Raw genomic sequence first — 86,711 nt, 5'->3', positions numbered from 1 at the left:
CTACGGCAGGCTTTTTGGCTTTTTTTATGTCTATTTCAGAATATACACTTTTTTTCCTGTTTTCCACCTGTGATGATTAATAAAGATTATGCTTGGGACAAAATATCGTAAACAAAGCTTATATTATCAAGGGATTCGCGAGTTCATTCATCTTTCTAAATGCTGTTTTCTTACTTTTTCAGCAAGCCCCAATTACCAATTACCGACGAACCTGGAGTGGAACTGAAAACCGCTATGGCAGTTTTGAGGTGTAGCGACTGTTGCTCAAAATTTTATTCCCAAAAAGCCGCAACTCTGGCAGCCAAAAACTCGATCGCAATAAAAAAGCAGCTTTAGGGAGCTGCTCGTCAGAATGCATGAGGTATTGTTTTTAGAATAGGACAGGTTGAATTCGATCGGTGCTGGGTTACATTTTTTGATACGGGAGAGTTGATGAGTGAATGGACGATCGTAAAATCGTCACATAGGAAGGTAGCATCAAGGCTAAATTTCCCGACAATCAAGTTAGCGTTTAACTGTCCTTGCGCCCTACAGCCCTTCAGCGGTGGGGCCCTTTTATTTTTAGGGAGAACTCAATAGCCGACTTTAACGCATCAGACGAGTCTGCCATTAGTTCTTGTATAAAATCTCCACATCGCCACATCCTCATACTTATAAAAGTTACGCATCACCTCCACTCAAACCCGGTGGATTGCAAAATATTGGGTGGTTAAACGGACACACTCAGACAAAAACCAGTATTTTTACCGAAGTCATACCATTTTAGATTTTAGATTTTAGATTTGGGAATGACGGATGAAGCTTGTGGTTTCGAGGTTGCGTAGGGTTGCATTCTTTTTGCGAACTAATATCAAAAGTCTTCAAAAACCTGTTATTTTCCCACAAACCCGGTTTCTGAATGTATCAATTGAGCTCAGGCCCGGTTTCTGATTTGATAACTTTTTGGATTTCCTCGATCGCCCTAGTCGCCACTGCTTCAGGCCTTTCGCCCACACCAGCATAGACTCGGACATCTGCTTGAGTGTAGAAACGCTCTCGCTCTTTAAAAAGGCTTTGCAGCTTAGATTTGATCTCGCCCTCCTGCAGTAGGGGTCGAGCGGTGTCCGAACGAAGTCGATCGTACAGTTGATCTACAGGCACATCCAGCCAAACCACTACACCGTAGTGCAAGTAACCCCAATTCATCGATCGGGCCACAATGCCACCGCCCGTAGCCACGACCGAATTTTGATACGCAGACAATTCGCCGAGCACTTTAGTTTCTAGTTCCCGAAATGCCTCTTCCCCTTCTCGCTCGAAAATCTCAGCAATTGACTGATTAGCAACTCGAACAATTAGTTCATCAGTATCAAAAAAACGGTATTTTAATTTTCTTGCCAAAATCCGCCCTACCGTTGTTTTTCCCGCACCCATCATCCCGACGAGATAGATATTTACTCCCCTCAACCCATCCACTGCCAAATCCTCCGATATTTTTCTATTTTTTCAGGTTAATCGATCCGCCACTGGGGCCATCGTCGTCCTCAAACTCATCACCCTCATCCAATCCCCAATCATCCTCTGCTTCTGCAAGAGGATTTATTGGTGCTTCATCAGCGGGTTTAGGAATATCCCCTCCCGGAGGAACGATCACTCGATACTCCGCATCGTATACAGCCTCAGTTTGCCCCACCCCAGACTGGCTCGGATCTCGATAGCCGTAAGAGTATACTGAGCCAGCCCAAGATTTGCTTTTCGGTTCCTGCTGAGCTTCGTAAGCCCGTGCATTGGCCGCTGCAACGTCATTTACCTGCGGTTGATCGGGAAAATCGCGATCGTCCCCCCAATCGTCATCAACCCCTTGAGAGCCTGATTTTGAGCTATCTGAGACCCAATCGTCCTCATCGTCTGCTGCATAAGCCCCCGGTTGAGCGTAATCCTGCACCCCATCCGGGTTCGGAGTTTCTTGCTGGAAAGTCCGGGCACTGTAACCCGCCGACGTGCCGTACTCAGTTCGGTAGGAACCAGCAGCCTGAGTTTGGCTATTTTCCCTATTCTGATCCGGGTCAATTTCCAGCTTTCTAGGAGGGGGAGGCGGCGTGTAAGGCGTTCTCCTGTCCTCTGGGAAAGTATCGGGACGGCTGCGACTGGATCTGCCGGTGCGGTCTGCCGTTAGAGATAGGTAATTTGAAAAAGCCAGCAAACCAGAAATCAATAAAGATGTGAGAGCTCCCACCGCCATGGTCAGCAAAATCCAGATAGATAAGGGCAAAGCAGGCGATCGAACTCCCAAAAACACCAGCGATAATGCTGGCTCCACATTTTGCAGGGCAAAAATAGTTAGCCCTACCACAATCACTAGCAAAAAAACAGGACGCATATCAAAATTTAATTTGTAATTTGTAAATCACTAATAACTAATAACTAATGACTAATGACTAATTATTACTCCTCTTCCTTCCAGCGTTTGAGAGGAACGCAATCAATCCCCAACTGGTCTAAAGCGCGAGCCACCACAAAGTCTACCAAATCTTCAATAGTTTGCGGATTGTGATACCAAGCAGGAATCGCTGGTACAATTCTAGCTCCAGCTTCCGCCAAGGTAGTCAAATTCCGCAGGTGAATCAAGCTAAAAGGCGTTTCGCGAGGCACAAGTACCAATTTTCTCCCTTCCTTGAGCTGAACGTCGGCCGCTCTTTCGAGCAAATCCGAACTCAAGCCAGCGGCTAATTTGCCCAGCGTACTCATGCTACAGGGAATAATGATCATCCCTTGGGTGCGAAACGAGCCACTAGCAATATTAGCACCGACATCTTGCCAGGGATGACATCGAAGTTTACCCATTGTGGCTACTCCTGCTTGTTCCCGCCAGAATTCCTCTTGAAGCGTCGGTTCGGCGGGCATTCGGGTGTTCTGTTCGCTTTGCCAAACCATGTAAGTAGACTTGGAAGCGACCAGTTCAATAGCTCGATCGGCTTCCAACAAATATTTCAATGTTCGCACCGCATAAATCAGTCCCGATGCTCCAGTAACTCCTACAATGAGGGGGTAGTTATTCGTCATTAGTTATTTGTTAGTTGACGGTTGACGGTTGTTAGTAATTAGTTGTTATATCAAATCTGTTAGCATCGAAATTATTCATATATCTCTTCTCTACCTCTGCGTTAATCGGCGTCAATCCCTTCTCATCGGCGGTTAATACATTCTCTTTTTTTTACCGTAGATACAGGCAGATTAACACAGATTAACGCAGATAAATTATATAAATTCCGGTTGCACCGTCCGTGAGTGTTGATTTTTGAATGGATTTGACGCCCGACGATGCTATCGGATTGGAGATTAGTCATTAATTATTTATTGATGATTGCTGAGTATAGTTTGCCGCCCACTTTTTAATACTTAGTTGCCAGACAATGACAACTAAGTATTTAGAAAAGTTAACTGTCAACTGTCAACTGTCCACTGATTATTCATCATCATCAAAAGCTTGGCTGCCACCACCAACTGCAACTAAATCAATTTGCTGGCGGTAGTAGTCAACACTCTTGACTTGAACTTCTACCCGATCGCCCAAACGGTACTGATTGCGGTTTTTGCGGCCTACCAGAGTTTGCTGGCGCGAGCGATACTCGTACCAGTCATCTTTTAGCGAAGAAACGTGCACCAATCCCTCAACACGCAAGATGTCGCTCTCCGGCGGCCGCACCTCAATTTCCACAAAGAAACCGTAAGACTGCACGCCTGTAATCAAACCCTGGAAAGTTTGACCGGTGCGCTCTTTCATCAATCCCGTTTTCTTCAATCCCTGCAAATCGCTTTCAGCGTCTTCAGCAACTCTTTCGCGTTCGGTTAGGTGTACTACTACCGATGCGAACTCCGTCTCAAATTCGTGGTGCAAATCTGGCGGGAGAACATTCCAAGTAATTTGACCGTGACAGGAGGAATGGTGCAAGTCAACTTTTTCCTTAGCCCGTGTTGTGCGGCTGCTGCGGCCTTGCTCGAACACCGCTTGCAACACCCGCAGTACCAGCAAATCGGCGTAGCGGGAAAGCGGCGAAGTGCAGCGCGTGTAACCCTCTGACAGCCCCAAACCGAAGTGTGGCTTGGGAGTGGTGCTGTAAACAGCGGGCTTCATGGTGTCTTCCAGCAGGTAGGTGAGAACTCTTTCGGACTTAAGGCCGGCAAACTGCTGGGTAAATCGCTGAAAGTCCAAGGGCAAAACTTCTTCTTCGCTTTCGAGATACAGTTCGCCTCCGAGGTTGTTGGAGAGTTTGATGAACTCTTGAATGTCTGCCGGGTCTGGCATCGGCTGGACGCGGTAGATTGCTGGGACTCCCAAGGCTTGCAGGTGGGCGGCGACAGCTTGGTTGGCAAGTACGACTAACTCGGAGACAGCCGACTGAGCGGGGGGAGCTGTTGCAAAAGCTCCTAATTCGCCTTCGTCGTCGAAGTGAGAGTTAGCATCGGGCAAATTTAGTTCAAAAGCTCCTCGCTTGAGCCTTGTCTGTCTGGCAGCCTGTGAGGCGGCACCGAGTTGATCTAGGAAAGGACGGAGGGCGGAGGATAAAGGGTGCTCTTCGGCATCGCCTGGTTCGAGAATTGCTTGAGCTTGCTCGTAGGTGAGGTGGTAGTCAATTTGAATGACGCTGGTTTGAATCTCGTATTCTAGGAGTTCTCCTGATTGGTCGAGGGTCAGCAGTATACTGAAGGCCAGCCGTTCGCTGTCTGGCAGCAGGGAGCAGCGCTCGTTGAGAAGTTCTGGCAGTACAGCGATGATTTTTTCTCCCAGATGGGCGGCGGTGCCTCGCTTGCGGGCTTCGCGGTCGATCGGGGTTTCTGGCTGCACGTACTCGGCGGCGTCGCTGATGTGGATTCCTACTTGCCAGCGGCCGGGCTTCAGGGTTTCGATCGACAAAGCGCGTTCCACTGGCGGATCGGAGAGGAATGCTGTCGGATCAAACTCGTTTTCGCCTCCTCCTTCGGAGAGATTTTCCTCCGGGGCTTGGGGGGCATGGTTTTCGCTGTTCCTTGTTCCCGGTTCGTTTTTGCTGAAGCTAACAGTCAGAATGTTACGCAAATCTAGGCGTTTTTTGATGTCGGTTTTTTTGACTTTGCTGGGCAAATTTTCGGCTGCTTTGATGACGGCGGCGGGGAACGATCGCGGCAAGTCGTGTTTGCAGCATACGATGTCGAGGTCGTCGGCGGCTTCGGCGTCGGAACCGAGTACCTGTACTACTTTGCCGACTGGGCGGTGGGTGCCGAGGGGGTAGCGTTTGACTTCGACGTGTACTAGGTGGTCGATCGCCTCTTGGAGATTTGTGCCATTTGCGAGCAAGTCTAGTTCAAACAACAGGCGATCGTCCAGGGGGATTGCTCTGTAGCTGACGCGGCCGGTGGGGGTGGCGGTTTGCTTGACTCGCGCGAGTACCGAGGGGTTGGCGCGTTCGAGGATGAGCATGACTTCGCCTTCGGGCGATCGACGGCGGCTACCTTCTTTGATAATTTTGACTAAAACTCGATCGCCATTCCAAGCTGTCGAGAGGTGACTTTCCCGCACGTAAACGTCTTCTGAGCCTTCGGCGTCTTGAATTGCAAAGCAAAATCCTTTGCTCGAACAGCGCAGTTTTGCTTCTACTACGTCGTCTTCAGCTACTCGGCGATAGCGGCCTTTGTCTTTGACTAATATGCCAATTTTCTCTAGAGCTTCTAATGCGATTTGAAGTTTGAGTTGACTGGTGGCGTCGTTGCAGTCGAGTTTTTTCTCCAATGCTTTAGGGGCCACTAATTTGTCTTCTGTAAAATTTGCCAGCAGTGCAGCGATAGAAAATTCCATGTAGCGATCGATCCTCTTGTTTCCAGCAATTAGTCTAATTTTGGCGAAATCAGCCGCACCCCCTCGGGCCCTCGCAGTGCCTGCTTCCCAACAAATGCGCGGGTTGATAGGTGGAGACGCGAGCACAGCCACCTTGTTTCAGCGCGAGTTTTTTTTGAGATTCTCTCCCGACACCGGCTTCGTGCTAATTGTCTGCTGTCTGTCTTGAACTGACTGCTGACGGTGCAGACAAATGTCCCGCACGCTATTCCCCAATACAATTTTTTAGCGTTGGTTTGTTTGCTTTTAGGTCAGCAGCGCCGAGCACTTCGCAAATTAGAAAGCCCCTGTCGGTTCTTAAAAGATGGCTCGATACTGAAAGCGACGGCTTGAGTCGAGGATGAGCCGATGGAGGGATGGAGAGGGAGAAAATGTGCATTTCTGCCTTCTGCCTTGTTCCTTCTGCCTTGTTCCTTCTGCCTTTTGAAGTGCCTCTTGCTTTAGCAAAGAACTTACCGGATCAAGGCAAAATTGCTAGTAGCTCGCTGCTGCGATGCCCCTGTTTTTTGCACGCGATCTGTCCTTGCGGACGGAGGTGCAACGAGCGGGCCGGGAGCAATCTGTGCTGTAGAAAGTGCAGGTACGCAAACCGGAGACTTTTACTACTTTTGCTTAGTTGCTGTGTCATCTCCTATAGGTAGAAATGACGCCCGGTGCTTGTTAGCTTAAACTGCCGGATGTGGGATGGGGTTTAGTGGCGTGAAAGGTTGCGCGGATGACTCACCTTTAATTTATTGTATGTTGAATAGGTGCTTTCAGAAAATTGTTTTCTCTCTCGCTGTACTACACTTAAGTCATAAGCCCCTTCTGGTTTCGGGGTCAAAAAATTATGTTTGCTGAATTTCGCGCCCTTTATCCCGCTGGACAGTTAATCTGTGAGTTGCTGACTGTTCATCACGGTAAGTTTGTTGTTCGCTGTCTGGTTCAGGTTGACGGCAAAACTCTGGCTACTGCTATGTCGGCTGCTGAGTCTGTTGAGGATGCTGAAGACCGCGCCCGGTTGCGAGCGATCGCTGTCCTTGGATCTGCTGCGCCCGATCGTGCGATCGCGACTGTTGATCCGGCTCCGGTTGCTCCGGTTGCTCCGGTTGCTTCGGTTGCTGCTGTTCCCCCCCCTCCTGCCGTTTCCCCGGTTGCTGCTGTTCCCCCTCCCCCTCCTCCTGCTGTTCCGGTTCCTGTTGGGCCGACAAGTGTTCCTCTTCCGGTTCTAGAAATGCCTGTTGCTGACAAATTGCCGGAAACACATCAAAGTAATTTTGTCAAGAGTGAAGCGAAATTAAATGAAGAGCCGATCGCACCTGTACCGGAACCGCTGCCTCCAACGGTCGATCTGACGGAGGCTACTGGATTTGTACCGAAGCAGTTAGACTCGGACGCTTGGCTTTCTTCTAGCTACGGCGAACCGATCACGGAACTAGAGGTGCCGACTGCTAGCCCAAGTGAACTGCTACAGGGTGCCGCCGAGGTCAGGGAATTGCAACCGATCGCAGTAGGAATTCCGAGCGATGCGATCGAGGATAATTCTGATACGATCGCCGAAATAGACGCCATCCTCAAACGCCTGCAATGGAAGAAAAAACAGGAAAGCGACTGTCTCGAACAAAATTACGGCAAGTCGTCGCAGAGAGAGCTTTCTAGCGAACAGTTGGTAGATTTCCTAGAATATCTGGAAATCTACAGCAGAACTACTGAGGAAATCAAGCGGTTGGGCTGGACTGCCAACCAAGGAAAAGATTATCTCAAACAAGGTTATGGCAAAGAAGCGCGCCATTTCTTAAATCAAGTAGAATTGCTCGACTTCCTGCAATATCTCGAATCTTTGCCCTAGTAATTATGTAGAGTTTCTAGGTGTGATATCCTTTCCGGTTACACCGGAATGATGTTGACTGTTGACGGTTGACAGTGAACAGTCAACCGTCAACAGTCAACAGTTAACTCGAATTTACTATTCCGATGCTAACGGATTTGATATGACTGTTAAAAATTAAAAATCAAAAATGAAGAATATTTCCTCATTTTTGATTTTTAACTTTTCATTTAGACTACAGCGGCGATCGGGCGGCTGGCGGAAGGACGGCGATCGATCACTTGATCGACTAATCCGTAGTCCTTTGCTTCTTCAGCGGACATGAAGAAATCCCGTTCGGTATCTTCTTCAATGCGGGAAAGCGGCTGACCGGTATGGTTGGCAAGATGTTCGTTCAGGCGGCGTTTGTGGTACAAAATCTCTTTGGCCTGAATTTCAATATCGGTTGCTTGTCCTTGAGCTCCGCCTAGAGGTTGGTGGATCATAATCCGGGAGTGAGGCAAACTCATCCGCTTGCCTTTAGCGCCGGCACTCAACAGAAAAGCGCCCATGCTGGCGGCCAAACCGAGACAAATAGTGCAAATGTCGGGGCGGATGTGGTTCATCGTGTCAAAAATGCCCATACCTGCTGTTACCGAACCCCCTGGGGAGTTGATATAGAGGTAAATATCTTTCTCGGGGTCTTCGGCATCTAAAAATAGCAATTGGGCAACGATCAGGTTAGCTAAGTCAGAGTCAACCTGTTGGCCCAAGAAGACGATGCGATCGCGCAGGAGTCGCGAGTAAATGTCAAAAGCGCGTTCGCCGCGACCGGATTGTTCTATAACTGTTGGGATCATTGACAGGGCCTGCCTATTACATATCTTTTTTTTATTTTAGCGATTTGGGCTCATTTGTAGTTAGGGATTCCCGGCGTGCGATCGGCTTTTACGCGCAAAATCCTTAAGCTGGGATGGGTTGAGGCATTTGGGCCGTCGCAATTTCTCGATCGGAAGCTCGATCTGCTTTTTCTGCTTTAGACTAATTGCAATCTACCTGAAATAATGAGATAAGTAGTCGGACAGAAATAAACAATGCTGTGTAAACAAACATGAGGCAATTGGTAAACATTAGCGATTATGCCAGTCTTGACAGTCGGCTTAAATGTTGTCGGGAAGAGCTTGGTAGGCTGTTGAAGTCCTTCTTAAGGCAATACTCCGGACAGTTTTTAGATAGGGATGCGATGCCTACGGCAAACTTCGCTAACGCAGTACAGCACAGAAGCGAAAAAAGTGAGTGGAATCGCAGCTAAAAACAAACAGAAAAAAAGGCACTCTTTTAGGTTGATCTCAAAAAACACACAAGCTCTTCAGATTGTTGGCTGATGAATATTATTGAATCAATATTACAACAAATACCAGCGAGTAGTCAACCAAAAAAAAAGTTTTTAGTGGTTTTATTTTCAACTATTTTGCTCGTTGATGGCAAGGTTGACTTTACAAATCTCAGTCGTTATAGTTGTTAGAATGAAAAAACTGATCGTCGTCACTTTCGCTCATGCTTTAACTTTCCACAATTTAATCTATGCTGCTTAAAAACGGTTCGGACTATTGTTAAGGGAGATCAGCCTGTCCACTTTTTGACAGATATTGAGTATGATAAATACCATGTGCTTAAACTGTATGAAATCTTCTAAGAGTAACGATTAATCGTTGGGAGAATCGACGGATTCAACCCTCACCTTTGGCATTAAGGCAAATTCGGACGCTGGTTGCAAAACTGGGTCAATCCTCTTCAATCGTCATTCGAGAGGGCAGCAAACAGCTTTTAGCTCAGTATTTTTCAGCGAGGTAGGGTGTGTGATTGATGCGGTAGATGAGGCTGTTCCTCAAAATTTATTTGCAGGCGATAGCGAGATGGCGATGCTGATGCGATCGCACGACTGGTTGCAAACGCCGCTGGGGGCGGTCGAAACCTGGTCAGACAGCCTGAAAACGGCTGTGCAGATCCTGTTGACAGAACTCGATCGAGCCAGCCCGCCAGAAAAGACACCGCTAGAATCCGATCTGCCGCAGCAGCGCACCCAAACAGCCGCCTTACGTCAAGCTGCCCAAGCCGATGCGTTTCGAGTCAAGCTCACCAATGCACTGCGCCCGCTGACTGATGCTAATGAGATTCAGGCGATCGCAGCCCGCATTCTGGGCGAGTCTCTAGGCGCAAGCCGCGTCATTTATGTTGAAGTGTTACCCGACGGTAAGGAAGTCCTCGTTCATAAAAACTACGCGAACAATGTTGCGGAACTGAGCGGGCTATATCATCTGGAAGACTTCGGACGCAACCTGACAGACGATCATCTCGCGGGGCGAACAGCGATCGTTCCTGATGTGGCAAACTACCCTCAATATACAGCCAGCCAGAAGGCAAGTTATCAAGCGATCGATATTGCCGCGCATATTGATGTGCCGCTGATCAAGAACGAGGGATTCGTCGCGTTGCTGGCGGTGCATCAGGCAAACCCTCGCCAGTGGACAGAAGACGAGATCAAACGAGTTGAAGAAACCGCAGAGCAGACCTGGGCAGCCGTTGAACGTGCTCATGCTGAAGCCGTTTCGCTTGAGAGTCGCACCGAACTCGAACGGCAACTGCGAAAGTTCGATGCAATCGTTGCTGCAATTCCCGATTTTATTTACACCTTCGATCTGTCAGGACGGTTCACGTATGTCAGTCCGGCGTTGCTCAATCTTTGGCAGAAAACTGCAGATGAAGCTTTGGGAAAGACCTTTTTTGAGCTAGATTATCCCACCGATTTAGCGACCCGACTTCAGCAACAAATTCAACACGTCATCGAGACCCGCCAGCCGATTAAGGATGAAACGCCCTACACTAGCGCAATTGGCACACGTGCCTATGAATACATTTTTGTACCGCTTTTCAACGCAGATGGTGCAGTAGAAGCAGTGGCAGGCGCGACGCGAGACATCACCGATCGCAGACAGGCAGAACAAGCTTTGCGCCAAAGCGAGGAACAGACTCGAAATATTCTGGAGAGTATTGCTGAAGCCTTCTTTGCGCTGGATGAGCACTGGATGTTTAGCTATGTCAATCGATCTGCCGAGGCACTGCTCGATCGCACTCCAGGCGATTTAGTTGGCAAGAATTTGTGGGAAGAATATCCAGGACTGAGTGGCAATGAGTTGGCGCAGGCTTACTGGAGTGCAATGCGCGATCGCGTGGCTGCCTCATTGACCGCGTTTTACCCGGATCACGATCGCTGGTACGAAGTTCGCACCTACCCCGCTCCAAACGGCATCACGGTCTATTTCAACAATGTTACCCAGCAGATTCAAACTGCCGCAAGCCTGCGTCAATCCGAAGAACGCTACCGGACGCTGTTTGAGTCGATGGGCGATGGCTTTTGCGTCATCGAGATGCTGTTTGATAAAGACGATCGCCCGATTGACTACCGCTTTTTAGAAGTCAATCCGTCGTTTGAACAACAATCAGGATTGGTGCAGGCAGTGGGCAAGCGGATGCTGGAACTCGCCCCAGATCATGAGAAGCATTGGTTTGAAATTTATGGCAGAATCGCGATAACGGGCGAACCGCTTCAGTTTGAGAATTATGCTAAAGCACTGAACCGTTGGTTCGATGTGTATGCCTGTCGCACGGGTGAAGCCCAAGCGCGAAAAGTGGCGATTGTCTTCAAAGATATTAGCGATCGCAAACGGGCAGAAGAACTTTTGCGGCGAAACGCTGAATTTAATGCTTTCCGCGTCTCTCTCGCTGACGCGCTGCGTCCGCTTGCCGATCCAGTGGAGATTCAGGCTACAGCCAGCCGCGTACTTGGCGAATATCTCAGCGCGAACCGGGTAGCGTACTTCGAGGTTAGCGGCACTGATTACGTCGTTGAGCGTGATTATGTTAACGGAGCCGAACCACTCGCTGGCAACTACCCGATTGATTCGTTCGGGCCAAAGCTGCTCGCAGCCTTCGGCACTGGTTGCGCCGTGTCCGCGTCCGATGTGGCAGCCGATCCCAACCTGTCCCCAGATCAGCGATCGGTCTACGCCGCGATTCAGATTGGTGCTCACATCGGCATACCCCTGGTCAAGGAGGGCGAGTTCGTAGCTGGGCTGGCAGTCCACACATCAGATCCGCGAGCTTGGACACCAGAGGAGGTTTCTCTAGCGGAAGAAGTAGCCGAGCGCACTTGGGCGGCAGTCGAACGCGCCCGCGCCGAATCAGCCTTGCGAGAGAGTGAAGAGCTAAAGCAACGCATACTGGAAAGTAGCCAAGATTGCATTAAAGTCTTAACGCTCGATAGCGAAATCGTCTATATCAATCCAGGCGGGTTGTGCCTTTTGGAAATTGACGATCCAACGCTCGTTCTGAACACCTGCTGGGTTGACTTCTGGCAAGGCGAAGAATATGAAAAGGCCAAGGTTGCGATCGCGGCTGCCAAAGCAGGCAATACAGGTCAGTTGCAAGGCTATTTTCCCACTTACAAAGGCACCCTGAAGTGTTGGGACATCATTATCACACCCGTGCGGAATACCACTGGACAAGTGACGCAACTTTTAGCAATTTCCCGCGATATCACCAAGCAAAAGCAAGCTGAAACTGAACTGGAACGAATGCTGGCGCAAGAACAAGCTGCACGAGAAGCTGCCGATCGCGCCAACCAAATTAAAGATGAGTTTTTGGCGGTGCTGTCCCATGAATTGCGATCGCCACTCAATCCGATTCTGGGTTGGTCAAAACTATTGCAGCAGGGAAGACTAAACGCAGCAAAAACCACAACGGCATTAGAGACGATCGAGCGTAACGCCCGACTTCAGGTGCAACTGATTGACGATCTACTCGACATCTCTCGGATTTTGCGCGGCAAACTGCTTTTAACGGTGTTGCCCGTCGATCTGAGTAACGTCATCTCAGAAGCCCTGGAAACGGTTCGCTTGGGCGCAGAAGCGAAAGCTATTCAAATTTATACAAAGATTTTACCCAGTGTTGGCATCGTCATGGGCGATGCTGGACGGTTGCAGCAGGTGATCTGGAATCTGTTGTCTAACGCAGTCAAATTCACACCTCACCAGGGACAAGTGGCTGTCACTCTAGCTGTGGATGAAACCCACGCTGAAATTCAAGTTACTGATACTGGAAAAGGGATTCGCTCTGACTTCCTGCCCTATGTCTTCGAGCATTTCCGGCAAGAAGATGGAGCTATCACTCGCAAATTTGGCGGCTTGGGGTTAGGACTGGCGATCGTACAGCAAATTGTGGAACTGCACGGGGGAACAGTGGCGGTTGATAGCCCTGGTGAAGGACAAGGAGCTACGTTTACAGTTCGCATTCCGCTTGCGCCTCGCTTTCATGAATTGCCAGCGATCGAGCCGCCATCCGACTCCACCGGAGATTTAAGCGGCATTCATATCTTAGTTGTGGATGATGAGGTAGACTCACGCGAGTTTGTGGCGTTTGTTCTAGAACAAGCGGGGGCGATCGTCACTAATGTCGCCTCTGGAATCGAGGCACTGCAAGCATTTTCTCAAGCGGTTCCAGACATCATTGTGAGTGATATTGGAATGCCAGAAATGGATGGCTATATGCTCATGCGTCAGATTCGCAGTCTGCCGCTTGAGCAATGCGGACAAATTCCTGCGATCGCCCTCACTGCCTATGCTGGGGAGATGGATCGACAGCAGGCGATCGCAGCAGGCTTTCAACGTCACCTTGCTAAACCTATCGATCCAGACGCAGTGGTAGCGATCGTCACCGAATTAGTATGCTCTTGTAGTTAATTTAGTAATGAAACAATATAGTCAGCCCGAGTTTTGCCGTGGTATTCACCGACAATACCCAAAGCCTTTTCAAGTAGATCAAACGCTACCCACAAAAGAGTTATATCCACTACATACCAAACCACTCAAATTTTTATCGCCCAACCACGTCGGTACATTCCATACAAAATTAACCACCAAAATAAGACCGCAGTCACGGCAAATGCTAGGGAACCATTCAGCGGCCCCGCCCACGGCATAAACCAGTTTTCATAAATCCAAGTGTAAGTTGTTGGAGCATTTTCACCAGTACCGATATGGGTTTTTAGAAGAATTCTGGCGACAATACCGGAAGCAACAAACAGGAATATTGCATTCAATCCCATGATTTCAAACGGTCGCCCCCATTTCCAATCCCGCACTTCAATTGTTTCGTAGCAAACTGCTAGCAATAGCAACGCCCAACCAGCAGTAAAAACTACATAAGAACTTGTCCAAAGTTGTTTGTTGATCGGAAAGAAAAATCCCCACAAGTGGCCGATTACTACGCAAATGAGGCCGCAGATTGCTAAGTTGATACTGGTGCGGGTTTTGATTTGCTGCACGCGCAGCCATTCTCCTGTAAAGTAGCCGATCAGGACTGTTACAACTGCGGGTAAGGTACTCAACAATCCTTCGGGATCGAAGGGGCGGCCTTTGTACAGGTGTTGGCTACCGAGAATTAGCCGATCGACATATCCTCCTAAATTTCCTTCTGGCGTGAGTTCGCCGGCAGTGTACCCCCCTACAGCAAATACGGTTAGTGCGCCCCAATAGCCCAAAAGCACGGCAACAGCGAGCAGTTTTTGATGGCGGGGAGAGAGGTTGAGAATCGCGATCGCACTGATGAAATAAGCTAAGCCGATGCGCTGCAATACTCCCATGATGCGGATTTTACCGAAGTTTTCCACTGGGGCGCTGTTGAGAAGTACGTCAAGGGCGATCGAAGATGTATTTAGCAGCAATCCTAATATAAATAGAATCGCGGCGCGGCGCGCAATTCGCCAGTAAATATTTGAAGAAGGGAGAAGGAAGAAGAAAGAAGGAAGAGGGTTTGTGGCAGATTCTGATTTTTCCTTTGTTTGTGTAATTTTTGACGTTTCTATTCCGGTTTTTGGATAATTTTGAAGATATTTAGGCAGCGAGAAAGACATCGCGCAGCCAACGATGAACAAGAAAAACGGAAATACTAAGTCTGTCGGGGTGCAGCCGTGCCATTCTGCGTGCTCTAGCGGTGGATACACCTGTTCCCAACTACCGGGGTTGTTGACTAGAATCATCGAGGCGATCGCAATTCCGCGAAAAACATCAAGGGATTTGAAACGCATGGGGGAGAAGGGAGGAGGCAGAAGGAAGAGGGAAGAAATATAAACTACTAATTACAATTACCAAGTACCCATTACCCATTAACTAAATTTCAATACCTTCCAGAGTCATAATCACTGCATTCTTCATCAACATCTCGCAGCGTTCTGCATAAAAAGCTGCTGCCTTATCATACTTGTTGACTTGCAAGACGCGCAGAAACATTTGCCTTGCTTGCGCGAATTGCTGCTGGTAGTGAAAAAAAATTCCCTGTTCAAAATAAGTTTGAGTTTGTGCTTTTAGTTCGATCATTGTCGCCGAGTCGCCATCGTAAATTTCAAATACAGCAACAGGTGTTTGTTTTCCTTTTACTTGAACGCGATCAAGAAATCGGCACTTGTAATGTTGAGGATCGTCTATCCGGCAAAGGGTTTGGACGCTAGCTACAATAGCAACTCCATAAAGCTTTGTCAATCCTTCCACGCGGGAAGCTAAATTAACCGCATCAGAAATCACCGTACTTTCCATTCGTTCCGCTTCGCCAATCGTACCTAACATTAAAGTCCCCGTATGCAAACCGATCCCTATCGAAATAGGTTGATAGCCACTGTTTTGCCTGTGTCTATTATAAATTTTCACTTGATGCTGCATTTCAATTGCTGCTTGCACAGCATCTTCAGCCCTGTTAGGAAACAAAGCCATAATCCCGTCACCAATATATTTATCTATAAAACCGTTGTACTGGCGGATAACTGGGCCAACTCGGCTTAAGTAAGAGTTAAGAAATTCAAAGTTTTCTCGGGGAGACATACTTTCTGACAGACTTGTAAATGAGCGAATGTCGGCAAACATAATCGTCATTTCTGCTTGTACAGAGTCTCCCAGTCTGGCATCAACGATGCTTTCTCTTTTGAGAAACTTCAAAAATTCACGGGGTACAAAACGAGCTGATGCAAGGGCAATTTTTTCGAGTTCGCTTTTGCTGGACTCGATTTGATTGAGTGATCTAAATGCTCTCAGTGCGGTGACTACTGTGGTAAATAATTTTTTGTTAGTAAGTTCTGTTTTGGTTTTGTAATCATTGATATCGTAGCTGACAATTACTACATCTTCAGGTATTTGTCCGGGTTGTCCAGTGCGTAAAATAATCCGCACTACTTGATTATTTAAAATATCGCGGATGTATTTAACTACTTCCAAGCCTGCTTCTTCTGTTTCCATAACTACATCAAGTAAAATTAATGCTATGTCGTAATTATTTTGGATTATTTCTTTAGCTTCTTTTCCTGAGTAAGCGCTGATAAATGTTATAGTTTTTCCTTCAAATTTAAAATCATTTAACGCTAGTTTAGTAATATTGTGAATTTCTATTTCATCATCCACAATTAATATTTTCCAACTTTCCTCTAGCGGTTTTTGTTCCGCCTCATCTTCCTCGACAAATATTAATTCATCGTCCCCCGCCGCGATTAATTCGTCATCGCCTGCAGCCAACAGATTTTTACTAGCATCTGACATATATCGTTCTCCTATATAAAACTTATATCCATGTTGGCGGTCTAATAACTAATTGCTCATTTTAGCGGGAAATTCAATCATAAATCTTGTGCCTTTATTTACTTGACTTGTGCAGCTAATTGTGCCTTTTAGTTTTTGAGTGACAAGGTTATAAATAATGTGCAGTCCCAATCCTGTGCCGCCCTGACCTCTTTTGGTGGTAAAAAACGGTTCAAAAATTTTAGTGAGATTTTCTGGGTCAATTCCTTTGCCGTTATCGGCATATTCAAATATTAGCCGATCGCCCTCTAGTTTGAAATCAAAAGCCAGAACTCCTTCGTCTTCTCCATCGTAGGCGTGAATTAGGGAATTCAACACCAGATTTGTCACAATTTGACACACTACGCCGGGGTAACTGTCCACTACAATATTTTCATCACACTTAATCTCTATTTTGTGCTTAGTTCTTTTTAGTTTTGCTGTTAAGGATGTCAAAATTTCCTCTAGATAGTTTTTAACATTAAACGTGCGTTTTAACTCGCTCGACTGATCCACAGCTACTTCTTTAAAACTGTGAATCAAGTCTGCTGCCCGCGTGAGGTTAGATAAGATCATATTACTGCTTTGGATGGCGGTATCCAGAAACTTTTCTAACTCGGAACGTTTTATTTGGCCGTTACTGTAAACCCCAAAAAACTTTGTGGCTTTTTCAGCAAGCAGGGAGGCGGCGGTGATGCCGATGCCGATGGGAGTATTGATTTCGTGGGCAACACCTGCAACCAACCCTCCGAGGGCAGCCATTTTTTCCGATTCTACCAGTTTATTTTGAGCCGATTTTAAATCTTCTAAAGTTTGGGAGAGCTCCGAGGTACGCTGCTGCACTAAATTTTCTAGATTCTGATTGAATTGGTGCAAGTTGGCGTAAAGTTGGGCGTTTTCGATGGAGATAGAAATTTGAGAAGACAGCAGTTTTAATATTTCTAACCTATCTTGTGTAAAAGCGCCTGTAGTCAGATTGTTTTCTAAATATAGAATGCCAGTGAGTTGGCCTTGATTAATTAACGGAGTGCAAAGAATTGATTTAGGTTGAACAGCAATTATATAGGGTGTGCGAGTAAATTGCCCTTCGCGGCTGGCATCGTTTAAAACGATACTTTCCTGGGTGCGGGCGACGTAATTCACAACTGCAACTGCCAGCAACGTTACTTCTTGATCATCCGCTACAAAATCTATCGGAATTGATTGCATGACAGCAACGCGATCGACATCTACAGATCCTGATGCTTCAATCACCCATTGACCCTCTTTCTCCAGTATTAAAAAGCCTCTTTGCCCCCCGGCATTTTCAATAACAATTTTCATCATTTTTGCCAGCAGTTTGTCTAGAACTATTTCGCCGGCTAAGGTTTGCGATGCTTTAACTGCTGTGGTCAAGTCTAGCACGCCTGCACTGTCCTTCGTAGTGGAAGAAGCGCTGCTGGTAGATTTGTGAGTTTCAATATTAGTTGAAATCGATCCAGAAGTTAGCAAGTGCGAGTATTTGGATTCTAAATGCGCTGCTTTGGCTGTTGCTCCCCAGCGCTGATAGCAATAACGCGCTTCTGTCAAGTAAGTTTTAGAATTTTTTTCTCGTCCTATGGATATATAAAATGCTCCTGCCAATTCTGCTGCTAGTGCTTGTATTTGTATGTATCCGTTTTCTTGTGCTCCTTCAATTGCGCGATCGTAATATTCCATTGCTCTCACAACATCGCCCAAAACGCGCGCTTTTTCTGCCGTAAGTAAGTCGCATTTGTGCTGAAGATTCATGGGTGCAGAAAGCGCTTTTTGTTGCAGTTTTTTCCGGTTACTGACAGCGTAAAAAATATGCTCTTCTTGTTCCTCGTCTGTGGCAGAGGGATAGGCTGCTAGGCGGGCTAGAGAATCGTAAAACTGGTAGTCGGAAACATTAATAAAGCCTGCAACTCCGTCTAAATATACTTCGGCTTGCGCTGCATTTTCTAGCGCGGTAGGGATATCTCCAAATAAATAGGCTAGTATTAATTTTTGCAAATAAAAGTGCTGTAGTCCCACCCGATCGTTAGCTTTCAACAGCAGCGACAACAATTTTTCTTCGCTGTATGCTTCACCTAATACAATGTGTGGACTTTCTAATTTTCCCATCAATTGCAAAATAGTTTGCCGATATATTTGATTCCAAGTCAATACAGTTTCTTGCTTGAGTTGAAACAGCAAATGGTTGTAACTTACCATTCTCCGTTCCAGTTGGGGCAATTCTTGACCGATGAAATACAAAGACTGACAAATATTTACGGTTGAATATCCGACACATTCTAAATCTCCATTTTCTAACGCGCTTTGATAGGCCTCCTCTAATAGCGGCAAAGAGTCTTTAACGTGATGCTTGCCGTTCATCAAAATGAATGCTACTAAATTAAGCGTTTTGCTTTTGAATTCTAACGCATTTAATCTATCGCTCAAATTTAAAGCTAATTGACCAAAGCGATCGCCCGATTCAATATCTCTAACTATTCCTTTTAAAATTGCTCCATAATTAGCATAACCGAAGGCAGAAAAAGTGGAGTTTCCGTAATTAATAGATAAATTAACTTGCTCGCACACAATCAGGGGCAGCAGCACAGGTTCAACTATAAATGTAGCTGAAAACATACTGGAAAGCACGCGCATAGTTGCTAATTTGTGCGGGTTTGTCATCATGGGCAAGTTAATTAAATCTTCTATTTCTTTTTCGCTTAAATAAGCTGCCGTTTTAGCGAGTGCTTGCTGAATGTGGAGGGGAATAGGGGATTCTGGAAAGTTAATTCCTAACATTTTTAGTGCTTCCCGACCAATTTTAACCGATTCTTGGAGTTTTGTTTGCATCGCACAAGCTATGATTCGGATTTCAAACACTTTGATTTTGTCTAGTTCATTTTTTGCGTGTTGCAGGACAATTATCGCCCATTTTTCCATTGCTTCAAAGTCGGTATTGAGGTAAGCAGCTTCTGCTGCTGACTCGTAGAGTGCCAGAGTCACGTCGTAGTCAGTTTGCCAACTTTCGGGGGGAAGCAGTTCAATACCTGCGGTTAAATATTTGAGGGCAAGTTCGTAAGCTGCACTTGCTTTTGCTTTGCGACCTGCAATTAAATTTAATTGGCATAATTGAAATTGTTCTAATTGGCTGCGGATGATTTCTTTCGCTAAATTTAGTTGGTTTACGGTATCAAAAATATGCTCTTCTAATTGGTCTGGCGGTGAATTATGCAGTAAAAAGTTGCCTATTTTGAGATGGATTTTTTGTTTTTGATAATCGGATATTAAAGCATAAGCTGCTTGCTGCACTCGCTCATGCAAAAATTTGTAAGTGGCGATCGAAACATCAGCCACTGGTAGGGAAAATTTATCGGTAAAGTCTCTAGATATTGTGTCTGTTACTTCTGTGCTTGCTGCTAGTGCGATCGGAATTTGGTAGGCGTTATTCACGAGCAAAATCAGACCGGACTGAAGTGCCTCTCCGAGGTCTGTCGCTGCGGACGCCAGAGGTTTTTCGGCGATTGTCGAGATAGTTTCTAAATCAAATTTGTTCCCGATACAAGCGGCTAATTTAAGCAGTTCCTGGGTCTTCTTTGAAAGTTTCTGAATGTTATCTATCATTAATTCTACAACATTGTCAGTTATTCCCATTTCTTGTATTTGTTCGATATCCCACTGCCACTCGCCTGTGAGATGGCATTTTTTCACAATTTGCTCTGAGATTGGTTGCGCTAAGCCCGACAGGTTAGGTTCAGCTAGCTCGACCAAATTATTCGAGGGTGAAAGTTTAAATTTAATCAAACTTTTTGAGTAAAGAAATTTTATTAATTGAGTTAAAAAGAAGGGATTTCCCGCAGTTTTTTGCCAAAGCAATTCTGCTAAACTTAGGGATTTTTCTGGGGCGCAGTTCAAAGTATCGGCCACAAATTGGTTGACGCTGCTTATATCTAAAGGCGAAAGGGCGATCGCCCTCACAGTGCCGCCTGCTTTTTTAATTGCTTCGGCGGTCAGCATTAGGGGATGATTTGCATCTACTTCCTGCTCTCTATAAGCTCCAATTATTAATAAATATTGAGTTCCCAGGTCAGTGGCTAGCAGTTCTATTAACTTAAGAGATGCTGAATCGACCCACTGCAAGTCGTCGAGGAAAATTACTAGGGGGTGTTCTTTTTGAGCAAAGACGCGGATGAAGTTTTGAAATACTAAATTAAAGCGATTTTGAGATTCATTGGCTCCTAAATCTGGGACGGGGGGCTGCGGCCCGACAATCAGTTCTACTTCGGGAATAGCTTCAATAATTACTTGGCAGTTGCCGCCGATTGCTTTTAAAAATTTTTCTTTCCAAACATGGATTTCTGCGGCATTTTCTGTGAAAATTTGCCTCAACAAATCTTGAAAAGCTTGGAGCAAAAAAGCGTAGGGAATATCGCGCTTAAATTGCTCAAATTTGCTGTCAATAAAATACCCGTTTTCCCGCCGACTCGGCTTGTAAACTTCATATACTAACGAAGATTTGCCCACACCTGCAGAACCCGAAATCAGCACGATTTCTGTATTGCCCCGCCTCATCCGCTGGAAGATACTCAGAAGCATATTAACTTCTACTTCTCGCCCGTAAAATTTTTGGGAAATTTGCAGGTGACTTGACTGATCTTGCTCGCCGAGGGTTATGTGGAAAATTTCGCCTGTAGTTTGCAGTTGATCGAGACAATTTTCCAAGTCGTACAAAAGTCCGAAAGCACTTTGATACCTGTCTTCGGCTGTTTTTGCTAAGAGTTTTATGACGATATCGGAAACGACTTGAGGAATCTCCTTGGTTCCTACTTGATTGATTCTGCCTTCGATGCTTCTGCTTTCTACTTTTTGCTTTCTGTTTTCCCAAGGAGAAACTGGCGTTTTGGCAATATGGCAGTGTACTAATTCCATAGGATCGATCGCCTGAAAAGGCAATTCGCCACAAAGCATCTCATAAAAGGTGACGCCTAAAGAATAAAAATCGGTGCGGTAGTCGATCGCCCGATTCATGCGCCCCGTTTGTTCAGGAGACATATAGGCGAGAGTGCCTTCGAGTAAATGGGGATGGCTGGGGGTGGGGTTTTCGCCCGGTAGCAGGGAGGCGATCGCAAAATCAGCAATCTTGACATCTCCTGTCTCGATATTGACAATAATATTGCTGGGTTTAATATCCTTATGGATGATGTGGTGTTCGTGGAGTTGCCCAAGAGTTTCTGCTAGTTTGATGGCAATATGCAGAAATTGTTGTAACTCTAGCTGGTTGTTGCTGAGAAATTCTTTTAGGGAAATGCCACCAAAATCTTCTAAAACTAAAACAGGAAAGTGATTGTATGTTTCTATTTTGTAAAGCTTGACTATTCCGGGCAAACTCAAATTTTTAAGAATTTCGGATTCGTGCAGAAGTTGGGATATTTGCGCTGGGGTAGGGTATGGCGGCGTGAGAGTTTTGAGGATAACGGGTTTTTCTTCCTCAAGCTGCATCCCTCGATAAATAACTGTGTGAGGGTTTGTATAAAGTTCTTCGTCAATGTGGTATCCAGGGATAGAAAGCATGATATTTGGGGGTAATTTGAAATAGCCGATTAGACAATTTTAAATGTTAGATTATTGTAATGATTTATCACATAAGGCTTTGGATATGACCTACAGTTGCATTTTTTTTGCCACAAGTATTATTAAGCAAGTGGAAATACACATCACCGAGCGAGTGCGGTTTTTACGGCAGTAAACTGGCTACTATTATATAGCTGAGCTAAAACCCTCCCTAAAGAGTTCTGCTATATCCTTTTTTGTCGCTTATTTACTTATCTATATTTTAGTCTTCAAAAAATCAGAAGTTGCCTTTTGCTATCGCGCTAGTGCCAAAATAAACTGGTGCGTGCAACTCAACAGCTAAAATCTAAAAACAATCATGCAGAATATAACTGCCTCAAATCCAGCTAAGGCGACCGATCGCCCTTTTGACACCGCAGACATTCAATTGCTGGTAGTGGATATAGACGGCACGATCGCAGGTTTGTCAAATGACATCCGAGAACCAGTCAAGCAGGCAATTTTGGCTGCCGAGTCGCGGGGAGTGAAAGTGGCCGTCGCTACGGGCAGGATGTACCGATCAGCTTTGCGTTTTCACCGCGACATCGGCTCAACATTGCCACTGATTTGCTACCAGGGCGCGTGGATTCAAGATCACGCTACTCAAAAGCGGCTGCGGCACTTGCCGCTGTCGAAACAAACTGCTCTGCAACTGTTAGATTATTTTGAAGAACCGCATTTGCGACCGCTGCTTTCGATCCATTTCTACATTGACGACCAACTTTACGTGCCGGAAATTACCGCAGCTACCCGAATTTATGCCGAAAGATCGGGCATTGAACCAATGGTGATTAAAGATTTGCGGCGAGATCTTCCGGGGGAACCGACGAAAGTTTTGGCATTGTGCGAGAATCCGGGGGTACTCGACGGCTTGCTCAGCAGTATGCGGCAGCGCTACACGCCTGCGGAGCTTTATTTGACTCGATCCGTTGCTACTTTTTTTGAAGCTACGCATCCTTTGGCGAATAAGGGAGATGCGGTGCAGTATTTAGCGGAGGAACTTTTGGGTTTGCAGGCAGCGAATGTGATGGCGATCGGCGACAATTTTAATGATGTAGAAATGATTGCCTACGCGGGTGTGGGCGTGGCAATGGGCAATGCTCCTGATGGGGTGAAGGCTGCTGCTGATTGGGTAGCGCCGGATGTGGAGGAAGATGGGGTGGCGGCTGCGATCGAACAATTTGTTTTGGGCGATCGTTGATATTTGTAGCACTAATACCGCAGGGGCGGGTTTAGCGACATTTGGAAAAAATGTATATCAACCCGCCCCGACCTAGCGACAATTTATTATTATATAACTCTCTAGTTTTGAGTTCTATGCAATCAAATTTTGATGATAGAAAAAAATCCACACTTTCTGATTTTTTGAGATCAAGTGCAGTCAATTACTTTTTTTGCAACATCCGAATATTTATTTAACGAACCGCGAAGACGCTAAGAACGCGTTCGGCGAAGCCGTTCCCGAAGGGTAGGAAGAAATGAAGAAGGCGGGGCGGGCTTACAGATATTCTGGATGTGAATTTATAGATAATTTAAAACTCTTAAAAATGGGTTCCCACAGAAAAAGCACCGACGACTGGCCGTGTTTCGTCTCGGTGCTTTTTCTGGTTCGCTCCTCACACGTCCATCAATATAGCTGACTCAGTAAATTGTGTCAATACTTTTTCCAAAAATTGTTTTTTGAGTCGGCTGCTGCCGGGGTGTCGGTGCGGTGGAGCGAGGCAAAACTTCTGCAATGCAAGGGTTTTGGCCGATCGCCCGCGATTGGATTGAGCAGAAAAATTTTAGTTCAATTCCAGCAGCCAGTCCAAAATCAGAGCGTTGACTTCACTCGGCCGCTCGTCGTGAGGACAGTGGCCTGTGTTGGGAATTGAAACAAATTTCACTGGTTTATCGTTGGCGGCCAATTGTTGATAAATCTGGCTGCCGGCGATGGGTGTCCAGGGGTCGTCTGCGCCCCAAAGTACCAATAACGGACGATCGACTTTGGGCAGCAATTCTGACGGTTGAGGGCCTGGAGGGGCTGTGAGAATCGAGGCAAACACTTGTTGAGCTCCTGGCTCGCAGGAGGGGGCGTGCAGGAGTTCTACGAGTTCGTCAGTGATGGCTTCGCGGTTCCCGTAGACTTGGCGCAGGGTGTTGCGGATGCGGTGTTTTTGGCGGATGTTGTTGAACATAAAGGGGCCGATCAGGGGCGATCGAACTAATTTAGTAAAAGTCCCCATCACTACTCGCAGCGGGAAATTCAGTTCGTCCGGCCGGTGGTTGAGCCCGCCGGCACAGTTGATTAAGACTGCACCTGCTGATATTTCTGGATGGTTGGCGACTACCATCAAACTCAGCAAAGCGCCGATCGAATTCCCGACAAATACCGCCGGTTCCTGTACCAGATCCGCCCAGAAATCAGTCAGCAATTCTTCCCACAATTCCAGAGTGTAATCTAGGGCTGGTTTGGCGGAAGCACCGAATCCCAGCAAGTCCAAAGCAAATACGCGATAGCCGCCGGCCGCTAGTGCGGGGATATTTTGCCGCCAATGTCCGATCGAAGCCCCAAATCCGTGAATCAAGATCAGAGGGCGGCCGGTTCCTTGGACGGTATATTGGATTTTGTGACCTTTCCAAGTCCAAATTAGCTTTTCAAAACTCGTTGCAGATACTAATTGTTGTGCAGTCACGGCTATTATGTAAAGTTTCGTTAACTACTTTCATCATAGCAGAAGTCAGTAGTCAGTAGTCAGTAGTCATGAATTATTGGTTATTGGTTATTGGTTATTGGTTATTGGTTATTGGTTGTAATACCCAATGCCCAATTCCCCATGCCCAATTCCCATTTTTACTTTTTTCCTAGCAACCAATAAGTCATCATATTCCCCTTACCTTTTACCGGAATTACGCCTCGCCTCTCAAACAAATACTTATCTTTCAAAAGCTCATAAGTAACATCAGTAACTTGAATTCTGCCTGCAAAACCCGTAGCTTCCATCCTCGCCGCTACATTCACCGTATCTCCCCACAAATCATACGTGAACTTGCTCACACCAATTACTCCCGCAACCACCGGCCCGGAATTGATGCCAACGCGAATTGCCAGTTTTTCCCCTGTGTCGGCGCACAACTTTGCTATTTTTGCCTGCATTCCCAGGGCCATTTGGGCGATCGCCTCGGCGTGGTCATGTCTCGGCGTAGGCAATCCCCCGACTACCATGTAAGCATCGCCAATAGTCTTAATTTTCTCCACACCGTACTTTTCAGCTAACTGGTCGAAGTGCGAAAAAATCACGTTCAAGCGCTTTACCAACTCGGTGGGAGACATTCTAGCAGACAACTCAGTAAAGCCAACAATATCAGCAAATAAAACACTTACTTGGGCAAAACTGTCGGCGATCGTACTTTGCTCCGCCTTCAAGCGTTCTGCGATTGGTTTGGGTAAAATATTTAACAGCAACTTCTCGCTTTGTTCTTGTTGAACTTTGAGCGCTTCTTGCGCTAATTTGCGCTCTGTAATGTCAGAAACAGTACCCTCATAGTAGATCAGGTCACCTTTTGCATCTCGAACAGCCCGGACATTTTCTGACACCCAAATCCGGCGCCCGTCTTTGCGGCATACCATAGATTCAAACCCCGAAACGGCATTGTCAGCATCCATAGCAGCCACGAATTCGAGGCGACGTTCCGGGTCAACGTACAGTTGCTGAGCAATATTTTTAATCTCGGACATCAGTTCTTCTGGCGAGTCGTAACCGTACAATTTTGCCAAAGCTGGATTAGCGCTGAGATAGCCTCCTGAAGGCGTGCTTTGAAAAATGCCTTCCATCGCATTTTCTACAATGCTGTGATATTTTTCTTGAGCAATACGCAGCAATTCTTCTGCTTGTTTGCGCTGAATCAAAGAACCTAATTGAGTGCCTACCGCATTAAAAACGTCTATAAATCGTGCGTCTTTCCCACCAGACGAAATTTTAAAGAAAACTAGCACTGCCAATACTTCATCCCCTACCAAAATCGGCACGCCAAAACCAGCTTTGAATCCTAGTTCTAGTGCTATTTGACTTCGGAGAAAATGCGGGTAGCCCTTGGAAATATCTTCTACCCATTCCGGTTGCTTGGATGCCCAAACTCGTCCCGGTAGCCCTATATTCCGGGCAAATGTCAGTTGTTGGCTTTGGGTGCGGAACGATTCCATGCTGGGGTTGCTCGCATACCAGCCCCTGGCTGATTCTAGAACAGTTCTTTCTGCATCGGGAATCCAAGCTTCTCCTACATCCCATCCGATTGTTTCGCCAACTTGGTGCAGAATTACTTCTAAAGCTGAGTGAAAGTCTACAGCTTCGCCGATCGCCCGCGTAGTTGCCAGCAAAAACCGAATTGATTCTTCAGCCCGCTGCCGTTCTGCGATTTCTTCCTGCAATCTAGAATTGCGATCGTGCAGTTCCCTAGCTTGCTGTTGCAGTTTGGATTGCAGCAAACGAAGGGAAAGTTGGTTTTGAACGCGGGCTAAAACTTCTTCTACTTGAAACGGTTTAGTAATATAATCTACTCCTCCTACTTGAAAAGCTTTAACTTTTTCCATAACGTCATCTAGCGCACTAATAAAAATTACCGGAATATCTTTAGTTTGTTGGCTTAGCTTTAACTTCTCACAAACTTCATACCCGTTCATTTGCGGCATATTAATATCTAGTAAAATTAGATCGGGAGGAGATATTTGCGCCCCTTGCAGAGCCAAGTGTCCGTTAATAGCCTTCCTGACATGATACCCGTACGATGTCAGCATAGTCGATAAAAGTCGCAAGTTGTCCGGCATATCGTCAACGATCAGAATGTCTTTAGGAGTCGCTGGTAATGGATGGTCGTTCATCATAATATAATTGAGTTAAATCGATAATGATATCTATCCGAAAATTATCGACTAAATCTGTTAAAGCGTTAGCGAGATTTGCCTTAGTTTCGGGAATTTGCTCGATGAGTTCGAGGATGCGGTTGTCGTCAACGCAAAGTGCTGCTCGGTGCAACTCGACCACCCAGTCTGTGGGCATTACACTCAAATCCTCCGTGGTCAAACTTTTAAGCAGCGTCGGTGTTGAAAAAGAAGTAGATAAGTTCTCTTTTTCATAAATATAACGCAGGTTGAGGTGATGCGCTATCTTGTCAAAGAGTACCTCTTCCCGAAACGGTTTACAGATCAAATCGTTACAACCCGCAGACAAAATTATCTGCCGCTGCTCGTCAAAAGCACTGGCAGTCAGGGCAATAATTATTGTTTCTTTACCTTCTAGAGTTTTCTTAATCTGTCTTGTCGCTTCATACCCATCCATCACGGGCATTAGCATATCCATTAATATCAAGTGCGGCTTCCAAGTTGAATGCAAAGCAATTGCTTCTTGACCGTTAGTTGCTTCCCGGACTTCAAATCCCAGGGGAACCAGCAGCTTAAGCAGCAGTTGGCGATTTTCCACTACATCTTCAACTATTAATATCCGATAAGTGTCTTGTCCGGCTTCTAAAGCGATAACTTGTTTGATCGGCGGTTTTTCTTGTTCATCACTTTCTGTTACTAAGTTAACCCAAATATTAAACCTGAAAATTGTGCCTTGGTCGAGTTGACTTTCAACAAAAATATCACCTCCCATAATCCTGACAAACTGTTGGCTAATCGGCAATCCAAGACCCGTTCCCTGCATGGATTTTCGACCCGTTTCGGTTTGTACGAAGGGCTTGAATAATGTCGAGAGTTCCGAGGGAGAAATGCCGGGACCCGTGTCGGCAATTTCAAAATACAATTGGGATTTGTTTTCTTCTGGGGCGTCTTTTTCAGCTTGGCTGCTGACGCGCAAAGTAACGGTTCCGTGCTGAGTAAATTTAATCGCATTACCGACCAGGTTAATTAAAACTTGCCGCAATTTAGCTGCGTCTGTTTGAATGTAGTGCGGCAACTCCTCGGCCTTTTCAAAGATTAGTTGCAAACCTTTTGAGTTTGCTTTTAGTTGCAGCATTTCTTTGAGACTGTTGAGAAGGTTGTAGAGATTGAAGCGGCTTGGATTGATGTTAATTTGACCTGCTTCTATTTTGGACATTGACAAAACATCATTGATGAGTTCCAGCAAATGTTCGCCGCTGCGGTTAATAATTTCTATGTATTCTTTTTGTTCTTCCGTGATATAACTGTTGCGGGCCATGACTTGGGAAAAACCCAGAATGGCGTTGAGAGGCGTGCGGAGTTCGTGGCTCATGGAAGCGAGAAATTGGCTTTTGGCGCGGTTGGCAACTTCGGCGTTTTCTTTGGATTTAATCAGTTCCATGGACTGCCTTTGAGTGCGGGCGAGTAATTCCGCTTGCTGTAATGCTACTCCTAGCTGAGTACCTACATCAACTGCAACGTTGATTTCAGCTTCACTCCACTGGCGGGGAGCAGAATTTTGATACGATGCTAGTAATCCCCAGAGCTTTTTTCCGGAAAAAATTGGTACAATAATGTAGGATTTAGCTTGAAAATTTTCTAGCAATTTGATGTAACAATTATCGAAACGTTGCTTGTAAATATCTGGGACACAAAGGTAAGTTTTACCTCGGCTGAAGGCTCCACCTTGGGTTTCTTGCAAATAGGTATCGCGTACTTCTTGTGAGGTGCTATCTAATCTTTTGACAACGCAACGTTCGCTGTCTAAAGCACCTTCCGTAAGGTGAGAATCGCTCTCCTGTGCTTGGATGAAAGAAACCCACTTGCGGTCAAGGGATTCGGCTACAAATTCGCCACTCCAGTCTGGATTGAAACGGTAAATAGCGACTCGATCGCACTTCATGGTTTGGCGCAATTCTCGGGTTGTGGCGTAAAAAATTTCTCGGATATCTAAAGTCTGCCGCATTCTTTCAATGACGCGGGCGATCGCTCTTTGTCGTAAAGCACTTTCTTGCAGTTCGGTTTCTGCTTGCTTGCGTTCGGTAATATCTACAGCCATTAAAGCAATGCCGATCGCTGTACCGTTATCGTCAATTAGCTGAGTATTGTACCACTCGCAGATGATAATTCTGCCGTCTTTAGTCAGATTTTCGGTAGTGCCGCTGGATTTGGCATTCAAGTCATGATTGAAAATCTCAGATACTTGCTGGTGGTAGCTTTCAGGTACGATCAAATCGGAGGCGACTCGACCAATCGCTTCTTGCTCACTGTAGCCAAAAATAGCAACGGCTGCGGGATTCCAAGTGATAATTTCTAAATTGAGGTTTAACTCGATAACTGCGATCGGCGTTTGCTGCAATAAAAATGAGATTCTTTGTTGCGATGCTAGCAGTTTTTCTTCGGATAATTTGCGGTCTGTGATGTCATTAGCAGTGCCGAGAATTTGTTTGGGGTTACCATCATTTGTTCTGAGAAATACTGTATCCCAACTGTGCATCCACCGCCATTCACCGTTTTTGTGTTTCATTCGGTATTGACATTCAATGACATCGCCGTCTTTGGCTTGCTCCACTTTTTTGACGCTTTCCAAAAACTCTGGCAAATCGTCGGGGTTGAGCAATTTGGGCATCATTGCTGTACCCATATCTTGTATTTCTTGGGCGGTGTATCCGAGCATAGTCAAAATTTGTCGGTTGGTATAAACATTCCGTTGCTCAATTACATCGTAAACGTACAATAGGTTGGGATTGGAATCGGCGATCGCTTGAATGAAGTGCTGGCTTTCTCTGAGTGCGGATTCTGTTTGTTTGCGAACACTAATATCTCGCGCCACGATAATCACTGAATCTGGAGTAAGCGGAGAAACTTTAGCGTCGAGGCAAACTTCGCGCTCTCCGACTTGAAAGCTATATTCAACATTGATGCTTTGCTTCGTTTTTATAACTTGTTGGATGGCATTTAATACCAAATCGGCCACAGGTTCCGGCAAGACTTCGTGAGCGGTTTTGTTAATCATTTCGCTTGGAGGTTTCACCAAATTCGTTGATGCTGTCGGAGCGATTTTGATACAGCGCCCTTCTGCATTTCTCACTAAAACTGTGTCAGTCATGGCGGCAAAAATCGCCCGCAATTCTGTTTCCGATTCTTGCAGAGCTTGCTCGGCGCAGATGCGGGTGCGAATTTCTGCTTGCAGCACTTTATTTTGCCGATCGAGCTGCTGAATTCGGTTTTTTTCTCGTTCGATCAGTTTAGCTTGAGCGATAGCGAGCCCTACTTGAGCCGCCACAGCTTCTAACAAGTCAATTTCATCGGAAGTCCATTCCCGGTAACGATCGCACTGGTGCAAACAGATAGCACCGTTTGCCCTGCCTTGGTAGGAAGTGCGAATTGCCAGCATCGATTTTAACCCAACCTTCTGGCAAATCGGTTGAACAGCTTGCAACAGAGGGTCTGAATAAACATTGTTGGAGGCGATCGCCTGATCTTGTATCATCATTTGTACGACGTGAGGATTGCCCCAAATTGGAATGGGTATGTCCCAAATAGATTCGCACTCGGGTTCTAGATACTCGGCCGCCAGAGGAATATCGACCTGGGGGGTAGTAACGTAAGTATGAATCAAACAGCGATTGGCGCAGAATGCCAGACCGATTTGAGTTGCAGCTATTTGAAATATTTGTTCTGGCTGCAAGCTTGAGCGAATTTCTTTAGTTATTTTTGCAATCAGCAATTCTCGCTGAACTTGCCGTTCTAAAGCAGCTTTAGCTCCAGCCATTTCTATTTCTGCGTGCTTGCGCTCGCTGATATCAAAAAGTACGCCATACCAAACAATATCGCCATTCTCGCGCATTTCTGGCCGAGAATTAGATTGCAGCCATTTGAGTTTACCCGACGGTGTAATAATCCGCCATTCAAAGGCAAAAGGTTCTAAAGTTTGGGCGCTAGCAGCAATTTTTTTGACTAGATATTCTTGGTCATCTGGATGATTTTGATCGAAGCAAAAGTCGGGATTTTTTAATATTTCCTCACTCTCTAATTCGTAAATCTCCCGACAAGCATAACTAATATATTCAAACTTGAAACTTCCATCGGGCTTCTTTATAAATTGATAAAGAACTCCCGGTATATTGACTGCCAATTTCTGCAACCGTGCTTTGCTTTCCCGGAGTGATTGTTCTGTCCGCTTGCGAAATTCTATCTCTTGTTGCAGTTGGGCATTCTGCTGTTTTAATTGTTTTGATAGCTGTTGTATAGTCAATTGACTTTCGAGCCGCACTAAAATTTCTTCCACTTGAAAAGGCTTAGTAATGTAGTCAACACCGCCGACTTCAAAAGCTTTGACTTTGTAAAAAGTTTCATTAAAAACGCTCAAAAAAATAACCGGAATCTCCCTAGTTTTTTTATTAGATTTCAGTTGGGTGCACACTTCATAGCCGTTCATTTTGGGCATGGCAATATCCAGCAAAATTAAGTCAGGGAGAACGGTAAAATTAGCATTGACCACCATTTCTCCCGAAATCGCCCGCTGAACTTTATACCCTTCTTTCGTCAAGATGTTTGATATAAACCGCAGGTTTTGTGGCTGATCGTCAATAATTAAAATGTGAATATTTTCTTTATCTAATATCATTTTTTCTGACCAGTGTGATTTTTTTTACTGCTAGCAGATTGATTATTTAATAAGTTTAGCGATTATTTTTCGACCATAATTGTTTATTAAATTTTTTCAACCTCAGCAACAACCAGAGTAATTTTAGATATTAGCCCATTAAATAACGCACCTTCTCTACTTTCAACTTATTAGTTGCCCGTCTTAAGTTAGCAACTAAAATTAACTCTCTTTTAATTATATTTAATTTACCAAACAAATCCCCTTATTTGCTGTCCACATTAAGTCTGCCGAAAAACAATCATCACTTAGGCACTCCCGACAAAAGCAACCGGGTTTTTTAACTTGGTTCAAGGGCTGCGAGCAATTATTTTCATAAAATTCGGTTGATGCGTTCAGGCCAGTTTTTTGCTGGACTTTAGGATTAAAAGTCTCAGGAAGATAACGCAAGTTTGTGGACATTCTGCTACCACATTCAAAGGGTTTTAGCAGAGATACACACCTGGACGTACCGCGAGGCGAAGAAACGGGGTGTTTTACTCTTGTCACTCTAACGAAGTATGGCTGTGAAAAACCTTGGTTTCGACGCACCCGCCCATCAGTCTTAAGATATTTATAGGTGACTAAGCTATCGCGCATGGAAATTGAATATTCGAGGCGGGCGTCCCGCCCACCCACTCATTCTTTGATTGTTTTTGACATACAATTTAAATGCCGCAACAGCTTAAGAGTATAGATCGATCATCCCGCGCCCATAGCCTACCCTATAAACTCTTGTCTTGGTCTTTTCTATGCCAGCAATTCCTTAAGTTTAGCAATATTTTCATTGCTCAGGTAAATTTTAATTTCTAGTTCTTGGTCAGATTCCCACAGCAGCAGCATATTATCTTCGCCCAAGGCGATTTCGGGATTGTTTAATTCAAGTGTTTGATATTTAACTTCGGGAATTCCTACGCGAATTACCAGTTCCGATTCCAACTGAGGATAGATGTACAATTGCTGTTGCAAGTTATCAAGTTCTAATTTGTCAACAGTGTTGTTACGTTGGACAGGAGAATCGGGTATGTACCAATAGAGAGTTTCCTCGCGAATTTCGGGATTGACTATCACAAATGTTTCGTCAAAACGCTGGGGATGCCAGTGAATTTCGCTCAGACCGCCGATTTGCGGAATTAGTCGCTCTACCCAGCTAATTTCTTTGCCGTTGAGGTTTCCCCACCACTGCCTGATATTATCGAGATTTTCAGCATTTTCGGGGTGAGTGCTGCCGGACTGCCAGACTGTTTTTAGTTGTTGCATATACAGATTCTCCAGCGAATTTAAATTTGAGATTGCAGACTTTCAATTGGAGATTCATTCGTTATACAATAATTTTAATGGACTTACCAATTATTTACCACGAAGATTACGTTGCACCCCTGCCACCGGATCACCGCTTCCCGATGGCCAAGTTTCGGATGCTTTACCAGATGCTGCTCGCGGACGGGGTAGCAGATAAATCCCAATTTCATGCTCCCGAACTTCCGCCTCAAGAATGGATTGAATTAGTTCACGACCCCTGCTACGTGCAAGCTTACTGCAACGGGACGCTCGATAACAAAGCGACTCGGCGAATTGGTCTGCCTTGGAGTCGGGCCCTTGCTAATCGCACTTGCACTGCGGTTGCAGGAACTGTACTAACTGCCAAGCTCGCTTTAGACTACGGTTTGGCTTGCAATACTGCGGGCGGAACTCATCACGCCTTCCCTGCTTTTGGGTCGGGTTTTTGTATTTTTAATGATTTGGCGATCGCCTCTCGCGTCTTGCAAAAAAGTGGTTTAGTTCGCAAAGTTTTAATTGTCGATTTAGATGTCCACCAAGGAGACGGAACCGCCGTAATTTTTCAAGATGATAGCAGCGTTTTTACTTTCTCGATGCACTGCGAAGTCAATTTTCCAGGCACTAAACAAAAGGGCGATTTAGATGTACCTTTGCCTGTCGGTATGGAGGACGACGAATATTTACAAACATTGGATAAGTTTTTACCAGATTTGCTTTCAAATGTCAAGCCAGATTTAGTTTTGTACGATGCTGGAGTAGACCCTCATCACGGTGACAAACTGGGAAAATTAGCTTTAACTGATACGGGCTTATTTCGCCGGGAAATGCAAGTTTTGATGGCGTGTTTGGCTGGCGGCTATCCCGTTGCCTGCGTGATTGGCGGGGGCTATTCCGATGACGCTAAGGGGTTAGTTTACCGACATTCGCTGCTGCACCGGGCCGCCAGTCAAGCCTACAGGCAGTATCGACTTTGATCCAGAGCGGCGATACTTCCGAAATATGGCCGAAAAAACAGTCTCCCTCACCCAAACAAATAAAAATACTATTAGCGATCGCTCCAGCTTGCCAGATCGGTACAACTTGAGTTAAAAAGTTGTTAAACAAACAACGGTACTTATGTCGAAGGCCAGCGAGTCCAATCACCCATATCCACTGCTGGTTGTCATTGTTAACTACCGAACCTCTAGTTTGACAATTGACTGCTTGCGCTCTCTAGTTAGCGAAGTGCAATCGCTGCCCGGTATGCGAGTTGTAGTTGGCGACAATGCTTCAGGCGATCGCTCAGTCGAAGAAATTAGTAGTGCGATCGCCTCAGAAGGCTGGAGCGAATGGGCATCCTTCGTTCCCCTAGACCGCAACGGCGGATTTGCCTTCGGCAACAACGCCCTGATCCGTCCCGCCCTCCAATCCACCAATCCCCCCCCTTACTTCCTGCTGCTCAACCCAGACACCATAGTTCGCCCCGGTGCCTTAAAAGCCCTCGTCGATTTCATGGACTCCCACCCCGAAGCCGGCATCGCCGGCAGCCGCTTGGAAGACCCCGACGGCACCCCTCAGGAGTCAGCTTTTCGGTTTCACAACATCTTGACGGAACTCGATTTTGGTTGGCGGACAGGCTTTATATCCAAGTTATTAGCCAACTGGGCTGCAGCGCCTCCGATTTCCCAAGAAACCTGTCAAACTGATTGGGTAGCTGGAGCCAGCATGATCGTCCGTCGCGAAGTATTTGAAAAGATTGGCTTGATGGATGAAGCTTATTTCATGTACTGCGAAGAAATGGACTTTTGTCTGCAAGCGAACAAAGCTGGCTGGAGTTGCTGGTACGTACCCGAAAGTCGCGTTGTCCACTTAGTCGGCCAAAGCTCAGGCGTCACTGACACCAAAAAGCCCGCCAAGCGGCTGCCCACCTATTGGTTTGATTCCCGGCGTAGGTACTTTATCAAAAACTACGGCTTGGTTTACACAGCATTAACTGATGTATCCTGGGCTTCGGGTTTTGCAGCCTGGAGGGTGCGCCGCGCACTTCAAGGCAAACCCGATGGCGATCCACCACAATTGCTGAGGGATTTTGTATTAAATAGTGTATTTTTAAAGGGGGGTAAGATTGAAAAATCCAAAAACTTTTAAAGGGAGTTGGTAAATCGGTCAAAGCCAACTAAACCAGGTTAACCTAGGCAAGCAAAATATTTTATGATGCAGCCGATAAATTAGTATTCTCGATCGATAAAACCGGATTGCTTTTTCCTCAAAAACCTGATAGACCCATTAATATCGTCGGCATCTAGCAATAGAGTAAACAAAAAATAGTGTGAATTAGAGCTTATGGTAACTGAGCAAAACTTAATCACCAGTGAAAATCAAGTAGAAACTCCCGGCCTGGGACTGTGGCAGCAAATTAAAGAAGACTGGATTGCTCATGGTCGAGATTGGACAAAACCGGGATTTCGTGCCGTAGCAGTGCAGCGTTTTGGCGTCTGGAGAATGCAAATAGAACCGAAATTACTTCGAGCTCCTTTGAGCATTCTTTATCGATCACTCTACCGAAAAGTCCGCAATAGTTACGGGATAGACTTGCCTTACACTGTGAAGCTCGGTCGTCGCGTGGTGATTGAACATCAAAACGCTATTATTATTCACGGATATTGTAAAATCGGCGACGACTGCATTATCCGCCAGGGTGTAACGTTGGGAAACCGCTATTTGGACAAACCGCTAGAATCCCCTCAATTGGGCGATCGGGTTAACGTCGGCGCTGGTGCAAAAATCCTCGGAAAAGTAAACTTGGGAGACGACGTAAATATCGGTGCCAATGCTGTAGTTTTATCAGACATTCCTGCAGGCAAAACAGCAGTAGGTATCCCCGCCAAGATTCTTCAATCTACCAAAAACCCGGAAAATGCTTAGATCAACAGTGCAAAAAATTATCCGTCATCTTGCCATGCGTTACGGCAAGTTCCCAGGTTTGTACGTCCAATTCTGTAATCCTTGTTCCGAAGAATACACCGAATTTCTCCGCCGCTACGGCAACTTGTACGCGATCGGCGAAAATTGCAGCATCTGGCCCAATACCGTCTTTGGAGATCCAGCCTACGTCCGCATCGGCAACAATGTTGACTTCTCATCTTGTACCTTGCTCGGCCACGATGGCTCGATCGCCATGCTTGACCGGGCTTACAACGTTAAACTAGAGGCCGTAGGCAAGATAGATATCCGCGACAACGTATTTATCGGCTTCAATGCGATCGTCCTTCGCAACGTCACCATCGGCCCAAATGCGATCGTCGCCGCCGGTGCCGTCGTCACCAAAGTCGCCGCCGGTGCCGTCGTCACCAAAGATGTCGCCGAGGGCGATATAGTGGCCGGTGTCCCCGCCAGACCGATAGGCCGCGTGGAAGACTTAGTGAAAAAATTGCAAGCCGAAACTCAAAGCCTGTCCTGGGCAGATTTGATTAACAGCCGCGAGGGCAGCTTCGACCCCGAAATTGAACCCGATCTCGTAAAGTTACGAGTGTCCCACTTCTACGGCAACACATCAACTCCAACTGCGGCCTAATTCCAGCAATTTCCCTAGTCAAGTTAGAGATTCCTCTTAAGATAAATTGCACAACTAGGCACAATTGTCTACATCATCAAAACACTGCACAAACAATGGTTGAGTCAATCACTAAGTCAATCATTTCTGCTACAGAAGCAGACTGGAGCCGCGAAAAATCTAGCAAGTGGTGGGAGCCGAGTCGCCAACTGCTAAAATCTATCCGCAACTATCAACAGTGGCAGAAGCAGGGTGGAATTGCAGGATATATTGTATGCCGTTGGAACGTGATCCAGCATCGATTTTGGAGCGTTGTAACTGCAACAGACATCCCTTTAAACTGCCAAATACAAGGAGGACTGCTGCTGCCTCATCCTAATGGCATTGTCATTCATCCCAGTGCTTCCATTGGCCCTAACTGTCTGATTCTTCAACAGGTGACAATTGTTGCTGATGTGAAAATCGGCGGTCACGTCGATATTGGTGCAGGAGCTAAAATTATTCGCTCCGTAACGATCGGCGATCATGCTTTGATTGGTGCTAATGCTGTGGTGATTTGTGACGTGCCACCCGGTGCAACCGCCGTGGGAATTCCCGCAAAAATCATCGAAAAAACCCCCAGGAAGTCTGAACAATAATTTCTAGAAGTAGCAGAAAAATTAGGAAAGTAGCGGGAATTTTATTATAATATAAAATGAACTCGTCAGTAGTCGAATTCAAGAAAGAAAATTTGAAACAAATAGGATTAGTAGCGATCGGACGAAATGAAGGGCAGCGCCTCCGCCAGTGCCTAGTCTCGGCCACAGACAAAGTTGCCCGCGTCGTCTACGTCGATTCCGGCTCAACAGACGGTAGCCTAGAGTTAGCCCGATCGATCGGGGCCGATACAGTAGAACTAGACTTATCTATACCGTTTACCGCAGCACGCGCCAGAAATGAAGGCTTTGCCCGCTTGCTGGAACTAGCACCCGACATCGAATTTGTCCAATTTGTGGACGGTGATTGCGAAGTAGTTGATGGATGGATCGATCGAGCTTACAGCGAACTCGCAGCCAAACCCGACGTAGCAGCAGTATGCGGGCGCAGGCGCGAACGATACCCCGAAGCAAGCATCTACAACCAATTGTGCGACATCGAGTGGGATACCCCCATCGGCGAAACCAAAGCCTGCGGTGGCGACTCCATGATGCGCGCCACAGCATTTCAGCAAGTCGAAGGTTTCAATCCCGCACTAATAGCCGGCGAAGAACCCGAACTGTGCTTGCGGCTGCGCCAAAAAGGTTGGAAAATCCTTCGCTTAGATGCAGAAATGACCCTGCACGACGCGCAAATGACGAGTTTCGCTCAGTGGTGGAAGCGGGCTCAAAGAGCGGGTCACGCCTATGCCGAAGGTTCCTGGATGCACGGCAGCGAACCAGAGCGCCATTGGGTCAAAGAAACCCGTAGCACCTGGTTTTGGGGCTTAGTCTTGCCAGCGCTAGCCTTGGCAATGACATGGTCGACAAAAGGCTGGAGCTTGTTACTATTGAGTGGCTACCCCTTAGCAACCTCTCGCACCTATAACTATTATATAAAGCATCGCGATCTCACAACTAAAGACGCAGCCATCTACGCTTTGTCATGTGTATTAGCCAAATTTCCCCAGCTACAAGGTCAAATCCAGTTTCACCAGCGCCGATTGCTGGGGCAGCAGAGCAAGCTAATCGAATACAAAACCACCAAGTCTATTAATTCAGCCAGCTAGAATGACAGCTAACGTCCCAGAAAGTCCACCCCTGAGTAGTAAACAAATGAGTAATAAAAAATTAAAAGTTTTACTAATTGTAGAACAGTGCAATCCTGACTGGGCATCAGTACCTTTGGTTGGATACAATTTTTTTCAAAAAATAAACCATTTAGTTGATGCGACACTCGTTACCCATATTAGAAATAAACCAGCCTTTGAAAAACACCCAGAATATAAAAAAAACATCTACCTGGAAGAAGGAAAGTTAGCCAAGCAATATTATAAAATAGTCGAAAAACTTACCGCAACCGGGCGAGTTAATTGGCCAATTTATCATGCCTTGAACTACCCAATATATGAGCAATTCAATCAACAAGTATATCAAAAATTCAAAGGAAAAATCCTCAACGGAGATTATGACATAGTTCATGCAATTACCCCCATGATGCCGCGCTATCCGTTTAAGGTAGTCAGTGTATGCCAGCAGACTCCTTTTATTCTAGGGCCAGTGAATGGAGGCATTCCCTTTCCAGCAGGTTTTCAAGAAACGGCAAGACAAGAATTTGCTCAATTTAACTTTTTGAGAGCAGTTGGTAGATCATTAATTCCAGGTTATGTAGAAACTTACCAAAAAGCCGACAAAATCTTAGCAGGTTCAAAATATACTTTAAATATGCTAAAAGATTTGTTTGCAATCCCTGACCAAAGAATTGATTTGTTTTACGAAAATGGCATTTCCGAGGAATTTTTAAATCAGACAAATATCCTTAATAAAGATGTTAGCAAGATCAATCTGCTTTTTGTGGGTCGCTTAGTTCCTTACAAATGCGCCGATATTGTAATTGAGTCTATTGGGAAATTAGACCCGATAATTCAAAGTAAAATCCGCTTAAGCATAGTAGGAGACGGTTCAGAAAGAAACAACTTGGAAAACCGAGTGAAGGAGCTTAATTTAGGCGAAATAGTCAGCTTTGCCGGATGGGTAAATCAACAAGAAACTCTGGATTATTACAGAAAAGCAGATATTTTTTGTTTCCCTTCGATCCGAGAGTTTGGCGGCGCAGTGGTAATGGAAGCTATGGCTTGCGGACTCCCCTGCATTGTGGCTAATAACGGCGGTATTGGTGAATACGTGAATGAAGAAACTGGTTTTAAGATCGAGCCAATTTCTAGAGAGTATCTCACCCAGGAGTTGACAAGTAAAATTAAGCTGTTAGTCGAAGATGATCGGCTGCGGGAAAGTATGTCAGCTAAGGCGATCGAAAAAGCCAGAGAATTTGCGTGGGAAAACAAAGCCATAAAAATCGTCGAGATTTACGAAAAAACGCTCGGTGAAAAAAGTGTTAGTGTATCGACATAGTAGAGCGATATTGTTGAGTAAAAAATGAGAAAGCAGGTAAGAAATGAAGGCAAAAATTGGATACTTTATTCCACAATTTCCCGGACAAACACACATCTTTTTGTGGCGGGAGCGACAATTTCTGGCAGAACTTGGAATTGAAACAGATTTAGTATCAACTCAACCGCCCCCTAGAGCGATCGCTTCTCACGTATGGGCAGAAGAAGCTCAAAAAAATACTGTTTATCTATTTCCCTTTGCTGCGAAAGATTTTATTAACTCATTCCTAGAGGTTCTCAAAGCTGGCCCCGCTGCATGGTGGCAGTGCCTCGCAGTTATTGTCAAAGCCAGTGACACATCCTTATCTGAAAAGATGCGACTCTTGGCATGGATTTTTGTGGCTGGCAAACTAGCAGGGTTAACAAAAACAAAAGGTTGGTCTCACATCCACGTTCATTCCTGTGCGAATGCCGCCAATATAGCCTTATTTAACTCAATTCTTACAGGCTGTACTTACAGTATGACTCTTCACGGGCCTACTCTAGAAGTGTACGGGTCAAATCAGGAACAAAAGTGGAAAAATGCTGCTTTTGCGATCGTCATATCTCAACTGCTTCTCAATGATGTCAAACATAAATTAGCGAACTTTCTTCCCAAACAATTAGCTGTTGCTCCAATGGGAGTTAATTTTGCCGAAATTAAACGCAGCAGCCCTTACACACCTTGGCAAGAAGGAAGTCCGTGCAAGATTTTTGCTTGCGGCCGCCTCAACCCGGTGAAAGGTCACAAATACTTGATTGAGACGGTAGAATTGCTGCGAAATCGGGGATTTGACGTGAGGCTACAAATTGCAGGCGAGGATGAACAAGGGGGCAGCGGATATCACCAAGAGCTACAAAAAATGATTGAAGATAAATCGATGTCCGAATGCGTGGAGCTACTTGGGGCGGTTTCGGAACAGGCAATTCGCCAAGGTCTAGAAGCAGCTCACGTTTTTGCTTTGGCAAGTTTGAATGAAGGAGTTCCGGTTGCTGTGATGGAAGCCATGGCGATGGAGGTGCCGGCGGTAGTTACTAATGTAGGCGGAACTTCTGAGCTAGTAGATGACGGCGCGGATGCTGTATTAGTCCAATCAGAAAAACCCGAAGAAATGGCAGATGCGATCGCCAATATACTCCAAAATCCAGAACTTGCTTTGAGCCTCAGTCAGGAAGCTCGGAAAAAAATTATCGCCAAATTTAGCCACGGCCGCAGTGCAGAAACTTTAGCTCAGTGCTTGGAAAAACTTGGAATAACTAACCCGTCTTAGTTATTCCCAAGAAGAAATTTAATCTCAGAGTACATAAATTCAGTTGAGTCCCAAGCAAGTTATGCGAATTTTAATTGTTGCTCAGAATGCCTCAACTAAATTCGGCGGCGAGTCATTGCTGCCGGTCAACTACTTTCGGATACTTCGATCGCGCCAAATAGAGACATGGTTAGTGGCGCACGCCCGCACCCAGGCAGAACTCACAGCACTGTTTCCAGAAGAGCGTGATCGAATGCACTTTGTACCCGACACTTGGCTGCACCGGCTGCTTAACAATTGCGGGCGATTTATCCCTGAAAGAGTGAATGACTTTACTTTTGGACTGCTCACTCACCTGTACACCCAAGTGCTACAGCGTCGTATTGTCCGGCGGCTCCTGAGCGAACACGAGATTGATGTTGTACACGAACCGACACCAGTCTCGGCAACAGTTCCTTCGTTGATGTTCGGATTGGGAGTGCCGGTAGTTATCGGGCCGATGAACACGTCGGTTAAATTTCCTCTGGCTTTTCGATCGCGCCAAAATCCTATCATTGATATTTTAATCGCGATCGGTCACCAGTGCGTCGATTTCTTCAATCGTCTTTTTCCCGGTAAAATCAAAGCCGAGACGCTGTTAGTGGCAAACGATCGCACGAAGCAGGCACTTGCATCTGGGGTGCAGGGTAAAATTATTGAACTTGTGGAAAACGGCGTGGATTTCTCGGTGTGGCGATCGGACTCTAGCTTATCAAGAGCAGCGACCGGGCAGGTTCATTTTATTTTTTTAGGCCGACTGATCGACTGGAAAGCTGTAGACTTGCTGCTGGAAGCCTTCGTCCCCGTCGCAGCTCAAACCGATGCAGTCTTGGAAATCATCGGTGATGGGCACATCCGAGGGGAACTCGAAGCTCAAACAGCTCGTTTAGGCATCGAGAGCAGGGTGGTATTTAGTGGCTGGCTGTCTCAGGAGGAGTGCGCTCTCAAAATGCAACAAGCTGATGCAATGGTTTTTCCCAGTTTGCGGGAATGCGGCGGGGCAGTGGTGATGGAGGCAATGGCCGTGGGCTTGCCAGTCATAGCAACGAACTGGGGCGGCCCTGCAGATTATCTGAATTCCACTTGCGGTATTTTAGTAGAACCGACTTCTAAAGAAGGATTTGTCAAGGGACTGACAGATGCGATGCTCAAGCTGGCTCATTCACCAGAATTGCGGCAGAGTATGGGTTGTGCGGGACGGGAGCGAGTCCGGCAGCATTTTGATTGGGAACGCAAAGTCGATCGAATACTTGAAATTTATCAACAAACGATCGACGATTGCCCCAAGCATTAGGTAGCCGACCATTAAAGCATAAAGCAGCAGCTTTCAGGTTGAAAGCTGCTGCTTGGGGGTGCTAAAAAAGTATGTGGTGGCCCAAAGACCCCCCTCTACATCCTAGCGAGCTAAAAACGGGTTAACCCGTTTGTTTGGTTAACCCGCGAGCTTGGAAACCTGCAGATCAATTAGTTTTGCACTACCAGCTTAACGTTGGCATTTTGCAAACCGCGCTGCTTGACTGCGGCCAAGGTCTTGTTAACTGCGTACTTCTGGTTGATGGAGTTGATTAACTCAGTTTGATTGTGTTTTTTGGCGACGCCCCAGAGGTCGGCAATCAGGTCAAAAGAACCATCGCTATTGCGAGACCAACCCAGGTCATATTCGCCTTCGAGAATCGCCACGATGTCGGAGCGAACGCGCTGACCATTATAGCCACGAACATCAGCTTCTGACTTGACTGAAATGCCCAAGTCGCGCAGGGAAGCTTTCAGGATTTCGGCATCGGTGATTTTGGTACGCAGTGTGCTAAAGTGAGACATTGGATTTCCTCCTAATACAACTGAGAGAGAAACAACAACGGTCTGGATTTAACGGTGCCGCTTGGCGGCTCTTGAATCGAACTGCTAGCTGTTGCTAGCCTTTGCTCCTGTTTGGACCAGGAGAAAGCTTTTAGAATTCCATTCGCTGGTATTCAGCGACGGAAGACGCAGCGGGCCGTGCACGCTGTCTAGCCCAATCTCGAAGGGCGGTGACCTGTTCGGTCATTGTTTTAGACAGTGGCATTGTAGATTTAATGGCCGCGATGATGTCTAGCTGCGTAAACTCTCTATCTTGAGCGAAGGCTTCGTACATTGCTGCTACTAGCGCTTGCTCAATCTCTGCACCTGAAAAGCCGTCGGAAACGTTGGAAAGTTGCTCTAAATCGAAGCGAGTAATTTCCCGACGCCGCTTGGACAGGTGAATCTTAAAAATATCTTGGCGTTCTTCTTTTGTAGGCAGATCAACAAAGAAGAGTTCGTCGAATCGGCCTTTCCTCAAGAATTCTCCCGGCAACCGCTCGATTCGGTTGGCTGTTGCCATTACGAAGACTGGGGAAGTCTTTTCTTGCATCCAAGTGAGGAACGAACCGAAAATCCGGCTGGAGGTGCCTCCGTCTGAGTCTGCCGAACCAGTGCCTCCTGCAAAGGCTTTGTCTAGTTCGTCGATGAACAGGAGGGCTGGAGAGATGGATTCTGCGGTTTTGAGGGCATTGCGGAGGTTGGCTTCCGAGCGACCCACCATCGAGCCGTCGTAGACTCTACCCATATCTAGCCTCAGCAGGGGCAGTCCCCAGAGGCGGGAGGTGGTCTTGGCAATCAGCGATTTTCCGCATCCGGGTACGCCGAGAATTAACATCCCTTTTGGTTGGGGCAGACCGTATTCTCTCGCCCTTTCTGTAAAGGCGTTGGAACGCTGTCTCAGCCACCGCTTCAGCTCTTCTAAACCGCCGACTGCATCCAGGGTTTCGTCTTCTTCAATGAACTCTAGAATGCCGTTGCGCCGAATTAATTGCTTTTTCTCCGAAAGAACTATGTCTACTTCTTCTTCTGTGAGGCGCCCAGTCGAAACTTGGGCTTTACGATAAACTTTTTCAGCTTCGTCCTTGGTCAATCCCAAGGCTGCTTTTAAAAGTTTTTCTCGCGCTTCTGTAGTAATGCGTCGCGATTTTGTTTGCTCCAACTGACCAGACAATACTTGGTTTAGTTCCTTCATGTCTGGCAACGCGAAGTCTAATACCACTACTTCCTTTTCTAGCTCGATCGGAATTTGCTGCAAAGGAGACATCAGTATAATTGTCTTTTGCGTTCCTTTGAAGTGGGCGATCGCATCGCGCAACCACCTCGTTACCGGAGGAGAATCTATAAAAGGATGCAAATCTTTGAAAATGTAGATGCTAGCGTTACTGTTGGGTTCTCGCTGCCTGATCACCCATTCAATTGCTGCCTCTGGCGAGACGGTGTTGTGTTGGGTGGTGGTGCGGGGTTGACCATACTCCACAATGCCGTGAGTTACAGTCCAGATAAATACTCGTCGCTGTGGTTTTGCTTGAGCTATTGTCGAAATTGCTTGCTCACACCGCTCTTCCTCGGATGTCACGAGGTAGATCAGAGGATATTGAGCTTGGATTAGAATACTGATCTCTTCTTGCATATTCCTCGACCCACTAGAGACGGTGCTATCTTTGCTGAATCTCAATGCTGCCCTTCGCCCTGTTACTGAAAATTTCAGTTTTAGCTTTTTGGGAAGCAAGGCATTCTTAGCAGGGAACCAATTCTTCCTCTCCCGGTTTGGCCGTGCTGACGGCGACGCCCGACACCTGCTTTACGGGAAGATCCTGTTCAGCCAATACGCTCGGCTGACTTGTTACCGATGCCAGTTCTCCATCTCGCATTACTACTGAACCCGTGCATTCTGGACAGTTGTATACCCGATGGGTTTGTCCGTAGGAGGCTTCTACTTCGTCAACCAGTTCGGGATTTCCTAGGTAGAAGACAATTGCCCTTTCTGCAATTGATGACATCGGTTCAGTTTCGACTGCGGCTCGGATTTTGAGCTGGCGATGCAGTTCTGGTGGAAGATACAATGTAACTTTTTGCTTTTCTTGCATATGACAGTGAATTGACTTACCCGGGTATGTATATCAGATTAGCCACTTAATTCTTTGCTGTCAAGCCTCTATGCTGCTTTAGCGTCATCTTGTAATATTTCGTTACACTTGAGGTAAATGTGGGGCCGTTAACAACGAAAAAATTAGGGGTGTAGCTGATGAGGCCGAGGTGCAACGGCAGGTATGGGTAGCGTCAAGGACGATCGACCAACTATAAATATGAACAATAGATATATAAGAGTAGCGGCCAACAAATTCTTGGAGTCGCCATCTGGGGTAAGGTGCGCCATCAGCAGCCAGCCCGCTCATGAGTGGTGAAGAATGCCCCCAAAGGCTTGAAATGTCATAGCGGGCGATCGGTAATATATACTTGGATGCGGACCTGCTAACCTGAAATTTTTAATTTTAGATATCACAGAACTGACTGATGGATTTAGATCAACAGATTCAAGCATTGATCCAAAAAGCTCCGCCCGACGGTTCGACGCCACAAATCTTAAAGGCGATCGCCCCGGCACTGGTGTTAATTGCCCAACAGCTACAGCACCTCGAATACTCGATCCTGCAAGCGGTAGACCAAAGTTGGGCGATCGTGGTTTTGAGCAATCTCAAGCAACCGGGACGGGAGAAGAAGGTGATTTATGCTTGGAATAGTATTAAAGATGCGTCGCAGGCTGCGGCTGCTGGGGGCGATCGTCTCAGACCGGTGCTTTTGCCTGTCACTCACATTTTATTTCAGATGATAGCTCTGGAAGGTCTTGACAGCATTGTTTTTTTTGAAAGTCCCGGCAATCAGGAAGTCGGGACGGAAATTCCTCGCGAGCAAGTACAGAGCTTAATTAACGTTTACTTGCAACAGTATCGATCGGCTCCACCGCCGGATATTGCCTAAACGACTCAATTTTCTATTTATTGGTAACAGGGCATTAGGAATTGGGAATTACGCATTACCAATTCCCCATTACCAATAAAATGTAACTTTTTAACCTCTAATAAAGTCTACTCAAAACGTATTCAGCCAAATCAATCAGAGCTTGACGGGACTCTGAATGGGGCAGCGCAGCTAAGTATTCGACGGCTTTCTGTGCGTGATTTGTTGCTAGTTCTCGCGATCTCTCTATGCCTTTAGAATCTTCTACAAGTGCCAGGGCCTGCTCTATATCTCCTTCTTGGGCAAATTCGCGTTCTATGAGAACTTCCAAGTAAGGCTTTTCTTCTAGGGCAAATAGTGCTGGTGCGGTCAGATTACCGCTTCTGAGATCCGAGCCTGCCGGTTTCCCCAAAGTTTCCGTTGAAGCGGTGAAATCTAATATATCATCTACTATTTGGAATGCCAAACCAATGTTGCGACCGTAGTTGTACAAATCGTCTGCTATTTCCGCTGAAACCTCGCTCAAACAGCCCGCTGCTTTGGAACTGTTGGCAATTAAAGACGCTGTTTTGTAATAACTTTTTTCTAGGTACGCTTCGATCGACAAGCTGGTGTCAAATCCATTTAGTCCCTGTTGAATTTCCCCCTCAGCTAAATCCATAATCACTTCTGAAAGCAGTTTGACTACTGGCAGGTTGTCGAGATTTGCCAAATGCCAGGAAGATTGAGCAAACAGAAAATCTCCCGCCAATACTGCCACTCGGTTGTTAAACCGACTGTGAACAGTCGGCACTCCGCGCCGCAGATCCGACTCGTCCACCACGTCGTCGTGCACGAGACTAGCTGTGTGGATCATTTCCGTGATTTCAGCGAGGCGGCGGTGTTTTTCCGTGATTTCCCGATCGGGCATAGTCGCCTTGGCCATCAACAGAACGATTGCGGGTCTCACTCGTTTTCCCTTTGTGCCGAATAAGTATTCTGCAGCCGCGTACAAGATGGGATGACGGGCACCCACTAACTGTTTTAAGTTTTCTGTCAACAGTCGCAGGTCTTCTTCAACCGAGGAAAATAGGAGAGTGCTAGAGATCATGGATACGCCGACTCAAGCCGTAAAGTAACAAAATTTTACAAATCATATCTTTATTTTAAGGTAATTCTCTGCAATAGAAAAGAAAAATCTAGGCGATCGGCAGTTATTTGTCATCTGTCACCCGATGGGAGTCACCCGACTGCCAGAGGCGAGTTGCCGGCTCTCAGAGGGGTTGCCCCTATTGTATCGAATTGTTAAGGACACTGCCAAAAAATCTCTAAATCCCAGAAACCCTGTGTTATTATGGGTATTAAGGATTTAAACAATTCTATACATTAAGTACAGCCAGACTGCCAGGTAGCTTTTAAGTGCCTGTAAAAGTTTCGTAGAGCCAGCCTTGTTAGTCGATCGCAGCCAAAATTTCTGGGACAGATTTTTAGTTCCTCGCGGCTAAAAGTTTTCAGAAGTTAAGAGTAGCGCATCTTATGTGCACGGTAGCTCAAAGCAGCTAAAGTGGATGGTTTTAGGCTGTTTAAGCATCTGTAAAGCAGTAAATCATTATTGATGACCGGGAACGCCTAAATGTTCCCGCAGGCTTGATATGGAAAAACATCCTTCAGAACCAAGGCATGGTCTTGCGTGCTGACTTAATGTAGTAGGTCTTGAACTTGTCCTGCTCCTCCTCGTCGTTGACTTTTGGTTCTAATTATGATTTATCGCGATATTCCTCTAATTATTCCCATTCTGGCCGCCGGCTATGTAATGACTATTTATGTACTGCTGATGTTGGCCGAACGCAGCGCTAAAATAACTCGATTGGGCGAGTAGTGCACTGCTCGGCAGCCGAAGTCGGCAGCAGCGCCCTCGCTTCACCCTTGAGAATTCGGAATACTCAATAATAACCCTGCCTTGAATGCTTGCGCGCAAAGGCAGGGTTATTATTTACAATTGGGGGCACCGTGATTTTCTGGGCTGCTAGTTACTGCAACACATAGCTACAGTTATCGATGTTCAATGCCCACAGCCTCAGAGGCAGGATATTATATTTAGTAGCAGCTTGTATCGCTCACAGCAAGTTTCATGTCAGGGAAACCCGATTAATATTCCGAGAAAGCTATTAAAGTGCTCTCAAAAACGCTGAGTTTGAAGTTGTGGGTTATTGTGCCAAAAATCGCAATATTCCTATTTTGTAGGGCTAGAAATTACAGAAATAAAACGCGAATTTTCTGAATCGAGCAACCTGCTTGCTAAACAGAAGGAATCCATCAACTTGCACTGCGAGCAAATATTTCATCAAATGGTGCTTAACTGGCTGACTCATGCAGATAATCTCGGCCATTTATTCACATATTCCCAAGAAGATAATTTGCTAGAGAGAGCCACAAAAGTATTTTTTGATTCAAAAAATATTCTCGATTTAAGTGTTTCCCAAAAAAGGAATTCCCACTATTAATAATCCCATTAAAAGTCTGTTTAATTTTGATTAAAACAACTAAAAGGCAGAGGAGAAGTTGTCAGAAATTGTCCAGATCCCCTGCCTAAATAGTTGTGTGATCCAGACGAACTCAAACAAGTGTTCATACATCTGATGCACAATGGTTTACAAGCGATAGAGAATTGCCGAGTTTTAAAAGTAGAGGTGAGAGCTGAAAATCAGAGCCTGCTCGTCAGTGGGCACTGAGTTTCTGGGGAATTTGGCCACGAATATTTGATCCGTTCTTTACCACAAAACCCGCCGACGAAGGCAGCGGCTGGGGACGGGAGATTGTTAAAAAAAGTGTGGAAAAACATTCGGGTAAAATAGAAGTAACATCAGTTATCGGTCAAAGGACGTGTATGGTGTTAATTCCGATCGCCGTTTAGCGCGATCACACTAAAATTCATACCAATGCGCGACTAAAAATACAACTCTAGACCGATGTCAAATCTCGATTGCGGTTAGCAAGCCGCGAGTGTAAAATCTGAAATCTAAAATGTTATTAAGTGGCGGTTCCGCCTGCATCTCTCCCCTTTGATTTGCCCATGTCAACAACAGTTTCTGATACCCAAAGCTTGCTAGAACAGGCGATCGACCCCAAACTGCCGGTGCTGCCTCCAGACACACCCTTGAAAGTCGCAATTGCTGCCATGACTCAGGCGAGTGCCAGTTGCATTTTAATCGCGTTTGAGCAGCAATTGCTGGGAATTTTTACAGAACGCGATGTTGTGAAAATAACTGCTAGCGAAATACCGCTAGCAGGGGTGGCAATTTCTGAGGTGATGACTGAAAACCCGATCGCCATTTCCCTCGATAAAGCGGGGAATATCTTCAAGGTATTGAGCATATTGCGATCGAAAAGAATCCGTCATTTACCCCTCCTAGACGAAGGTGGCAACTTGCTAGGCGCTATCACCTGCGAAAGCATCCGTCAAATCCTCAAGCCGGCAGACTTGCTGAAAATGTGGCGCGCCGAAGAAATTATGACTACACAAGTAATAGTTACCTCAAGCAGCGCCTCAGTTTTAGAAGTCGCAAAACAGATGAGAACCCAGCGGAAAAGCTGCATAGTCATTTGCACTGACAGCGACAACAAAAATCAGAAACCTGTGGGCATAATTACAGAACGCGACATTGTTAAATTCCAAGCTTCTGGACTAGATTTCGCAGGTACTCCAGTCACCGCCGCGATGAGTTTTCCGCTGATACCGTTACAGGTAAAAGCCACCTTGTGGCAGGCTCACCAGTTAATGCAGCAGCACCGCATCCGGCGCTTGGTGGTGGTGGACGAGGAAGGATATTTAGCCGGAATTGTGACTGAAATTAGCTTGCTGGAGGCCTTAGATCCGGTAGAAATGCACGCCAATGTCGAGCTTTTGCAGGAAACAGTTGCCGATAAAATTCAGGAGTTGAACCAAATGAACGAAGAATTGCAAAAAGAAGCGTTGCGGAGAACAGAAGTCGAGGAAAAATTGCGAATTTTAAATGATAATTTGGAAGAACAAATCAAACAGCGAACTTTAGAATTAATTAATGCCAACAGTCAGTTAAAAAACGAAATACAAGACCGCACCACCGCTGAAACAGAAGTTCGCCGCCTCAACACCGAACTCGAACAGCGAGTTCTAGACCGCACGGTTCAACTAGCAGCCACTAACGAAGAATTGCAGCAACAAATTAGCGGTAGAAAATTGCTCGAAGAAAAATTGCACTTTTCTGAGAGGAAAGTCCGCGCCGTTTTTGAAGCGATGACCGACATCGTTCTCGTGCTAGACAGTCAGCGGAACATAGAAATTTTGCCAACGAATGTGGCAGCGGCTTCTGAGCCTGATTGCGATATAGTCAGCTTGACCATCGAACATTTTTTTGACGAGGACAACCCGGATGATTGGTGGGTGTTAGTTCAGCAAGTGTTAGAAACACAACAAACTCTCAATTTTGACTACAGCTTAACAGTTTGTGGTCGCGAAATTTGGTTTTCCGCCTGCATTTCTCTGTTCTCAAAAGATGCAGTTATTTGGGTTGCCCGCAACATCAACGACCGCAAAATAGCCGAGTCAGCGCTGTGCCAAAAAAATGCAGAATTATCTCATACCTTAGAAGAACTGAAGCGGACTCAAAAAGAACTCATTCAATCAGAAAAAATGGCAGCCCTCGGACAGTTAATTGCCGGAGTTGCTCACGAAATCAATTCTCCTTTAGGGGCAATTCGATCTTCTGTGCAGAACATCGCTGATTTCTGGATCGAACAATTGCAGCAGTTGCCGATATTTTTCCAACAGCTATCCCCGGAACAGCGACAGGATTTCTTTGCTTTGCTGGAAAATTCCCGCCAAGAAACAGACACATTATCTAGTAAAGAAAAACGTCAGTTAAAAAAACTTTTGCAGGGGCAACTAGAATCGGAAAATATTGACGACGCCGACAGTCTGGCCTGTACCTTATTAGATATCGGCATCGGCAATAATGTAGAACCTTTTTTACCTTTATTGAAAGACAGCCAAAGTCGAAACATTGTACAAACAGCCTACCAATTTGCTACGGTACAAAAAAGCACTAAAACTATTGCTACTGCCACAGATAGGGCCGCCAAAATTGTTTTTGCTTTGAAAAGCTACTCTCGTTACGACCAGTCGGGTTCCAAAGTAATCGCTAATATTACCGCCGGTATTGATACTGTTTTAACGCTTTACCACTACCAAATCAAACACGGTGTGGAAGTGGTCAGAAACTATGGTACTAATTTGCCCTCTGTGCTATGCTATCCTGATGAACTCAATCAAGTTTGGACAAATTTGGTTCACAATGCTTTACAAGCGATGGGCAACAAAGGAGTGTTAAAAATTGATGTCAAACACCAAGCGAACGCAATATCAGTCAGTATTACCGACAGTGGCCCCGGCATTCCTCCAGAGATTATGCCGAGAATTTTTGAGCCTTTTTTCACAACTAAACCTCCAGGTGAAGGCAGCGGTTTGGGATTAGATATAGTTCAAAAAATTCTGGAAAAACACCAAGGTGCACTGCAAGTAGAAAGTGTGCCTGGTAACACAAAATTTACTATATCTTTACCCATCGAAATCCCTTGATAGCAATTTAAAAAATAGGTAAATGCCACAGATTTAAAAATTTAATAATAGAAGTCAAGTTTTATGCCTAAACCAGTAATTTTGTGCGTTGACGATGAAGTTGTGGTCTTAAATAGTTTGAAAATTCAACTTAAAAAAGAATTTGGGGATGCTTACCTCTATGAAGTAGCAGAAAATGCAGATGAAGCTCTGGAAATTATGGAGGAAATTCAAAAAGAAGATGAAAGTGATATTTTGGTCATAGTATCTGACTGGTTAATGCCAGGGATTAAAGGAGATGAATTTTTGATTCTGGTTCACCAAAAATATCCTAAAATTGTGAAAGTCATGCTGACTGGGCAAGCCGACGAAGTAGCAATAGCACGGGTGAAAGAGCAAGCAAACTTGCACCGTTGTTTGTACAAGCCGTGGGAACGCAAAGAATTAGTAGAAACTATAAAATCTGGTTTGACAAAAATATGAACAATAAACCTGTGATTATTTGTGTGGATGATGAACCGATAATTCTTGAAAGTTTGAAAATTGAGTTAAAAAAAACCCTGGGGGAAGAACAGTTATTAGAAACTGCTGAAGGCGGCGAAGATGCTTTAGAGTTAATAGAAGAATTACTGGCTGAGGGCAGCGAAATAGTAGCAGTGATTTCCGACTATTTGATGCCGAATATCAAAGGGGACGAATTGCTGAAGCAGATTCACAGAATTTCCCCAAAAACTATCAAAATTATGCTGACGGGGCAAGCAGACCTCGAAGCAGTGGCGAATACTATTAAATATGCTAAATTGTACCGATATATATCGAAGCCTTGGCAGTCCGAAGATTTGAAGTTGACGGTAAAAGAAGCGATTAACAGCTATTTTAGGGAGAAGCAATTAGCGGAACAAAATGCTCAACTCCAAAAGCTGAATCAAGAATTGGAAACTTTAGTCGAGGAGCGGACTGCACAACTGCGTTTGTCAGAGGAAAAGTTTGCTAAAGCTTTTCGTTCTTCTCCCAACCCGATTACTATTACCAGACTTAATGACGGTAGTTATTTAGAAATTAATGAGGCTTTTTGCCAGACAATGGGTTATTCGGCCGCAGAAATTCTCGCTCGCACGGCGCTTGATTTGAATCTTTGGGAAAATATACAAGCCCGCGCCGAGTTGTTTAAAATGTTAGACGAAAAAAAAATTGTTCTCAATTACGAATTTGATTTTCGCACTAAAACAGGGGGACTCAGAACCGGGCTGCTGTCAGCAGAAATCATTGACATTCATGGCGAAACCTGCGTGATTTCTGTGATTCAAGATATTAGCGATCGCAAATTAGCCGAAGAAAAACTCCGAGCTGTAGCGGCTTCTTTAGCAGCAGCGCAAAGAATCGCCCGTGTCGGTAATTGGGAATGCGATTTATCTGCCAACACAACTACTTGGTCGGAAGAATTATCTCGGATTTTTGGGCTCGATCCAACCCAGCCTGCGCCAACACTGACTGAGTTTTCGCAATACGTGCATCCCGACGATCGACAAAAGTGGCAAACAACGATCGACGCTGCTATTGATAGCGGGCAATCCTACAGTTTGGAATATCGAATCCTGCGGCTGGAACCGACAATTGGTGCGGATAATTGCCGATCACAAACAAGTGAAGGCGGCTTCATTCGCTACATCGAAGCCAGAGGAGAAGCAGTTGTCAATCAACAAGGTAAAGTGACAAAACTATTCACAACTTTGATGGACATTACCCCCCGCAAGCGGGCAGAAATAGCCCTAGCTGAGAGCGAAGAAAAATACCGTCATTTAGTTGAAACTTCCCAAGATATTATCTGGTCTTGCGATGCTGAAGGACACCTTACTTTTGTGAACCAAGCAGTTAAACAAATCTACGGTTACGAGCCTGAAGAAATGCTTGGCTGTTCTTTTAGCGATTTCTTAGCCCCAGGAGAAATAGACTGGAAATGGGAACTTCAGCGGCGCTTGCTGACAGGAAAAACTGTGTTTCAGTACGAAAATATAGTATTAGGAAAAGACGGCAGCAAGATTGATGTAAATACGAAGGCGATCGCGCGTTTGGACGCTGAAGGAAACATTATTGGCACAACAGGCACTGCTAGCGATATTACCGAGCGCAAACAAGCAGAAATAGCCCTGAAAAAAGCCAAAGAAGAAGCCGACAGAGCCAACAGGGCGAAAAGTGAATTTCTCTCGAATATGAGCCACGAATTGCGAACTCCCCTCAACGCAATTCTCGGTTTCAGCCAACTGCTGGCCCGCGACCCAGACCTCGGTGCCGACCAACAGCAATACTTAGGAATTATTAGCCAGAGCGGCGAACATTTGCTCGTTTTGATCAACAATATTCTGCAAATGTCAAAAATTGAAGTCGGGCTGGTGACACTTAATAACAGCACCTTTGACTTGCACAAAATGCTAAAAAACACTGAAAATATGCTGAAGCTGCAAGCGAAAAAAAAAGGGTTGCAGTTAATTTTTGATTACCCCCCCACTCTACCTAAATATATAGAAACCGACGAAAGCAAGTTGCGCCAAGTCTTAATAAATGTAGTCGGAAATGCTATTAAGTTTACTACGGAAGGTGGTGTTAATTTGAGAATAAAACATGAGGGATTAAAAACTAAAACTTATGGAGAGATTCCCCCAAGTAAGAATTGCTGTTTGCTATTTGAAGTGGAAGACACTGGTTCAGGAATTTCTGCGGAAGAAATGGACAATTTGTTTACACCTTTCGCGCAAACAGAAAGCGGAAAAAAAGCTCAAGAAGGAACCGGTTTGGGCTTGCCAATCAGCAAGCAGTTCGTTCAGTTAATGGGAGGAAAGATGACGGTAACAAGTACCCTCGGTCGCGGCAGCATTTTTAGATTTGATGTTAAAGTTTCGCTCCCTAATGCAGTGGAAATTCAGGTGGCTCAAACAGCTCGCCGAGTGGTGGGCCTGGAACCCGGACAGCCTGAATACCGGATTTTAGCTGTTGACGATCGCCTGGAAAGCCGCTTGCTGTTGGTCAGAATGCTGACATCCCTTGGCTTTGCGGTGCAGGACGCTGAAAATGGCGTTCAAGCTGTGGAAATGTGGTCGAGTTGGGAACCTCATTTGATTTGGATGGATATGCGGATGCCGGTGATGGACGGTTACGAAGCTACGAAACAGATTAAAGCGCATTTGAAAGGTCAAGCAACGGTGATTATTGCTCTGACTGCAAGTGCTTTTGATGAGGAGCGATCGCTGATTTTGTCTGCTGGTTGCGATGATTTTGTAGCGAAGCCTTTTCGGGAGCAAGTGATTCTAGAAAAGATGGCTAAGTATCTGGGAGTCCGCTATGTTTATGATCGAGAAGCTTCGCTAAGTTCTGATGCTGCGGTGTTCGCCGAGGTTTCCACGGCAACTGAAACGGCTGATTTGGCTTTTACACTCAATACTTCATTTTTGGAAGCCATGCCTGCTGAATGGGTTGATGAATTGTATTCTGCGGCGGATGCGGTTGATAACGAGGAGATTTTTCGGCTGTTGTTGTCGATTCCTCCTATTAATGCTAGTTTCGGCAGCGCGATCGCCGATTTGGCGAATAACTTCCGCTGCGATCGGATTATCGATTTGATTGAGGAGTTTAGAAATTGTTGAAGGATGAAAGAAGAAGGGATAGGGGCAGGTTCAGGATTATGGATGATGTAGGTCGATCGCCTATTTGTAAACTCGTCCGCAGGCGATCGGCTAATTTACTTGTAGCCAAGCTGCACACCCTGGTAATCATCACTCATTCCCAATTCTTTAATCTCACATCTTAAATCTCAACTAAGATAAGTTCTGTAAATATAAAAGAACTTGCTCCCGGAAGTAGTGTTATAATAAGTATTTAACCCGTTTTCAAAATTTCAACTATTCTTAAATTAACAAAAAATAGCGATCGATGACCAACAATCAAATAGAAGAAAATAAAGGCAACATATTAATTGTTGACGATACTCCAGAAAATTTGCAAGTTTTATCCGCAACGCTGTTCGATCGGGGCTACAAAGTCCGCGGCGTAATTAACGGCAAAATGGCAATCAGAGCAGCGCGATCTGGTTCTCCTGATTTGATTTTGCTTGATATCAAAATGCCGGAAATGGACGGCTACGAAGTCTGCACCCAGCTCAAGGCAGATCCGAAGACATCAGAAATTCCCGTTATTTTTATCAGCGCTTTAGATGAAGTATTGGACAAAGTAACCGCCTTTCAAGTTGGAGGGGTAGATTATGTCACAAAACCGTTTCATGTAGCAGAGGTTTTAGCGCGAATCGAACACCAACTGACTATCCAAAGACTGAAAAAACAATTGCTCGATCGCAATAAAAAATTGCAAGAAGAAATAATAGAACGCAAAAAAGCTGAAGAAGCAGCGGCCGCTGCATCCCTCGCAAAAAGTCAATTCGTTGCCAACATGAGCCACGAATTGCGGACTCCCCTGAACGCCATCCTGGGTTTTACCCAAGTCATGAGCCGCGACTCTTTGCTCAGCCACGAAAATCTCGAAAATCTCCGAATTATTAACCGCAGCGGTCAACATTTGCTGGAACTAATTAACGATGTTTTAGACTTGTCGAAAATAGAAGCAGGGATAATTGGCTTAGATGAACGCAGCTTTGACCTTTATCAACTCCTCGACACTCTCGAAGAAATGTTTCAAATCAAAGCTGAAACAAAAAAAATGCAACTGAGATTTTCCGTCCAGGCAAATGTTCCCCAATATATAAAAACTGACGAAAAAAAGCTGCGCGTCTGCTTAATTAACCTGCTGGGAAATGCCATGAAATTTACTCAGGACGGGGGTCGTATTTGGCTGCGAGTGAGCGTGGAAAGCAACCAGCCACAGCCGACTAAATCGGAAAGTCATCCTAACCCTACCTCAGTCGAACCATTGTTAATTTTCTTTGAAGTTGAAGATACGGGAGTTGGCATAGCAACAGCAGAAATTGATACTTTATTTGATGCTTTCGTGCAAACACAAGCGGGGAGAAAAGCGGCTGATGGTACGGGATTGGGTTTGACAATTACTAAAAAATACGTACAGATTATGGGGGGGAATATTGGGGTAAAAAGTGTTTTAGGTGAGGGAACAAGTTTTAAATTTAATATCCGAGTATTTGCGGCTATTTCGTCTGAAATAACAGTGGCAACATTGCAGCGAGCGATCGGACTAGAAGCAGATCAACCAGTTTATAGGATTTTAGCAGTTGACGACAATCAAGAAAATCGGCTGCTGCTGGTTAAAATGTTGCAACCAATTGGTTTGGAAGTCCGAGAAGCGGAAAATGGCTACCAAGCGGTTGAACTTTGGGAAAGTTGGCAGCCTCATTTAATTTGGCTGGATACGCGAATGCCAGTAATGGACGGTTTTGAAGCTGTCCGACAAATTAGAGCGAAAGAGAAACAAACTCAGTGGCGAACTGTAATTATTGCTCTGACTGCTAGCACTTTTGAGGAAAAAAAAGGCGAAATTATCGCCGCAGGTTGCGACGATTTTGTGCGGAAACCTTTTCAAGAACAAATCCTCTTTGATAAGATGGCTTGCTACTTGGGAGTGCGCTATCTTTATCAAGAGTTGCCCCGGCTTCCTGTCGGGGCTTTACGGCGTTATTGTGTGAGCGAAAAACCCGATTCATTTTTCCGAGGGCTGCTGGCTCAGATGCCTCAAAGTTGGGTGCAGGAACTCTACGACGCGGCTAATGATGTTAATGAAGAGCTGGCGATTCAACTTGTCGATCGGATTTGGGAAAGTCATCCAACTTTAGCTGATGCTTTAAAAGATTTGCTTGCCGATTACAGACTCGACAAGATAATGGATTTAACTCAATCGAGTTTAAAATAAATGGATAATAGCGAAATTAAAGTATTGGTGGTTGATGACCAACCGAGCAATCTGCGGTTCTTATCCAAACTGCTAACATCCCAGGGGTATCAAGTTTACCGAGCTATTTGCGGTCAACTGGCGTTGAATGTTGCGATCACCTATTGCCCCGATTTAATTTTGCTCGACATTAGAATGCCGGAAATGAACGGTTATGAAGTTTGTCGGAGACTGAAAGCGACACCAGAAACCGAACAAATTCCGGTAATTTTTTTAAGCGTATTAGATGAAATGAACGATAAATTACAAGCTTTTCGAGTAGGAGGCGCCGACTATATTACTAAACCATTTCAAGTAGAAGAAGTTTTAGCGCGCATCGACAAGCAAGTCCGCTTGCAAAAACTGCAACAGCAATTAAAAGAACAAAATAATCAACTGCAACAGTCGCAGTCGCTGCTTGCTAGTATATTAAATAGTTCCTTAGACTGTGTGGTAGCTTATTCTGCCGTCCGCAACAGTGAGGGAAATATTGTGGATTTCCAGTGGCTCTTGATCAACCCGGCTGCCGAAAAATTTTATGGTCTGCTATTAAATGAGATCGTTGGCAAGAATTTGTTAGCCAAGATTTCGCAAGTTAGCAATAATGGGTTATTTGATTTGTATGTTTCTGTAGTAGAAACAGGAGAAACTATAGACCAAGAATTTTATTACGAACAGGAGCAAGAGCCAATTGTTTGGCTGCACATTGTGGCGGTCAAATTAAACGACGGTCTGGCAGTAACATTTCGCAATATTACCGAGCGCAAACGAGCAGAAATTGCCCTGCGAGACAGCGAAGAACGCTTTCGCGCCATATTCGAGCAAGCTGCGGTCGGCATAGCTAAAACCGCGCTCTGTGGTAAATTTATGCGGGTAAATCCCGGCTTTTGTCAAATTGTCCGCTATGCACAATCCGAATTGTTACAGCAAAATTGGGAGGCAATTACTCACCCAGATGATAGAGAAGCGGACAGAGAATACCTGCGCTCGCTGTTATCCGGGAAGATTCAAACTTTTTCTGTGGAAAAGCGTTTGCTATGCAAAGATCAGGCAGTGCGCTGGGCAAATGTTACTGTTTCGGCAATGCGGGATGTCAAGGGGACGCTGCAGTATTTAATTTGTGCGATCGAGGATATTTCCGAACGCAAGCTGGTACAAGAATTGCTGGAAGCGAGTTTAGACACTCAAACCCGCTACGCTCAAGAATTAACTCGTTCTAATGCCGAGCTAGAACAGTTTGCCTACGTGGCTTCTCACGATTTGCAAGCGCCTTTGAGCACGATTGCCGGCTACGCTCAACTATTAGAAAAACGCTCTTCCAACCAACTTGATGCCCAAGGAAATAAATTTATCCGCAATATTGTTAATTCTTGCGGGCGGATGCAGGCGCTGATTGATGACTTGCTGGAGTATTCGCGGGTCGGTCGCAGTCAGAAACCTTTTGATCTCATAGATTGCAATCGGGTTTTTGAGGATGCTTGTGCTAATTTGCAGTTGGCTATCCGCGAGAATCAAGCTTTTGTTACTAGGGGGGATTTGCCAAGGGTAACAGGTGACTGTTTTCAACTGCTGCAACTGTTTCAAAATTTAATTGGTAACGCCATTAAGTACCGTAGCAGTGAGGCGCCGGTGGTGCAGGTGGACGCTTCCCGTCAGGGGGATAGCTGGGTGTTTTCAGTGCAGGATAATGGTATTGGGATTGCCTCACAGCACCATCCGCGAATTTTTCAGATTTTTCAGCGCTTGCACACCCAAAAACAGTATTCGGGAACTGGTATCGGTTTAGCGATTTGTCAAAGAATTGTCGATCGGCACGGCGGCAGCCTTTGGGTAGAATCAGAACCCCATCGAGGCTCGACTTTTTATTTTTCTATTCCTATACCAAAGTGAAGTCAGCACCCCGCCTGAAGCAGTCAATCGATTTTAGATTTTAGATTTTAGATTTTAGATTTTAGATTTTAGAATTGAAGAAAACGACCTCACTGATACAGCATATTCCATGTAAATGTAGTACACAAAAACCTGGTTTATTGAACAGAAAAGGATGCGAAAACTCTAAAGAAACCCGGTTTCTGGGGTGTACTTTATAAAGCTGGAATACACTGTAAATCCGGGGGCTTGTGATGAGGATTCGGAGCTTTTTTCTCGACCCACGGATGAATCCGGGGGCTTGTCACCAAATTGCTTAATTGTCACGCGTCCTTTACTTAAGCTTTAAATATCTTTATCTTTTCTTTACAAAGAGGTTTATAAAGTGTAGCATATTCACTGATGACATCGAGCTAAAAATTTATCAATATAAATCTATTAGCTCGATCCTTATACAACTTATAAATCAGCGGTGCGCGCAAGACTTGTTAATTTTTTTCAACTGTATCCAGAGCATCTTGCTTTGGGATGCAATAGTTTCCCTAGTAGTTCCCGGATCAAGATTTGTGATGTGTTTGCAGTTTGTAGGTTCTCGGACAGACTGCCAAGTGAAACAAGCATGATTCGCAAACCTTTGCAAATCCAGAAAAACGGTAAATTCCTGCAACACACTTTCAGTGTTCTCAGCCATATTTACCGGATGATGGCAAGAGATGCTTTGCAGGTACTTAAACACGGCTCAAAGTCCTGCCACCTCACAAAATACGTTCGTAGTGAGGCAAAGCCGTGAATTATAAAAAGAAAAAATTCACTCTTTTAATAGCAAACGATGACGAGGACACGCGCTTTTTGGTGAAGGAAGCACTGCGAGAAGTTCGACTAGCAATTACGAGCGAATTTGTGGAAAATGGAGAACAAGTGCTAGACTACTTGTACCGTCGTGGTCAATATTTTGGTAGCACCAATTGGCATCAGCCAGACTTGATACTTTTGGATCTGAATATGCCGAGGCTGGACGGGCGAGAAACACTAACTTTGATCAGATCTGACCCCCATTTGCAACAAATTCCGGTTGTAATACTCACAACTTCCCACCGCAGAGGAGATATCTTGCTTTGCTACCGATTGGGAGCCAATTCTTTCATATCCAAACCAGTCACTTTTGAAGGATTGCTTGAAGTAATGAAGACTTTATGTGAGTATTGGTTTGAAATCGTTTCACTCCCGCCGGATATGTAAATTTTCATGTAGGGCTAAATCCATAGTTTGAGTGTATAGTGAATTTGATAAGCAGCAATATTGGCCGAGCGCAAGTATCGCTCTCAAAACAAAAAAGTTGCCTTAGACCCGCTCCGAACGCTATAGTTGTGTTAACACGTAACCAATGTCTGAAAATTTTGTTAGTTGAGGATGACCTCGCAGATCCGACAATGATCGAAGACCTTCTAGGGTCATTCAGCGAGTCTCTATTTCTTCTCCAAACTGTTAAGTCTCTGGAGATAGGAGCCGGGTGTCTGGAAGTAGACAAGTTTGACGCCCTACTATTAGATTTGTCAGTGTCAGACAGCTTGAGGGGAAGCGAGGCGATCGCAGTTTTGAAAGGGCGATGGCCCACATTGCCAATTGTGGTGCTGACAGATATCAACGATGAAAATATGGCCCGGTCGGTATTGCGCTGGGGCGCTCAAGATTGTTTGGTAAAGGGAAGATTTCACAGAACTCTTCTGGTGCGGGCAATCCATTACGCGATCGAACGCCAGGAAATCGAAGAACAATTGCGGCAGCAGGCTCTCCGACAGCGGCTGTTAGGCAAAATGATCGAACATATTCGATCGTCAATAGATCCGGCAAGCATTCTCCAAAGTACCGTTGCAGAAGTGCGCCAGTTTCTCCAAACAGACCGCGTTTTAATTTATCGCTGTCAGGATTGGGTGTCTCAATTGGACGGGGAAGAGCAAAAAGGTGCGATCGTCGCCGGTGACGGTTTGCCAGAAGGTTATATTGAAAACCAAAATATTAGTGCTGCTTTGGCGGTGTCATGCTTTGTTTTAGTCGAATCCCACTCGGTACAAGCAATAGCAGATGTCAGCACTGCCCCATTGGCTGGCAGTTGCAAAGAATTGTTGACAGATTGTGAAATTGCAGCAGTTATAAGCGTGCCAATTTGGCAATCTGGCGACTGGGAAACGGCAAAAGAAACACAAGAAGCCATTGGTTGGGAAGCCGAAAAAAATCACGATGCAGCCGAAAATTATATCTGGCAGCAGGCGAGTTACAAACCGCAGACCCAAGGTAAAAATTTGCCCGATTCGATCGCAGAAAATGGCAATAATTTGTGGGGAATGTTGACAGCATACAATTGCTGCGGTGTCAGGGAATGGCAGCAGTGGGAAATAGATTTTTTACAGCACTTGGCAAATCAAGTGGCGATCGCGATCGAACAATCTCAACTTTACCGCAAGCTAGCAATAGCCAATCAAAAATTGCAGCAACTGGCAACTACTGACGGACTGACTGGCATTGCCAATCGCCGCCAGTTCGATCGCGTTTTGAGCTTAGAGTGGCGCAGATTGGCAAGAGAGGAACTGCCGCTGTCTTTAATTATGTTTGACATCGACTTTTTTAAACTTTACAACGAGTTTTATGGGCACCTCGGCGGGGACGATTGTTTGCGCCAAGTTGCCGGGGCGATCGCCAGAGCCACCAACCGGGCTGGGGATTTGACTGCCCGCTACGGTGGCGAAGAATTTGCCCTAGTGCTGCCCAACACTAGCGCCGAAGGGGCAAACGTTGTCGCCCGGAAAATTTGCGACGGCATCGCCAGCTTGAAACTGCCCCACGCGCGATCGTTGATCGGCCCCTACGTTACCCTCAGTGGTGGCATTGCGACAGCGATTCCTTCTGCCCAGGAATCTCCCAACACCCTAATTCGCAGCGCTGACAGCGCCCTTTATCAAGCCAAAACCGAAGGCAAAAATCGCATTTGTCACGCCAGAAGTAACTCGGAATCTTCTCCGATTTTTATGTAAAAGTTGAAGGTAATTGGTAATTAGTAAGATCGTGTTTAATTTTTCACTCACAACTCACAACTCATAACTCATATTGTTGACCTTAGCATCGGAATAATAATTTTCCGAGTGCAGTGCGAGCGGGATGCGATCGAGTGACCCGAAGCAAGGATAATGCTCGCTGGCAGGGTATAATTCCGATGCTACGGTATTTGATATTACTGAGATGTTGCACCATTCTCAATTACTTGTTTAGGAACAGGCTTTCCGGCCTGTTCCACAAGAAAATTCACTCTTTGTGGAACAGGCCGGAAAGCCTGTTAAGCGAGAATGGTGCAAGATGTGAGATATTGCCCATTTCCGCTGCCCAATTTCTAATTACAAATTCCTAATTTATTGCCCCAAATTTGAATTCCTACCTGTTAAATTCGGCCGCACTGGAATTTCAATCAAAAACTCCGCTCCCTCTCCCGGTGTCGAAATACAGCTCAATCTGCCGCCGTGGCGATCGACTATAATCGAGTGAGAAATCGACAATCCCAAACCCGTGCCCTTGCCCACAGGTTTAGTCGTGAAAAACGGGTCAAACAGCCTCGATCGCACCGACTCCGGTATCCCCCGCCCGTTGTCGGCAATAGATACCGCTACGAAGCCCGCAGCAGCCTGATAAGTGCGAATAGCGATCGTGCTTGGATGTCGATCGCACTCCTCGATCGGACGCTGCTTGTCCCGTTCTTCCAAAGCATCGATCGCATTAATCAAAATATTCATAAATACCTGATTCAACTCGCCCGGAAAACATTCAATTGGCGGCAATAGTTGGTAATCTTTAACAATCTGAATTTCCCGATGACTGCTGTGAGATTTCAACCGATTTTGCAAAATCATCAAAGTGCTATCAATTCCCTCGTGAATGTTGACAGACTTCCCAGCGGACTCGTCCAATCGCGAAAAGTTACGCAACGATTTCACGATCTCGACAATTCGCTCGGTTCCTACTTGCATCGAATTAAACAATCTCGGGAAATCCTCAGCAATATAATCCAAGTCTATTTCATTAATTTTATCCAAGACTTGGGCTGGAGGATTAGGACAGTAATGCTGGTAAAATTTAATCAATTCCAGCAAATCTAAAGTGTAATTACGAGCCGGAGTGAGATTGCAGTGAATAAAGCTAACAGGGTTATTAATTTCGTGAGCAACACCAGCAACTAACTGACCCAAACTCACCATTTTTTCATTCTGAACAAGCTGAGCTTGAGTCGTTCGGAGTTTGTTAATAGCTGCTTCTAACTCTAGCGCTTTTGAACGTTCTCGCGCTTCCGATTCCTGCAAAGCTGACTCGGCTTGTTTGCGATCGGCAATTTCAGTTTGTGCTTGCTCAAACAGCATTGATTGCTGGATAGCGATCGCCAACTGCACGCTAATTTGTTTGAGACACTCGACCTCAATTTCCAGCCAGTGGCGGGGACCCGCGCACTCGTGAGCAATCAATAGCCCCCACAACTTCTCGCCTTGCAAAACTGGCACTACCAAATTAGCTCGCACCTGAAATTGACTTAATAAATTAATGTAGCACTCGGAAAGATCAGCTTGGTAAATATCATCTACAGCTACAGCACGACCGTGTTCGTAAGCAGAAGCATAGTTGTCTTCAAAGCACGAATCGTTAATAGTTATTCCCTGAATAGCCAGCCAATTTTGGCCCACAGACTCGACTGTTACAAAACCGCTCCAATCGGAATTAAACTGATAAATAACTGTCCGGTCTGTTTGCAAAAAATGCCGTACTTCAGCAACAGCTTTGGTCAAGATTTCTTCTAAATTTAGAGACGAGCGAATGCGTTCCAGCATTGCTACCACCAAGCGTTCTCGCTTTAATTGCTGGCGCAAGATAGCCTCGGCAAGTTTGCGAGTGCTAATATCTTCAATCACACCAATTACATAGCTAGGTTCCCCAAACCCATTCCGCACTAATGATACAGTCATATTAGTCCAAACAAATGAACCGTCTTTGCGAATAAAGCGTTTTTCAAGGGAATAATTAAAAATTTCCCCAGCTAACAGTCTGTCGCGCGACTCGACATCGGCTGCTACATCTTCTGGGTGAGAAATATCCCCAACATTTCGCGCTTTCAGTTCCAATTCAGAGTATCCGACAATATTGCAAAAGCCTTGATTTGCATTCAAAAATTGACCGTCTGGCCACACTTTAACAATGCCAATCGCGGCTTGTTCAAATACAGCTCGAAATCGCTGTTCGCTTTCTTGTAAAGCAATTTCTGCTTTTTTGCGATGGCTAATGTCCATTGCCGTGCCAAACAGCCGCACCACCTGACCCAACTCATTTTTAACAGATTGTCCTTTAGCGTTAACGTGCCTGATTTCTCCTGATGGAAAATAGATGCGGTGGTCGATGTCGTAAGCTGTCCCTTCAGTCACTGCGTTTTGCACAACTTGTGTAAAAACTTCTTTGTCATCGGAATGAATTTGCTCTAAAAGTTCTTCCATTGTCGGCGGCTGATTCAATTCTCGGCCGTAAACTCGAAACAGTTCTTCCGACCAAGTAATAATTCCTGCCTCAATATCGAATTCCCAATTGCCGATGCGGGCAATTTTTTGCGCTGCTTGCAACTGTTCGGCAAGTTGTTGCAAAGATGCGATCAACTGAGTTTTTTCTGCTTCTGCTGCAACGCGGGCGCTGATATCTTTGTGAGTGCCTGTTATCCGCAACGGCGCACCCCATTCGTCGTACTCGACTACCTTGCCCATCGCCAGAATCCACTGCCAATTGCCCGCTTTGTTGAGCATCCGAAATTCAAATTCATAGATATCAGTCTCACCTTCCAAATAGGAATTTAAACATTCCATTACCTTCAGTCGGTCTTCTGGATGCACCAAACTTTCCCAACCTTTGAGGTTATTTTCAATTTCGGTTTCTGCATAGCCTAGCATTGATTTCCAATAAAAGTCGAAATAAGTTTCGCCAGTAGCGATATTCCAATCCCACAGCCCCAAAGAGCTACCTGAAACCGCCAACTCCAATCGCTCTTGACTGAGTTTTAATGCCGATGCGGTGCGTTTTATTTCCGTGAGATCGGCAATTATGGCTATCATTCCTATCGGTTGACTAGCGCTATCTTTAATGCAGTTAGCTCGCAAGAAAGTCTCTATAATATCGCCATTTTTACTCTTAATTTCAATTTCATTTTCCCAGGGAAAACCTTTCCGCAGCACCCTAAATAACTTTCTCAAATCTTGAGATTTGGGGTACATTACTGCTGGGCCTCCGGCATTATTTAGTTCCTCAACTGTATAGCCGTAGCGCTGAATAAATGCTTGATTGTGATAAACGGAATAACCGTCCAAATCTGCGATCGCGATCGCATCACTAGCGCTGTCTACAGCTTGAGTTACCAGGCACAGAGTCAGTTCCGCTTGTTTGCGATCGGTAATATCAAAAATCGCTCTGTCTAGCCACAAAACTAGCCCTTCTAGATTGTAAGTTGGCCTACCTCTTTCCGACATCCACCGCACCGCGCCGTCAGCGCGAACAATCCGGTATTCTAGATTGTACGGCTGTTTCGACTCTACCGCTGCGCTGACTTGTCGATCGACCATTTCGTGGTCTGCCTCATGGATAATGCTAGTAAAACTCCAGCGGTTCTTGCCAATAAAATCCTCAGCAGGATAACCACTAATTGCCTCAATTTCATCGCTAATAAATACCATCGTCCCATCAGCATCATACAAGCTGCGGCAGATAGCGCCGGGGATATTCTCAACGAGCGAGCGAAATCTGGCTTCACTCTCCCGTAAAGCTGCTTCGGTCTGTTTTAAATCAGTAATATCCAGCACCATGCCTTCCCAAATTATATCGCCTTGGTGCCCTATTTCTGTGGGAAAATCAACTCGTTCCGGTCTCGAAACCCCTTGCAGCCACTTAAGTTTTCCCGACGGTACAATCGCCCGCCATTCCTGGTACCAAAGCTGCATATTTGCCGCAGAAACAGCAATAGATTCTTCAAATCTTTGGCGGTCGTCTGGATGAATACAACTAAAAAGTAGTTGGGGAGTTTGCTGAACATTTTCAGGTTCCAGTTCATATAAATCGCGGCTGCCCGAAGAAATGTAAGGAAAACTTTTTTGCCCGTCGGTTGATAGGCGAAATTGATAAATTATTCCCGGCAAATTGGCAGCAAGTTGCCGCAGTCTAGCTTCGCTTTCTTGCTGCATTAATTGTTGGCGCCTATCCTGAGTGATATCTCGAATTATCCCCACCAAAATTTTACTGCCGTCGGTATTTTCAAAGACGGTTTTTTTAGTAGACAGAATGTGCTTTGCACCGTGGGCGCCCGTAAATATTTCCTCGCTCTCGTTTTCTTTCCCCGTCCTAAACACTTGTTGGTCAGTTTGCCAAAAAATCTCAGCTTCTTGTTTTGGGAAAAAGTCATAATCCGATTTGCCCAGCAGTTCCTCGCGCTGCTTCCCGATCAGCTTGCAAAAAGCATCATTTAACAGTATCCAGCGGTGCTGTTCATCCTTGACGAAAATTGGAGCAGCCAGGGCATCGATCGTATAATTCAAAAACTTTTTACTAGCTTCCAGCTCGGAGAGTGCTAAAACTTTATCCGTAATATCGTGGATAGTTCCTGTCGTCCCCTGCGCCGCGCCGTCCCACCCCAACCTCAAAAATTCTTGCACTTCCACCCAGCGAGTTTCGCCCTTTTTGGTAAGATATCGAATTTGATAGCAACTGGATGTTTCTTGATTTTCGCTCAGACTTCTAAACGAATTTAAATATTGGTATTGATCGTCAGAATGAATGTAACTCAAACAGGAAGTTCCTAAGCTTTCATCAACGGTAAATCCGGTAATTTCCGTCCAAGCCGGATTAAGAAAAGTCCAATTCCCAGCAGTATTTGTTTCAAAAACTACTTCTCTGATATTGTCAACAACCCGCAAGTATTTTTCTTGACTTTTTTGCCATTCTGCTTGCCGTTTCTGGCGGGCGATCGCGCACCTGAGCGTCCGTACCAGCAGCCGGCGGTCTACCTGTCTTTTCACCAGATAATCTTGGGCGCCGGCGGCAATTAACTCGACAGCCAGTTCTTCGTCATCGGCGGCTGTCAGAATGACGATCGGAATATTTATTCCGCAATCTTGCATTCGGAAAAAAGTATTAAATTTTAGGCTGTCAGGAAGTGAAAGGTCTAATAAAATTACATCAAAAGTTTCGCCGCATAAAATTTCTCTCGCTTCCCGCATGCAAACTACATTCGTCAACTCAATTGATTGTCCTAGTCGGGGCTCTGACAGCAGTTCTTGAATGAGTTCTGCATCTTCTGCACAGTCCTCTACTAAAAGAACTTTCAAGCAAGCAGGCGTTAAAGTTGACTCAAAAACAGATGCCATACCATTTTAGATTTTAGATTTTAGATTTTAGATTTGGAATGACTGATGACTATCGCAGTTTGGTTCTTGCGTAAACTGGCATTTTTTTACTGCTATCCTTTTGCTATTTTTTAGGAATAAAAAAAATCAGCAGCGGATGCAGTTACCTAGCTCATTATTGGGGAACTTGAACCGCACGCTTGAGAGTGCGCTGTGTGCTTGCAGACCCCGCAAATTTATTTGTAGAATTGAGTTGTTCGCTGCAAGTTTTCCGCCTCGCCCGAAACCTAGTGGCCCAAAACTATTATACTCTTACCAATATTGCAACTCAACTCTGTTTTAATTTACAACCTTTGGCAGGGGAATAGCAAGAGGCAAGTCAAAAGAGCGCGGAGTAATCAAGATTTGCATTGCTGATAGCCTTTGAAACTTTAGATTTTAAATAGCCGTTTAAAGCTTGCTTAAAGTGGCCTTATTTTTTCAAAATAGTATTACTACTAAGCTACCAGAATTACCGTTGGTTTACAAGATACGCTCTGAGATTGTGTTAGCTTAATTGCCCGGAATTAGCGCCTGTTTGTATTGAGCAATGCAACTCCTCTCTTGATCGAGGAACCAAGCCTTGCATTCCTTGGTACAAATTTAATTATAAACTTAATTATGGTTGTCTAACCGGACACAATTCAACTCAGTTGAGTCGCTCAATTTTTCTGCGGTTTGGGGAGCACAACTGTAAACACGCTGCCTTGACCGACAGTGCTGCTAATAGCAATCTCACCGTTAAAAGGCTTTAAAAGTTCAATACAAGTATAAAGTCCTAGACCAGTTCCTGTCGGTTCCCCTTCGGTTTTTTCCTCGCCTTTAGGTGGCTTGGATGTGTAAAAAGGGTCAAAAAGTTTTGGCAAGTCTTCAGATGATATACCGCATCCCGTATCTGCAATATCCAGGTATAGGTTCGAGTCATCTTGCCGAGTCACGATAGTTATTTCTCTGCTTTTCTTTTCCCACATAGCATCCATTGCATTATTGATTAAATTATAAAATACTTGAGAAAGATAGGAATAAATTAAGGGAATGCTGGCAATTTCTTCGTCATAAAAGTATTTTTTTCTAATCTTATTTTTAAAATACAGGTTGCCTTCCAATAGCTGAATTTCTCGCTGCACTAAATCGTTGATATTCACAGGGTGCAAATCTTGCTTTTGCTCGTTTCTGCTTTTCATCATCAGAGTATCCATGATCTGATTGATTTTTGTGACAGCTTGAAAAATATACTTAGTATAATTAAACAGAGAGTCTTCTTGAATTTGTGTGGCTTTTGTTTCAATCAAATCGACGCTAGTCTGGATCACTTGCAGGGGACTTTTGAGGTTGTGAACCATTCCCTGAGTCAAACGTCCGATGATGGCAGTTTTTTCCTGGTTTATTAATTGCTTGGTTTTTTGTTCAACAAGTCTTTCCAGGTTTTGGTTGAGGTGGGCAAGTTCGAGGTTTTTTTCTTCGAGTTTTTTTTGCAAGCTGCGGATTGTCAAGTGGGTTTGAATCCGGCTCAAAACTTCTTCGTGCTGGAAAGGCTTAGTGATGTAGTCAACGGCTCCTGTCTGAAAGCCTTTTACTTTATCCGGCGTATCGGAAAGGGCGCTCATGAATATGATGGGAATATCTTGCGTTGACGGGTCTGCTTTCAAACGTCGGCAAGTTTCAAAACCGTCAATTCCTGGCATCATGATATCCAAAAGAATCAAGTCTGGATGGATGTAGTCAATTTGCTCGATCGCACTTTCGCCGTCTAGAGCCACTAATACTTTAAACCCGTAATTCCTTAACAACTCGAAAAGTACGTCAAGATTTGTTTGGTTGTCATCGACAATTAGTATGATACTTCTTTCAGCATTCTTATCGTTCATATTCAAGGCAAACATTCAAATTTTTTACTTTTTAGTTGTGGGTTGTGAGTTTAAATCGGATTCAAGTGATTTTCTGCGGCTCTCGAAACCCGGTTGCTTCGTAGATGCCTTTATTGGCAATCACTCTTTTCTTTTATGGGCGGGTAGGATGCCCACCCCACCAAAATTACAGTCTCTGTGGAACAGGCATCTTGCCTGTTGCTGACAAAAGTGCAAGAGGTGAGATTTAACTGATTTTGAGTTGTGTGTTAGCTACAGTCAATTTTAGGACAAATGTTGCTTCAAAAAATCTCGAATTTGCTTGAGCTGAAATCCTTTAGCAAGTTGGCGCAGGTGATGAACGAAAGGCACTAATTTCGGGTCAGAAGCTTCGAGTTTAGCAGTCTCTTCCAGAATAGCTTCAATATCGCCCATTGCAGCCAATCTTAACAACGCCAAGACTGACTCTGAGGCAGGAGACACCATCCTTGAGTCAGCAGCAGCAATCTCAGAAGATGCTTTTGCAGTTTGATCTGTCCGCTTTTTGGTTTGTGCTCCTTCTTCGTAAACCCATTCTAGTCTCAAATGTAGGCGCAATAATTCTAAAAGCTCATTAGTTTGAATCGGCTTGGTGAGAAAATTATCGCAACCTGCAAGTATGCTCTCTTGCTTGGTAGTCTCGTAAACGTTAGCGGACAAAGCAAGGATAACCGTATCCTTTAATTCCGGCAACTGTCGCAGCCGTCTGGTAGCTTCCCAACCGTTCATTACGGGCATCAGCAAATCCATTAAAATTATATCCGGTAGAAATTCCTGTGCTTTGTGCAAGCAGTCTTCGCCGTCTGTAGCTTGTGCAATTTCAAAGCCTAAATGAAAAAGTAGTCTGTGCAACATGGCGCGATTTACTTCGTGATCGTCCACGATTAGCACTTTCCGCTGGGGGCCGGTAAAACCGATAAGCCGCCTTTTTTCTTGCCGGGAGGGGAGTTCAGAAGACTGGGCGACTGCGGGCAAGTCTAGATCCAACCAAAATATACTGCCTTTGCCGGAGGTACTTTGGACGCGAATTTGGCTGCCCATCATTTTGGCTAATTTTTGGCTGATGGAAAGTCCCAGTCCCGTACCTTCGACGAAATTACTATGATCGCCCACTTGATGAAAAGGCAAAAATATTTCTTCTAATTTATTCTGCCCGATGCCAATGCCCGTATCTTCGATTTGAAAGCGAATTTTAGGGGTAGGGGCACCATCGCCGGTATTGTCTGCTGTTATCACCTCGCGCGCTTCTTTTGTTCCCAGTGGCGGGATCGACATTTGCTGCGCGTCTAAATTCGCGGTAAAATTGATCGTTTGAGTGGCAATTTCCGCTGTCAAATTAGAAGTTTCGCAGTTGGTTTGAGGATAATTATCGGGGAAATTTTCTGCATAACCGACTTTGAATGTAACGCTGCCACTGTTCGTAAACTTAACGGCATTGCTGAGCAAATTAATCAAAACTTGACGCAACCTTTTTTCGTCAGCCAAAATGCCGTCGGGTAGCGCTGACACCTGCTCGTAATTAAAGGCAATTCCTTTTTGAGCCGATCGCATCTGGAACAAATCAATAATACTTTTAACAAAGCTAAAAAAATGCACGTTTGTCAGCGACAGATCCATTTTACTTGCTTCGATTTTTGAGAGGTCTAAAACGTCATTAATCAGCATCAGCAGGTGGTTGCCGCACTGGTGAACGTTGTTGAGACTTTCCTGCTGCTCGGCGGTAAAATTTTTATCCAGTTTGAGCAGTTGAATGTATCCCAAAATCCCGTTCAAAGGCGTCCGCAATTCGTGGCTCATGTTGGCGAGAAAGTCGCTTTTAGCGCGGTTGGCGGATTCGGCGGCTTCTTTAGCTAATTGCAGGGCGGTTTCTGCAAGTTTGCGATCGGCAATTTCGGTTTGTGCTTGTTCAAATAGCATTGATTGCTGAATGGCGATCGCCAACTGCACCCCCAATTGTTTTAGGCACTCTCCCTCGAATTGCTGCCAGGGACGCGGGCCCGTGCAGTGGTGGGCAATTAACAGCCCCCACAAGTTTTCGCCTTGCAAAATCGGCACTACCAGATTCGCTCTCACATCGAGCCCCGTCAACAAAGCCAAGTGGCAGTCGGCGAGGCCGGCATTGTGAACATCTTCTATGGCTCTAATTCTGCCCTCTTGGTAAAGAGGAAGGTAGGCTGCCCCAAAACAGGGGTCATAAATTTCCATTCCTACAATTGGTCTGGCATTTTTGGCAACAGACTCGACAGCGATCAACCCACTCCAATCAGGATTAAATTGGTAAATAACCGTGCGGTCTACTTGCAAAAAATGCCGCACTTCTTCGACACTTTTGGTAAGAATTTCTTCGAGATTGAGAGAAGATCTAATGCGTTCCAGCATGGCTACTACCAACTGTTCGCGCTTTAACTTGTGGCGCAAAATTACTTCTGATTCTTTGCGTTTTGTGATGTCAGTAATTACTCCAATTAAGCCGATGGTATTACCATTACTATCTTGAATACTGTCGGCTCGCACGAGAGCAGTTACTGCTTCGTAGCTCTTAGTTCGCATGGTCACTTCGCCGCACCACGAGCGACCTTGGCGAAGGCTTTTATAGATTTGTTTGTAATTTTTATGCCGCACGTAAAGCGCGGCCATATCGCCAATATCGTTAAGTTCTTCCACCGTGTAGCCGTAGCGCTGCATGAAGGCTTGATTGTGGTAAATAGACCGCCCTTTCAAGTCGGCGATCACGATCGCGTCGCTGGTACTTTCGACGGCTTGAGTGACCTGCCGTAAAGCTAATTCTGCTGCTTTGCGATCGCTAATATCCGTCATCGAACCCACCATCCGCAGAGGGTTTCCGGCTTCGTCCCACACTGCTTGAGCGCGGGCGAGCACCCACTTATAGCTACCGTCTTTGCACTGCAAGCGGTATTCGGCGGCGTAATAGGGGGTTTGGCGATCGAGATAACCTTGGATCGCTGCTTGCACTCGTGAGCGATCGTCTGGATGGATGCGATCGATCCATGCGCTGTAGGTGCTGTCGAATTCGCCATCTCCGTAACCGATAATTTCGTGCCAGCGGGCCGATCGAAAAGCTTCATTTGTTTGAAGATTCAGATCCCAAATTCCGTCTTGATTGCCTTTGAGAACTAACTGCCAGCGTTCTTCACTTTTACGCAATTCTTCTTCGGCTTGTTTGCGCTGAATATGATCGCCTAACTGAGTCGCTACAGCCTTGACCAACTCTACTATACGCGGTTCCATAATCGAGCGGTCGCGCTTGCAGAATACTAAAACTGCCAGCACCTTTGAGCTAGCGTGAATTGGCACTCCGAAACAACCTTTCAATCCCACTGATGCCGCCATTTGCGATCGGGCAAAAAGATGATTCTTGGCTACAGAAATATCTTCAATCCATTCTACATTTCTGGTTGACCAAATCCGTCCAGGTACTGCCACTCCGGCGGCAAATCTAATTTTTTTACTTTCGTTGCCGAACATATCTAAATCGCGATCGCTAGCGTACCAAGTTTCGCTGTGTTCCAAACAAGTACCGTTAGCAGACGGTATCCAAGCTTCCGCAAAATTCCAGCCGATCGCATTGCACAGCAACCGCAGGATATCTGGGAGGGCGCTGTGAAAATCGGCTGACTGACTAATTGCTTGAGTTGCTGCCAGCAACAGCTTTATTTCATCTTCGGCTTGCTTGCTTTCTGTAATATCAGTTGCCGTGCCGAGAATTTGTTTTAACTTACCGTCTGCTGTTTTCGCAAATACAGTATCTCGGCTAACCATCCAGCGCCAAGAACCATCCTTGTGCCTAATTCTGTATTCAATTTCAAATATATCCCCTTCGCTGCCTGTTTCGACTTGCTGTAAATAATCAGGCATTTTGATTGAATTTTCGGGGTGGATTAAAGTTGACATCATCCAGGGCCCCATTGCCTGAATCTCCTCTACTGTATAGCCAAGAATGTGGTAGATAGAAGCGTTCCCATAGATGGTTTTTTTTTCAATTAAGTCACAAACATACAAAATATTAGGACTTGCCCCAGCAATTTGTTGAATGAATCGCTGGCTTTCTCGCAGTGCTGCTTCTGTTTTTTTTCTTTGGGAAATATCGCGAACAATGCAAATGATTTCCCCCTCGGGCAGCATTGTCAGCGAGACATCTATAGGGACTTCCGAGCGGTCGCGACGGCATCCTACTGCTTCGGTGCTGTAAGAACCTTTCTTCACTAAAGTCGGCAGGACTTCTTGCTCGAACCTTTGCAGTTCGGCACCTTGGTAGAATATTTTCCAACTTTTATCTAAGATTTCTTCTAGAGAGTCGTAACCGTAGATTTTTAGTCGTGCTGCGTTGCAATAAATCACCTCATGGTCGGCACTGAATATGGCGATACCTTCGGAAGCTTGGGCCATTGCTGCTGCTTGCCTGTGGAGTTTTGACTCGGATCGTTTGCGTTGAGTGATGTCGCGGACGATCGCGATAATTTCGTCCTCCGTGCAGAAGACAATTCTCGCTTCAAAATCGTACAGTTCACCATTAACTGGCATTTGATATTCTACAACTTGAATCTCGCCAGTGTCGATCGCTTGTTGGTTGCGAGACAAGATTTTTTCAACAAAAGCAGCCGGCAATATGTCTTGTGCTTTTTTGCCAATTACTTTTTTTTGATGTAGGAGATGCGGGAAATCTTTTGCTGGTTTGAAGTCTACAAACGTGCCGTCTGCCCGACAGCGAAATATCATGTCTGGTATTGCATTTAAAAGAGCGCGATTGGTGGCTTCGCTCTTACGCAATTCAGCTTCAGCTTGCTTGTTCAATGTAACGTCGCGGGCAACTGCATAAATCAAACCTTCTTCTGCAAACGGCGAGGCCGTCCACGACAGCCATTTATAATTACCATCTCGGCAAATATAGCGGAGTTTTACGTTGACAATTGAACTGCCGTTTTTGAGGTCTTCTAATTGGTTCAAACAGGTATTTCTGTCTTCTGGATGCACGAATTCGACCCAAGGTTGGGCTAACATTTCATCGCTGCTGTAACCTAATACAGTAGACCAAGCCGGGTTTAAGCGTCTGAAATAGCCGTCAAAACCTGCAATGCAAAGTAAATCCAGCGAGATATTAAAAAATCGATCGCGGTCTTGCTGGGTTTGTTTTAATTCGGTGATATCCATCACCAAGCCATCCCACACTATATCGCCGTTGGCTTGCTTTTCTGGCTTCGACGCACCTTGCAGCCACTTCACTTTGCCCTGAATAATTTGCCGCCACTGGTGCTGCCAAGGTTGCAGAGTCGTTGCTGAAATTTTGATCGATTTTTCAAAGCCTGTGAGGTCATCTGGATGAATTGTTTCATAAGCAAAATTTTTCTTTTTTTCTATATCTTTCGCTTCTAATTGGTAAAGGTTTTTGCTGCCAGAAGAAACGTAAGTAAAATATTTTCTGCCGCCCGGTTCGAGCCGGAACTGATAAATCATTCCTGGCACGTTAGATGCCATTTTTTGAAACCTAGCTTCGCTCTCTTTTAAAGCTAATTGTTGGCGTTTGTACTCAGTGACATCTCGAATTGTGCCCACTAACATTTTACTGCTGTTAGTTGCTTGAAAGACACTTTTTTTGATCGAAATTATACGTTTGTTACCGGTGGTGTCTGTAAATTTTTCTTCCGTTTCTTCAGCGATGCCAGTTCTGAATACCTCTTCGTCTTTTTGCCGAAACCTTTGGGCTTTTGCTCGTGACAAAAATTCGTATCCCGACTTACCGATCAGTTCTTGTCGCGTTTTTCCCATTAAATCGCAGAAAGCGTCGTTTAATACGATCCAGCGATGCTGCTCGTCTTTGACAAAAATTGGGTCGGGAGTAGCATTAATCGTGTGCTTAAAAAACTCTTCTGATGTTTTTAATTTGTGTTCGTAACGGTAGCGGTCGCTGACATCCAAGATTACTTTTATCATCCGCTCTATCGAGCCGTCCCGGCCGCGAATACAGCGCAGGGAAACTCGAGTGTAAACTATTTCTCCATCTTTTTTGCGCCACCGTTGGTCTAAAACATAGCCTTCACTCTCCCCTGCTAAAATTTTATTTAACTGCTCTAAACTAGCCTGCAAGTCTTCAGGAAAACCCCACCGTTCCCAATTCTCGTGCAAAAAATCTTGGCGAGCGTATCCCAGCAAATCACACAAAGCATCGTTCACTTCCAACCACTGGCATTTTTCTGGTGCTGAGGGGCAAGTCGGAGGAGCAAGAATGGCAATTCCGACGAGAGAATTCTCGACTACCGAGCGATATTTTTCTTCGCTTTTTCGCAAAGCTTCTTGGTTGTGCTGTCGCTCGACTGCGTAGCGGAGCGATCGAATTAACACTTCGCTGTCGATTTTTCGCTTGACTAGATAATCCTGAGCTCCTGCTTGGATTGACTGCACGGCGAGTTCTTCATCGTTGCGGGCAGTCAGTACGACAATCGGAGTATTTAGGCTGTATTCTTGTATTTTGACAATTGTACTTAAGTCTTGGCTGTCGGGCAGCGAAAGATCTAGTAAAATCACATCAAAATGTTCGCCTACCAAAAGTTCCTGCGCTTTGCTGAGACGGTCTGTACAACTTACTGATAGCCTTTGGGGTTCGGCTCTACTGACATTTGTTTCTAATAATAATTCTTCGATCAGCTCGGCTTCTGCTTGATTGTCTTCGACCAGAAGAACTTTAAAGCCGTTTTGCTTTGCGGCTGGGCTCAAAACTGATATCATATACCTTGTTTTTTGTCAGAAGGCAGTCGAGCTAACTATTATAGCATATAAATAATTGCCTCGCCCCAAATCCCACCACTCCAAGTTAAAAACTCTGTGGTTCAACAATTACAATCCACTCTATGCGACTGTGTTTTTGCTCTAAGTAGATCCACGCAATCAGAGGCAAAAATTTTAGGGTTTTTAGAAGCTCGGTTTCATGACGAAACTAAGCTGCTTGGTGTTGTGTTTTTTGGGAGATCGCCCCGATCTGTCGATTTTAGATGTTAGATTTTAGATGTTAGATTTTAGATTTAGTCCACAGATGAATCGGGGAGGTTGAACTAGAATCTAAAATTTTGGGCGACTCACGACTACTGTCGGAAAGTAAGTATCTGTTTTTGGGCAGGTTCAGCCGATCGCGCGATCGAACCCCACCCTTTGTTGTCCTTCAATTGCCCTAGCAACACAATCCCAGCAATATCCCCACAACAATGAGCGCTCAACCCAAAAAAAGCGGTGCGAACTATCTTCACTATTCATATTTTTACCACTTCTTTTATAATACCTTAAATAAACTCATTACTGCGATTTATTTACTTTTTGCAATCAAATAAAAAATCTCCACAGGCCTTGCTATTTAGCAAAAAAGTGATAATCTTGAAATAGAGGCAATCGAAAACTCGGTTGATACAGCCTAGGAAAAAATCAGAGAATTTTGGCAACAAAATTACAATTCAAAATAAACCGTCTTTTGTTTACTGTCCTTTGACATAACTGAGATGAAGTTTAGAGGAAAAAAGCAATGATCGAAAAATTAGAAATTGCACCAAGACCCGTTTTAATTCCCAAAGAAAAAGCCTTAGTATTATTATTTGATGAAGTCGGCATCGCCGACATCCCATTAGTAGGCGGGAAAAATGCTTCTTTGGGCGAAATGATTCAACAGTTAACCGCCCAAGGAGTCAGAGTTCCCAACGGATTTGCAACTACAGCACACGCTTACCGCTACTTCATCGAGTCGGCGGGTTTAGAAGCTAAATTGCGCGAAATTTTTGCCGATTTAGACGTAGAAGATCTGCAGAACCTGCGACAAAAAGGCAAGCAAGCGCGGGCACTGATTCTCGACACACCATTTCCGCGAGAACTCCAAGCGGCGATCGCGGATGCTTACGAAAAATTGTGCGATCGCTACGGCGACAGTACAGACGTAGCAGTGCGTTCCTCCGCCACCGCCGAAGACTTACCAGACGCCAGTTTTGCGGGACAGCAAGAAACCTACCTCAACGTCCAAGCTTGCGCTGGCGTCCTCGAATGCTGTCACAAATGCTTTGCTTCCATATTCACCGACAGAGCGATTTCCTACCGCCAACAGCGGGGTTTCGACCACTTTGAAGTCGCCTTATCTGTCGGTGTCCAAAAAATGGTGCGATCGGACTTAGCATCCTCCGGCGTCATGTTCAGCATCGACACCGAAACCGGATTCAAAAACGCCGTATTAGTCACCGCCGCCTACGGATTAGGCGAAAACGTCGTCCAAGGCACCGTCAACCCCGACGAATACTTCGTCTTTAAACCAACATTAAAACAAGGTTTCCTCCCGATTTTAGACAAACGCCTCGGCAGCAAAACACTCAAAATGGTGTACGATATCGGCGGTTCTAAATACACCAAAAACGTCTCCGTCATAGCAGCCGAAAAAAATAAATTTGCCATACAAGATGATGAAATTCTGCAACTAGCCAAATGGGCCGTCATCATCGAAGAACACTACTCTAAAGTGCGCGGGACTTATACCCCGATGGACATTGAGTGGGCAAAAGACGGCAATACGGGCGAATTGTTTATTGTCCAAGCGCGACCCGAAACAGTACAATCTCAAAAGTCTGCTAAAGTTTTGCGAAACTACAAATTGCAAGGCAGCAGTGCAGTTTTAGCAAAAGGACGCGCCGTTGGCGAATCAATCGGACAAGGCAAAGCCCGCGTGATTTTAGATGTTCACAGAATCGCTGAATTTCAATCAGGAGAAGTTTTAGTTACCAACAAAACAGACCCCGATTGGGAACCGATTATGAAAAAAGCAAGTGCGATCGTCACCAATTCCGGTGGCCGCACTTGTCACGCCGCCATCATCGCCCGAGAAATGGGAATTCCCGCCATTGTCGGCACCGGCGACGCCACCCAAATCTTGAAAAACCATCAAGAAATCACTGTTTCTTGTTCGGAAGGAGACGAAGGCAAAGTTTATGCGGGTTTGCTTCCTTTTGAAATTCAAGAAACTGCGATCGAGAATTTACCCCGCACCCGCACTCAAATTTTAATGAATGTCGGGAACCCAGAAGAAGCCTTTGGTTTATCAGCCATTCCTTGCGACGGCGTAGGCTTAGCGCGGCTAGAATTCATCATTGCCAATCACATTAAAGCACACCCGCTGGCACTGATTCACTTTGACGAATTGGTGGATGAATCAGTCAAGGAAGAAATTGCCGAACTCACAGCACTTTACCAACACAAACCCGATTTCTTCACCGACAAACTCGCCCACGGAATTGCCACAATTGCCGCCGCATTTTATCCAAATCCAGTCATCGTGCGGATGAGCGATTTCAAGAGCAACGAATATGCTAATCTTTTGGGGGGGCGGCAGTTTGAACCCAAGGAAGAAAACCCAATGATCGGGTGGCGCGGTGCCTCTCGCTATTACGACCCGAATTACCGCGAAGCTTACGCTTTGGAATGCAAAGCATTAAAGCGAGTTCGCGACGACATGGGCTTGACAAATGTGATTCCGATGATTCCGTTTTGTCGCACCCCGGAAGAAGGGCGCAAAGTGTTGGCCGAGATGGCAAAACACGGTTTAGTCAAGGGCGAAAACGGCTTGCAAGTGTATGTGATGTGCGAATTGCCGAGCAATGTCATATTTGCTGACGAATTTGCCCAAGTTTTTGACGGATTCTCGATCGGCTCTAACGATTTAACTCAGCTAACATTAGGATTAGACCGGGATTCTGCTTTAGTCGCGCACATTTTTGACGAACGGAATGAAGCTGTCAAGCGAATGGTAGCAATTGCGATTAAAGCCGCCAAGAAGTACGATCGCAAGATTGGGATTTGCGGTCAAGCGCCCAGCGATTATCCTGAGTTTGCTCGTTTCTTGGTTGAGTTGGGAATTGATTCGATTAGTTTGAATCCCGATTCGGTTTTGAAGACTTTGTTAGATGTTGCTAAGGTGGAAGGTGCGGGTTCGTTGATGGATTTAGCGGGGGATATTGCTAAGGTTTAACCGTTTTAGTTTTTGAGAGAAACCGGGTTTCTCAAACAATAGCTGCCCCATGTCCTGACTTGGTTGTTTTTGAACTAGACCCGGTTTCTCATCCCTAGTCCTGTAAAATAATCGATATCGCGTTTGTAGTGAGGAATCCGAGTCCTCTGATTTTTATCAGGACTTGCATTCGTCACTACAAACCTATTTGATTGCTGGTAATTGACCTGACATACTATCACATCATATCTGCACTTCTGGCTTTGTTGAACCCTGGCGCTGCGCGCGATCGCCGTCCTCACTCCCCAGCTAACGCTTAACACACGGGCGGCCTAGTTTGAGACTTAATCGGGAACTTTTCTTATTTAAAACCGTCTTTTCGAGGAGGATTTTTTGTTGCCGATCGCCTAAATTAAAACAAATATTCTCCACATAAGCTCGGAAAAAGTGCTAACTGCTCTCCTGATTATTTTCATAGGTTTAGCTCCCTCGCTACTGTCTTTGTGGGTGATGCGCTCTGCCCAGAGCCAAGCCCGCGACAGAATTGCAGCGGCCAGACTTGCGGTAGCGAATAGACCCATGCGAACTCAACTACCAACTGCCGATCGCACTTACATACAAAGCCTCGGTTATTCGATCGGCGATATCACTTGCGAGTATAACGCCCGCTCTAATTACATTCGCTGCGCTGTCAATCCTTCTGGGCCCTGTCAAGATTGTCGGTACTACCAAGCCAGAACACTTGACGTTCGGGATCAAAAGATATAGCTTATATTGGTGATTGTATCTACGTCTATTTGCGGATGTAGTAATCAATGAGTTAGTATGTACTTACGTGTAATGATTATTGGTGAAGCTTGTTTGGGACGACCCACGCCCCAACTCAGCAATTAAAACCTAATCGAGCATTATTGCTTGGTTACAGTTGCCATAACAGGGGAATTGCGATCGGTGTTTTTCTAGTTGAGGACTTACGATCGGAAACCAGGTTTAGACCATAAATCTTGGTTGGGCGACGAGAAATTTAGGAATAAATTGGGTTTCTAGTCTCCTGGGCGTAACTCCTACAGTTAAGAAAAGTAGCCAACAAAAATCGTAAGTAGCTGAGGCGCAAATCTCCCAATCAGTTTCTCCAAAACATCATGAAAAATTCTGCACGAAACATTGTCCCGAGCATTTATCTTAAACAGAAACCCGCTCGAAGACTCTAAGTTGACAACTTGAGAAGTTGCTTGTGGGCTGCACGAATCTGTTTTTGCGATCGTAGCGAAACAGTCTCAAACCTAGATTGCTATCTCCAGACTCCAAGTCATGAATTTTTAAGACGCTTCGTCGATACAGGGTATGCCAATTTCAATTGAATCTCATATGTTGCACCATTCTCAAGAATAGGCTTTTCGGCCTGTTCCACAACAAGTGAATTTTCTTATGGGCGGGGCAGGAGAACCCCCCCATAGAAGGGTTATTGAGAATGGTACAAGATCTCAGTTGAATAACACTTCGGGCACGGCCGCCATAATTATGTCACGGCTATAACTCCCTAATTAATGTCTGGTTGCTATTGTGAACAGGGCTTGCACACCAAAACCAAAGAAACCGAGTTGTTGAGCGGGAGCGAGGGCTGGAAAGAAGTCTTTTCGTCCCTCAAACCTGGTTTATACGTCTAGAAATAGTTAATTTTCTCTGCAAATAAAATGCCTTAGAAGATGTACAGAAAACCTCATCAAGTAAATTTTTGAGAACTCGTATTATTATCTACTGCGCGATGTAAGAGATAAGCGTGTAACAGATCCACTCGCTAACAGAAAAGAAAAAAGCCGAAGGCAAAATATCACCCGATAGAGAGATTATGGGGATTTAAACCCCAAATCCTCAGCTTTTCTGCCGGTGATATTTGCAATGCTATGAAAGGTCAATATAGCACTGCTTTCTCCTGAGTAAAAATCGTTTTTTGCTCTTGCTCTAAATCAAGCAGCAGAGCCTCTTACTCTGCAATTCAACCTTGTCAATAGGTGATATTTATCATCTTGAAGTGGGTACATCATCTACAATCCGTGAGCCAATTCGACCATGCAAAGCATCTGCAACAAACCCATTTTTATCACCCCAGAAATATGTGAATCCCCCGCAAGGATTGCGGGCGCACACTGCCGAACAACAGCAACTTATCATCAGAAAAAACCAATAAAACAAGTAAAAACAGAGGAGTGTTTCCTGTCCCAAAAACTTCGTGGTGGCACGGGAATTGGGCATCCCCACAGAGAATTTTTGCGAGCAACCGAGTCTGTGGGCGCCCAGACTATAAAAAATGTACTGTTCCTCGATGCCAGAGTAGAGAACTGCGACAGCTTGGCAAGAGGAGCAACAGCCGATACAGAGGTATTTGTACTGGACTCGACGCGGGATGGAGTCGAGCAAATTACTAGAATTTTGGCTAATTACAACGATTTAGACAGCCTTCAGATAGTTTCTCACGGTCGAGAAGCGGCGGTGCAGCTAGGGTCGATCGAACTCTGCAACGACAACTTACAAACCTACAGCCATTTGTTACAGCAGTGGGGAAAAGCCCTCAGCGAGAGAGGAGATATCTTGTTATTCGGGTGCAGCATCGCAGCGGGGGAAAGCGGCGAGGTCTTCGTGCGGCGACTGAGCTTTATTGCCGGTGCAGATATTGCAGCTTCCGACAACTTGACGGGGAGTGCGGCACTCGGTGGCGACTGGGAATTAAAATTTGCGATCGGGGAAATAAAGGCGAGAATCGCCATTGAAAAAGAAGTGCTCGAAGCCTACCCTTACGCTCTCGGCACATTAGTTAACGAAACCTTCAAAAACTCCACAGTTAGGGGGCCTTGGATTTACGGGGGAAACGACGGGGCACTGTTCGATCCCAGCAGTGGGGTGACCGCAGCCGATCAACTTATCCCCGGCATTACCGGAGGCACAGTATCCGGCGTACTTCCGGCTTTGGGCGGTGCAAGTCCCGGCGATGGCGCTCTGCTATTAACTCCAGCAGTAAACCTTCGGGAAGCCTTCGTCATCTACAACAACCCCATTCCTTCAACCGACGGTCTCAGAGTCCAGTTTGATTTTTATTCTTACGGTTCAAGCGGGCAATTTGAGCCTCCGGCCCCCTTTATTAGCCCTCAGCCAGGGGACGGGCTGGGTTTCTTCTTGATTGACGGCACTGTTAGCCCAACAAGGACTGGGGGTTATGGTGGTTCTCTGGCTTACGCTCCACGAACAAATATACCCGGTATTGAGGGAGGTTATTTAGGCATTGGGCTTGACGAGTTTGGCAATTTTTCAACATCCACAGAAGGGCGCTCCGGCCCGGAGCCTCCTTCGATTCCCGGCTCCTCTATTGGTTCTTTCAGACCTGATTCAGTAACTGTTAGAGGAAATCAAGCACAGGGTTATCCGTTTTTAACAAATGCGATCGTTCCCTTCGGCATCGATAACATTCCTACGAGCATTGACTTTAGTGGCCCTGAACCGGGCAGCAGTTTTAACTTCAGCAATACGTTCACGCTCGATCGCAATTTAGCCAAAAGATCCGTTCAAATTACACTGAATCCATCTAACGATCCGGTGAATCCCTCTCGCCTCACCGTTGCCTTCGATGAAAATTTCGACGACATCTACGAAACTACATTGATCGACATCCCCAACTTAGCAACCGCAAATGGCCCAGTACCGCCAATTTTCAAATTTGGTTTTGGCAGTTCCACAGGAAGCGCCAACAACATTCACGAACTTCAAAACCTGGTAGTTGAAACTATAAATCCTCCCAGTATCGCCGCTGAGGTTGCCACTATCAAGACCGGCCCGCAGTTCGTCAAGTCCGAAGGCAGGATTACCTACACGATTACTACTGTAAACAAGGGGCCAGCGCCTGCTACAAATGTTCTGATTCAAGACGAAATACCTTTAGAACTGCTGCGTCCGGGGGGATTGCCGCCGATTCTCAATGCCTCCAACAACGGCACTTACGTGAACCAAACCAAGGCTGTCACCTGGCCGTTAATTCCGGTTCTCAATGCGGGTGAGACTCTGACTTACACCCTGACAATTGATTTGCCGCCCGGTTTAACCAGCGGTAGCAGTTTTGCCAACGTTGCATTCAGCACTAGCTCGACTTTCGACCCCGACCTCAGCAACAACAGCGGTGTGCTTGCGCCAGGGCAAATCGAGGGGCCTGGTGTAGTCTTTACCACAGTTGTCGATACAGTCGCGGATTTAGTTACTACCAAAAGTGGCCCTGTGACTACTTCGGCTGGGTCAAGCGTCGCCTACACATTGACTACGACTAACATAGGGCCAGACCCCGCTGCCGATGTGACCATCACTGACAGCATTATTCCGGGTTTAACAGGAGTCAGCGTATCGGACGGCGGCACTTACGACCGAGTTTCGGGCATTGTCACCTTCCCAGCACTGACAGCGCTGGCAAATTCGGCTACTGCGACCCGCACCATCAGTTTCATTGCCCCAGCCACCCGTACCGCCATCAGCAACACAGCCCGGAGTAGCGCGGCGACTTTCGATCCGATCGCCACCAACAACAACGGCTCGACAACCAACAAAGACGGAACTCTCACTAACTCTACGGTTACGACAAGTATTGCGCCCAACGCGGATCTGGCAACCACCAAAACCGGCTCTACGAGTGCTACCGCCGATAGCTCGGTCAGCTATACGATCGCCACAATCAACTTAGGCCCGAGTCCTGCAGAAGCTGTAACCATCACTGACAGCATAGTTCCGGGGTTAACTGGAGTCACGGCATCTAACGGTGGCGTTTACGATCCAGCGACTGGCATTGTCACCTTCGCGCCCGTGGCAATCGCCAACGCGGAGACTGTCACCCGGACGATCGGCTTCACAGTACCGCCCACCCTAACTTCCATCAGCAACACGGCCAGAAGTACCTCCATCACTCCCGACTCCACTCCGGCCAACAACAACGGTACAAACCCCAACGCCACCGTCACCACCTCGATCGATCCTGTGGCCGATGTTGTCACCCAAAAAACGGCTCCAGCCAGCCTCAAGGCGGGCGACACGCTCCTTTATACAATCACTACTACCAACAACGGGCCGAGTCCCGCGACCAACGTAGTCATCACCGACAGCTTGATTCCCGGCTTAACTAATGTCAGCGTGTCCGACGGCGGAACCTACAATCCTGCCACAGGAGCGATCGAGTTCCCAGTCATCGCGACTTTAGCCAGCGGCACCAACCAGAGCCGCACCATCAGCTTTGTACCGCCGACTACCCTGACGAGCATCACCAATATTGTCTTGAGTCGATCGGACACTCCAGACCCGGACTTAACAAACAACGACGGCTCGACAGTCGCAGTGTCCGGTCAGGCGGGGGGGCGAGTCACCACTTCGATCGAGGCAGCCCGCGCCGACTTGGTTACGTCCAAGAGCGGTCTCACATCTGCTCCTGCTGGTAGTTCCGTGACTTATACTATAACTACCGCAAACAATGGGCCGAATGCTGCTGAAAACCTAGTAATTATAGACAGCATCATTCCCGGTTTAACGGGAGTCAGCGCATCAGATAACGGCACTTACGACCCAGTGACAGGGGTTGTCACCTTCCCAACAATTCCCAGTTTGACTAGCGGCAGCAACATCAACCGCGAGGTAACATTAGTCGTTCCAGCGACCGGCACCATTAGCAATACTTCCCAGAGTCGATCGACCACTTTTGACCCCGAACCCAGCAATAACAACGGTTCCGAGTCCAGAGCCACTGTCACCACCGCTATTATTAGCGCGCAGCCCATACCCAACCAACCTCCATCAGCCTACAGCAGCAACGCTGCGCTAGCGCCCAACAGCGTTGTCCAAATTAGCGGGCTCGGAGGCAGAGACTCAGACGGCATAGTGGTTACATTCACCATCAGCACCCTGCCGCCAACAAATCAAGGCGTCCTGTTCTTGAGCGACCCCGCAACCGGGGGAGTCGCCGTCACGGCAGGTCAAACCCTGACAGCCGAGCAAATGACGCAGTTATTCTTCCAGTCGGCCGGCAATTTCACAGGAGCTAATTTTACCTACAGCAGCGAGGACAATCTCGGTGGCAGCAGTCCTACAGCCACAGTTTCTCTGGTGTCGCTGGCGTTCAACTACCCGCCGGTACCCACAAACTTCAGCAAAACCCTGGCGCCAAACAGCACCGTCAACCTCACAGCGCTGACGGCCAAAGACCCCGACGACTCGATCGAATCCTTCACTATCAACACCCTGCCGGCGGCAAATCAAGGCGTCCTTTTCTTGGGCGATCCCAGCCAGGGAATCACGGTCACGGCAGGCCAAAGACTTACAACAACTCAAATCAGCCAGTTATTCTTCCAAGCAACCAGCGAATTCGCCGCCACCAACTTTACCTACAGCGCCACAGACCGCCGCGGCGCCCTCAGTCCAGCCCCCGCTACAGCCTCCCTGCTAGCACTATTACCTCCCACCGACCAGCCACCCGTCGCCAACAACTCCAGCGTCGCTTTGTTGCTGGAAACAACTGTGAACATCCCCGGAATCGGAGGAACCGACCCAGACGGGACGGTGGTTTCCTTTACCGTAAACACCTTGCCGCCCGCCAATGAGGGCACGCTGTTCTTGGGTGATCCCAGCCAGGGAGTGCGGGTCACGGCTGGTCAAACCCTAACAACCGAGCAAATTACCCAGTTGTTCTTCCAGGCGTCCGGCAATTTCACAGGGGCAAACTTCACCTACAGCGCTACAGATAACCTCGGCGCCACCAGTGCGGCAGTCGCCACTGTCTCTCTCATTCCCCTTAAGGAATCGATACCGATACCGACCCCCGCGCCGGAACCAACACCGGCACCAACTCCAACACCGACCCCCGCGCCGGAACCAACACCGGCACCAACTCCAACACCCGCGCCGGAACCAACATCGGCACCAACTCCAACACCGACCCCCGCAGCGGAACCTGCCCCGACGCCCATACCCGCGCCGGAACCAACACCCGCGCCCGCGCCGGCACCAACACCCACACCCGCAGCGGAACCTGCCCCGACGCCCATACCCGCGCCGGAACCAACACCCGCGCCCGCGCCAGAACCAACACCCACACGCGCGCCAGAACCAACACCCGCGCCGGAACCACCACCACCAACACCAACACCACCAACACCAACACCACCAACACCACCAGCGCCGGAACCAGCCCCAGAACCAACCCCCATCTTCAACCGAGTACCCGAACCGGATACCAGTTGCGGTTGCGACCCCTTGAAAGGGCAGCCTCTCATCACATTTATCCCCCCCCAGCCTTCGGCAATACTCAACTTCGACTCCAACGCCGCCCAACTCATCGACATCCAAAACACCAGCATCGGGACCGAGGGCAACGATTATTTAACAGGAAACGAAACTAACGAACTGTTTCTCTCCAAGGGTGGCGACGACACAGTATTAGGTGAAGGTGGCAGCGATATCGTTTACGCCGACCAACAGCGAGACTTCATCGCAGCAGGTAAGGGCAACGACATCGTTTACGGCGGCAAAGACCAAGATGTCGTATTTGGCGGCAAACAAAACGATCGCCTGTTTGGCGATCGCAATGGAGACACACTCTACGGCGATCAGGGTTCCG

General features: G+C 46.0%; 46 protein-coding genes. 26 read left to right on the top strand and 20 right to left on the bottom strand.

Annotation, left to right across the window (positions count from 1 at the left end):
• Positions 1-903: 903 nt before the first annotated feature.
• The 4 genes from QUA70_RS11090 to QUA70_RS11075 form a co-directional block, all read right to left on the bottom strand.
• Positions 904-1,455 (bottom strand): shikimate kinase, encoded by a 552-nt coding sequence (locus tag QUA70_RS11090; protein WP_333346935.1) that lies wholly within the window; start codon positions 1,453-1,455, stop codon positions 904-906.
• Between the two features lie 22 nt (positions 1,456-1,477).
• Positions 1,478-2,359, bottom strand: a complete 882-nt coding sequence (locus QUA70_RS11085) for a LapA family protein (RefSeq protein WP_333346938.1) — start codon at positions 2,357-2,359, stop codon at positions 1,478-1,480.
• Positions 2,360-2,424: 65 nt separating this feature from the next.
• On the bottom strand, positions 2,425-3,042 hold the full coding sequence (locus tag QUA70_RS11080) for a flavin prenyltransferase UbiX (RefSeq protein WP_333346941.1): 618 nt from the start codon (positions 3,040-3,042) through the stop codon (positions 2,425-2,427).
• Positions 3,043-3,445: 403 nt separating this feature from the next.
• On the bottom strand, positions 3,446-5,812 hold the full coding sequence (locus tag QUA70_RS11075) for a ribonuclease R family protein (protein ID WP_333346944.1): 2,367 nt from the start codon (positions 5,810-5,812) through the stop codon (positions 3,446-3,448).
• 868 nt (positions 5,813-6,680) lie between these two features.
• On the opposite strand from QUA70_RS11075, the gene QUA70_RS11070 reads away from it, so the two are divergent.
• The gene (locus QUA70_RS11070) at positions 6,681-7,679 is read left to right on the top strand and encodes a hypothetical protein (RefSeq protein ID WP_333346947.1); all 999 of its coding nucleotides are present in this window, start codon (positions 6,681-6,683) and stop codon (positions 7,677-7,679) included.
• 209 nt (positions 7,680-7,888) lie between these two features.
• Here QUA70_RS11070 and clpP read toward each other — a convergent pair whose 3' ends face one another.
• Complete coding sequence (clpP, locus tag QUA70_RS11065) at positions 7,889-8,503, bottom strand: ATP-dependent Clp endopeptidase proteolytic subunit ClpP (RefSeq protein WP_333347009.1); 615 nt, start codon at positions 8,501-8,503, stop codon at positions 7,889-7,891.
• 1,050 nt (positions 8,504-9,553) lie between these two features.
• On the opposite strand from clpP, the gene QUA70_RS11060 reads away from it, so the two are divergent.
• Positions 9,554-13,435 carry a PAS domain-containing protein gene (locus tag QUA70_RS11060; protein ID WP_445251627.1) on the top strand — a complete coding sequence of 1,294 codons (3,882 nt, stop codon included), beginning with the start codon at positions 9,554-9,556 and terminating at the stop codon, positions 13,433-13,435.
• 125 nt (positions 13,436-13,560) lie between these two features.
• Here the strand turns inward: QUA70_RS11060 and QUA70_RS11055 are convergent, their stop codons facing one another.
• The 3 genes from QUA70_RS11055 to QUA70_RS11045 all read right to left on the bottom strand — a co-directional run bounded on the left by QUA70_RS11055 (position 13,561) and on the right by QUA70_RS11045 (position 21,856).
• Entirely contained in the window at positions 13,561-14,781 is a 1,221-nt protein-coding gene (locus QUA70_RS11055) for a heparan-alpha-glucosaminide N-acetyltransferase domain-containing protein (protein ID WP_333346955.1), read from the bottom strand.
• Between the two features lie 82 nt (positions 14,782-14,863).
• Positions 14,864-16,276: an adenylate/guanylate cyclase domain-containing protein gene (locus QUA70_RS11050; RefSeq protein ID WP_333346957.1), complete on the bottom strand. Its 1,413-nt coding sequence runs from the start codon at positions 16,274-16,276 to the stop codon at positions 14,864-14,866.
• Between the two features lie 48 nt (positions 16,277-16,324).
• Positions 16,325-21,856 carry an ATP-binding sensor histidine kinase gene (locus QUA70_RS11045; RefSeq protein ID WP_333346960.1) on the bottom strand — a complete coding sequence of 1,844 codons (5,532 nt, stop codon included), beginning with the start codon at positions 21,854-21,856 and terminating at the stop codon, positions 16,325-16,327.
• A 358-nt stretch (positions 21,857-22,214) separates the two neighbouring features.
• Between QUA70_RS11045 and QUA70_RS11040 the strand changes: the two genes are divergently transcribed.
• Complete coding sequence (locus tag QUA70_RS11040) at positions 22,215-23,096, top strand: Cof-type HAD-IIB family hydrolase (RefSeq protein ID WP_333346963.1); 882 nt, start codon at positions 22,215-22,217, stop codon at positions 23,094-23,096.
• 583 nt (positions 23,097-23,679) lie between these two features.
• On the opposite strand, the gene QUA70_RS11035 is transcribed toward QUA70_RS11040, so the two are convergent.
• From QUA70_RS11035 to QUA70_RS11020, 4 genes are all read right to left on the bottom strand, one after another.
• Positions 23,680-24,570, bottom strand: a complete 891-nt coding sequence (locus tag QUA70_RS11035) for an alpha/beta fold hydrolase (protein ID WP_333333175.1) — start codon at positions 24,568-24,570, stop codon at positions 23,680-23,682.
• Positions 24,571-24,728: 158 nt separating this feature from the next.
• Positions 24,729-26,756, bottom strand: coding sequence for an adenylate/guanylate cyclase domain-containing protein (locus QUA70_RS11030; RefSeq protein ID WP_333333177.1), 2,028 nt, complete (start codon positions 26,754-26,756; stop codon positions 24,729-24,731).
• On the bottom strand, positions 26,722-31,422 hold the full coding sequence (locus QUA70_RS11025) for a response regulator (protein ID WP_333346966.1): 4,701 nt from the start codon (positions 31,420-31,422) through the stop codon (positions 26,722-26,724). The genes QUA70_RS11030 and QUA70_RS11025 overlap by 35 nt, the downstream gene beginning before the upstream one ends.
• 768 nt (positions 31,423-32,190) lie before the next feature.
• Entirely contained in the window at positions 32,191-32,700 is a 510-nt protein-coding gene (locus QUA70_RS11020; RefSeq protein WP_333333181.1) for a hypothetical protein, read from the bottom strand.
• Positions 32,701-32,777: 77 nt separating this feature from the next.
• Between QUA70_RS11020 and QUA70_RS11015 the strand changes: the two genes are divergently transcribed.
• The 9 genes from QUA70_RS11015 to QUA70_RS10975 all read left to right on the top strand — a co-directional run bounded on the left by QUA70_RS11015 (position 32,778) and on the right by QUA70_RS10975 (position 41,939).
• Positions 32,778-33,695: a histone deacetylase gene (locus QUA70_RS11015; protein WP_333333183.1), complete on the top strand. Its 918-nt coding sequence runs from the start codon at positions 32,778-32,780 to the stop codon at positions 33,693-33,695.
• 142 nt (positions 33,696-33,837) lie between these two features.
• On the top strand, positions 33,838-34,848 hold the full coding sequence (locus QUA70_RS11010; protein ID WP_333346969.1) for a glycosyltransferase family 2 protein: 1,011 nt from the start codon (positions 33,838-33,840) through the stop codon (positions 34,846-34,848).
• Positions 34,849-35,043: 195 nt separating this feature from the next.
• Entirely contained in the window at positions 35,044-35,625 is a 582-nt protein-coding gene (locus tag QUA70_RS11005) for a serine acetyltransferase (protein ID WP_333333187.1), read from the top strand.
• Positions 35,618-36,274 (top strand): acyltransferase, encoded by a 657-nt coding sequence (locus QUA70_RS11000; RefSeq protein ID WP_333346972.1) that lies wholly within the window; start codon positions 35,618-35,620, stop codon positions 36,272-36,274. Before QUA70_RS11005 ends, QUA70_RS11000 begins: the two co-directional genes overlap by 8 nt.
• Before the next feature lie 95 nt (positions 36,275-36,369).
• Entirely contained in the window at positions 36,370-36,891 is a 522-nt protein-coding gene (locus QUA70_RS10995) for a serine acetyltransferase (RefSeq protein WP_333333191.1), read from the top strand.
• Between the two features lie 92 nt (positions 36,892-36,983).
• Positions 36,984-37,997 carry a glycosyltransferase gene (locus QUA70_RS10990; RefSeq protein ID WP_333347011.1) on the top strand — a complete coding sequence of 338 codons (1,014 nt, stop codon included), beginning with the start codon at positions 36,984-36,986 and terminating at the stop codon, positions 37,995-37,997.
• A 46-nt stretch (positions 37,998-38,043) separates the two neighbouring features.
• On the top strand, positions 38,044-39,339 hold the full coding sequence (locus QUA70_RS10985) for a glycosyltransferase family 4 protein (protein WP_333346974.1): 1,296 nt from the start codon (positions 38,044-38,046) through the stop codon (positions 39,337-39,339).
• A gap of 43 nt (positions 39,340-39,382) precedes the next feature.
• Complete coding sequence (gene epsE / locus QUA70_RS10980; protein ID WP_333346977.1) at positions 39,383-40,627, top strand: exopolysaccharide biosynthesis GT4 family glycosyltransferase EpsE; 1,245 nt, start codon at positions 39,383-39,385, stop codon at positions 40,625-40,627.
• Positions 40,628-40,688: 61 nt separating this feature from the next.
• Positions 40,689-41,939, top strand: a complete 1,251-nt coding sequence (locus QUA70_RS10975; protein WP_333333197.1) for a glycosyltransferase family 4 protein — start codon at positions 40,689-40,691, stop codon at positions 41,937-41,939.
• Positions 41,940-42,109: 170 nt separating this feature from the next.
• On the opposite strand, the gene QUA70_RS10970 is transcribed toward QUA70_RS10975, so the two are convergent.
• The 3 genes from QUA70_RS10970 to QUA70_RS10960 form a co-directional block, all read right to left on the bottom strand.
• Entirely contained in the window at positions 42,110-42,463 is a 354-nt protein-coding gene (locus QUA70_RS10970) for a DUF1257 domain-containing protein (protein WP_006635781.1), read from the bottom strand.
• Positions 42,464-42,593: 130 nt separating this feature from the next.
• Positions 42,594-44,114, bottom strand: a complete 1,521-nt coding sequence (gene ycf46, locus QUA70_RS10965; protein ID WP_333177654.1) for a stress-responsive protein Ycf46 — start codon at positions 44,112-44,114, stop codon at positions 42,594-42,596.
• 106 nt (positions 44,115-44,220) lie between these two features.
• Positions 44,221-44,571 carry a hypothetical protein gene (locus QUA70_RS10960; protein WP_333333199.1) on the bottom strand — a complete coding sequence of 117 codons (351 nt, stop codon included), beginning with the start codon at positions 44,569-44,571 and terminating at the stop codon, positions 44,221-44,223.
• A gap of 427 nt (positions 44,572-44,998) precedes the next feature.
• On the opposite strand from QUA70_RS10960, the gene QUA70_RS10955 reads away from it, so the two are divergent.
• Complete coding sequence (locus QUA70_RS10955; RefSeq protein ID WP_333333201.1) at positions 44,999-45,463, top strand: hypothetical protein; 465 nt, start codon at positions 44,999-45,001, stop codon at positions 45,461-45,463.
• 97 nt (positions 45,464-45,560) lie between these two features.
• Here QUA70_RS10955 and sds read toward each other — a convergent pair whose 3' ends face one another.
• Positions 45,561-46,532 (bottom strand): solanesyl diphosphate synthase, encoded by a 972-nt coding sequence (sds, locus tag QUA70_RS10950; RefSeq protein WP_190658411.1) that lies wholly within the window; start codon positions 46,530-46,532, stop codon positions 45,561-45,563.
• A gap of 1,617 nt (positions 46,533-48,149) precedes the next feature.
• Here sds and QUA70_RS28590 point away from each other — a divergent pair.
• From QUA70_RS28590 to QUA70_RS10905, 10 genes are all read left to right on the top strand, one after another.
• Positions 48,150-48,335: an ATP-binding protein gene (locus tag QUA70_RS28590; RefSeq protein WP_445301487.1), complete on the top strand. Its 186-nt coding sequence runs from the start codon at positions 48,150-48,152 to the stop codon at positions 48,333-48,335.
• 159 nt (positions 48,336-48,494) lie between these two features.
• Entirely contained in the window at positions 48,495-51,038 is a 2,544-nt protein-coding gene (locus QUA70_RS10945) for a CBS domain-containing protein (RefSeq protein ID WP_333346980.1), read from the top strand.
• 63 nt (positions 51,039-51,101) lie between these two features.
• Complete coding sequence (locus QUA70_RS10940; protein WP_333333206.1) at positions 51,102-51,500, top strand: response regulator; 399 nt, start codon at positions 51,102-51,104, stop codon at positions 51,498-51,500.
• Complete coding sequence (locus tag QUA70_RS10935) at positions 51,497-54,655, top strand: PAS domain S-box protein (RefSeq protein ID WP_333346983.1); 3,159 nt, start codon at positions 51,497-51,499, stop codon at positions 54,653-54,655. Before QUA70_RS10940 ends, QUA70_RS10935 begins: the two co-directional genes overlap by 4 nt.
• Before the next feature lie 38 nt (positions 54,656-54,693).
• A complete protein-coding gene (locus tag QUA70_RS10930; RefSeq protein WP_333346986.1) occupies positions 54,694-54,819 on the top strand; it encodes a hypothetical protein in 126 nt (41 codons plus the stop codon).
• Between the two features lie 122 nt (positions 54,820-54,941).
• Positions 54,942-56,882, top strand: coding sequence for a response regulator (locus QUA70_RS10925; protein ID WP_333346989.1), 1,941 nt, complete (start codon positions 54,942-54,944; stop codon positions 56,880-56,882).
• Positions 56,883-58,790: a PAS domain S-box protein gene (locus QUA70_RS10920; RefSeq protein ID WP_333346992.1), complete on the top strand. Its 1,908-nt coding sequence runs from the start codon at positions 56,883-56,885 to the stop codon at positions 58,788-58,790.
• A 598-nt stretch (positions 58,791-59,388) separates the two neighbouring features.
• Positions 59,389-59,559, top strand: coding sequence for a hypothetical protein (locus QUA70_RS10915; RefSeq protein ID WP_333346994.1), 171 nt, complete (start codon positions 59,389-59,391; stop codon positions 59,557-59,559).
• Positions 59,556-60,008 carry a response regulator gene (locus QUA70_RS10910; RefSeq protein WP_333333215.1) on the top strand — a complete coding sequence of 151 codons (453 nt, stop codon included), beginning with the start codon at positions 59,556-59,558 and terminating at the stop codon, positions 60,006-60,008. The genes QUA70_RS10915 and QUA70_RS10910 overlap by 4 nt, the downstream gene beginning before the upstream one ends.
• Before the next feature lie 128 nt (positions 60,009-60,136).
• Positions 60,137-61,798 (top strand): diguanylate cyclase domain-containing protein, encoded by a 1,662-nt coding sequence (locus QUA70_RS10905; RefSeq protein ID WP_333333217.1) that lies wholly within the window; start codon positions 60,137-60,139, stop codon positions 61,796-61,798.
• Between the two features lie 372 nt (positions 61,799-62,170).
• Here QUA70_RS10905 and QUA70_RS10900 read toward each other — a convergent pair whose 3' ends face one another.
• The 4 genes from QUA70_RS10900 to QUA70_RS10885 all read right to left on the bottom strand — a co-directional run bounded on the left by QUA70_RS10900 (position 62,171) and on the right by QUA70_RS10885 (position 76,359).
• Positions 62,171-67,192, bottom strand: coding sequence for a PAS domain S-box protein (locus QUA70_RS10900; RefSeq protein WP_333346997.1), 5,022 nt, complete (start codon positions 67,190-67,192; stop codon positions 62,171-62,173).
• A gap of 680 nt (positions 67,193-67,872) precedes the next feature.
• Positions 67,873-69,093, bottom strand: coding sequence for a hybrid sensor histidine kinase/response regulator (locus QUA70_RS10895; RefSeq protein ID WP_333333221.1), 1,221 nt, complete (start codon positions 69,091-69,093; stop codon positions 67,873-67,875).
• A 249-nt stretch (positions 69,094-69,342) separates the two neighbouring features.
• Positions 69,343-75,837 carry a PAS domain S-box protein gene (locus QUA70_RS10890; protein WP_333347000.1) on the bottom strand — a complete coding sequence of 2,165 codons (6,495 nt, stop codon included), beginning with the start codon at positions 75,835-75,837 and terminating at the stop codon, positions 69,343-69,345.
• Between the two features lie 390 nt (positions 75,838-76,227).
• The gene (locus tag QUA70_RS10885) at positions 76,228-76,359 is read right to left on the bottom strand and encodes a hypothetical protein (protein ID WP_333333224.1); all 132 of its coding nucleotides are present in this window, start codon (positions 76,357-76,359) and stop codon (positions 76,228-76,230) included.
• Between the two features lie 262 nt (positions 76,360-76,621).
• On the opposite strand from QUA70_RS10885, the gene ppsA reads away from it, so the two are divergent.
• From ppsA to QUA70_RS10870, 3 genes are all read left to right on the top strand, one after another.
• Complete coding sequence (gene ppsA / locus QUA70_RS10880; RefSeq protein WP_333347003.1) at positions 76,622-79,099, top strand: phosphoenolpyruvate synthase; 2,478 nt, start codon at positions 76,622-76,624, stop codon at positions 79,097-79,099.
• A 426-nt stretch (positions 79,100-79,525) separates the two neighbouring features.
• Positions 79,526-79,846: a DUF6464 family protein gene (locus tag QUA70_RS10875; RefSeq protein WP_333335489.1), complete on the top strand. Its 321-nt coding sequence runs from the start codon at positions 79,526-79,528 to the stop codon at positions 79,844-79,846.
• A gap of 1,302 nt (positions 79,847-81,148) precedes the next feature.
• The coding region (locus QUA70_RS10870; protein WP_333347006.1) for a DUF4347 domain-containing protein at positions 81,149-86,711 on the top strand (5,563 nt) is incomplete at its 3' end.

The organism is Microcoleus sp. LAD1_D5 (genome assembly GCF_036702115.1).
Taxonomy (GTDB): domain Bacteria; phylum Cyanobacteriota; class Cyanobacteriia; order Cyanobacteriales; family Microcoleaceae; genus Microcoleus.
This window is presented reverse-complemented; position numbering and strand designations above follow the sequence as displayed.

Excerpts from the sequence above, each read along its gene's own strand:
- QUA70_RS11005 (WP_333333187.1), top strand. The coding sequence starts at position 35,044 with ATGGTAACTGAGCAAAACTTAATCACCAGTGAAAATCAAGTAGAAACT.
- QUA70_RS10930 (WP_333346986.1), top strand. The coding sequence starts at position 54,694 with ATGGATGATGTAGGTCGATCGCCTATTTGTAAACTCGTCCGCAGGCGA.
- QUA70_RS10975 (WP_333333197.1), top strand. The coding sequence starts at position 40,689 with ATGCGAATTTTAATTGTTGCTCAGAATGCCTCAACTAAATTCGGCGGC.
- QUA70_RS10900 (WP_333346997.1), bottom strand. The coding sequence starts at position 67,192 with ATGGCATCTGTTTTTGAGTCAACTTTAACGCCTGCTTGCTTGAAAGTT.
- QUA70_RS10985 (WP_333346974.1), top strand. The coding sequence starts at position 38,044 with ATGAGTAATAAAAAATTAAAAGTTTTACTAATTGTAGAACAGTGCAAT.
- QUA70_RS11010 (WP_333346969.1), top strand. The coding sequence starts at position 33,838 with ATGTCGAAGGCCAGCGAGTCCAATCACCCATATCCACTGCTGGTTGTC.
- QUA70_RS10920 (WP_333346992.1), top strand. The coding sequence starts at position 56,883 with ATGGATAATAGCGAAATTAAAGTATTGGTGGTTGATGACCAACCGAGC.
- ycf46 (WP_333177654.1), bottom strand. The coding sequence starts at position 44,114 with ATGCAAGAAGAGATCAGTATTCTAATCCAAGCTCAATATCCTCTGATC.
- QUA70_RS11060 (WP_445251627.1), top strand. The coding sequence starts at position 9,554 with ATGGCGATGCTGATGCGATCGCACGACTGGTTGCAAACGCCGCTGGGG.
- QUA70_RS11050 (WP_333346957.1), bottom strand. The coding sequence starts at position 16,276 with ATGTCAGATGCTAGTAAAAATCTGTTGGCTGCAGGCGATGACGAATTA.
- QUA70_RS10885 (WP_333333224.1), bottom strand. The coding sequence starts at position 76,359 with ATGAATAGTGAAGATAGTTCGCACCGCTTTTTTTGGGTTGAGCGCTCA.
- QUA70_RS10995 (WP_333333191.1), top strand. The coding sequence starts at position 36,370 with ATGGTTGAGTCAATCACTAAGTCAATCATTTCTGCTACAGAAGCAGAC.
- QUA70_RS10895 (WP_333333221.1), bottom strand. The coding sequence starts at position 69,093 with ATGTTTGCCTTGAATATGAACGATAAGAATGCTGAAAGAAGTATCATA.
- QUA70_RS10970 (WP_006635781.1), bottom strand. The coding sequence starts at position 42,463 with ATGTCTCACTTTAGCACACTGCGTACCAAAATCACCGATGCCGAAATC.
- QUA70_RS11020 (WP_333333181.1), bottom strand. The coding sequence starts at position 32,700 with ATGCAACAACTAAAAACAGTCTGGCAGTCCGGCAGCACTCACCCCGAA.
- QUA70_RS11045 (WP_333346960.1), bottom strand. The coding sequence starts at position 21,856 with ATGCTTTCTATCCCTGGATACCACATTGACGAAGAACTTTATACAAAC.
- QUA70_RS10925 (WP_333346989.1), top strand. The coding sequence starts at position 54,942 with ATGACCAACAATCAAATAGAAGAAAATAAAGGCAACATATTAATTGTT.
- QUA70_RS11000 (WP_333346972.1), top strand. The coding sequence starts at position 35,618 with ATGCTTAGATCAACAGTGCAAAAAATTATCCGTCATCTTGCCATGCGT.
- QUA70_RS10940 (WP_333333206.1), top strand. The coding sequence starts at position 51,102 with ATGCCTAAACCAGTAATTTTGTGCGTTGACGATGAAGTTGTGGTCTTA.
- QUA70_RS11075 (WP_333346944.1), bottom strand. The coding sequence starts at position 5,812 with ATGGAATTTTCTATCGCTGCACTGCTGGCAAATTTTACAGAAGACAAA.
- QUA70_RS11015 (WP_333333183.1), top strand. The coding sequence starts at position 32,778 with ATGGACTTACCAATTATTTACCACGAAGATTACGTTGCACCCCTGCCA.
- QUA70_RS11055 (WP_333346955.1), bottom strand. The coding sequence starts at position 14,781 with ATGCGTTTCAAATCCCTTGATGTTTTTCGCGGAATTGCGATCGCCTCG.
- ppsA (WP_333347003.1), top strand. The coding sequence starts at position 76,622 with ATGATCGAAAAATTAGAAATTGCACCAAGACCCGTTTTAATTCCCAAA.
- QUA70_RS10955 (WP_333333201.1), top strand. The coding sequence starts at position 44,999 with ATGGATTTAGATCAACAGATTCAAGCATTGATCCAAAAAGCTCCGCCC.
- QUA70_RS10915 (WP_333346994.1), top strand. The coding sequence starts at position 59,389 with ATGATTCGCAAACCTTTGCAAATCCAGAAAAACGGTAAATTCCTGCAA.
- QUA70_RS11025 (WP_333346966.1), bottom strand. The coding sequence starts at position 31,422 with ATGATATTAGATAAAGAAAATATTCACATTTTAATTATTGACGATCAG.
- QUA70_RS11080 (WP_333346941.1), bottom strand. The coding sequence starts at position 3,042 with ATGACGAATAACTACCCCCTCATTGTAGGAGTTACTGGAGCATCGGGA.
- QUA70_RS10935 (WP_333346983.1), top strand. The coding sequence starts at position 51,497 with ATGAACAATAAACCTGTGATTATTTGTGTGGATGATGAACCGATAATT.
- sds (WP_190658411.1), bottom strand. The coding sequence starts at position 46,532 with ATGATCTCTAGCACTCTCCTATTTTCCTCGGTTGAAGAAGACCTGCGA.
- QUA70_RS10960 (WP_333333199.1), bottom strand. The coding sequence starts at position 44,571 with ATGCAAGAAAAGCAAAAAGTTACATTGTATCTTCCACCAGAACTGCAT.
- QUA70_RS10945 (WP_333346980.1), top strand. The coding sequence starts at position 48,495 with ATGTCAACAACAGTTTCTGATACCCAAAGCTTGCTAGAACAGGCGATC.
- QUA70_RS11040 (WP_333346963.1), top strand. The coding sequence starts at position 22,215 with ATGCAGAATATAACTGCCTCAAATCCAGCTAAGGCGACCGATCGCCCT.
- QUA70_RS11030 (WP_333333177.1), bottom strand. The coding sequence starts at position 26,756 with ATGATGAACGACCATCCATTACCAGCGACTCCTAAAGACATTCTGATC.
- QUA70_RS10890 (WP_333347000.1), bottom strand. The coding sequence starts at position 75,837 with ATGATATCAGTTTTGAGCCCAGCCGCAAAGCAAAACGGCTTTAAAGTT.
- epsE (WP_333346977.1), top strand. The coding sequence starts at position 39,383 with ATGAAGGCAAAAATTGGATACTTTATTCCACAATTTCCCGGACAAACA.
- QUA70_RS11085 (WP_333346938.1), bottom strand. The coding sequence starts at position 2,359 with ATGCGTCCTGTTTTTTTGCTAGTGATTGTGGTAGGGCTAACTATTTTT.
- QUA70_RS11070 (WP_333346947.1), top strand. The coding sequence starts at position 6,681 with ATGTTTGCTGAATTTCGCGCCCTTTATCCCGCTGGACAGTTAATCTGT.